The sequence below is a fragment of the Martelella alba genome (assembly GCF_006516955.1).
Taxonomy (GTDB): Bacteria; Pseudomonadota; Alphaproteobacteria; order Rhizobiales; family Rhizobiaceae; genus Martelella; species Martelella alba.
Window position 1 is genome coordinate 1 of sequence record NZ_VHLG01000009.1, and the last position, 114,747, is coordinate 114,747.

General features: G+C 58.1%; 113 protein-coding genes and 1 tRNA gene (1 of these 114 only partly in view). 42 read left to right on the forward strand and 72 right to left on the reverse strand.

The features are described from left to right. The coding region (locus FJU08_RS13590) for a glycosyltransferase family 25 protein (protein ID WP_141149567.1) at positions 1-837 on the forward strand (837 nt) is incomplete at its 5' end. A gap of 249 nt (positions 838-1,086) precedes the next feature. On the opposite strand, the gene thrS is transcribed toward FJU08_RS13590, so the two are convergent. The 4 genes from thrS to FJU08_RS13610 form a co-directional block, all read right to left on the reverse strand. Further along, positions 1,087-3,066: a threonine--tRNA ligase gene (thrS, locus tag FJU08_RS13595; RefSeq protein ID WP_141149568.1), complete on the reverse strand. Its 1,980-nt coding sequence runs from the start codon at positions 3,064-3,066 to the stop codon at positions 1,087-1,089. 245 nt (positions 3,067-3,311) lie between these two features. Next, positions 3,312-3,986 carry an outer membrane protein gene (locus FJU08_RS13600; RefSeq protein WP_181409848.1) on the reverse strand — a complete coding sequence of 225 codons (675 nt, stop codon included), beginning with the start codon at positions 3,984-3,986 and terminating at the stop codon, positions 3,312-3,314. A 184-nt stretch (positions 3,987-4,170) separates the two neighbouring features. After that, on the reverse strand, positions 4,171-4,659 hold the full coding sequence (locus tag FJU08_RS13605; protein ID WP_141149570.1) for an Lrp/AsnC family transcriptional regulator: 489 nt from the start codon (positions 4,657-4,659) through the stop codon (positions 4,171-4,173). A gap of 61 nt (positions 4,660-4,720) precedes the next feature. After that, entirely contained in the window at positions 4,721-5,353 is a 633-nt protein-coding gene (locus FJU08_RS13610; protein WP_141149571.1) for a uracil-DNA glycosylase family protein, read from the reverse strand. A gap of 111 nt (positions 5,354-5,464) precedes the next feature. Here FJU08_RS13610 and FJU08_RS13615 point away from each other — a divergent pair, with 111 nt between their 5' ends. Next, positions 5,465-7,192 carry a sensor histidine kinase gene (locus FJU08_RS13615; protein WP_181409849.1) on the forward strand — a complete coding sequence of 576 codons (1,728 nt, stop codon included), beginning with the start codon at positions 5,465-5,467 and terminating at the stop codon, positions 7,190-7,192. Positions 7,193-7,201: 9 nt separating this feature from the next. On the opposite strand, the gene FJU08_RS13620 is transcribed toward FJU08_RS13615, so the two are convergent. Together FJU08_RS13620 and cobT are read right to left on the reverse strand one after the other, a co-directional pair. After that, positions 7,202-7,570, reverse strand: coding sequence for a diacylglycerol kinase (locus tag FJU08_RS13620; protein WP_235890697.1), 369 nt, complete (start codon positions 7,568-7,570; stop codon positions 7,202-7,204). A gap of 47 nt (positions 7,571-7,617) precedes the next feature. After that, a complete protein-coding gene (gene cobT, locus FJU08_RS13625; protein ID WP_141149574.1) occupies positions 7,618-8,634 on the reverse strand; it encodes a nicotinate-nucleotide--dimethylbenzimidazole phosphoribosyltransferase in 1,017 nt (338 codons plus the stop codon). Between the two features lie 133 nt (positions 8,635-8,767). Here cobT and FJU08_RS13630 point away from each other — a divergent pair, with 133 nt between their 5' ends. The 3 genes from FJU08_RS13630 (at position 8,768) to FJU08_RS22975 (ending at position 11,395) form a co-directional block, all read left to right on the forward strand. Next, entirely contained in the window at positions 8,768-9,547 is a 780-nt protein-coding gene (locus FJU08_RS13630) for an adenosylcobinamide-GDP ribazoletransferase (RefSeq protein WP_141149575.1), read from the forward strand. Between the two features lie 42 nt (positions 9,548-9,589). Then, complete coding sequence (locus FJU08_RS13635; RefSeq protein ID WP_141149576.1) at positions 9,590-10,291, forward strand: TIGR02281 family clan AA aspartic protease; 702 nt, start codon at positions 9,590-9,592, stop codon at positions 10,289-10,291. A gap of 420 nt (positions 10,292-10,711) precedes the next feature. Continuing rightward, complete coding sequence (locus FJU08_RS22975; RefSeq protein ID WP_210245231.1) at positions 10,712-11,395, forward strand: hypothetical protein; 684 nt, start codon at positions 10,712-10,714, stop codon at positions 11,393-11,395. Between the two features lie 70 nt (positions 11,396-11,465). On the opposite strand, the gene FJU08_RS13645 is transcribed toward FJU08_RS22975, so the two are convergent. From FJU08_RS13645 to FJU08_RS13660, 4 genes are all read right to left on the reverse strand, one after another. Continuing rightward, the gene (locus tag FJU08_RS13645) at positions 11,466-12,287 is read right to left on the reverse strand and encodes a sulfite exporter TauE/SafE family protein (RefSeq protein ID WP_141149577.1); all 822 of its coding nucleotides are present in this window, start codon (positions 12,285-12,287) and stop codon (positions 11,466-11,468) included. A gap of 377 nt (positions 12,288-12,664) precedes the next feature. Beyond that, entirely contained in the window at positions 12,665-12,874 is a 210-nt protein-coding gene (locus tag FJU08_RS13650) for a DUF3126 family protein (protein WP_141149578.1), read from the reverse strand. A gap of 204 nt (positions 12,875-13,078) precedes the next feature. Continuing rightward, entirely contained in the window at positions 13,079-13,906 is an 828-nt protein-coding gene (cysE, locus tag FJU08_RS13655) for a serine O-acetyltransferase (RefSeq protein WP_141149715.1), read from the reverse strand. Between the two features lie 106 nt (positions 13,907-14,012). Then, entirely contained in the window at positions 14,013-14,795 is a 783-nt protein-coding gene (locus tag FJU08_RS13660; protein ID WP_141149579.1) for an alpha/beta fold hydrolase, read from the reverse strand. Between the two features lie 143 nt (positions 14,796-14,938). Between FJU08_RS13660 and FJU08_RS13665 the strand changes: the two genes are divergently transcribed. The 4 genes from FJU08_RS13665 to FJU08_RS13680 all read left to right on the forward strand — a co-directional run bounded on the left by FJU08_RS13665 (position 14,939) and on the right by FJU08_RS13680 (position 18,261). Further along, complete coding sequence (locus FJU08_RS13665) at positions 14,939-15,184, forward strand: zinc-finger domain-containing protein (protein WP_141149580.1); 246 nt, start codon at positions 14,939-14,941, stop codon at positions 15,182-15,184. Positions 15,185-15,224: 40 nt separating this feature from the next. After that, positions 15,225-16,406: an FAD-dependent monooxygenase gene (locus FJU08_RS13670; protein WP_141149581.1), complete on the forward strand. Its 1,182-nt coding sequence runs from the start codon at positions 15,225-15,227 to the stop codon at positions 16,404-16,406. Between the two features lie 118 nt (positions 16,407-16,524). Continuing rightward, positions 16,525-17,211, forward strand: coding sequence for an SH3 domain-containing protein (locus FJU08_RS13675; protein WP_141149582.1), 687 nt, complete (start codon positions 16,525-16,527; stop codon positions 17,209-17,211). Positions 17,212-17,415: 204 nt separating this feature from the next. Continuing rightward, entirely contained in the window at positions 17,416-18,261 is an 846-nt protein-coding gene (locus FJU08_RS13680; RefSeq protein WP_141149583.1) for an SH3 domain-containing protein, read from the forward strand. Between the two features lie 63 nt (positions 18,262-18,324). Here FJU08_RS13680 and FJU08_RS13685 read toward each other — a convergent pair whose 3' ends face one another. Genes FJU08_RS13685 through FJU08_RS13700 form a run of 4 tightly spaced genes read right to left on the reverse strand, consistent with a single transcriptional unit; the run spans position 18,325 to position 21,603 of the window. Then, entirely contained in the window at positions 18,325-19,038 is a 714-nt protein-coding gene (locus FJU08_RS13685; RefSeq protein WP_141149584.1) for an ABC transporter ATP-binding protein, read from the reverse strand. After that, positions 19,035-20,189, reverse strand: coding sequence for an ABC transporter permease (locus FJU08_RS13690; RefSeq protein ID WP_141149585.1), 1,155 nt, complete (start codon positions 20,187-20,189; stop codon positions 19,035-19,037). Before FJU08_RS13690 ends, FJU08_RS13685 begins: the two co-directional genes overlap by 4 nt. After that, the gene (locus FJU08_RS13695; protein ID WP_141149586.1) at positions 20,186-21,358 is read right to left on the reverse strand and encodes an efflux RND transporter periplasmic adaptor subunit; all 1,173 of its coding nucleotides are present in this window, start codon (positions 21,356-21,358) and stop codon (positions 20,186-20,188) included. Before FJU08_RS13695 ends, FJU08_RS13690 begins: the two co-directional genes overlap by 4 nt. Next, on the reverse strand, positions 21,355-21,603 hold the full coding sequence (locus FJU08_RS13700; RefSeq protein WP_141149587.1) for a hypothetical protein: 249 nt from the start codon (positions 21,601-21,603) through the stop codon (positions 21,355-21,357). Before FJU08_RS13700 ends, FJU08_RS13695 begins: the two co-directional genes overlap by 4 nt. A 150-nt stretch (positions 21,604-21,753) precedes the next feature. On the opposite strand from FJU08_RS13700, the gene FJU08_RS13705 reads away from it, so the two are divergent. From FJU08_RS13705 to FJU08_RS13715, 3 genes are all read left to right on the forward strand, one after another. Continuing rightward, positions 21,754-22,473 (forward strand): response regulator, encoded by a 720-nt coding sequence (locus tag FJU08_RS13705; protein WP_141149588.1) that lies wholly within the window; start codon positions 21,754-21,756, stop codon positions 22,471-22,473. Between the two features lie 2 nt (positions 22,474-22,475). Continuing rightward, positions 22,476-23,792, forward strand: a complete 1,317-nt coding sequence (locus FJU08_RS13710; protein ID WP_141149589.1) for an ATP-binding protein — start codon at positions 22,476-22,478, stop codon at positions 23,790-23,792. 86 nt (positions 23,793-23,878) lie between these two features. Further along, entirely contained in the window at positions 23,879-24,403 is a 525-nt protein-coding gene (locus FJU08_RS13715; RefSeq protein ID WP_141149590.1) for a Spy/CpxP family protein refolding chaperone, read from the forward strand. Here the strand turns inward: FJU08_RS13715 and FJU08_RS13720 are convergent. After that, positions 24,383-25,600: a cystathionine beta-lyase gene (locus tag FJU08_RS13720; protein ID WP_141149591.1), complete on the reverse strand. Its 1,218-nt coding sequence runs from the start codon at positions 25,598-25,600 to the stop codon at positions 24,383-24,385. The genes FJU08_RS13715 and FJU08_RS13720 overlap by 21 nt on opposite strands. Before the next feature lie 365 nt (positions 25,601-25,965). Here FJU08_RS13720 and FJU08_RS13725 point away from each other — a divergent pair, with 365 nt between their 5' ends. The 5 genes from FJU08_RS13725 to FJU08_RS13745 all read left to right on the forward strand — a co-directional run bounded on the left by FJU08_RS13725 (position 25,966) and on the right by FJU08_RS13745 (position 31,378). After that, positions 25,966-26,991 (forward strand): amino acid ABC transporter substrate-binding protein, encoded by a 1,026-nt coding sequence (locus FJU08_RS13725; RefSeq protein WP_141149592.1) that lies wholly within the window; start codon positions 25,966-25,968, stop codon positions 26,989-26,991. A 100-nt stretch (positions 26,992-27,091) separates the two neighbouring features. Continuing rightward, positions 27,092-28,285: an amino acid ABC transporter permease gene (locus tag FJU08_RS13730; protein ID WP_141149593.1), complete on the forward strand. Its 1,194-nt coding sequence runs from the start codon at positions 27,092-27,094 to the stop codon at positions 28,283-28,285. Between the two features lies 1 nt (position 28,286). Beyond that, positions 28,287-29,441 carry an amino acid ABC transporter permease gene (locus tag FJU08_RS13735; RefSeq protein ID WP_141149594.1) on the forward strand — a complete coding sequence of 385 codons (1,155 nt, stop codon included), beginning with the start codon at positions 28,287-28,289 and terminating at the stop codon, positions 29,439-29,441. A gap of 18 nt (positions 29,442-29,459) precedes the next feature. Then, positions 29,460-30,236 carry an amino acid ABC transporter ATP-binding protein gene (locus FJU08_RS13740; protein WP_141149595.1) on the forward strand — a complete coding sequence of 259 codons (777 nt, stop codon included), beginning with the start codon at positions 29,460-29,462 and terminating at the stop codon, positions 30,234-30,236. A gap of 695 nt (positions 30,237-30,931) precedes the next feature. Continuing rightward, on the forward strand, positions 30,932-31,378 hold the full coding sequence (locus tag FJU08_RS13745; RefSeq protein WP_141149596.1) for a hypothetical protein: 447 nt from the start codon (positions 30,932-30,934) through the stop codon (positions 31,376-31,378). A gap of 65 nt (positions 31,379-31,443) precedes the next feature. Here the strand turns inward: FJU08_RS13745 and FJU08_RS13750 are convergent, their stop codons facing one another. Together FJU08_RS13750 and FJU08_RS13755 are read right to left on the reverse strand one after the other, a co-directional pair. After that, positions 31,444-31,878 carry a DUF1489 family protein gene (locus FJU08_RS13750; RefSeq protein WP_141149597.1) on the reverse strand — a complete coding sequence of 145 codons (435 nt, stop codon included), beginning with the start codon at positions 31,876-31,878 and terminating at the stop codon, positions 31,444-31,446. Between the two features lie 54 nt (positions 31,879-31,932). Next, complete coding sequence (locus FJU08_RS13755) at positions 31,933-33,345, reverse strand: L-serine ammonia-lyase (protein ID WP_141149598.1); 1,413 nt, start codon at positions 33,343-33,345, stop codon at positions 31,933-31,935. A gap of 548 nt (positions 33,346-33,893) precedes the next feature. On the opposite strand from FJU08_RS13755, the gene FJU08_RS13760 reads away from it, so the two are divergent. Together FJU08_RS13760 and FJU08_RS13765 are read left to right on the forward strand one after the other, a co-directional pair. Continuing rightward, positions 33,894-34,607, forward strand: coding sequence for a DUF599 domain-containing protein (locus FJU08_RS13760; RefSeq protein ID WP_141149599.1), 714 nt, complete (start codon positions 33,894-33,896; stop codon positions 34,605-34,607). Then, the gene (locus tag FJU08_RS13765) at positions 34,604-35,557 is read left to right on the forward strand and encodes an acetyltransferase domain-containing protein (protein ID WP_141149600.1); all 954 of its coding nucleotides are present in this window, start codon (positions 34,604-34,606) and stop codon (positions 35,555-35,557) included. The genes FJU08_RS13760 and FJU08_RS13765 overlap by 4 nt, the downstream gene beginning before the upstream one ends. 42 nt (positions 35,558-35,599) lie before the next feature. Here the strand turns inward: FJU08_RS13765 and FJU08_RS13770 are convergent, their stop codons facing one another. Both FJU08_RS13770 and mgtE read right to left on the reverse strand, forming a co-directional pair. After that, on the reverse strand, positions 35,600-35,989 hold the full coding sequence (locus tag FJU08_RS13770; RefSeq protein ID WP_141149601.1) for a MerR family transcriptional regulator: 390 nt from the start codon (positions 35,987-35,989) through the stop codon (positions 35,600-35,602). Between the two features lie 67 nt (positions 35,990-36,056). After that, complete coding sequence (gene mgtE, locus FJU08_RS13775; RefSeq protein ID WP_141149602.1) at positions 36,057-37,472, reverse strand: magnesium transporter; 1,416 nt, start codon at positions 37,470-37,472, stop codon at positions 36,057-36,059. 287 nt (positions 37,473-37,759) lie between these two features. On the opposite strand from mgtE, the gene FJU08_RS13780 reads away from it, so the two are divergent. The 3 genes from FJU08_RS13780 to FJU08_RS13790 all read left to right on the forward strand — a co-directional run bounded on the left by FJU08_RS13780 (position 37,760) and on the right by FJU08_RS13790 (position 43,164). After that, positions 37,760-40,066 (forward strand): FdhF/YdeP family oxidoreductase, encoded by a 2,307-nt coding sequence (locus FJU08_RS13780; protein WP_141149603.1) that lies wholly within the window; start codon positions 37,760-37,762, stop codon positions 40,064-40,066. Beyond that, positions 40,063-40,362, forward strand: a complete 300-nt coding sequence (locus tag FJU08_RS13785; RefSeq protein ID WP_141149604.1) for a hypothetical protein — start codon at positions 40,063-40,065, stop codon at positions 40,360-40,362. Before FJU08_RS13780 ends, FJU08_RS13785 begins: the two co-directional genes overlap by 4 nt. A 219-nt stretch (positions 40,363-40,581) precedes the next feature. Further along, entirely contained in the window at positions 40,582-43,164 is a 2,583-nt protein-coding gene (locus FJU08_RS13790) for a putative bifunctional diguanylate cyclase/phosphodiesterase (protein WP_141149605.1), read from the forward strand. A gap of 186 nt (positions 43,165-43,350) precedes the next feature. On the opposite strand, the gene FJU08_RS13795 is transcribed toward FJU08_RS13790, so the two are convergent. Then, positions 43,351-44,127, reverse strand: a complete 777-nt coding sequence (locus FJU08_RS13795) for an undecaprenyl-diphosphate phosphatase (protein WP_141149606.1) — start codon at positions 44,125-44,127, stop codon at positions 43,351-43,353. Positions 44,128-44,136: 9 nt separating this feature from the next. Beyond that, positions 44,137-44,763: a DedA family protein gene (locus FJU08_RS13800; RefSeq protein WP_181409850.1), complete on the reverse strand. Its 627-nt coding sequence runs from the start codon at positions 44,761-44,763 to the stop codon at positions 44,137-44,139. Positions 44,764-45,087: 324 nt separating this feature from the next. Here FJU08_RS13800 and FJU08_RS13805 point away from each other — a divergent pair, with 324 nt between their 5' ends. Together FJU08_RS13805 and FJU08_RS13810 are read left to right on the forward strand one after the other, a co-directional pair. Next, the gene (locus FJU08_RS13805) at positions 45,088-45,468 is read left to right on the forward strand and encodes a DUF4189 domain-containing protein (protein ID WP_141149607.1); all 381 of its coding nucleotides are present in this window, start codon (positions 45,088-45,090) and stop codon (positions 45,466-45,468) included. 270 nt (positions 45,469-45,738) lie between these two features. Continuing rightward, on the forward strand, positions 45,739-47,994 hold the full coding sequence (locus FJU08_RS13810) for a molybdopterin-dependent oxidoreductase (protein ID WP_141149608.1): 2,256 nt from the start codon (positions 45,739-45,741) through the stop codon (positions 47,992-47,994). A gap of 472 nt (positions 47,995-48,466) precedes the next feature. On the opposite strand, the gene FJU08_RS13815 is transcribed toward FJU08_RS13810, so the two are convergent. Then, positions 48,467-48,551: transfer RNA gene (locus tag FJU08_RS13815), tRNA-Leu, on the reverse strand. 690 nt (positions 48,552-49,241) lie between these two features. On the opposite strand from FJU08_RS13815, the gene FJU08_RS13820 reads away from it, so the two are divergent. The 3 genes from FJU08_RS13820 (at position 49,242) to FJU08_RS13830 (ending at position 51,141) form a co-directional block, all read left to right on the forward strand. Further along, positions 49,242-49,385 (forward strand): DUF1127 domain-containing protein, encoded by a 144-nt coding sequence (locus FJU08_RS13820; RefSeq protein WP_141149609.1) that lies wholly within the window; start codon positions 49,242-49,244, stop codon positions 49,383-49,385. 225 nt (positions 49,386-49,610) lie between these two features. After that, positions 49,611-49,754 (forward strand): DUF1127 domain-containing protein, encoded by a 144-nt coding sequence (locus FJU08_RS13825; RefSeq protein WP_141149610.1) that lies wholly within the window; start codon positions 49,611-49,613, stop codon positions 49,752-49,754. Between the two features lie 274 nt (positions 49,755-50,028). Next, on the forward strand, positions 50,029-51,141 hold the full coding sequence (locus FJU08_RS13830; protein ID WP_141149611.1) for a pyridoxal phosphate-dependent aminotransferase: 1,113 nt from the start codon (positions 50,029-50,031) through the stop codon (positions 51,139-51,141). A gap of 20 nt (positions 51,142-51,161) precedes the next feature. On the opposite strand, the gene FJU08_RS13835 is transcribed toward FJU08_RS13830, so the two are convergent. Both FJU08_RS13835 and FJU08_RS13840 read right to left on the reverse strand, forming a co-directional pair. After that, positions 51,162-51,410, reverse strand: a complete 249-nt coding sequence (locus FJU08_RS13835; protein WP_235890706.1) for a sel1 repeat family protein — start codon at positions 51,408-51,410, stop codon at positions 51,162-51,164. A 270-nt stretch (positions 51,411-51,680) separates the two neighbouring features. After that, entirely contained in the window at positions 51,681-52,379 is a 699-nt protein-coding gene (locus tag FJU08_RS13840) for a glutathione S-transferase N-terminal domain-containing protein (protein WP_141149613.1), read from the reverse strand. A gap of 109 nt (positions 52,380-52,488) precedes the next feature. Here FJU08_RS13840 and FJU08_RS13845 point away from each other — a divergent pair, with 109 nt between their 5' ends. After that, a complete protein-coding gene (locus tag FJU08_RS13845; protein WP_141149717.1) occupies positions 52,489-53,985 on the forward strand; it encodes an AMP nucleosidase in 1,497 nt (498 codons plus the stop codon). Positions 53,986-53,991: 6 nt separating this feature from the next. Here FJU08_RS13845 and FJU08_RS13850 read toward each other — a convergent pair whose 3' ends face one another. After that, a complete protein-coding gene (locus FJU08_RS13850) occupies positions 53,992-54,903 on the reverse strand; it encodes a diacylglycerol/lipid kinase family protein (RefSeq protein WP_141149614.1) in 912 nt (303 codons plus the stop codon). Between the two features lie 359 nt (positions 54,904-55,262). Next, positions 55,263-56,921: an electron transfer flavoprotein-ubiquinone oxidoreductase gene (locus FJU08_RS13855; RefSeq protein ID WP_141149615.1), complete on the reverse strand. Its 1,659-nt coding sequence runs from the start codon at positions 56,919-56,921 to the stop codon at positions 55,263-55,265. A gap of 237 nt (positions 56,922-57,158) precedes the next feature. On the opposite strand from FJU08_RS13855, the gene FJU08_RS13860 reads away from it, so the two are divergent. The 3 genes from FJU08_RS13860 to FJU08_RS22780 all read left to right on the forward strand — a co-directional run bounded on the left by FJU08_RS13860 (position 57,159) and on the right by FJU08_RS22780 (position 59,240). Then, positions 57,159-57,947, forward strand: a complete 789-nt coding sequence (locus tag FJU08_RS13860; RefSeq protein WP_141149616.1) for an SDR family oxidoreductase — start codon at positions 57,159-57,161, stop codon at positions 57,945-57,947. A 53-nt stretch (positions 57,948-58,000) separates the two neighbouring features. Continuing rightward, positions 58,001-58,873, forward strand: coding sequence for a uracil-DNA glycosylase (locus FJU08_RS13865; protein WP_141149617.1), 873 nt, complete (start codon positions 58,001-58,003; stop codon positions 58,871-58,873). 208 nt (positions 58,874-59,081) lie between these two features. Continuing rightward, a complete protein-coding gene (locus FJU08_RS22780) occupies positions 59,082-59,240 on the forward strand; it encodes a hypothetical protein (RefSeq protein ID WP_181409851.1) in 159 nt (52 codons plus the stop codon). A 345-nt stretch (positions 59,241-59,585) separates the two neighbouring features. On the opposite strand, the gene FJU08_RS13870 is transcribed toward FJU08_RS22780, so the two are convergent. Further along, positions 59,586-60,941 carry a PAS domain S-box protein gene (locus FJU08_RS13870; protein WP_181409852.1) on the reverse strand — a complete coding sequence of 452 codons (1,356 nt, stop codon included), beginning with the start codon at positions 60,939-60,941 and terminating at the stop codon, positions 59,586-59,588. A 215-nt stretch (positions 60,942-61,156) separates the two neighbouring features. Beyond that, complete coding sequence (locus FJU08_RS13875) at positions 61,157-61,993, reverse strand: hypothetical protein (RefSeq protein ID WP_141149619.1); 837 nt, start codon at positions 61,991-61,993, stop codon at positions 61,157-61,159. Between the two features lie 248 nt (positions 61,994-62,241). Here FJU08_RS13875 and FJU08_RS13880 point away from each other — a divergent pair, with 248 nt between their 5' ends. After that, positions 62,242-63,534 (forward strand): MFS transporter, encoded by a 1,293-nt coding sequence (locus FJU08_RS13880; protein WP_141149718.1) that lies wholly within the window; start codon positions 62,242-62,244, stop codon positions 63,532-63,534. 27 nt (positions 63,535-63,561) lie between these two features. Here FJU08_RS13880 and FJU08_RS13885 read toward each other — a convergent pair whose 3' ends face one another. Further along, positions 63,562-64,509: a DMT family transporter gene (locus tag FJU08_RS13885; RefSeq protein ID WP_141149620.1), complete on the reverse strand. Its 948-nt coding sequence runs from the start codon at positions 64,507-64,509 to the stop codon at positions 63,562-63,564. Positions 64,510-64,707: 198 nt separating this feature from the next. Between FJU08_RS13885 and pepN the strand changes: the two genes are divergently transcribed. Continuing rightward, positions 64,708-67,356 carry an aminopeptidase N gene (gene pepN / locus FJU08_RS13890; protein WP_141149719.1) on the forward strand — a complete coding sequence of 883 codons (2,649 nt, stop codon included), beginning with the start codon at positions 64,708-64,710 and terminating at the stop codon, positions 67,354-67,356. Between the two features lie 224 nt (positions 67,357-67,580). Further along, positions 67,581-69,473 (forward strand): hypothetical protein, encoded by a 1,893-nt coding sequence (locus FJU08_RS13895; RefSeq protein ID WP_141149621.1) that lies wholly within the window; start codon positions 67,581-67,583, stop codon positions 69,471-69,473. Between the two features lie 44 nt (positions 69,474-69,517). Here the strand turns inward: FJU08_RS13895 and FJU08_RS13900 are convergent, their stop codons facing one another. The 31 genes from FJU08_RS13900 to FJU08_RS14055 all read right to left on the reverse strand — a co-directional run bounded on the left by FJU08_RS13900 (position 69,518) and on the right by FJU08_RS14055 (position 99,213). Further along, complete coding sequence (locus tag FJU08_RS13900) at positions 69,518-72,469, reverse strand: bifunctional [glutamine synthetase] adenylyltransferase/[glutamine synthetase]-adenylyl-L-tyrosine phosphorylase (RefSeq protein ID WP_141149622.1); 2,952 nt, start codon at positions 72,467-72,469, stop codon at positions 69,518-69,520. A gap of 129 nt (positions 72,470-72,598) precedes the next feature. After that, positions 72,599-74,011, reverse strand: coding sequence for a sensor histidine kinase (locus FJU08_RS13905; RefSeq protein WP_141149623.1), 1,413 nt, complete (start codon positions 74,009-74,011; stop codon positions 72,599-72,601). Continuing rightward, positions 74,012-74,686 (reverse strand): response regulator transcription factor, encoded by a 675-nt coding sequence (locus FJU08_RS13910; RefSeq protein ID WP_210245234.1) that lies wholly within the window; start codon positions 74,684-74,686, stop codon positions 74,012-74,014. Positions 74,687-74,865: 179 nt separating this feature from the next. After that, positions 74,866-76,404 carry a Do family serine endopeptidase gene (locus tag FJU08_RS13915; protein WP_141149624.1) on the reverse strand — a complete coding sequence of 513 codons (1,539 nt, stop codon included), beginning with the start codon at positions 76,402-76,404 and terminating at the stop codon, positions 74,866-74,868. A gap of 140 nt (positions 76,405-76,544) precedes the next feature. Continuing rightward, positions 76,545-77,003, reverse strand: coding sequence for a cytochrome c-type biogenesis protein (locus FJU08_RS13920; protein ID WP_141149625.1), 459 nt, complete (start codon positions 77,001-77,003; stop codon positions 76,545-76,547). Continuing rightward, a complete protein-coding gene (locus FJU08_RS13925; protein WP_141149626.1) occupies positions 77,003-79,036 on the reverse strand; it encodes a heme lyase CcmF/NrfE family subunit in 2,034 nt (677 codons plus the stop codon). Before FJU08_RS13925 ends, FJU08_RS13920 begins: the two co-directional genes overlap by 1 nt. Beyond that, a complete protein-coding gene (gene ccmE / locus FJU08_RS13930; RefSeq protein WP_141149627.1) occupies positions 79,033-79,485 on the reverse strand; it encodes a cytochrome c maturation protein CcmE in 453 nt (150 codons plus the stop codon). The genes FJU08_RS13925 and ccmE overlap by 4 nt, the downstream gene beginning before the upstream one ends. Then, positions 79,482-80,348 carry a c-type cytochrome biogenesis protein CcmI gene (ccmI, locus tag FJU08_RS13935; RefSeq protein WP_210245232.1) on the reverse strand — a complete coding sequence of 289 codons (867 nt, stop codon included), beginning with the start codon at positions 80,346-80,348 and terminating at the stop codon, positions 79,482-79,484. The genes ccmE and ccmI overlap by 4 nt, the downstream gene beginning before the upstream one ends. A 72-nt stretch (positions 80,349-80,420) precedes the next feature. Beyond that, complete coding sequence (locus tag FJU08_RS13940) at positions 80,421-80,837, reverse strand: lipoprotein (protein ID WP_141149629.1); 417 nt, start codon at positions 80,835-80,837, stop codon at positions 80,421-80,423. Between the two features lie 137 nt (positions 80,838-80,974). Then, the gene (locus FJU08_RS13945) at positions 80,975-82,351 is read right to left on the reverse strand and encodes an ATP-binding protein (RefSeq protein WP_141149721.1); all 1,377 of its coding nucleotides are present in this window, start codon (positions 82,349-82,351) and stop codon (positions 80,975-80,977) included. Continuing rightward, the gene (locus FJU08_RS13950) at positions 82,351-83,013 is read right to left on the reverse strand and encodes a response regulator transcription factor (protein WP_141149630.1); all 663 of its coding nucleotides are present in this window, start codon (positions 83,011-83,013) and stop codon (positions 82,351-82,353) included. The genes FJU08_RS13945 and FJU08_RS13950 overlap by 1 nt, the downstream gene beginning before the upstream one ends. A 511-nt stretch (positions 83,014-83,524) precedes the next feature. Next, positions 83,525-83,734, reverse strand: a complete 210-nt coding sequence (locus FJU08_RS13960) for a hypothetical protein (RefSeq protein ID WP_141149632.1) — start codon at positions 83,732-83,734, stop codon at positions 83,525-83,527. 17 nt (positions 83,735-83,751) lie between these two features. Beyond that, positions 83,752-87,591 carry a baseplate multidomain protein megatron gene (locus FJU08_RS13965; protein ID WP_141149633.1) on the reverse strand — a complete coding sequence of 1,280 codons (3,840 nt, stop codon included), beginning with the start codon at positions 87,589-87,591 and terminating at the stop codon, positions 83,752-83,754. Positions 87,592-87,607: 16 nt separating this feature from the next. Further along, the gene (locus FJU08_RS13970) at positions 87,608-88,045 is read right to left on the reverse strand and encodes an NlpC/P60 family protein (protein WP_141149634.1); all 438 of its coding nucleotides are present in this window, start codon (positions 88,043-88,045) and stop codon (positions 87,608-87,610) included. Then, the gene (locus tag FJU08_RS13975) at positions 88,042-88,932 is read right to left on the reverse strand and encodes a DUF2163 domain-containing protein (protein WP_141149635.1); all 891 of its coding nucleotides are present in this window, start codon (positions 88,930-88,932) and stop codon (positions 88,042-88,044) included. The genes FJU08_RS13970 and FJU08_RS13975 overlap by 4 nt, the downstream gene beginning before the upstream one ends. After that, complete coding sequence (locus FJU08_RS13980) at positions 88,929-89,564, reverse strand: TIGR02217 family protein (protein WP_141149636.1); 636 nt, start codon at positions 89,562-89,564, stop codon at positions 88,929-88,931. Before FJU08_RS13980 ends, FJU08_RS13975 begins: the two co-directional genes overlap by 4 nt. A 15-nt stretch (positions 89,565-89,579) precedes the next feature. Continuing rightward, on the reverse strand, positions 89,580-90,158 hold the full coding sequence (locus FJU08_RS13985; RefSeq protein WP_141149637.1) for a phage tail tape measure protein: 579 nt from the start codon (positions 90,156-90,158) through the stop codon (positions 89,580-89,582). An 11-nt stretch (positions 90,159-90,169) separates the two neighbouring features. Continuing rightward, positions 90,170-90,388, reverse strand: a complete 219-nt coding sequence (locus FJU08_RS13990) for a rcc01693 family protein (RefSeq protein ID WP_268932140.1) — start codon at positions 90,386-90,388, stop codon at positions 90,170-90,172. Next, positions 90,385-90,756: a gene transfer agent family protein gene (locus FJU08_RS13995; RefSeq protein WP_141149638.1), complete on the reverse strand. Its 372-nt coding sequence runs from the start codon at positions 90,754-90,756 to the stop codon at positions 90,385-90,387. Before FJU08_RS13995 ends, FJU08_RS13990 begins: the two co-directional genes overlap by 4 nt. Then, positions 90,756-91,163, reverse strand: a complete 408-nt coding sequence (locus FJU08_RS14000) for a phage major tail protein, TP901-1 family (RefSeq protein WP_141149639.1) — start codon at positions 91,161-91,163, stop codon at positions 90,756-90,758. The genes FJU08_RS13995 and FJU08_RS14000 overlap by 1 nt, the downstream gene beginning before the upstream one ends. A 68-nt stretch (positions 91,164-91,231) precedes the next feature. Continuing rightward, positions 91,232-91,636 carry a DUF3168 domain-containing protein gene (locus FJU08_RS14005; RefSeq protein WP_141149640.1) on the reverse strand — a complete coding sequence of 135 codons (405 nt, stop codon included), beginning with the start codon at positions 91,634-91,636 and terminating at the stop codon, positions 91,232-91,234. After that, a complete protein-coding gene (locus FJU08_RS14010) occupies positions 91,633-91,965 on the reverse strand; it encodes a phage head closure protein (protein ID WP_235890708.1) in 333 nt (110 codons plus the stop codon). The genes FJU08_RS14005 and FJU08_RS14010 overlap by 4 nt, the downstream gene beginning before the upstream one ends. Positions 91,966-91,967: 2 nt before the next feature. After that, positions 91,968-92,534 (reverse strand): head-tail connector protein, encoded by a 567-nt coding sequence (locus FJU08_RS14015; RefSeq protein ID WP_141149641.1) that lies wholly within the window; start codon positions 92,532-92,534, stop codon positions 91,968-91,970. A gap of 68 nt (positions 92,535-92,602) precedes the next feature. After that, on the reverse strand, positions 92,603-93,847 hold the full coding sequence (locus tag FJU08_RS14020) for a phage major capsid protein (RefSeq protein ID WP_141149642.1): 1,245 nt from the start codon (positions 93,845-93,847) through the stop codon (positions 92,603-92,605). Between the two features lie 27 nt (positions 93,848-93,874). Further along, entirely contained in the window at positions 93,875-94,573 is a 699-nt protein-coding gene (locus tag FJU08_RS14025) for an HK97 family phage prohead protease (RefSeq protein ID WP_141149643.1), read from the reverse strand. A gap of 59 nt (positions 94,574-94,632) precedes the next feature. Next, a complete protein-coding gene (locus FJU08_RS14030; protein WP_141149644.1) occupies positions 94,633-95,790 on the reverse strand; it encodes a phage portal protein in 1,158 nt (385 codons plus the stop codon). Positions 95,791-95,879: 89 nt separating this feature from the next. Further along, positions 95,880-96,197 (reverse strand): Dabb family protein, encoded by a 318-nt coding sequence (locus tag FJU08_RS14035; RefSeq protein WP_141149645.1) that lies wholly within the window; start codon positions 96,195-96,197, stop codon positions 95,880-95,882. Positions 96,198-96,303: 106 nt separating this feature from the next. Further along, positions 96,304-97,638: a DNA-packaging protein gene (locus tag FJU08_RS14040; protein ID WP_141149646.1), complete on the reverse strand. Its 1,335-nt coding sequence runs from the start codon at positions 97,636-97,638 to the stop codon at positions 96,304-96,306. Continuing rightward, entirely contained in the window at positions 97,541-98,047 is a 507-nt protein-coding gene (locus FJU08_RS14045; protein WP_141149647.1) for a hypothetical protein, read from the reverse strand. The genes FJU08_RS14040 and FJU08_RS14045 overlap by 98 nt, the downstream gene beginning before the upstream one ends. A 250-nt stretch (positions 98,048-98,297) precedes the next feature. Continuing rightward, complete coding sequence (locus tag FJU08_RS14050; protein ID WP_141149648.1) at positions 98,298-98,642, reverse strand: carboxymuconolactone decarboxylase family protein; 345 nt, start codon at positions 98,640-98,642, stop codon at positions 98,298-98,300. A gap of 100 nt (positions 98,643-98,742) precedes the next feature. Beyond that, positions 98,743-99,213, reverse strand: coding sequence for a YcgN family cysteine cluster protein (locus tag FJU08_RS14055; RefSeq protein WP_141149649.1), 471 nt, complete (start codon positions 99,211-99,213; stop codon positions 98,743-98,745). A 265-nt stretch (positions 99,214-99,478) separates the two neighbouring features. Here FJU08_RS14055 and FJU08_RS14060 point away from each other — a divergent pair, with 265 nt between their 5' ends. The 6 genes from FJU08_RS14060 to FJU08_RS14085 all read left to right on the forward strand — a co-directional run bounded on the left by FJU08_RS14060 (position 99,479) and on the right by FJU08_RS14085 (position 105,679). Then, on the forward strand, positions 99,479-100,825 hold the full coding sequence (locus tag FJU08_RS14060; RefSeq protein WP_141149650.1) for a substrate-binding protein: 1,347 nt from the start codon (positions 99,479-99,481) through the stop codon (positions 100,823-100,825). Between the two features lie 81 nt (positions 100,826-100,906). After that, entirely contained in the window at positions 100,907-101,923 is a 1,017-nt protein-coding gene (locus FJU08_RS14065) for a branched-chain amino acid ABC transporter permease (RefSeq protein ID WP_141149651.1), read from the forward strand. Positions 101,924-101,926: 3 nt separating this feature from the next. Beyond that, complete coding sequence (locus tag FJU08_RS14070; protein WP_141149652.1) at positions 101,927-103,069, forward strand: branched-chain amino acid ABC transporter permease; 1,143 nt, start codon at positions 101,927-101,929, stop codon at positions 103,067-103,069. A 4-nt stretch (positions 103,070-103,073) separates the two neighbouring features. Continuing rightward, positions 103,074-103,838, forward strand: a complete 765-nt coding sequence (locus FJU08_RS14075; protein WP_141149653.1) for an ABC transporter ATP-binding protein — start codon at positions 103,074-103,076, stop codon at positions 103,836-103,838. Between the two features lie 47 nt (positions 103,839-103,885). Then, complete coding sequence (locus tag FJU08_RS14080; RefSeq protein ID WP_235890712.1) at positions 103,886-104,602, forward strand: ABC transporter ATP-binding protein; 717 nt, start codon at positions 103,886-103,888, stop codon at positions 104,600-104,602. Between the two features lie 159 nt (positions 104,603-104,761). After that, positions 104,762-105,679, forward strand: coding sequence for a DUF2336 domain-containing protein (locus FJU08_RS14085; protein WP_181409853.1), 918 nt, complete (start codon positions 104,762-104,764; stop codon positions 105,677-105,679). 9 nt (positions 105,680-105,688) lie between these two features. Here the strand turns inward: FJU08_RS14085 and FJU08_RS14090 are convergent, their stop codons facing one another. Beyond that, complete coding sequence (locus FJU08_RS14090) at positions 105,689-106,027, reverse strand: DUF1491 family protein (RefSeq protein ID WP_141149656.1); 339 nt, start codon at positions 106,025-106,027, stop codon at positions 105,689-105,691. Between the two features lie 52 nt (positions 106,028-106,079). Continuing rightward, positions 106,080-107,045: a peptidoglycan-binding domain-containing protein gene (locus FJU08_RS14095; RefSeq protein ID WP_210245233.1), complete on the reverse strand. Its 966-nt coding sequence runs from the start codon at positions 107,043-107,045 to the stop codon at positions 106,080-106,082. A gap of 492 nt (positions 107,046-107,537) precedes the next feature. Between FJU08_RS14095 and FJU08_RS14100 the strand changes: the two genes are divergently transcribed. Both FJU08_RS14100 and FJU08_RS14105 read left to right on the forward strand, forming a co-directional pair. Then, positions 107,538-108,104, forward strand: a complete 567-nt coding sequence (locus FJU08_RS14100) for a DUF5330 domain-containing protein (protein ID WP_141149657.1) — start codon at positions 107,538-107,540, stop codon at positions 108,102-108,104. 191 nt (positions 108,105-108,295) lie between these two features. Further along, complete coding sequence (locus FJU08_RS14105) at positions 108,296-108,727, forward strand: SufE family protein (protein ID WP_141149658.1); 432 nt, start codon at positions 108,296-108,298, stop codon at positions 108,725-108,727. Positions 108,728-108,732: 5 nt separating this feature from the next. On the opposite strand, the gene FJU08_RS14110 is transcribed toward FJU08_RS14105, so the two are convergent. The 10 genes from FJU08_RS14110 to FJU08_RS14155 all read right to left on the reverse strand — a co-directional run. After that, a complete protein-coding gene (locus FJU08_RS14110; protein ID WP_141149659.1) occupies positions 108,733-109,272 on the reverse strand; it encodes a DUF6456 domain-containing protein in 540 nt (179 codons plus the stop codon). Continuing rightward, entirely contained in the window at positions 109,265-109,645 is a 381-nt protein-coding gene (locus FJU08_RS14115; RefSeq protein WP_235890714.1) for a helix-turn-helix domain-containing protein, read from the reverse strand. The genes FJU08_RS14110 and FJU08_RS14115 overlap by 8 nt, the downstream gene beginning before the upstream one ends. Before the next feature lie 462 nt (positions 109,646-110,107). After that, the gene (locus FJU08_RS14120) at positions 110,108-110,530 is read right to left on the reverse strand and encodes a Ros/MucR family transcriptional regulator (protein WP_141149660.1); all 423 of its coding nucleotides are present in this window, start codon (positions 110,528-110,530) and stop codon (positions 110,108-110,110) included. Positions 110,531-110,935: 405 nt separating this feature from the next. Beyond that, entirely contained in the window at positions 110,936-111,277 is a 342-nt protein-coding gene (gene mnhG / locus FJU08_RS14125; RefSeq protein WP_141149661.1) for a monovalent cation/H(+) antiporter subunit G, read from the reverse strand. A gap of 5 nt (positions 111,278-111,282) precedes the next feature. Continuing rightward, on the reverse strand, positions 111,283-111,672 hold the full coding sequence (locus FJU08_RS14130) for a cation:proton antiporter (RefSeq protein ID WP_141149662.1): 390 nt from the start codon (positions 111,670-111,672) through the stop codon (positions 111,283-111,285). Next, positions 111,672-112,145, reverse strand: a complete 474-nt coding sequence (locus FJU08_RS14135) for a Na+/H+ antiporter subunit E (RefSeq protein ID WP_141149663.1) — start codon at positions 112,143-112,145, stop codon at positions 111,672-111,674. The genes FJU08_RS14130 and FJU08_RS14135 overlap by 1 nt, the downstream gene beginning before the upstream one ends. Then, complete coding sequence (locus FJU08_RS14140; protein ID WP_141149664.1) at positions 112,146-113,702, reverse strand: Na+/H+ antiporter subunit D; 1,557 nt, start codon at positions 113,700-113,702, stop codon at positions 112,146-112,148. A gap of 20 nt (positions 113,703-113,722) precedes the next feature. Then, positions 113,723-114,100: a Na+/H+ antiporter subunit C gene (locus FJU08_RS14145; RefSeq protein ID WP_141149665.1), complete on the reverse strand. Its 378-nt coding sequence runs from the start codon at positions 114,098-114,100 to the stop codon at positions 113,723-113,725. Continuing rightward, on the reverse strand, positions 114,100-114,519 hold the full coding sequence (locus tag FJU08_RS14150) for a Na(+)/H(+) antiporter subunit B (protein ID WP_141149666.1): 420 nt from the start codon (positions 114,517-114,519) through the stop codon (positions 114,100-114,102). The genes FJU08_RS14145 and FJU08_RS14150 overlap by 1 nt, the downstream gene beginning before the upstream one ends. Then, a protein-coding gene (locus tag FJU08_RS14155) for a putative monovalent cation/H+ antiporter subunit A (protein WP_141149667.1) crosses the window boundary here: on the reverse strand, positions 114,519-114,747 show its 3' end. The gene runs 2,141 nt beyond the window's last position; only the last 229 of its 2,370 coding nucleotides appear in the window; its start codon lies beyond the right edge, outside the window; the stop codon is at positions 114,519-114,521. The genes FJU08_RS14150 and FJU08_RS14155 overlap by 1 nt, the downstream gene beginning before the upstream one ends.

The window sequence follows — 114,747 nt, forward strand, 5'->3', positions numbered from 1 at the left end:
AAAAATTTAAACCGCATAAATCAAAAAATTTATGTGCGGTCTATTTCGATGCTAATGGTTATAAATCTTGATCGGCAACAAGACAGACTTACCAAAATCCAGGAAAATCTGGAATTGCAACGGTTAAAGTTCCAACGCATTCAGGCCTGCGACGGAAAACTGATGCCAAAAACTGCAGCAGATAGCCTATGCCGATATCCGGCGGCAGGCGGCTTCGAGATGTCACCAGAGGAAGTCGCCTGCTATGTCAGCCATGTCGCGGCGTGGAAAAAACTGCTGACGTCGCAGGAACCTCACGCAATTATCCTTGAAGATGACGTGGTGCTCGGAGAGGGAAGCGGCGCGATTCTCAAACACCTCGCCTGGGTTCCTGAAGACGTCGATATCATCAAGCTGGAGACCTGGCGTAAACGGCTGTCCATCGCGCAGCGACCATGCAAAACGGTCGAGGGACGCGGCATCTATCGCTTGCGGAGCCATCACGCTGGCACGGCAGCCTACATCATCAGCCGCCAGGGGGCCGAAAAAGCCCTCCAGCATTCCACACCGATGAAATGCCCAATCGATGTAGCGCTTTTCAACCCGCTTTACGGCAATGCCCGCGCCTTCAGAATATATCAGATGGCACCGGCGCTCTGCATCCAGCGCCGCCTGTTTGATGGCAGCGGTGCCGGACAGGTTGAAAGCGATTTCGGAATATCCGAGCGCGGACACACCCGTTCCTACGGCAAGAACTGGCGGGAGCGCAGCTTTCATTTCTCCGTTCTTTGCCTGCGACGGATCATCATGAGAGTCTCGCATTTTCTGTCCGGGCGAAAACGCGTAGACTTTTGTTGAGGCACAGCTGGCAGCAGCCTGAGCCTACTCCGCTCTGCCGGAATGGGTTGTTCGGCGTTCCCACATATTGTTCCGCGCGCGATCTTGGCGTCTCTCAACCAAGCCGGGTCATCGGCCTGTGGTCCGGCTTTCTGTTTGATTGTATCCGATCGGTGGAAATGCGACTTCAGCTTTCCGCCTGATGCTTCAGCCAAATAAAAACGCCGCCTCGTTGACCGGGGCGGCGTTTCTCATTCAGAACACGCGATTTCAGGAGGCCAGCAATTGTTTCAGCCGCACCTGATCCGGCGGCGTTGCCTCATCGACCAGCGTGGCCAACGCATCGGCAAGCGTCATAGAGGCCTGATCGCGCGAACCGAGCCGGCGGATATTGACCGTCTCTTCCTCTGCCTCGCGCATACCGCAAACCAGGATTACCGGCACCTTGGCGACTGAATGTTCACGGACCTTATAGTTGATCTTCTCGTTGCGGAAATCGGTTGCAACGGAAAGACCGGCAGCGCGCAGACGGTCAGCAACCTTGCGGCCGTAGTCATCAGCCTCCGACGTGATCGTCGCGACCACGACCTGCATTGGTGCGAACCACAGCGGCATATGGCCGGCATGGTTCTCGATCAGAATGCCGAGGAAACGCTCCAGCGAACCGCAGATAGCGCGGTGAACCATGACCGGCTGACGCTTTTCCGAGCTCGAATCGATGTAGAAGGCACCGAAACGTTCCGGTAGGTTGAAATCGACCTGGGTCGTGCCGCACTGCCATTCGCGGCCGATCGCATCCTTCAGCGTATATTCGAATTTCGGCCCGTAAAACGCGCCCTCGCCCGGCAGGATACCGGTCTTGATGCGGCCGCCGGATTGCTCCTCGATCGTCTTCAGAACGCCGGTCATGATTTCTTCGGCGTGATCCCACAGGTCATCGGAACCGACACGTTTTTCCGGACGGGTCGAGAGCTTGACCACGACTTCCTCAAAGCCGAAATCCTTATAGACCGAGAGGATCAGATCATTGATCTTCAGGCATTCCTCGGCCAGCTGCTCTTCGGTGCAGAAGATGTGGGCATCGTCCTGGGTGAAGCCGCGCACGCGCATCAGGCCATGCATGGCACCCGACGGCTCATAACGATGAACGACACCAAATTCCGCATATCGGATAGGCAGTTCGCGATAAGACTTCAGACCATGCTTGAACAGCTGAACGTGGCCGGGGCAGTTCATCGGCTTCAGCGCGAAGACACGCTTGTCTTCCGCTTCCTCATCGGCGCAGGCGACCGCGAACATGTTTTCACGGTACCATTCCCAGTGGCCTGACGTCTTCCACAGGGACGTGTCGAGCACCTGCGGCGCATTGACTTCCTCATAATCGCCAGCCAGCCGGCGGCGCATATAGGCCGTCAGCGACTGGAACATGCGCCAGCCCTTGGAATGCCAGAACACGACTCCCGGACCCTCTTCCTGGAAATGGAACAGGTCCATCTCGCGGCCGAGGCGGCGATGATCGCGCTTCTCGGCCTCCTCGAGGAAGGTCAGATAGGCATCGAGCTGTTTCTGATCGGCCCAGGCCGTGCCGTAAATGCGGGTCAGCATCGGATTATTGCTGTCGCCGCGCCAATAGGCACCGGCCACCTTCATCAGCTTGAAGGCCGTGCCGATCTGCCCCGTCGAGGCCATATGCGGGCCACGGCACAGATCGAACCAATCGCCCTGATGATAGATCTTGACGTCCTGATCTTCGGGAATGGCATCGACAAGCTCGACCTTGTAGGCCTCGCCCTTGTCAGCGAAAACCTGCTTGGCCTTGTCGCGCGACCAGACATCCTTGGTGAAGGGCGCATTGCGGGCAATGATCTCCTTCATCTTCTTTTCGATCCGCGGCAGATCTTCCGGCGTGAAGGGCGTTTCACGGGCGAAATCGTAATAGAAGCCGTTTTCGATGACCGGGCCGATCGTGACCTGGGTACCGGGCCACAATTCCTGTACCGCTTCAGCCATGACATGGGCTGCGTCATGCCGGATCAGCTCCAGCGCGCGGTCATCGGTGCGGGTAACGATCTCAACATGGCCATTGGCGACGGGATCGGCGAGATCGCGCAATTCACCATCAAGGGCAATCGCTACGGCCTTCTTGGCCAGCGACTTGGAAATCGATTCCGCTACATCGCGGCCGGTCGTGCCGACGGCGTAGTCGCGCTTGGAACCATCTGGAAAAACAAGGGAAATCTGCTCAGACATCATCTTCTCCTAAGCCAGTCCCGCCAACGAATGCGGGTGGTGATTGCCGGGCCGCCAGCGTAGCAAACGGCGCGGTTATGGATTATCGCCTGCCAGCAACCAGAAAGGCTGATCAGAAGGCATCGGGCGAATGCGCCGTTTGATAAAGAAAAAGCCAGCAGCGGTAAAGGAAAATCCGGCGCCGAAGCACCGGATCCCGTTCAGATCAACGATATTGCGAAAAGATCTCCGCACATCCGCAAAGGTCAGAAATGCAGGCCGATCGCCGCCGTCACCGTGTTGCTGTGAACATCAAGATCGGCCTTGCCATAGCCAGCAAGAAGGCCACCGCTGATCGAGGCCGTCGGGAAGCCCGTATAGCGATACTCGATGCGGCCAAAGAGCCTGCTGGTAAAGGCGTAGTCTACGCCGGCACCAAATGTATAACCATAGACTGTCGATGTGCTGTCATCGGAACCGATCTGGTCGTGCACGCTCTGGATCGCAAGACCGCCAGTGGAATAAAGCAGCGCATTGCCGAGCGCATAGCCAAGCCGCCCGCGCACAGAGCCACCCCATTCCGCGCCGATCTTCTCGGTCCCGACATAGGGAACGGCATAGGTCTTCTCATTCCATTGCCTGATCACGTCGCCTTCGATACCGACAACCAGCTTGTTGTCGAACTGATAGTCATAACCGGCAAAGACCGACGCCATGCCGCCATTGAAATCATCCGAAACAGAGCCCCCGCCCGGAAGGGTCGAACTGGCGTGGAGCCAGGAATAGCCGCCGCCGGCGCCGAGATAAAAGCCGGTCCAGTCCATCGTGGCGGGCGCGGCCATGGCAGCGCTGTTGTCATAAGGCACCGCTGTAATGTCGGCGGCAAAGGCTGGCAGTGCCAAGCCAGAGCAAAGCAAGGCAAGAACAAGTGACGTCTTCAAGAGTGCATTCCCCATTTACACCGATCCGACAAGACAGCATCCGCACAGCCAGAACCGGATATTAACAATCGTCAAAAAGCCAAATCTGCGCGGCAATCGAGAGCGACAGCACACGCTTTGCCATGATTACGCCTTACCTATTAATACGCAAGTGCGAATAGAACAGCGCCATAGCCACAATCACCTATTCGCCCGAACCCTTGCTGGGTTCCAGCACCATGTAATCAAGCGGCAACTCGGTCGAGAACTTGATCTGTTCCATGGCGAATGAGGAGGATACGTCACGGATCTCGATCTTGGCGATCAGGCGCTTGTAGAAAGCGTCATAGGCAGCGATATCCGGCACTACCACACGCAGGAGATAATCGACATCCCCGCTCATGCGGTAGAATTCCAGCACTTCCGGAAAGCCGGAGATGACCTCGGCGAAGCGCTTCAGCCATTCCACCGAATGGCTGTTGGTGCGGATGGAAACGAAAACAGTGACATTGGCATTGATCCGCTCGGGATCCAGCAGCGCAACGCGGCGCTTGATCACACCCTCTTCTTCCATCTTCTGGATGCGGCGCCAGCATGGCGTCGTCGAAAGGCCCACTTTCTTGCCGATATCGGCAACCGCCAGTGTGGTATCCTCCTGCAGGAGGCGCAAAATTTTCCTATCCAGACGATCCATTTCTGTCCTCCGTGAAATATTTTTCTGCATATAGCAGATTTTCATACAACTGGAAGGAATTTTATTCTGAAACGATATCGTTCACGGCCTGCCGCAGCACCGGCAGAAGCTCGGCCTCGAACCATGGATTCCGTTTCAGCCAACCCGAATTGCGCCAGCTGGGGTGCGGCAGCGGCAAAATGCGCGGCGCAGTATTCACCATGAAAGGCTCACGCCAGGCGACCACCGTATCGGTCATGGTTCTGCGGCATTTTTCGCCCATATGCCATTTCATCGCATAATGCCCGATAGTAAGCACCAGTTCGAGCTGCGGCATGGCCGCCATCACTTCGGTCCGCCACAAGGCTGCGCATTCCCGCCGTGGCGGCAGGTCATGGCCGTTGGCGTCATAGCCCGGGAAACAGAAGCCCATTGGCACAATGGCAAAGCGACCCGGATCGTAGAAGACCTCACGGCCGACACCAAGCCAGTTCCTGAGCCTGTCGCCCGAGGCATCATTGAACGGCAGCCCCGTTTCATGCACGCGCAGTCCAGGCGCCTGCCCGGCGATCAGGATTTTGGCCTTGCGGGACAGGATACAGACCGGCCGCGGCTCATGTGGCAGGGCTTTCCCCATACCGCCGGCCGGCTGGTCCCGGCAGATCCGGCAGGCAGCGATGCGCTGCGAAAGCTGAGCGATCCGTTCCGCCGTCATTTTGTCTCCCGCTGTCTTTTTCCTTAAAAAACAGCACTAACGAATTCTTTACGTGAAGTTTTTCTTAACAAATCGCTCCTATCTTCACCATTGGTAATGATGGGGACGACCATGCTCAAACACGCCAAATCACATGCACAGGCAGCACTGACAACAGGCAATGATGACGGCTCTGACATGTCCGAGGCCGAAATTTCAAGACCTTTTGTCAGAACGCCTGATATTGGCAAGACCAGAGCAGCCGTTGGCCGCATCCTCAGCCAGAGCCCCATTGCCGCCATTCTGATTGCCACACTGACAGCGGCGGTACTTTATCTTGGCCATGACCTTTCCATCACACTCTGGGCGGGGCTTGCGCTGGTTCTCGGCCTTGCAGCCTTTGCCCTGCTGCGCAATGCCAAGGACGCCCTTGCCAGGGGTGAAGAGACGACAGTCTGGCATGCGCGTATCATCGGCGCGCTCTGGCTTGCTGGTGGCATATGGGCTTTGCTTGCCTGGTTTGATTGCCCGACCTGCGGGCCGCTGACCTTTCCCTTTCTCAAAGCTACGGTCCTGCTGATTGCACTCGTCGTGCTGACCATTTCGGCCAAAGGACTGAGGCTGGCGGCATTCCACATCTTCATGCCTGCGGCCAGCGCCTTTGCCTTCGTCGCCCTTTCATCAAGACTGCCGACAGACATTCTGACCGGCGTCGTTATTGCCGTCGTCATGCTGTTCATGGCCTATTTCAGCGGCATTATGGAAAAGGCCGACACCGAGCTCGATCATAGCCGCACCGAGGGCGAAGTTCTGGCGCGCGACCTTGCGGCAAGCCGCACCGCCAATGCCGAGGCGCTGGCCAATGCCGAACAGGCAAACCGCACCAAGGCGGCCTTTCTCGCGGCCATGTCGCATGACCTGAGAACACCGCTCAACGCCATTATCGGCTTCTCCGAGATCATGAAGGATGGGGTGATGGGCCCGGTCGGCAACCCGGTCTATCGCGAATATGTCAGCGATATCCACAAATCCGGCCGCCATCTTCTGTCGATGATCGATGGTGTCCTGGACATGTCGCGCCTTGAGGCCGGCAATTACCGGCTCGACGAACGCAGCATCCGCCTGTCCGGCATCATTGATGTCGCCATGACGATTGCCGCCATTGAAGCCGCGCAGCGCGCTGTTTCCATCCGTGCCGAGATTGAACAGGGCCTCGTACCAGTCAACGCCGATGAACGTGCCCTGCGCCAGATCCTGCTGAACCTTCTTTCCAATGCGATTAAATTCTCGCCGAAAGGCGGGGAAATCGTCATTCGCGCCGGCTGGAGCAAAAGCGGCGGCCAATATCTTTCCGTCAAGGATCAGGGCGACGGCATGAGCGAGGATGAGCTGTCCCGCGTCACCGAGCCCTTCATCCGCGGCAAGGTTGCCGCCAGCACGCAGGGCTTTGGTCTCGGCCTGTCCATCGTCCGCGAGCTAGCCGAAGCCCATCAGGCATCGCTGGTATTGAATTCTGCCCCCGGAGCCGGAACCGAAGCCATCCTCGAACTGCCGATGGCCCGGGTCGCACATCTGAAGCTTTCAGCCTCTGTCAGCACAGAGCAAACCATCGACCTGCCGCTGTCATCCGAACTGCACCTGCCTTTCGATCCGACAAGCATCACACTTGAAGCCTCGGCCACGGCAGAGACAAAAAGCGCAAAGTCACGCCTGGCCGCAGCCCTTGCGCGCCGTGCCAGCCGTCAACCCGCACAAGATGCCGCACCGGCCGACAAGACAGATGACACGAGCCTCGATCTTCTGCTTGAGGAAGGCATTATCGATGCATTGGAAAATCACCGCGAAACCCACGCAGCCTGAAACAGCGTTTCAGAAAAACACCACATAGGCCGCGTAAAGCCCATTGGCCACCAACAGGCAGAAAGTGGCAAAGGATCCCAGATCCTTGGCGTGTTTGCCGGACAGTGAATGTTCCGGCGACACCCGGTCAACCAGTTCCTCGATGGCGGTATTGAGTGCCTCTACGGCAAACAGGACCAGCATCAGCACGGTAAAGACCAGAAACTGCATCAGTTGGGCGCCAACGGCCAGAAACAGAATGAGGCCGGCAATGAAGGCGATCAGCTCGTGCCTGAATGCTTCCTCATCAAAGAGCCGCACAGCGCCCCCGAGCGAATAGCGGGTCGCCGCCACAAGATGGCGAAAACCCTTTTCCTTTTCCACCGGACCTCCGGCCATGCACATCTCCCCGTCAAAAGCTTTGGCTGACAGGGATTGTGCCGGTATCAGTCGCGGTTCGAAACCCCTGCTTCGGCAAATGTTGCCATACCAGTGTGACAGGCAGCCGCTGACTTGACCAAAGAAGCAGCCAGGGCCGCGCCCGTACCCTCACCCAGCCGCATGCCGAGCGCCAGAAGCGGGGTTTTGCCAAGCTTCTGGATCAGGCGCAGATGACCGGGCTCACCGGAAACATGGCCGATAAGGCAGTGATCGAGTGCGTGGGGATTGGCCGCCTTCAGCACAGCCGCAGCAGCCGTAACGACGAAACCATCGAGCAGCACCGGCACTTTCTGCATGCGCGCGGCCAGGATGGCGCCCGCCATGGCTGCAAGTTCGCGGCCGCCGAGACGCCGCAATACTTCAAGCGGATCGCCAAGATGATCCCTGTGAAGCGCCACAGCCTCATCGACAGCGCGGATCTTGCGGGCCAGAACCTCGCCTTCCGCCCCGGTACCCGGACCGACCCAATCCTCAGCCTTGCCGCCGAAAAGTCCCATGGAGATGGCGGCGGCGATGGTGGTATTGGCAATGCCCATCTCGCCCAGGCAGAGCAGGTCAACACCACCGGCAACCGCTTCCATGCCATAGGCCATGGTGGCTGCACAGTCGCGCTCGGAAAGGGCTGCTTCCTTGGTAATGTCGCCGGTCGGATAGTCGAGCGCCAGATCGAAGATTTTCAGGCTCAGATCATTGGTGGCGCAGATCTGATTGACGGCCGCGCCGCCCGCAGCAAAATTATCGACCATCTGCTTGGTCACGCTTGCCGGATAGGGCGAGACGCCCTGTGCCGCCACGCCGTGATTACCGGCGAAGACGGCAACCATCGGCCTGTTGACGGCCGGGGTTCGCCCCGACCAGGCGGCAAGCCACATGGCGATTTCCTCAAGACGGCCGAGCGAGCCCTCAGGCTTGGTCAGCTGCGCGTTGCGCTTGCGAGCCGCCGACAGCGCGGGCGTGTCGGCACCCGGCAGGTTCTGGATGAGATCGCGAAAATCGTCGAAAGGCTGGCCAGTCATGGGCATCTGTCCTTGAATGCTTCAATGGTGCAGCAGTGCCGCCCGTGGCGGCGCACCGGAAATCACTTTATGCCTGCTTCTTAATCGGCAATAACGCCAGCGACAACACCGCGATCAATGAGAATCGGGTTCCCGCAGAATGAAATTACATCGTCTGACCTCCGATTGCGTCGAGGCAATCGCCTTCCTGACCCGCCTGCCACTTCCGGCCTGTCTTTTCCCGAACAGCCCGGCAGGGGCGAAAGCCGCCTGGGCTTTTCCGCTGGCCGGCATCATCGCCACGCTTCCGTCAGCGCTGGTTTTAATTGTCATCCTGCCGCTTGGCGCAAATCCCTACCTTGCGGGTTTCGCCGCGATCGGCCTTTCGGTTCTTTTCACCGGCGCACTGCATGAGGATGGCCTGGCCGACAGTGCCGACGGGCTGATGGTCATGAGAGACCGCGAAAAATCGCTCGCGATCATGAAGGACAGCGCCAATGGCACTTTTGCCACGCTGGCCCTTGTCCTCTCGGTCACGCTGCGGGCCACGGCACTGGCCAGCGTCGCAGCAAGCGTTTCCGCACTTGCCGCAGCACTTTTGCTGCTGGGCATCGCAGCCCTTTCACGTGCAGCCATGGTTTGCCATTGGCACGCCCTCCACGCAGCGCGGCGCGATGGCGCGGCGGCAAGCCTTGGGCGGCCAGGGTTTTCGACAATGCTTGCCGCATTCCTGATCGGCCTTGCGGCCTTTGTCCTGACCAGCACCATTTCCGGCACGATGCCGGGCGCCCTTGGCGGCATCGCCATTGCCCTCGCAGCCGTCTTCATGTTCACACTGCGCTGTCATCGGCAGATTGATGGCCATACCGGCGACACGATCGGCGCCAGCGAGCAGATTGCCGAAATCGCCCTCCTTGCAGGCCTTGCGCTTTTCAGCTGAGGCCCGATATCTAGACTGTGCCGGATATTCAAGGAAAACCGCATGCGCCTGTTCTGGATCCTGATTGCTATCGTTGTCGCCGGCATGATTTTGCTGATGACCATCGGGCGCGGCGGCACAACATTCGGCATCGACAATGAGGCTTTCGCCCAAACCGTTATCTTCGTGTCGCTGCTGACGATGTTCGCATCGGGCTTTCTGCATTCAGGCCGGAAAATCGGCCCGATGATCCGCAACCTTCTGATCTGGGCGGTGATCATCGTCCTTATCGCCGCAGCCTATGTTTTCCGCAATGATTTCAGCAATGCCGGCGACCGGCTGATGAGCGCCTTCCTGCCCGGCCGTGCCATTGTGACCACCAGCGCCAGCGGTCACGAGGAAGTGGTACTGGGAAAGCGGCAGAGCGGCCATTTCGCCACCCGCGCCACCGTAAACGGCCATGCGCTTGATATGCTGGTCGATACCGGTGCAAGCCGTGTGACACTCACCGACAACGACGCCAAGCGCATCGGCCTCGACACAAACACACTGAATTTCTCGATGATGGTGCAGACCGCCAACGGCTCTGCGCTCGCTGCACCGGTTACACTCAACCAGATCGAGATCGGCCCGATCAGCCGCCGTAACGTGCAGGCCATGGTCGTCGCCAAGGGCAAACTTTCACAAAGCCTGCTTGGCATGAGCTTCCTGTCGACCCTCACCTCGGTCGATATGCGCGCCGATCAGCTTTACCTGACTGACTGACAGGCAGGCACGAAGCAATCCGCCTGCCTCACCGAGTGGTACGCGCAAGGCCACCCGCACGTTCGCCACTCTTCATCCTCCCGCCAAACCGACATATGGAAACGTCTATTGCTGGAAAAGGAAATACTTCATCTCGCGGTGGATCAATTTTCATAAAACCGGAAAAATTAATTTATACATAATTCATACTTATGAAAAAGTTATTACATTATATGTAAAAATCCATTTAAACACGAAACATAACAATACATAATAGCGGATTCTTTACACATGAGGACACAGTCGCTTCCCGTTAGGTTAGGCATAGACAACCCGGCTCCAGTATATCCAGTGGATCAGGCCCGACCATCGAGAACACGATCAATTGCATCTCCCGAGCCGTCCCGCGGCAATGCGTGCCACAGCCCGAACCAGTTAACATTGCGTGGGCTGCTCGACCTGCAGATCAAGGCGATCAACAGCGCCAAGACCTGCGTGCCCATGAGCCTGCAGGAAGAAGCCCGCCCCGATCAGATCGCAAGGCTGCGCAAGGACGGCTCTCAATACCGGCTCGATTACAACAAGGACGGCAAAACAAAAACGCTCAGTGCCGAAGGTGCCTATATCTTTGCCATCAAAGCTTCCGCGCCGAACGAAATCCTGATCGGCCGCACGCATATTCCCCATGCACGCCAGGCGTTGGAGGCAGACTTGCAAATTGCAGGACATACCTCCATAACAAAGGGAGAAGACGTTCTTTTTGCGGGTGAAATTCTCTTCTGCAACGGCGTGCTTGACTGGTGGACAAATCGCAGCGGCCACTACCGCCCCATGACAAGCACAGTCACAGATTCGCTCTTGCCACATGTCCAGAGGCTACTGCCGCAGGGCGGCTACAAGGAAGTCATGCTGGAAAATGGAACAGAGCTCATTGACCATATGATCGACACGGCCAACGGCTATCTGCTCGCCTCTGACGAGCCGGATCTGAGACCCGTGGAACCGCCGCCACCGCCGCCGGAACCTGAACCGGGGCCCGAACCGGAACCGCCCCAGCATCCGCTGCAGGGATTGTTTGAATTTCTGGAAGGGGCGGCCCAAAACGGGCCAGCTCCCGCCGGCTGATCGGCGTGTCAGCACAGGTCATCTGAATGGGCCGGGCGCCGAACTGCATCCCGGCACCCGGCCCGATAAATCAGATCAGCGTGATGAAGAAGCGGGCGGAGATGATCAGCAGGAAGATACCAAAGCTGATTTCCAGCTGGCGCTTGGAAAGCCTGTGCGCCAGCTTCGCCCCGATCGGTGCCACATACATGGTGATCGGAATGATCAGGATCACCGCGATCCAGTTGACGAAGCCGGTCGAGAAGATCGGCAGGCCCTCACGGCCCCAGCCACCATAAACATTGCCGAAGAAGCTCGGCACCGCAATCAGCACGCCGACACCGGAAGAAGTCGCAACCGCCTGCAGCATCGGCCGGTTATAAAAGGTCATGAAGGTGTTGTTGAGCGTACCGCCGCCAATGCCGATCAGGCCGGACAGCATGCCGATCGCCCAGCCAAAACCATAAAGCGCCGGCGTTTTGGGCAGATCATCACCAAGCTTGAGCTCGGCCAGGCGGCGAAACAGCATCTTCGCCGCGATCAGAAGCGTTATCACGGCAAAGGCAGACTTGACCACCGCCGGCGGCGCATAGGCAAGCACCAATGTCGACATCAAAGACCCGACGGGAACCGCAATCAACCATCGCCTCAGAAGCACCATATCCACGGAACCACGCTTGTAATGGGCCTGGAATGACCGCAGCGAGGTCGGGACGATGATGGCAAGCGAGGTGCCAACGCAAAGCTGCATGCGCACGCTTTCATCAACGCCAGCCATTGCAAAGGCCTGATAGAAAACCGGCACGAGCACGGCACCGCCACCAATGCCAAAGAGGCCGGCAAGCAGACCAGCAACGCCACCGGCGACAAGCAGCAGCACAACAAGTTCGACAATATCGGAAACAGGCGGCATCGAAAAACCCCGGTAAAATCAAGTACTATAAAGTTGAAACAGCCAATAGATGCAATTTGATGCGAACACGTCATCAAACCGTGATCTTCATACACTATCTGATGGCACGGGCAAGCGATTGACGGCTGCGGCGACCAAGCAGTTTCAGCCGACAATGTTCGGATTGGCCCAAAATGCCCGTTTCAGCAAGGCCATGATTTCGTAATGCGTCGGTTTCGACAAACTTATTCGAATAACCTGGTTTTATTCTATACCTAAATTTGATGTTGCCGGCCCCTTGCGGGGCCGGTTTTTTATCTGGGCCAAAACGAAAAGAGCCGTCCCGGTACTCCGGGACGGCCTCTTGTCAGATCGGTTACCGCCGTCAAAGGCCGGTTTCAGCCCTCGAGATCGACGTCGAGGATCGCCATCGAGAAATTATAAGACCGGTCGCCATCCTCATCATCAAGATAGATGACACCGATAAATTCATCTCCGCGGAAGGCCTCGCAGGAATCATCCTTTCGCGGACGAGCCTTCACCGAAAACTGGGGGCCGAACATACGCTTGAAATAGGCGTCGAGCTGCTTGATTTCGTCTGCCTTCACCACAAAACTCCGTTTTCCTTGGACGCGGCCGCGCTTTTGGCATGGGCCTGCCACATGTGTAAACCCTCGTCGCGGAAAGTTTCGCTCATGCTGACTTTCCGCTGAATGCACACCCTCAATCGCTGGCAACCAATGCGCCAGCCGGGTGTGGACACCCTATCGAGGCGGAGCATTTCCGGTGATCCAGTCTTCGCCGGAAATGCCTTAGTCGTCTGACGCAATCAGCTGATCCATCGAGCGCGCCGGATCGGCGCAGCCAGCCGCGCCAACCACGCGCGCCGGCACGCCCGCCACCGTCGAGCAGCGCGGCACCGGCTTCAGCACAACCGAGCCCGCAGCAATCCGCGAGCAATCGCCAACCTCGATATTGCCAAGCACCTTGGCCCCTGCCCCGATCAGCACGCTATGGCCGATCTTGGGATGCCGATCGCCGGTTTCCTTGCCGGTACCGCCAAGTGTCACGCCCTGCAGGATCGACACGTCATCCCCGATCACCGCCGTCATGCCGACGACAACACCAGTGGCATGATCGAGGAAAATCCCCTTGCCCATCTTCGCGGCGGGATTGATGTCGCATTGGAACACGCTGGAGGAACGGCTCTGCAGATAGAGCGCGAAATCCTTGCGGCCGTTATTCCACAGCCAATGGGCCAGGCGATGGGTCTGGATCGCATGAAATCCCTTGAAGTAAAGCACCGGCTCCATGAAACGCGTGCAGGCCGGATCACGATCATAAACGGCCTGAATATCGACGCGCAGGATCTCGCCCCATTCCGGCCAGTCCGCACGCATTTCATCAAAGGTCTGACGCAGAAGGATGGCCTGAACGTCAGGATGATCGAGGCGTTCGCAGATCCGGTAGATCACGCAATCCTCAAGCGAACGATGGTTCAGAATGGTCGAATAGAGAAAGGCCGCCAGGATCGGGTCTCGCTCCAGCGCCTGTTGCGCTTCGGCCTTCAGGCTCGCCCAGATCGGGTCAAGGCTCTGCAGGCTGCTTTCATCACGGTTCTTTTCAGGGCTTGCGGCCATCATGGCCTCCTTCCTGTCCTCGAAAAAGAATTTCGGGCGAATATAGGCCATGATGGCGCGAATACCAATGACACTGCCGTGACTTTCTCGCCAGGCGGCAGCCGGTTCAGTCCTCGGCAGACCTGAGAAAGTCAAGCACCGCCGCCTTGAACACCTTGTCGCCAACGGCCAGCATGTGGTCACGATTGGGAATATCGAGCGCGATGGCATGCTGCATCTGGGCGGCAAGCGTCTGCGGCGAACCGGCCAGATCATCCTTTGTACCGACAGCAATCAGCGTCGGCTGGGCGATTTCGGCGATCTCGTTGCGCGGCACATTCTGCCGTGATGTCTCGATACAGGCAGCAAGCGCGATCCGGTCACTGCGCGTCTGCTCGGCGAAAGTCCTGAACATCCGGCCGCGCTCGTCGCTCACATCATCAAGTGAGGCTGCGCGCAGGGCATCGGCAATCGGGTCCCAGTCGCCGACACCGTCACAAAGACCGATGCCGAGCCCGCCAAAGACCAGCGAGCGCACGCGATCGGGATGACCAAGCGCCAGAAAGGCAGAGTTGCGCGCACCCATGGAATAGCCCATCACATGGGCGCTTTCGATCCCAAGATGATCAAGGAGAGCAGCCGCGTCACCGGCCATCAGCGGCGGAAAATAGAATTCCGAATCATGCGGCTTGTCGCTCTGCCCGTGACCGCGATTATCAAGCGCGATAACGCGATAACCCGCCTCGCCCAGCGTTTTCAGCCAGCCCGGATGCACCCAGTTGACGGCAGCGGTGGAGGCAAATCCATGAATCAGGAGAATCGGCGTTGCATCGCGATCCCCCTCATCAAAATAAGCCAGCTGCAGGCCGTCATGCTCAAAGAAGGAGAATTCAGGAAGGTTGAGGTTCATATTCCGGTCCGTTCTGTACCGCATTGCCGCAAACCGGTGACCAAATGATCAAAAGCACTGGCATCGGCTGCGCGGGGGTACTACACATTTGTCTCGAAGAGTTATAGTGTCCGGGCCGAAAGCTCAAGGAACGGGAGACGATAATGGCAGGCCACCCGATTGCCCATTTCAAAAATGACGAAGGTCATCGTGTCATCGAGATCGGCGTCAAGGAATTCATGTGCGTCGGTGCGTCAGCACCCTTCGATCATCCGCATATCTTCATCGATATGGGCGATGAGAGCGAAGCTGTCTGTTCCTATTGCTCGACGCTCTACCGGTACTCGCCGGCGCTTCATGGCAAGGAAACCAATCCGCCTGGCTGCGCCTACGAGATAGAGGCCGCCTGATAGAAGGCGTTCCTCCGGGGGCAAGGGAGGATGATCAAAAATGCCAGTTCAACATGCCGCCATCATTGGCGCCGGGATTGCAGGTCTTACGGCGGCGCTTGCGCTTGCGCGCCAGGGAATCTCGTCTGAGATTTTCGAACAGGCAGAAATGCTTGTCGAAGTCGGCGCCGGGCTGCAGATTTCACCCAATGCCGCGCGTTGTCTCGATGCGCTGGATGTGCTGGCGCCGCTTGTCGCGCAGTGGCGCGAACCGAACCGGGTGGCGCTCGCCTCAGGCGCAAGTCTGCGTCAGGTCGCCTATGTCCCGGTCAACAATGCCCGCGAGCGTTGGGGCGCGCCCTATGGCGTTCTGCATCGGGCGACAGTGCAATCGACACTGAAGGCCGCAGTCCAGGCCAACCCTCTCACAATACTGAAGCTTGGCGCGCGGATCGACAAGGCATCCCACGCCGCCATTTCGGCGATTTGCGACAAAACACCTGATGTCGTCATCTGCTGCGATGGCGTCTGGTCGCATTCGCGCCGGCAGGTCGAAAACGCGCCTGAAGCACGCTTTTCCGGCAATATCGCCTGGCGTTTTGTGCTCGCATCGGAAGACGCACCGTCTTTCCTCGACCGTGAGTCGGTCACCGCCTATATGGGAACCCAGGCGCATCTCATCGCCTATCCATTGCGTGATGTCGGCGGCTTCAATCTGGTCGCCATAGCTGCTGGCGCCAGTGCCGGTGAGGCCTGGCATACGGACGTCGACAGTTCCTGGCGAAGCGCACTGGAACGGCATTTTTCCGGCTGGAACCCGCAGCTGAAGAAGCTCTTCTCCCACGCGACGCCAACCTTCTGGCCGCTTTATGAAGTGGGGGAAGGCAGCTGGCACAATGACAAGGACATGATTATCATCGGCGACGCAGCCCATGCGATGATGCCATTTTCGGCACAGGGCGCAGCCATGGCGATCGAAGATGCCTTCGAACTTGCCGCTTTTCTGGCGGAACTGTCCGCACCGCAGGCTTTCGAGGCCTTTGTCGCGCATCGCCGTCCGCGCCTTGCCAAGCTGAAGAAGCGCGGCCAGTTCAACAAATTTGCCTATCATGCCAGCGGCCCGGTCCGTCTTGGCCGGGACCTGGTGCTTGCTTTCCGCTCCCCCGCCTCGCTGGCTGCCGACATGGACTGGATCTATGGCTACCGCGCTTACGGGCTGGAACAGGTGGCCGCTGCGGCCTGACACTGCAATAAAACGATACAAAGTGAAAATGCCGCGTCATCCTGAGACGCGAATCTGATGGCACAATCCTCGCGCTGGCCGACTGACCGGCCTGACGACAGACCAAGGATTGTTGCCAATGTTTCGAAGATTATGCCTGGCGGCAGCAGCTGCGCTTTTCGCCTTTCAGGCTGATGCCGCAACGCTGACGGCCTTTGCGATCAGTAATGTCAATCTCAGGGCCGGGCCGGCCACCAGCTACCCGTCGATCACCGTCGTGCCGGCTGGCGCAGGCCTTGTCAGTCACGGCTGCCTCGCCGACTATAGCTGGTGCGATATCTCCTTTGCCAGCTATCGCGGCTGGGTTTCGGCCCGCTATATCCAGATAAGCTACCAGGGCCAGCCCGCGATTCTCACCCCTGCCATTGCCGTTGCAAGCGGTATCGCCGTGGTCACATTCTCAAGAGCCTATTGGGACCGCTATTATGTCGCCTATCCCTGGTATGGCCGCTGGGCAGCCTACCCGCCACCACGCGCCTACCCACCGCCACCGCTAGCACCGCGCGTCACATCGCATTCGGCCAGCGGTAGCTGTAGCGATGCCGGCTGCTCGGTCACGCGTCAGACGACCGGTATCTATGGCGGTTCGACCAGCCAGACCCGCAATTGCGCCGATGGCAGCTGCTCATCAACCCGCAGCACGACAGGCGCCTATGGCAATACGGCAACGCGCACGCGCAGCTGCACAAGCGCAGGCGATCCGGGCTGCACCGTCACCCGCACCGGCCCCAATGGCGGCAGCAGCACACGCGCCTTCCATCGATAGATGATCCGGCCGGATCAGACAGGTCCGCAAGACGGGAACGGTCACGGCTTTCGCCGAAAACAACCATATCGGCCGAGAGAAATGCTGCCTGTCTTGCGGAGCGTAAACTAAAGTGATCCCGTCTAAATCACCTGTGAACTTGTTTATGCCACCTTTCCTATAGTTATCTGGAAGGGCCAGTTTTGACCAAGCGAACGGATCACGATGAAGTATAGAGATTTTCTGAAACCAACAGGCATTGCGCTGGCCACCAGCCTGCTCGCCTTTCAGGCACATGCTGCAGGCGCCAACGCCTATGCAACCACGAATGTCAATCTCAGGGCGGGGCCATCAACCTCCTACCCGGCCATCACCACGGTTCCCGCTGGCGCAGGCATCTATAATAATGGCTGCCTTGCCGATTACAGCTGGTGTGACATTTCCTTTGCCAATTATCGCGGCTGGATGGCTGCGACATATATTCAGGTGCCCTATCAGGGCTCGAATTCGAGCCTGACGCCGGCGATTGCCTTTACCACGGGCGTTGCCATCACCGCCTTCAGCATGTCCTACTGGGATAACCACTATCGCGGCTATCCCTGGTACAATAGCTGGAACCGCTATCCGCCACCGCCGCCGCCGCGCCCCTATGCGCCGCCGCCCGGATGGCATCAGCCACCTGGATGGCACCAGCCGCCGGGTTGGAATGCACCTCCGGGATATCAGCCAGGCTGGAACCAGCCGCCACGCAACGATCCCCATGGCGGGCCACCGCCGCAAAATGGCAATCACGGCGGACCACCGCCGCAAAACGGAAATCATGGTGGACCACCGCCGCAGCAGGGCGGCGGCAACCCGCCGCCGCGCGATAGCCACAACGGACCGCCGCCGCAAAACAACGCCCAGCGCCAGGAACCGCGTCCGATGCCACAGGGCGGCCAGCGGCCTGAGATGCGTCAGGAAGCCCCACCCCGCGCTGGCGGCGGCGCCTGCGGCCCGGATCCCCGGCGCTGCATGCCCGAGCGTGGCGGTGATCGCATGGAAGATCGCCGTCCCATCGAACGGCGCTGAGCGCAACGCATCTCCAGATACTGAACCGGCGGTCTTCGTGATCGCCGGTTTTCCATACTCCCTTTACGCCGCCCCCTCTTCATGCCGCTTTTCCGAAACGATCCTGCCGTCCTCGAACGTCAGGATCCGGTCAAACATATCGAAAGCACGGGGATCATGGGTGACGACGACGACCGCGGTGTCACGTTTGACGGCGATATCGCGGAAAAGAGCCATGGCCTGACGTCCGCGCACGCCGTCAAGCGCTGCGGTCGGCTCATCAGCGAGGATCAGCGGCGGTTCATTGGCAAGCGCCCTGGCAATCGCCACACGTTGCTGCTCGCCGCCGGAAAGCCGGCTGGGCTTGTTGTCAGCGCGATGGCCAAGATCGAGCGCCTCCAGTAGCTGATGCGCGTATTTCAGCGCGGGTCCCGCCGGAACATCGTCGATTTCCAGCGCAATCGAGACATTCTCGGCGGCTGAGAGAAAGGGAATGAGATTGGCTTTCTGGAACACGAAACCGATATGGCGGCGGCGGAAATCTCGCAGGCGCCCGAGATCTGCATCTTGAGCATTGACCCGCTCGCCCGCAAGCCAGACCGCGCCGTCACTCGGCGTCGCCAGAAGACCGGCAATCATCAGAAATGTGCTCTTGCCCGAGCCGCTTGGCCCGACAATGCCCACCAGTTCGCCGCGACGGACGGAAAGCGACACGCCATCCAGCGCCTTCACCACGCTGTCGCCACTGCGGTAATGCCGGGTGGCATTTTCAACGCTCAACACCGTTTCCCCGCTCATGAAAGCACCTCCTGTGGCGAGACCTTCAACGCCCGCGCAATCCCGATCCAGCTTCCGAAGCCGCAAATGAAGACCAGTGCAACGGCAAGCATACTGAGCGTTACCCCGTCGATGACGATCCGGCGCGGGAACATCGGAAAGATGATCAACGATCCCAGCACCGCCAGCCCATAGCCGACAATGCCGATCAGCACCGCCTCGCCGCCGATCATGCCGGCGATCACCGAATTGCGGGCACCGATCAGCTTCAGCATGGCGATCTCGTGCAGTTTTTCGAGTGTCATCGTGTAGATGATCAGCGAGACGACAAGAAAGGTGATCGCCAGAATGAGAATGGTGAAGGCCAGGATCTGGAAGCGCAGCTTGCCGAGCCGCTTGTTGAGGATCATGTCGCGCTGCTCGCTGTTGGTCACCACTTCCGCATCGCCCCAGGATGATATCCGGTTGATAACCGTCTGCTCATCGGCCGCCGGATCAAGCGTTACCAATACCGCTGCAATCTTGCCGGCATTGGGCGCGATCGCCGTCGCAGATGTGCTGTCGGCTGCTGCGGCACGGGCGAGCAGCACTTCCTCGGATGTGCGCCTCTGGGCCAGTTCCATCACATCGGCCGTCGACATGAACAGCATGCCGTCGCCGCTCATATCGACCATGCTCCTGGCAATGCCGACAATGGTGATGTCCTCCTTGTCGAGCTTCACCTTTTCACCCAGCGCCAGCCCGGTATTCTCATTGGCGATCGCCTCGAAACGGTTGGCGCTCAGGTGCCGGCCAGCAACGAGCGGGATCCACTGCCCGGTATCGCTTGGCGTATCAAGGCTGGTAACGGCAACGCGCAACGGCCTGCCCTCATCCTCAAACTGGTAGCTGAACTGGAGGAAGCGCCGCGTTGCCGCAACGCCCGGCACGCCTTCCACCCGCCGGTCCATATTGGCAGGCACCGAAGAGTTTTCGGCAAATGGCCCCTCACGATCGCCCTGAACCACCCACATGTCGGTGGAAATCGCGTCGATCAGCAAAGTCGCGTCGTCAACAATGCCACGGTAAAGCCCGGTCATTCCGACAACGGCCATCAGCAGGAAGCCAACGCCAAGCGCGGTGAGCAAAAAGCGGGCTGGTGAATGGAGAATATCGCGAATGGCGAGCTTCATTGCCCGCCCTCCTCAGGCTTCACCGGCATATAGGCAAACAGCCTCCGGCCCGGTTTGACCGCAAGCGTGCCTTCAGGGATCGGCGTGACCAGCACTGCGCGGGTCGCCGAGCCGCCGGCAAAGGCGACGGGCGTGAAATGGATCCGGCCATGCTCAACCAGCCACAGCCCGGCCACATCGCGCCGCCGGTCAATCAACGCCTTGTCGACACTGGGCAAGGTCGTCTGTTCCGCCACAGCGATGTGAACGCGCGCGCGCTGATCGATCGCCCAGTTCTTCGGCAGGGAATCGAGCTTCACGTCGACGGAGAATTCACGGGTTTCGGTATCGACGAACCGGTTGATCCTGAGCACTGAACCGGTAATCTCCTCGCCGTTGAAGTCAGCTGAAACCTTCATGCCGGGATCAAGCCTGGCAATCAGGCTTTCATCAAAGCGCGCGGAGAGCACCAGCGAGGCTGGATCGACAAGCTGGACAATGCTGACACCCGCCGTGACCACCGCACCAACGCTTTGATCACGCGAGACCACAATCCCGTCGAACGGTGCACGAATCACCGTTTCCGACAGGTTGGCATTGGCAACGGCAAGCGCTGCCTTATAGGCATCGACATTGCCCTCAGCCTGGGCGATGGCCGCCCTCGCCTTGTCCAGTTCGGCCGTGGCCTGACGGGCGTCAGCCTCGGCATTGTCAAGCGCGGTCTGCGTCGTGGCACCCGTCGTCATCAGCTGCTGCTGACGCTTGTGAAGCCGCGCGGCATTTTCACTGACGGCACTGACACTGGCGAGATCCGCTTTCGCCGCAACGACCGCATTCTGTCCGGCGCGAAGCTGCGCTTCGGCCTGCAGAACCGCCGCCTCGGTATCGCTGTCAACAAGGCGCACCAGAATTTCGCCGGCGCGCACCTGATCCCCCTCATCAACATTGATCGCGGCAATACGCCCCGAAACCCGGCTGGCAACCGAAGTCATGGTCAGTGCATCAAGCGTTGCCGGACCGAGGGTTTCACTCACCAGCGGCACGACCGAAACGGCACCGGCCTCAACGGTTTTCGGATAGAAATATCGGTAGCCGGCAAATCCAACGGCGGCCACGGTGCAGATTGCCGTGACGATCAACATGGGCGAGATGCGCCGCCGGCGCCGTTGCGGCTTTTGCAATGGCGTCATTGGCCGCTCATTTCTGCACGTTCGGCCCGTGCCTTGTCGAGAGCCACCTGGCAATCGGGACTGAAGGCGTGAATATTGTCGGCGATGCAGGCCTGAAGCTTGCCGTCACTGCGCGCGACATGAGCGCAATAGGCCTGCAAATCGGCCCGGCAGACGGCCCGCAGATCAGAAAGCGATGTCGCGGCAAAACTGGTTCCGGCGGAAAGCCCAACAGCAAGGCAGACGGGGACGAGGACACGAAACATGTATCATTCTCCAGGGGCTGGTTTTCGATGCATGACGGTTTGCCGGGTTTTCTTTGCACCGTTTTTGCAAAGCCTGACTGCTTTGTTACAGTTTGTATCCCGCTGCCCGCAGCGCTTGCCAAAGCACGGACACGGCACCATCCTTTTCCCATGACCACCAGGAAACTCATTATTGTCGAAGACGACCCGGAAATCCGCGCGCTGCTGGCCGAATTTCTCGGAGCGGAAGATTATGAGGTACGCGTCGCCGATAATGGCGCCGCCTTTGATCGGCTTGTCGCTGCCGGAATGCCGGATCTGGTCGTACTCGATATCATGCTGCCCGGTGAGGATGGTTTTTCCATCTGCCGGCGCCTGCGCGGCCACTCCAGGGTTCCTGTCCTGATGCTGACGGCCAAACGCGACGATATCGACCGCATTGTCGGCCTTGAGCTCGGCGCCGATGATTACCTCGTCAAACCCTTCAACCCGCGCGAATTGCTGGCACGCATCCGCGCCATCCTGCGGCGCACCGGCGGGGATCGCGATGTGGGCGACAATCCGCGCCGCATTCGCCGTTTCGAAGATATCAACGTCGATCTCGATGCGCGCTGTGTCACAGATGCAGACGGCCGGATCATTGATCTCACCACCGCCGAATTCGACCTGCTGGCCAATCTTCTGGAACGCCCGCAACGGGTTCTGTCCCGCGAACAGCTACTCGACCTGACACGCGGGCGAACCCATATGGATCCCTTTGACCGCACCATCGACGTCACGGTGTCGCGGCTCAGAGCCAAATTGCAGCCTCATCTGGGCGACGGTGTCAATGTGATCACCACCGTGCGCAATGCCGGCTATCTGTTCTCCGCAAGCGTCACCAAGGGCTGAAGATGAAACGGTTCGGCCTCGTCACCCGGCTGATGCTGATCATCGCCGCCGCCTTCCTGGCAATCCAGCTGGTGGCCCTCATCCTGTTTCTCTCACTGCGAGTTACCAGCCCGGTCGAAACGCTCCTGAAGGTGCCGGAACGGATCGCAGCATTGGTCGAACTCCTGGATCGCTCGGATACGCAAACCCGCAGCCTTGTGCTTGCGGCGGGAGCCGGGGGAGACCGGACGATTGCCATCATTGCCCGCCCCGAGCCGGAAAGCGGCGCGCGCTTCGGCTTGCCGCGCATTCGCGACGCCGTCGAAAATGCGCTCATCGCCCGCGGGATCACCAATCGCACCGTCCGGACCCGCGGCGTCAGCGGTACCGTCTTCGGCAATGACGGCAGCTATGAAGTCTATGTCGAACTCCGTGACGGCAGCTATCTGGAAGTCAAACTCCGCGACAATGTAACGATCCGGCTGCTCGGCGTTCCTGTCGGCTTTTTCGCCGGCGTGACCGGCCTTGTCATCGCGCTGGTTGCGCTGATTGCCATCGCCCGGCAGATGCGCCCGCTCGTGGCGCTGTCACGTCAGGTCGAGCGTTTCGGCACATCAGCGCCGCAACAACCGATAGATGAAACAGGTGCTGCCGAAATCCGGCAGCTGATCGCAGCCATCAACCGCATGCAGAAACGTATCGATACTCTGGTTTCCGGCCGAACCATGCTGCTCGGCTCCATTTCACACGATATGGGAACCTATCTGACCCGCCTGCGTCTCAGGATCGAAATGATGCCAGAAAGCACAAGACGCGATGGCGCCATCGCCGACCTTGAAGCGATGCAGGCGCTTCTGGCGGAAACACTCGATTTCGCCGCTGTTTCAACCGCCATGCAAGATGGCAAGGGCGCCCCGCTTGTCGCAGCACTCACAAGCCAGCTCGCCGATATAGACAGGGCCCTTTATACGTTCACCGCCGAGATGGACGAAATCCGCGTGGCGCTGAGTGAGGTTGCGTTGATGCGCATTGTTGCAAATCTGATCGGCAACGCGGCACGCTATGCATCGCATTTCGATATCCAGCTCAGCGCCGACGCTCATCATGCCCGCCTTGTCATCGACGATGATGGTCCCGGCATTGCGCCGGAAGAACGTGACAAGGTTTTCGAGCCGTTCTACCGCGTGGAACATTCCCGCAGCCGTGAAACCGGCGGGACAGGTCTCGGGCTCACCATCGTCAAGCAGATCGTCGATGCCGCCGGCGGAACGATTGTGCTGACGTCGTCGCCTGCCTCCGGCCTTGGCGTCATCATAACCCTGCCGCTCATGCCCGGCTGAAATGAAATGAAACAAAGCGACGAACGGCTGCAAAGACCGTTTGGCACGCTTCGCCCGTTCCCATCGCTTGAAGGAAGGACGAAGTCATGATGATGAACCCGGCGCGACGGGGCCTAGCCGCCGTCGCCATCTTCGCGCTCACCCTGCCCCTGTTGCCGGCCACCGGGGCCTCGGCCCACGGGCCAGTGAATGCGCGCCTCTGCCAGATGCTGGCCGATCCGTCAGCACGTCTCGCCAATCTCGATCCGACCCGCATGCGTCTTGCCGCCGTGGCCTTTCTCGCGGATCAGGAGCGCGCTATCGGCATTACGGCTGCGCAGAAACCAGCCTGGAACAGTTTCGCCGAGGCCGTGATCTCTCTGGTGCCAGACCAGACGCAGATTGATGCGTTGCGGAACATGCTCGCAGAACGGCAATCACAGGAAGGTCTGAAAAGCCTTGATGTTGCAGCCTTTGCAGCACAACAGATGGCGCTTCGTGGCCAGAAGGGTACAGCCCTCGCCAAGGCCACGAAACAGTTGAGAGCCGTGTTGAGCCCGCAACAGATTGAAGCCGCCCGCCTTCCCGACAGGCGCCTCATGCCCGGACTGTCAGCGGCTTGCCACGGCTGACAGGTGGGGCCTGCCCGAAGACAGGGCATCCAACCCGCGCTGCAGGTCGGCAACGATGTCAGCGACATCCTCCAGACCGATCTGCAGGCGGATAACCGGCCCTTCCTCAGGGGCGAGCGCTACCGTGCGCGACGACAGGTTCACCGGTACCGCAAGCGATTCGTAACCGCCCCAGGAATAGCCGATGCCAAAGAGTTCCAGGGCATCGAGGAAAGCATGCTGGCGGGTCTTGAATTCACCCTCATCCGCCTTCAATACGAAGGAGAAAAGGCCGCTTGCGCCCTTGAAATCACGCTTCCACAGCGCATGTGTCGGGAAGCTTTCCAGCCCCGGATGCAGCACGCGGGCAACCTCCGGGCAGCTTTCGAGGAAACGGGCCACTTCCAGCGCGCTCTTTTCCTGATGTGCCAGCCGGACACCCATGGTGCGCAGCCCCCTGAGGATCTGGTAGCTGTCATCAGGTGCGCCGCAGACCCCCATCCAGGTGTAGTTGTCATAAAGGCGTTCGAAGCATTTCTCGTTGGCCGAGGCGGTGCCCATCAGCACATCGGAATGGCCGGAAAAATATTTCGTTGCAGCCGTGAGAGACAGGTCCACACCAAAATCGAGCGGCTTGAAATAAAGCGGCGTTGCCCAGGTATTGTCCATCGAAACGATCGCATCATGGGCATGTGCAACCTCGCTGATGAGGCGGATATCCTGGACTTCAAACGTATTGGAGCCCGGAGCCTCGGTATGGACGAGACGGGTATTGGGCTTGAACAGACGCTCAAAATCAGCCCCCTCCTCAGGATGGTAATATTCGACCTCGACGCCCATGCGGGTCAGAACCTTGTCGGCAAAACGGCGGGCCGGATCATAAACCGAATCAACGATCAGCACATGATCACCCGGCGATACGAAAGCGAGCCAGGGCAGCGTGATCGAAGCAAGGCCAGAGGGATAGATCAGCGTACCGGCAGAATTTTCCAGCGTGTCGACAGCCGCGCACAACGCATCGGTGGTCGGGGTGCCATGGGTGCCATAAGTATATTTCTGCTCGCGCTTTTCCGTGGCGCCGGCATCGGGAAACAGCACTGTAGAGGCATGGACAACCGGCGGGTTTACAAAGCCATGAAAGTCAAGCGGCTCGTAACCGATATGGGCCAGCCTGGTATTATCGCCTGCAAAAGAGGCAGCGTCATGTTTTTTTGACATTGGGCAAGTCTACTCTGATCAATCGGGAAGGTCTTATTCACTCTTTTGAATCGATGATGCCCACTGGTCAAGTCAGTTGGCTAAACAGCGTAAAAGACTGAACAATTAAATCGGCTGACAGCGCTAAATTTGTGACCAAATATGTGCTTAAAATTTCGATTTTTGCCTATTTTTTTCTCATAAATGGACGTTTTTCGCAAAATCAGTCCGTTTTTTTTGAGCAAGTCTTGACCATCTGGAAAATTGCGACTGAGATGTGCTGGCTCGCACCGAGGGGTTCGCCGAGCAGCGGCTGGTGCCTTAAATTATATTTCGCGATCGAGGGGACCGGTTGCTATTTTCAATGATAAACAAAGGTTGGGAAAATGAAAAAGACGCTTCTGTCTGCCGCTCTTGGCGCAGTGGTCTTTGGCCTCGGCGCTCATGGCGCGTCGGCCACGACGCTCGATGACGTCAAGGCAAAGGGCTACGTCACCTGCGGCGTCAGCACCGGTCTTCTTGGCTTCTCTGCAGCCGACGACAAGGGAGAATGGTCGGGGCTGGACGTTGATTATTGCCGCGGCATTGCTGCTGCAATCTTCGCCGATCCGACGGCTGTAAAGTTTGTGCCGACCACCGGCACCGATCGCTTCCCGGCTCTGCAGTCCGGTGAAGTCGATGTTCTGACACGTAACACTACCTGGACGCTGAGCCGCGACACCTCGCTCGGCTTCAACTTCCGCGCCGTCAACTATTACGATGGCCAGGGCTTCATGGTTCCGAAGAGCCTGGGCGTTGATTCCGCCCTGCAGCTTTCCGGCGCCGCTGTCTGCGTCCAGTCCGGCACCACGACGGAACTGAACCTCGCCGACTATTTCAAGGCCAACGGCATGGAATACAACCCGGTTGTATTCGAAGCACTTGAAGACGTGAACAACGCCTTCGATCAGGGCCGTTGCGACGTCTACACCACTGACCAGTCTGGCCTTTATGCTATCCGCCTGACGCTTTCCAACCCGGATGATTACGTCATTCTGCCGGAAATCATCTCCAAGGAACCGCTTGGCCCGGCCGTTCGCCAGGGCGACGACCAGTGGTTCGACATCGTTTCCTGGGTTCAGTATGCGATGGTCAATGCGGAAGAAATGGGTATCACCATGGCCAATGTCGACGACATGGTTTCTTCCGACAACCCGAACATCAAGCGTCTGCTCGGCGGCGAAGCTGACAGCAAGCTCGGCACCGATCTCGGCCTTGATGAAAAGTGGGCTTACAACATCATCAAGTATGTTGGTAACTACGGCGAAGTCTTCGACAAGGATGTCGGCACCGGCAGCCCGCTGAAGATCGAGCGCGGCCTCAACGCCCTGTGGACAAAGGGCGGCCTGCAGTACGGCCCGCCGGTACGCTAAGACCGGTACACTACCCTTTATGGTCATGAATACGGCAAGGCGGGTTCTGCCCGTCTTGCCCTTACAAAAATAAACCAGACAAAGGGCTTTCGGGGAAAATATGGCTGAGCAGACAAACAATTCTCCCATGCGGGAATCCAGCATTGCGGCAATGCTTTACAATCCTGCCGTGCGTGGTTTCTTCTACCAATTCATAACGCTGGTCCTGTTTCTTGCAGCGATCTGGTGGGTGGTTGACAACACGGTGGCGAACTTGAACCGGGCCGGTATTGCCTCCGGTTTCGGCTTTCTGGGAAATCGCGCCGGCTTCGATATTTCGCAGTCGCTGATTCCCTACAATAATGACATGACCTATGGCCGCGCCTTTGTGGTCGGGCTCATCAACACGATTGCGGTCTCGATCACGGCGATCATCACGGCCACGATCGTCGGCTTTATCGTTGGCGTCGGGCGCCTGTCACGCAACTGGCTGGTGGCCAAGCTCTGCCAGGTCTATGTGGAAATCTTCCGCAACATTCCCCCGCTGCTCGTTATCTTCTTCTTTTATACCGGCGTGCTGTCGATCCTGCCATCTCCGCGCGAATCGCTGGAGCTGCCGCTGGATATGTATCTGAACAATCGCGGGCTCACCGTTCCTATGCCGGTCTTTGGCCCCGGATCGATCGCGATCCTGATTGCCTTCGTCATCGGCATCGTCGCAACGATCGGCATTTCGATGTGGGCCAAGAAGCGTCAGATGGCGACTGGTCAGCAATTCCCCGTTTTTTCGACGGGCCTTGCTCTCATCATCGGTCTTCCGGTTCTGGCCTTTTTTGTCACCGGCATGCCCGTCACCTTTGACATGCCCAAGCTCGGACGCTTCAACCTGTCGGGTGGTGCCTCGCTCCGTCCGGAATTCATGTCACTCTATCTGGCGCTCTCGCTCTACACCGCCGCCTTCATGGCTGAAATCATTCGCGGCGGCATCAATGGTGTTGCCAAGGGACAGACCGAGGCCGCCAATGCGCTGGGCCTGCACCCCAATCTCGTCACCCGTCTCGTGGTCGTACCGCAGGCGATGCGCATCATCATTCCGCCGCTGACATCGGAATATCTGAGCCTGACGAAGAACTCTTCGCTCGCCATCGCCATTGGCTATGCCGATATCGTTGCCGTCGGCAAAACGATTCTGAACCAGACCGGTCAGGCCGTTGAAGTCGTGACGATCTGGATGGTGGTCTATCTGTCGCTCAGCGTGCTCACCTCGGTGTTCATGAACTGGTTCAATGCCAAGATGGCGCTGGTGGAGAGGTAAGATGGTGCACGACGTCAAATTCGTCCGATCGGAAATGCTCGGCCAGTCCGCAGCACCCGAAAACACGCATTCAATCGCATCCTGGACCCGCGCCAACCTTCTGGCCACACCCAAGGATGTCATTCTGACAATCATTGCCATCGCTCTTCTGGTCTGGGCCCTGCCGCCACTGATCGACTGGCTGTTCATCAATGCCGCCTGGACCGGCTCCGGCCGCGAAGCCTGCGCCACGGTTGCCCAGGGCGGTATCCGGCCGGAAGGCTGGAGCGGCGCCTGCTGGGCCTTTGTCGGCGCCAAGTTCGATCAGATCCTGTTCGGGCGCTATCCCGATGCCCAGTTCTGGCGGCCGATCCTGGTCTTCGTGCTGTTCACGATCCTGCTGATCCCGATGCTGATGCCCTCGGCACCGAAGAAGGGGCTGAACGCCGTTTTGCTCTTCTTCGTATTGCCGATTGTGTCTTTCATCCTGATCTATGGCGGCTATTTCGGCATGCCGCGTGTCGAAACCGCTGACTGGGGCGGGTTGATGATCACGCTGATCCTGTCCTTCTTCGGCATTGCCGTCTCGCTGCCGCTCGGTATTCTGCTGGCGCTCGGGCGGCGTTCCAAGATGCCGGTGATCAAGATGCTGTCTGTGATCTTCATCGAAGTCGTGCGCGGTGTGCCGCTGATCACGGTCCTGTTCATGGCCAGCGTCATGCTGCCGCTGTTCCTGCCGCAGGGCTGGACTTTCGACAAGTTCCTGCGTGCGGTCATCGGTGTGTCGCTGTTTACCTCCGCTTATATGGCAGAGGTTATTCGCGGCGGCTTGCAGGCCATGCCCAAGGGCCAGTTTGAAGGCGCTGCCTCGCTCGGGCTCTCCTACTGGCAGACCATGCGGCTGATCATCCTGCCGCAGGCCATCAAGCTGGTTATTCCGTCGATCGTGAACATCTTCATCTCGATCTTCAAGGATACGTCGCTGGTTTCGATCATCGGCATGTTCGATCTGCTCGGCATCATCAAGTTCAACTTCTCCGATGCCAGCTGGGCTTCACCCATGACACCGCTCACCGGTCTCGTCTTTGCCGGTTTTGTCTTCTGGCTGTTCTGCTTCGGCATGTCGCGTTATTCCGACTTCATGGAACGCCATCTCGACACCGGGCATAAACGATAGGAATTGAAGGGGAAAATCATGGCTGACCTATCCCATGAATCGCAGATGACCGTTTCGGAAACCGAAGTTGCGGTCGAGCTTATCCATGTCAACAAGTGGTATGGTGACTTTCACGTGCTGCGCGACATCAACCTCAAGGTCATGCGCGGCGAGCGCATCGTCATTGCCGGTCCATCGGGTTCCGGCAAGTCGACGATGATCCGCTGCATCAACCGCCTTGAAGAGCATCAGCAGGGCGACATCATCGTCGACAATGTCGAACTCACCGACGATCTGAAAAAGATCGACGAAGTGCGTCGCGAGGTCGGCATGGTGTTCCAGCACTTCAACCTGTTTCCGCATTTGACCATCCTGGAAAACTGCACGCTGGCGCCGATCTGGGTGCGCAAGATGCCGAAAAAGGAAGCCGAAGAAATCGCAATGCATTACCTGACGCGGGTCAAGATCCCCGATCAGGCCAATAAATATCCCGGTCAGCTTTCCGGCGGTCAGCAGCAGCGCGTGGCGATTGCCCGTTCGCTGTGCATGAGCCCGAAGATCATGCTGTTCGACGAGCCCACCTCGGCGCTCGACCCGGAAATGATCAAGGAAGTGCTGGACACCATGGTTTCACTTGCCGAAGAAGGCATGACCATGCTCTGCGTCACCCACGAAATGGGCTTCGCCCGCCAGGTTGCCAACCGGGTTATCTTCATGGACCAGGGACAGATCGTCGAGCAGAATTCGCCAGCCGAGTTCTTCGATAACCCGCAGCATGAGCGGACCAAGCTGTTCCTCAGCCAGATCCTGCACTGATCCGATCAGACAGAACCTGAAATTGAAACGGGCCGGAAAACGGCCCGTTTTAGTTTGCTGACAAACCTCCCCCTTTTTCTGACGTCATGCCTGTGCTTGGTCCACAGGCATCCAGCTGCTATGCGTCTGCACGGAGAAAAACTCCTATAATCCAATGCTATGAAGAGCCTGGATCCCCGTGACGAGCACGGGGATGACGACGGAGGGTGAGGCTATTCCACCTCCAACAAGCAATCTGAATGGCTTTGTCAGCAGTCTGACGGGCCGAAAATGGCCCGTTTTCTTTTTGACAAGACATTTCCAGACGACAGCATCGTCCTTTGTGCATCCGAATGGATGCACGGCGCTCTGGCCGTTCCCGCAAACGACGAAGGGAACGCTGAAATGGTGCTCCCCTCCCCGTTGCCAAGAATTGCAATAGCAGCTCTATGCGCTGCCGGCCTTTCCTTCCGGCGAAGCAGAATGGAAGCTTCCGCGAACCGGTAATGACATCCACAACCACATTCGCCCTGATCCGGAAAACCGGCCCGATTGAGCTGCACGACATTCGGATTTTCGATTTTTTCATAGGATGGACAGGGATTCTTTTAGGCGGGCAACAGCGGAAATGACCGTTGCAGGCAAATCCTGGCAGCAGCTCACCAGATGCATGTCCAGCCAGAAAATTTTCTTCGAAAAGCAGGAAGAAATCCAAGATGAATAACGAACCATATGCCAACCGAAACCTCAATATCAATGAAATACTCCTGCGCCGGGCGCTGGAAGCCGCGCAGAGACGCCAGAATGATCTGGAACAGCAGCAAGAGCAGGAAAGGCAAAGACAGGAGGCGCAACAACGGCAAGATGATTTCAACAGGAATGCAAGCCTGACGCAACGCAGCGCTCTTGCCGTGTTCGAGGAGGCAAACCGGAATGGCACAGCGGTCAAGGATCTGCCTATACCTCCAAAGATGCAGGCCTTGGTCAGATCCTTCGATGACGGCAAACAAAAATCGCGAGATGCACAGCCTTCGACAAGCGCGAATACGTATCACCCCGCTCCCCAGGACTTTGCCGGCGCGCCCTCGGGCCACAGAAACGATGCGCAGAATATCATGGATGATAATGTCAGCGCCGGGGGCTCTTGGAACCAGTCACGGTAGCGCCCAGCAGGGGCGCCGCGGCAGCGGCGTTCCGCAATGCCTCAAAAGCAAAGAACAGGCGTGTGTCAGAGCAATCCCAGCTCGGCAAGCTCGGCACGAAGTTCATCAGGCAGTTCCTCACCGCCCTCGCCCATATCGAGGTCGCGCGGCGCCTCCTCGCCCTTGAGATAGCGCCAGCCCTGGAACGGACGGCGGGGCACCGGCACGGTTTCGACCACCTGCGGCGCCAAAATGAGGTCGCAGCGCTCGATCCCCTGTCCGTCCGTATGGTTGGCGATATCGAGAAGTGCCTGGCGCGCGCGCACCTGTCCGTTGATAACCCAGTAGAGCGAACCGCCATCCAGCAGCTCGTCACGCCGCTTCGGCGTCATCCGCGTGGTATGGACACTGTGCGGCTCCATTCCGGCGGAAATCGCCGCCATGGCGCGGTCAGCAACCCATTCGCGCAGATCGTCAATGCCGGTCGCACCGACGCAGAGTTTGAGAATGTGAAGGCTCATAATCTTCTTGAACCGCCGATGGTGATCGCGGTCAAGCCCCAATTCATGGTGATTTCAGCAATCCACCACATTGACGGCGAGACCACCGAGTGAGGTTTCCTTGTAACGCTCGTCCATATCACCACCGGTCTGGCGCATGGTTTCGATGCAATTGTCGAGCGGTACGAAATGACTGCCATCGCCCTTCAGCGCCAGCGATGCCGCCGTCACCGCCTTCACCGCCCCCAGAGCATTGCGCTCGATACAAGGCACCTGCACAAGCCCCGCGACAGGATCACATGTCATACCGAGATGATGTTCGAGCGCGATTTCGGCGGCGTTTTCGATCTGCTCCGGTGTGCCGCCCATGGCGGCGGCGAGACCGGCAGCGGCCATGGCAGAGGCCGAGCCGACTTCGCCCTGACAGCCGACTTCGGCGCCAGAGATGGACGCATTGGTCTTTATGATGCCGCCGACCGCTGCGGCAGTCAGCAGGAAATCGCGGATCGTTTCCCGCCCCACACTGTCGTGAAATTCACGGAAATAGCGCAAGGTGGCGGGAATGACGCCGGCCGCACCATTGGTGGGCGCCGTCACAACCCGCCCTCCCGCGGCATTTTCCTCATTCACCGCCATGGCGAAAACGGAAAGCCAGTCATTGGCCATCATCGGATCGAACTGATTGTGCTGCCGATCGTTGAGAAGCCGCTGATAAAGCCTGCCGGCGCGACGCTTCACCCTGAGACCGCCGGGCAGCACGCCTTCGCCTTTCAGCCCGCGATCAATACAGTCGCTCATGGTTGCGTAGAGCCGGTCGAGCCCGCTATCAAGCGCTGTCCGGGACATATGCGCTTCCTCGTTGGCACGTTTCATAGCAGCAATCGTCAGGCCGGATCGTGCGGCCATGCCCAGCATTTCACGCGCACTACGGAAGGGAAAGGGCACATCTTGCACACCAGCAGCCCGCACCTGGTCCGGACCATTGTTCCGCAAGGCCTCAAGCTCGGTATCACTGAGCACAAACCCGCCACCGATCGAATAATAGGTTCGCCTGAGCAGGACGGCGCCATTCTGGTCCAGAGCCGAAAAAATCATGCCATTGGCATGGCCCGGCAGAGGCGTCTTGCGATCAAAAACGAGATCCTGATCGATATCGAAAAGATAGGGCTCATGGCCTGGCGGCGTCAACCTATGGGTTTCACGGACACTGGCAATGATCCCATCCATCCGGTCAGGCTCGACCGTTTCCGGCCGTTCACCGGCAAGACCGAGGATCACGGCCCGGTCTGTTGCATGGCCCACGCCGGTAAAGGCGAGCGAGCCATGCAGGCTGACGGCAAGCCGCACGACACGCGCGCCGGCCGGACGCGGCCAATCAGCCGATGCAATCAGATCAAGGAATCGCGCGCCTGCCGACATCGGCCCCATTGTATGGGAGCTGGACGGTCCGACACCGATCTTGAACACCTCAAAAACCGATAGAAACATGGCCTTGCTCCCTGCTCCGAATGCCGCGTTATTCAAAAAGGGTAGCGATGGATTGCGGCAAGACAAGCGCTTGCGACCGACACCGCTTCTGCCATGGGCGACACCTGTCAACATCAGGCGCGGCGAAGAGACCTCACAGCCAGAACGAAAACAACGGCGGATCCGAAGGAGGATCACGCCGTTGTCTTTCAATCTGCTCAAGTCTGCTGTTCAGACAGCGACAAAGAGATATACAAGTCCAAGGATGGCGCCAATACCGACCACGGCGCGAATGGTGATGCCCCAGCAGGACCTCTGTACGGTGTCTTCCATGATAACTCCGTTTGTCACTTTCCCATCCGGCAGTGGGAAGTTGCCGTGATGATGGTTACCCCTTTATTAAAATCTGTAACATTTCGCAATCATAAAAAGGCGAAATTGTGTGTTAGTGGCGGGGCACGGCTTGCAATAGACTGTTCCGGCAGGCAAATCTCCCTCAAAAGGCCATACTGGTTAATCAGAGATCAAATCTCAGTGATTCGGCCGCGACACAGGGCCCGGAGCCGCAAATGACCAATATCGATGCCCTGGCACTTCTGTTCTTTCTACTGACCTGGGTGCTGTTCGACCGGGTGGTTTCCGGTACATGGCGGCTGACCCGACGCATGAGCCTCAGTGAGGCGATGATGGTACATCGCAAGCGCTGGATGATCACCTCGCTGACACGTGACCTGAAGATGATCGATACACAGATCCTCTCCGGCCTGCAGAACGGCACAGCCTTTTTCGCCTCGACATCAATCTTCGCGATCGGCGGCTGCTTTGCGCTGATGGGCGATGCAGACCGCGCACAGAGCCTGTTTTCCGACTTACCCGGCTGGCTTCAGGGCTCACGCCTCGCCTTCGAAATCAAGGCTGGCGGCCTGGCGGCAATCTTTGGCTATTCCTTTTTCAAATTTGGCTGGTCCTACCGGCTGTTCAATTACAACACCATTCTCTTTGGTGCGCTGCCAATGATGCGCGACACCGATGCCGACCGCAAACAGGCGGAATCCGCTGCGGAAAAGGTCGCCGAGGTGAACATTCTCGCTGCACGCCATTTTAACGCCGGACTTCGCGCCATCTTCCTGTCCATTGGATATCTCGGCTGGTTTCTCAGCCCCTATATCTTTATCGCCACGACGGCCTTTGTCTTTGTGATCCTGACCCGCCGGCAATATTTCTCACCGGCAAGGGCGGTGATCGTCGAGGCCATATCCCCTGCAACCCGGACCAGCGAATGACAATCTTAAACGTCTCCAACGCCGCACTGACGCAAAAGGCGCCGCGCCCGCGCATCCACATTCTGGATGCCGCCCGCGGCATCGCCCTGATCGCCATGGCGATCTATCATTTCACCTGGGACCTTGATCATTTCGGCTATGTCGATCCGGGGCTTTCCACCCGGGGCGGTTTCGCCATCTTCGCCCATGCCATCGCGGCGAGCTTTCTCTTCATCGCCGGTTACAGCCTCTATATGGCCCATGGCCGGCAGTGGCGAATGCGCGCCTTTGCCAAAAGGCTTGCCATTCTGGTTGTCGCAGGCGCCGCCATCACCGTGGTTTCGATCATCACCACGCCCAATGCCATCATCTATTTCGGCATTCTGCAGGCGATTGCCGTCTCCAGCATTATCGGCCTCGCCTTCGTGCGGCTTCCAGCCCCTGTCACACTTGTTGCCGGCATTGCCGCCTTCGCCTTGCCCTTCTTCATCCGTCCGGAATTCTTCGATCCACGTTATCTGGCCTGGATCACCATGCCGGCCCATCCACCGATCTCGAATGACTACGTGCCGCTTCTACCCTGGATCGGACCCTTCCTGATCGGTATCGCCGCAAGCCGACTCACTCTGCCATGGCTGAAGACGGCCTCGCTATGGCCAAAACGTGAGAATGGCTTCACCTTTCTCGGCCGGCACAGCCTGATCTTCTACCTGCTGCACCAGCCCGTGCTCTTCGGGCTTGTCTTCCTTGCAACGCTTTTCGTGCCGCCGGACCTCAGCCCTGCCTATCTCTCCAGCTGCCAGACCTCCTGCGAGGCGAGCGACAGTGCAGCCTTCTGCACATCTTATTGCAGCTGCACACTCGACAGGCTGAAAGAGGCCAAGCTGTTCACACCGCTGATGCATGATGAGACCACCGATGGCGATGCCATCCGCCTCAATCAAATCGCGATGATGTGCAGTGTGAACTGATGCGCCTTCGGGCCGGCTCCAGCCGGCCCCTGTCTGCCCCGGTCAGGTGCCGACGCCAATCTCCGCCAGCCGGGTGAGGAAAGTCTCCTCGGCATTGTCGAGTTCCTGAAGAATGTCATCGATATCGCGACGCTTCTGCCGAAGGTCATTGCGGCGCGTCTCGATCATTTTAAGGCTTGTCTTGAGCTGGTCTATCTCGCTCGGCGGGCGCTTCAAAAGGTCGAGAACCTCGCGGATTTCGGCGATCGTCAGGCCGATCCGCCGGCTTCTCAGAATATCCTTGATCAGACGGCGTTCGTACTCTCCGTAGAGCCTTGTACGGCCGCGCCGTTCCGGCTGCAGCAGGCCCTCATCCTCGTAGAACCGAAGCGTGCGGGTCGAAACGTCAAACTCACGCGTCAGCTCCGTGATCGAGTAATACTTCTTGTTCACCTGAACCCCATCCAAAAGTCACAAAAAATCTAATATAATCAACATAATAAACGACTCGAAAAACAAATCAAATATGAAACCACCAAGTTGCGATACCGAGGAAGGAGAAAAATCCGCAAACATCGGTGATCGTGGTCACGAAAACGGCTGACGATGTCGCCGGATCTGCGCCAAAGCGATCCAGCACCAGCGGCACCAGAATGCCAGCCATAGCGGCAGCAAACATGTTGATGGTCATCGCGGCCGCGACAACACCGCCCAACTGCGGACTGTTGAACCAGAAGCCGGCAATGATCGCAATCAGGATCGCAAAGACGAATCCGTTAAACAGGCCAACCCCCGCCTCACGACGGATGATACGCCCGGCATTGTAAATGTCGAGATCACGTGTCGCCAAGGCCCGCACGGCGACGGTCATGGTCTGGGTTCCGGCATTGCCACCCATTGAGGCAACGATCGGCATCAATACGGCAAGTGCGATCATCTGGGCAATGGAATCGTCGAACAGGCCAATCACGCTTGCGGAAAGAAAGGCGGTCGCGAGGTTGATCAGCAGCCAGCCGAAGCGCGAGCGCACTGCAGCACGAATATTGTCAGACAGTTCTTCGTCACCGACACCAGCCAGACGCTTGATGTCCTCATCGGCCTCTTCATGGATCACGTCAACGACGTCATCAATCGTCAGGACGCCGACAAGACGGCCGTTATCGTCGACGACGGCGGCGGAGAGCAGGTCATATTGTTCAAAGACCTGTGCGGCCTCCTCCTGGTCCATCTCGGCGGGCACCGGATGGTTGGTCTCGCGCATGATCGTCTCGATCTTTACATTGCGCTTGGTGCGCAGGATCCGGTCGAGATCAACGGTACCCAGGAGCCGGAAGGTCGGATCAACAACGAAAATCTGCGAGAAACTGTGTGGCAGATTCTCATCCTCACGCATGTAATCAATGGTCTGACCGACCGTCCAGAAAGGCGGCACGGCGACAAACTCGGTCTGCATACGCCGGCCGGCCGAGCTTTCTGGATAGTCCAGTGACCGGGTCAGCCGTATCCGCTCGGTAAAGGGCAGCCGCGACAGGATCTCGTCGCGATCCTCATCCTCAAGGTCTTCAAGAATGTAGACGGCGTCATCCGAATCCAGCGCGCCGAGCGCGGTGGCGATCTTGTCGTTCGGCAGGGCTTCGATGATTTCGAGACGGATTGCCTCATCAACCTCGGTCAGCGCCGTCATGTCAAAGTCGTCGCCGAGGAGACTGACCAGCCCCGGCCGCAGGTCTGAATCGAGTGATTCCAGCAGGTCACCAAGTTCCGATTCGTGCAGCCGCGCAACATTCAGGCGCAGAAAATCGACATTCTGCGTCTCGATCGCGTGCTCGACCTCTTCGAGGAAATCCGAGCGCACCACCCCGTCGTCGGTATAAATGTCGACCAACGGTTCGCGCTGTTCGGTCTGGCTGAACGGATCATTGCCGAGCTCTGTCATGCCGAAGCCCTCAATCTGAACGAAACGCGGCTCACGCCGGTTCTTTAGGTTGTGATCGTCAATACCCTCGCGCGCGTATCAGGCTCTTCAGAGCAAGCCCGGCGAACTGCGTGACTAGCTAGCGCAATAGATGCTTCAGGTCCAGCGCGTCCATAGGGCAATTCTGCCACCTGCGGCGTTATTCCGTTGACCATCGGCAAAATTGATTTGCGACAGTTTCATATTGAAAAACAGCAATTGAAGGCGCAAACCGTAGCCATAAATGAAATTCAGCCCGGATGAAGACAATGGCAGACAGGACAAAAGCAGATAAGGGGTCCAGGGCGGCCGGTGGCTGGCCCGCTTTATTGGCCTCGGGCAAGCATCTCGTTGCCAGCGGTGCGCCGCTTGCCGGCATGCATGCCCTTTCCAAGGCCAATCAGGCCGATGGCTTTGATTGTCCTGGCTGCGCCTGGGGCGATCCCGAGCATGGATCATCCTTCGAATTCTGTGAAAACGGCGTCAAGGCGGTATCCTGGGAGGCGACAGAGCGGCGTAGCGGCCCCTCCCTTTTCGAACAGCACACGGTTTCCGAACTGGCCGGCTGGAGCGATTATGAGCTTGAAAATCATGGTCGCCTGACAAAACCCATGCGCTACAATGCCGAGCGCGACCGCTATGAACCGGTCAGCTGGGAGGATGCATTTTCCGGCATTGCCGAGCGCCTCAAGGCGCTGGAAAGCCCGCATCAGGCCGAGTTCTACACGTCCGGCCGCGCCAGCAACGAGGCTGCCTTCATCTACCAGCTGTTTGCCCGCATCTTCGGCACCAACAATATGCCGGACTGTTCCAACATGTGCCATGAGGCTAGCGGCGTTGGCCTGAAACAGGCCATCGGCATCGGCAAGGGCACGGTCCGGCTGGAGGATTTCGAGCAGGCGGATGCGATCTTCGTCGTTGGCCAGAACCCCGGCACCAATCATCCGCGTATGCTGGGAGACCTCAGGCGCGCGGCAGACCGTGGCGCCCGGATCGTCGTCTTCAACACGCTGCGCGAGCGCGGCCTTGAGCGCTTCGCCGATCCGCAGCGTAAAATGGAAATGATACGCAACGCATCCGCCCCCATTGCCAGCGATTACTACCAGCCGGCGCTTGGCGGCGACATGGCTGTGTTCCGCGGCATGGCGAAAGTGGTGCTTGAAGCGGACCGCCAGGCGCGCGCAGCCGGCGGACCGCCGGTTCTTGATGATGCCTTCATCGCCGAACACACATCCGGCCTTGAGACCTATATCACCATGGTCGATGCGACTGAGTGGCGTGAGATCGAGGACCAGTCCGGCCTGTCGCGCGCCGAAATTGAACAGGCTGCCGGAATATTCATGGCATCCGAACGGGTCATCTGCACCTGGGCCATGGGCATCACCCAGCACCAGCATTCGGTGATCACCATCCGTGAAATTGCGTCCTTCATGATGCTTCGCGGCCAGATTGGCCGGCCGGGTGCGGGTCTCTGCCCTGTCCGCGGCCATTCCAATGTCCAGGGCGACCGGACGATGGGCATCAATGAAAAGCCGCCCGCGGCTTTTCTCGATGCGCTTGAGGAGGTCTTCGGCTTTTCCCCGCCGCGCGATCATGGCAACAGCACGATCGGCGCGATCGGCGCCATGCTTTCAGGTCAAGCCCGTGCCTTTATTGGGCTTGGCGGCAATTTCGCCCGCGCGGTCCCTGATAGCGGTTTGATCGAGAAAGCGCTGCGCGGCCTCGACCTGACGGTCCATATCGCCACCAAGCTCAATGCCAGCCATACCATGCCGGGGCGCCACGCCTATATCCTGCCCTGCCTTGGCCGTACGGAAATCGACGAGAACGCCGCTGGCCAGTCGCAACTGATCACGGTTGAGGATTCCATGAGCATGGTGCATGGCTCGGCCGGCATCAACAAGCCGGCATCACCTGACCTCCGTTCGGAGATCGCGATCCTTGCCGGTATTGCAGAGGCCACCGTTGGCAGTGATGTCGTCGACTTTTCGGCGCTGGCGCAGGATTATGACCTGATCCGCGATCTGATCGCAAAGACCATTCCCGGCTTTGACGACTTCAACAAAAGGGTACGCAAACCGCGCGGCTTCTACCTCGGCAATTCGGCGGGTGAACGGCGGTGGGACACCACCACCGGCAAAGCCAATTTCAACGACCGGCCGCTGCCCGCCGAAACGGTATTTCAGGCACGCGGGAGTCAGAAAAACCACTTCGTGCTGCAGACCATGCGCAGCCATGATCAATATAACACGACGATCTACGGCATGGATGACCGCTATCGCGGGGTCTATGGTGAACGCCGGATCATCTTCGTCAATCCCGACGACATAGACGACCTCGGGGCTGCATCCGGCGATCTCGTCGAGATTGTCGGGCCCGACGATAACGGCGTGACGCGGATTGCCGAAGGCTTCAAACTGATCGCCTATGATATTCCGCGCGGCTGCATTGCCGGCTATTTTCCCGAGCTGAATGTACTCGTCCCGCTTTCAAGTGTCGGCGAACTCAGCGAAACGCCGACATCAAAATCCATCCCGGTCCGTCTTGTCCCCACCATGGTACAGCCGGCGGCATGAGTGACATCGCAGACCAGAGCGGATGGCAGGCCCTGGCGGCAGGACTGATGGAGCAGGACCGTTTCGATGCCGTAGCCGCCTGCATCCTCGCCTTGGCGCTTGTCGACAAGGCCAGAGACAGCCGGACGGCAGCACGCCTGCTCGAAACCGGCCATGCTCTCGTCCTGCGCAGTCTTGTGACTTTGGCAGAAGAACCGGCTCTCATTGCGATAGACAGACGCGACGAACGGACAATGCGCAGTTTTTACCATGTGACAGAGCAGGCACTGGCCTTGCGCAACCAGTTTTACAAGTGATAATGTCGCAAACTTATGAATTCGCAATAATTTCGGACTTCAGAAGAAAAACGTTAAAGTGGTTTGCAGGTCGCGCAGCCATTAGGCCTTGTCGCGTGAACTGCCTTCTCATTTAGAATTCGCCCGTGCTTCGTTTCCGCTGCCGGGCTGCACATGTTAAACCGGTGAGCAGGACCCGCTTTTAGAGCCTCGACCGACAGACTGCCTTCGGGAGCGTGAATGGCGGAACAAAGCAAAGATTTGCCACGGCACACAGTCAACGTCAAAGCCTTCATCCTTCTGGTGACGCTCTTTTTCGTCGCTTTAGGGACAGGTATTTTTTTCGCCGACAATTTTATCCGCACAACGATCGAACACAGCTATCGCCAGCAGACGCTTGAACGGCTGAAGGGCTTTTCGACGGCGCTGAAGAGCACGATCGAGAATATTGACCGGATGGGCTCGGTCATCAACCAGACGCTGTCGCTCAATCCGCCTGCGGCCAAGGCCGCAGCAAAGACCTATCTTACGAAGGTGGACTGGCTCGAAACAGCAATTTTGCATGACGCTCAAGGCCAGACCAGTGTGGTGAGCAACCCGCAGCTTGATCCCGCCGAACAGCTCACGCCTGCTGTTTCAAACGGAGAAAACCGCAGCATTTCCGGCCCGATCACACTCAATGACGGACGTAAGGTGTTGGTTTTCCACTTCCGCGATGGGCCGGTGGAAACCGATCTCGTTGCCGATCTTCAGGAGTTGCTTGGCGAGGTCGGCCTGATCGAATTTGAGAGCGATTTCAATTTCGCAATTCAAGCTGACCTTCTCTCCGCCGCGAACAAGCACCTGCTGATCAGCCATAGCGGGATCGATGATGGCAGTGCCGTCATCAATGGTGTCGACATTGCCGGAAATCGCTGGACGCTTTCAGCAAGTCCCAAAACCGGTTGGGGCTCAACGAATGACTGGCGCGAAACGATCCGCATTGCCATGATTCTGGTCGCCCTGTCCTACCTTGTCCCGGCAACTCTGGTGTTCCTGCTTTTGCACGCCCGCGCCCGCGCCCGCCGGGACATCAACACAAACAGACGAGAAATCAACGCGTTGTCGCAAAGGCTTGCCGTTGCCCTTGAAGCTTCGAATATCGGAATGTGGGAGCAGGACATGGAGACTGGCGACCAGATCTGGGACGAGCGGCTGCAGCAGATCTATGGCGTCACGGGCAGCGGTGAACGCCACAGCTATGCGGACTGGCTGTCACGGATTCATCCGGAAGACCGCAAGCTCTATGAGGAGGTCGGCTTTCGCGGCAGTTCAAAGCAGAATGGCTATCAGCGGCAATTCCGCATCATCACCCCCGATGGCAAGATCAAGGTCATGCGATCGGCGAGCAACAGTTTCCACGACGCAGACGGCAAGCTGAAGATTGTCGGCATAAACTGGGACGTCACTGCCGATTTCATGCTGCAGCAGGAACTGGCCAGCTCCAAGGCCACCGCCGAGGCCCGCAATAGCGAACTGGAACGGGCACGGCGGGAGATGGAAGATATCGCTCTGCATGATGCGCTGACCGGCATCGCCAATCGCAGCCACTTCGAACGACGGCTCGAGGAGCTGCAAAAGGCCGGCCCGCTGCCGCGCGATGCGACCATCATGCTGATCGACCTCGACGGCTTCAAGACAATCAACGACACGATGGGGCATTTCTTCGGCGATGAAGTGCTGAAATATGCCGCCGATGTGTTTTCACATGCAATTGAGCCAAGTGATTTCCTGGCCCGCACCGGCGGCGACGAATTCGTCATCCTGATGCAGCATGACGGGCACGCCAACGCGCTGGCGCAGCAGATCATCTCCAAATTCAACATGCCGGTCACCATCGGCCGCCGTGCCTGCCGGATCGGCGCGAGTATCGGCATTGCCCGTGCTCGTGACGAAGGCGACACGGCCGGCCAGCTGCTGATCAAGGCTGACCTTGCGCTTTACGAGGCCAAGCGGCGTGGACGCGGCCAGATCGCCCACTATTCCGAAGCACTGATGACGGAAACGGTCGAAACCAAACTGGTGGCCGATGAACTGCTTGAGGCCCTGGAGAACGGCCAGATCGTCCCCTATTACCAGCCACTCTTCGATGCCGAGACCGGAGCGCTTGCCGGCGTTGAGGCCCTTGCACGTTGGGAACATCCAGAACATGGATTGCTGTCACCGGACCGCTTTCTGGAGACTGCCGAGCGAATCGGTACGATCAAGAAGGTCGATCTGTGCATTTTCGAACGCGCCCTGGCCGATGTGGCCGAATGGAACGCCACGGAAATGCAGGTCCCGGCAATCTCGGTGAACATTTCGGCCCAGCGCCTTTCCGACCCCGAATTAATGCACGAACTTTCCGGACGACCGAAGCCAAAGGCAGAGCTTCATTTCGAACTGCTGGAATCCATTCCCTTTGATCAGGAAGATGACGAGCTGACCGAAACACTGAATGCTCTGCGGGCACTCGGGACGGCCATTGATATCGACGATTTCGGCTCTGGCTATGCCTCTCTCGTCGGCTTGCTCAACGTTCGACCCAACCGGCTCAAGATCGCCCGTCAGCTCGTACAGCCAATTCTGGTATCTGAAGAGCGGCGGCGTGTGGTGCAGACCATCATTGGCATCGGCCGCTCGCTTGGCATCGATGTGGTCGCCGAGGGTGTGGAAAGCATGGCGCATGCTGAGATGCTGCGCGATCTCGGCTGCAGCAAGCTGCAGGGCCACGCCTTTGCCCGCGCCATGTCTCGTGAGGATTTCACCATCTATGTGACGAACAAGGCCTGGCAGAAGCCGTAAACGCCCCGCTGACTTCAGCATCGGCCCGACAAGGCATGTTCACCCGGACGGACCTGGATCGACGGAGGCCTCTCGGGCAGCCGCGACAGAGACAGGCCAGGCGGACGCCCCCTCTATCAGCCGGAAATGACAACGGCGCGGAATATCATCCGCGCCGCTTCTGACCAAATAACACCGTCTGACACATCAGATCAGGATCAACAGACCGAGGCCGAAGACGATACGATAAATCGCAAAAGCTGTGAAACGATGGGTGCGGATATAGCCGAGCAGCCATTTGACGGCGATGAAAGCGGTGATCATCGAGACGACAAAAGCAACGCCGAGTGCGCCCCAGTCTTCATGCGTTGAACCGGAGCTCAACGAGCCATAAAGCTCAACGGCGCTGGCCGCATACATGGTTGGAATGCCGACAAGGAAGGAAAATTCCGTCGCCGCGGAGCGGTTGCTGGTGCCGGCCAGCATGGCGGCGAAAATGGTGGCGGCGGAGCGCGACGTGCCGGGGAAAATTCCGGCAACGATCTGTGCGATGCCGACAATGATGGCAACCGTCCATGTGATCTTGGAGCGATTTGGTTTGCCCTCTGCAAGCTTTTCAGCCCCCATCATCCAGAAGCCGCCGATAATCAGCGCCCAGGCGATCGGCTGGATCGCATCAGGAAGCGTAAAGCCGAGCTTCTTGGCAATAAGCCCTAAAACAGCCGTCACGAGGAAGGCTGCAGACAGCTTGATCAGATAGTCACGGTTATCGGGGTCACGCCACCCGAACAGAAGCGACATCAGCCGCTTCCAGTAGATGAAGGTAACGGCAAGAATGGCACCCGCCTGAATGACGATATTGAACGTGTCTGAACGTTCACCAAGCCATTGCTCAGCGATAATCAGATGGCCGGTACTGGAAATCGGCAGAAATTCGGTGATGCCTTCAATGATGCCCAAAATGGCAGCGTTCAGATAATCCATTATAGATTCCTAGATATCGTCCTGGGATTTACGGAATTTGTGAAACAGATAAAGCAAAATACTGAAGGCGATCATAATGGCGATCGCCAGATGGAAGGAATGCATCATCTCACGCAGCCACGGGCTGTTCTGCCAGGCCTTGCCAAGGCGGAAGCCAATGAAGGCGAGCACGAAACACCAAGGCCATGAACCAAGGAAAGAGTAAAGCTGAAACTTCCATTGCGGCATCTTCGAAATGCCAGCCGGCAACGAGATGAAACTTCGAACAATCGGCAAAAGCCGGGCGATGAAGACGGCTGCAGCCCCATAGCGATCAAAAAAGCGGACCACTTTCTCAATCTCGGCATGGTTTATGAGGATATAGCGCCCCCATCGCTCGATGAAGGGGCGACCGCCGTAATATCCGGCGAGATAGGCCAACGTTGAACCGATATTGCAGCCGACAGCGCCAACTGTCGCGGCGATGATCAGATCCATATGACCGATGGAGGCGAGATAGCCGGCAAAAGGCATCACCACTTCGGAAGGAATCGGCAGGCAGGCCGACTCCAGAGCCATAAGAATGCCGACCGCCCAATAGCCTGCGGAATCGATCGTTGACATGATGTAGGTGCTGAGTTCAGCGGTAATCGACATGGTGTCGCATTTTCCCGGAATTACATAGAACAGCCGTTTCGTGCCATTGGGTCTGATCAGTCACGCCCAACTCAACAAAGCCTAAGCTCCCATGTTCGCGGGCGGAAACGCAAGTCCTGATAATTTACAAAAACGTAAGCTCTGCTTGTCCGCTGCTGCTGGCAGGCAGTGCAACATTGTATTCAATAAGACGCGACCACAGGGAATACAATGCCACAATAACTGGCCGCATCAACATCTTCCAGTTGGCAGAATTACGGCTCACACCTAATACTAAGAGCCGTCATGTCAGTGGTTGCATGACTGCGACGAGAGGAGAGAGGAATGAGGAGAGTTCTGTACGTTGCCATTCTGCTTTGCGCTTCGGCCATCGGAGCTCATGCTGCCGATGACTGGAACGCGATGGCACTGGATGACGACACACTGAATGTCGGCATGGCATCCAGTCAGCCGAGCCAGCAACAGGCGGAAGATACGGCCAAGCAGCAATGTATGAGCGCTGGCGGCAAGAGCTGCAGCACGGTCTTTGCGCGCGAGGGCGGATGCCTGGCGATTTCCCGCGATGAATCGGGTTCCAGCGTCGGTATCGGTATGGAGGACACGATCGAGGAAACCGTTGTCGAGGCACTGAAACAGTGCATCAATGGCGGCAAACACCCATCCTGCACCGTGCACACCAATTATTGCAGCGGTACCGGCTCATGAATGAAAGTCGCGCCGGGAAAGCTTCCCCTTGGCCGGCGCGGCTTTCCCAAAATCGCCTCGGATAAGGTCTGCGGCAGTGACTGCACGTAACTTCACAAGAGACCGGAGCAGCTTCATATAGCGGATCGGCACCGCACCGCGCGCACCCGCGCGCAGCACCCACAGCGGTGTACGCCTTGCAGCCTGCGCGCTATGAGGCGTTTTCGAAGCGGCAATTTAAGGCTAACCTGACACGGCAGGAAGACCAGGACAGGAACAGGAGACAGGCGCATGGCCGAGGACCAGACCAGGCGGACAAGGGTGACATCAAGTCATTGGGGCGCCTTTGAGGTGGATATCGAGGGCGATCGGCTCGTCGCCACCCGGCCATTTTCGCGCGATCCCAACCCTTCGGCCATTCCCGCATCAATCCCTGCCGCAGTGCACCACAAAAGCCGCATCGCACGGCCGGCAATCCGGCGCGCCTGGCTGGAGCGGCATGAACGCAGCGGTCGCGGCAGTGATGATTTCGTGGCACTGCCCTGGGACGAAGCGCTCGACATCGCCGCAACAGAGATCGGTCGGATCCTGCGCGAGCACGGCAATGAAGCGATTTATGGCGGCTCCTATGGCTGGAGTTCTGCCGGCCGGTTCCACCATGCCCAAAGCCAGGTCCACCGTTTTCTCAACAGCATTGGCGGCTATGTCGCCTCCTTCGGCAGCTACTCCACCGGCTGCGCCCAGTCGATCATGCCGCATGTTTTCGGCGTCAACTTTCTCAAACTGCTCTATGAGCACCAGGACGGCTGGCAGACGATCCATGATCATACCGAAACGCTGGTAATGTTTGGCGGGATCAACCCGAAAAATTCCCAGGTGAGCATGGGCGGCATTACCGAGCATGAAACGGCCAGCTGGTTCGACCGCTTTCATGCGCGCGGCATGAAGCTCATCAATATCGGTCCGCAGCGCGGCGATGCCCCGCCCGGCAGCGAATGGATTGCGCTTCGCCCCGCCTCCGATACCGCGCTGATGCTGGCACTGGCCTATGTGCTGGAAAGCGAAGGCCTGGCCGACCACGCCTTTCTGGATCGCTATACCTGCGGCTTTGACCGCTTCCGCCCTTATCTGATGGGGGAAAGCGATGGTCAGCCCAAAAGCCCGGAATGGGCCGAACCGCTTTGCGGCGCAGCGCCTGATGCCATCCGGGCGCTTGCGCGCCGCATGGCATCAACCCGCACGCTGATCACCGTTGCCTGGTCACTCCAGCGCGGTGAACACGGCGAGCAACCATACTGGATGTCGGCGGTTCTGGCGGCCATGCTTGGCCAGATCGGCCTGCCCGGCGGCGGTGTCGGCTATGGCTATGGAGCCATTGGCGGTGTCGGAAAATCGCTCGTCGGCATGCGGGGCATGACATTTTCCCAATTCGAAAATCCGGTAAAAAAGGTCATTCCCGTCGCCCGTGTCGGCGACATGCTGCGCCATCCCGGCGAACTTTATGATTTCAACGGCAGGCGCGAGCCCTATCCTGATATCCGCCTGATTTACTGGGCTGGCGGCAACCCCTACCATCATCATCAGGACCTGAACGCCCTGCACGAAGCCTGGCAACGGCCCGAGACCATTATCGTCAACGAACCCTGGTGGACGGCAACCGCCAAACGGGCCGATATCGTTTTCCCGGCCACCACACCTTATGAACGCGAAGATATCGGCCGGTCCAATCTTGACGACTATCTCTTCCACATGCCCAAGCTGATCCCGCCCGTGGCAGAAGCACGCGATGATTACGACATTTTCACCGGGCTTGCAGAGCGCCTTGGTGCCGGCGAGACCTTTACCGGAGGCAGAAGCGCGGATGAGTGGATAACGCTTCTCTATGAGGAGTTCCGCAGCCTCGCCGCAGCGCAGGACATCGTCGTGCCGGATCTTGACGGCCTGCGCGCCAGCAACTGGGTCCGTCTGCCCATCAAGGATGACGGGCCCAACCGCACGCTTTTCGCGCCTTTCCGGGAGGATCCCGACGCGTCCCCGCTTGGCACGCCTTCAGGCCGGATCGAGATCTTCTCGGACCGGATCGATGGCTTCGGTTATGATGACTGCCCCGGCCATCCGGTCTGGCTGCCACCATCGGAATGGCTGGGTACGGCCACAGAGCAGATGCCGCTGCATCTGGTCTCGCCGCAGCCCGGCGACAAGCTGCACAGCCAGCTGGAATGCGCCCTGGCCGACTGCGACGGCGCAAGGCCGGCAACGCTGATCATCCATCCGCAGGATGCAAAGCAGCGCGGCATCAAAAGCCGCGACCTCGTGCGCGTTTTCAACGCCCGCGGCGCCTGCCGGGCCCGTGCGCTGATCTCCGATGATATCCATCCACAGGTGGTCGCCCTGCCGACCGGCGCCTGGTACGGCGACCCCTCTGACAATATTGACCCGGACGGAAACCCCAATGTGCTGACAAAAGATGTCGGCACATCGCGCCTTGGTCAGGGCTGCAGCGCGCATACGGCGCTGGTGGAGGTCGCACCGCTCACCGCCTCATAGCATGGATGAGAGGAACGCGACGATGCTCAGCCTTTCAGCTGCTCTGACGCTTGTTGCCCCCTTTCCTGTGCATGTTTCAGCCGCGCCCTCCCCGCAGTTTGATTGCAGCAAGACGGAGGGCCCGGCTGAAACGCTGACTTGCGCCGCCCCGTTGCTTGGCGCTTTGGATCAGCGCCTGGCAGCACGTTATGCGGCGGAGATGCATGTGGCGTAAAAAAACATCTGCAAAAAGGTCTTCTGAACCACCGGTGTCTCAGACAACCGCTTGGAGTCGGAAACGGCAGTACGCTCGGGCGCAGTCTGAGTGCAGGCCGAAACAGGAGCGCAGCTGCAGGAAAGAAAAGTTCCAGCCCAGGCCACGCAAATCGGATTGGAGGGCAGCAAGGCACCGATAGAAATGGTGTCAGGAGAGGACAAATCTCGAACCGAAACCCGCGCTTTGGGTTGGTAGGCGGCAAAGCGCGGATAAAGATGGTGCGCGTGAAGGGACTCGAACCCCCACACCTTTCGGCGGCAGGACCTAAACCTGCTGCGTCTACCAATTCCGCCACACGCGCAAGGCTGCCCTTCATAGGGCAGTTGCCACGTCGTTGCAAGCGGTGAGACAGGGAAGGAAGGCCAGGTAACACTTCGCTGCAAGTCAGCGCTAGACCTGATCCGTTTCGCGTGACGGCACACTCTATTGCCCGTGTTTTCGCCAGTTTTCAGCTATCTGCGAACCCGTCAAATATTGGCATGCGCAAAATGCATATCTTCCATGTTCAGATGGCACTCCAATTCCGCCACATTCCTGCGTATAACAAAATCAACGAAGCGACGGAGACCTAACAAGCCAAAGCGGTTTGGAATTGAGTTCGTCGCAAACCCGCATCGCGGGATACAAGAGTTTCGAAGTCGCGTACTCCTCCTCCCAACGCGCTTCGATAAGGGTGACGGCACTCCTCCTCCCAGTCGTCAGCCACACCAAATGACGCTCACCGGATCCTCCTCCCCCGGTGAGCGTTATTTTTTTGCCGATATGCATGTTTACCGGCAAAGAGCACCCTGTCGCACCAAACTTTCTGCCTTCTCGCTTTCTGCCGACCGGTCCTGACCGTTTTTCGGGCAGATTTTCGCGCCAGCCGTGCAATCAGCGCATAGGCGACACGATCAACGCGCGCTCCCGGTCACGCCGCGACAGGCGTATATTCACGACATCAAAAAGAGAGGCGCAAGACGCGCCGGAGACCGAAGAAAGAGGTGTCGACATGATGATGGTTCGCTCGTTCAGCAATTGGCTCAAATATCGTCAGGCCGTTTCACAACTCAGCCACTTGAACGCAAGAAAGCTGGCAGATGTCGGTATCGCCCCTGCAGAAATCCGCGCCGTTGCCCGCAAGGCCTGCTTCTGAGCCGCTCGCCACCCTACCCGCTGCCGCAGCAGTCCTTCTGCTGAAAGGACCTGAACAGGCACTGCAATAGCCTTAATTTCAGCCATATATCCTCGATTGCCTACAAAATAGTCGACACTTCGCATAAATGCATGGCAGTTGCACAAGCTTTGCACACCATTTTCGAAAAATACCGACTATATGAACGGGCAAGGCAACAAGCCAACAAAAATCGAGGAAGCACTCATGAACCCCTTTCGACTGACTGGCGCATGGCTCAGCTATCGCCGCACCCGTAGCCAGCTGCGTCGGCTGAGCGATTATGAACTGAAGGATATCGGCCTTACCAGCTCCGATATTGACCGCGTAGCTGCACGGGCTTTCCGTTGATCTGCGCGCAGCACGGCGATTTCGCCGCGCTGAGACTGCATGAAGCTTACCGCTGGCATGTCGGCAAAAGGAGAACCTTCGGGCAAGACCTTGCCGATATGCAGAGAAGCTCACGTGAAATGACCTACGAGTAGACGGCGCCCCTCCCTGCGGCGCCGTTTTCTTTTGTGCTTTCGTGACAACGCATATCATCGCCGGATCAATGCACTTGTCAGAGCGTCATTTCCGCCTATGTTGGGGCACTTTTTCTGAGAAGCATTCTGGAAGTCTGCCCATGTCGACCTTTGGCCGTTTCACCCCGCTGATCAACGCATTGCCTTCAACGGTTCCCTTTGTCGGGCCGGAAGCGCTGGAGCGCATCTATGGCAGGCCGATGCAGGCCCGCATCGGCGCCAATGAAAGCGGTTTCGGCCCTGCACCCTCGGTGATCCGCGCCATGCAGGAACAGGCTGGCTCGGTCTGGATGTATGCGGATCCGGAACATTTTGAGCTGAAACAGGCCATCGCCACACATCACGGCCTGTCGCCGAAGAACATCGTGATAGGCGAAGGGGTGGACAGCCTTCTGGGCCTCACCGTCCGGCTGGTGGTGGAAAAGGGCACCAAAGTCGTTACCTCAAAAGGCGGCTACCCGACTTTCTCATACCATGTCGACGGTTTCGGCGGTGAGCGTATTGGCGTCGCCTATGACGGCGACCGCGAAAATCTGCCCGGCCTTCTTGAGACTGCCATCCGCGAAGACGCGACCATGGTCTATTTCGCCAATCCCGATAATCCGATGGGCAGCTGGTGGGAGGCTGAGGATGTGCTGGAATTCGCCCGTGCCCTGCCGGAAACCTGCCTGCTTGTCCTGGATGAAGCCTATTGCGAATGTGGTCCGCTGACGGCCTTCCCGGCAAGCGACAGCCTGATCGATCTGCCGAATGTGCTTCGTTTCCGCACCTTCTCCAAGGCCTACGGTCTGGCTGGCGCGCGCGTCGGCTATGCCATGGGCGCACCGGAAACAATCGCCATGTTCGACAAGATCCGCAATCATTTCGGCATGCCGCGCCTCAGCATTGTTGCAGCACTCACAGCGCTTGCCGATCAGCCTTACTTGCAGGCCGTCATCGGTCGCATTCGCGAATCGCGTGATGAAATCGGGCGGATTGCCGCGGCAAACGGATTTGAAGCCCTGCCCTCGGCCACCAATTTCGTCGCGGTTGATTGTGGCCGCGATGGCGCCTATGCCCGCGCCATTGTTGACGCGCTCGGCAAGCGCGGCGTCTTCATCCGGATGCCGGGCATTGCCCCGCTTGATCGCTGTATCCGCATTTCGACGGGCCCCTCCGCCGATATGGAGCTGCTGGAAGCAGCATTGCCGGCCGTTCTCGCAGAACTCGGCTGAACCGCCAGCAACCTAATTTCTCAGTGCAGCGTCATCCACTGGCGCGCAGCGCGCAGCGCCCGCGCCAGTTCATCCTTGCTCATATGGAGCGCCAGTTCCGACCGATAGCGTTCGGCTTTCTCGTCACCGGCAATCGCCGCGATATTCAACCACTTATGCGCCTCAACAAAATCGGCAGGTCCGTCATGGCCGGCCGCTGCCCGCAATCCGAGCCTGAGGCAGGCTGCAGTGTTGATGCGGGCAAGCGGCGTGTCTTCGGCCATATACATTGTCATTCTCCTATCACCTGTGCCGTCATTGCGGCCACGGAGCCTTCTGGCCCTTCGTTGAAATCGACAATGCCGCCGAGGCTTTAACAAATCTCCCAACGCATTTGCTTAACAAAATGGTTCAGCTGCGCCCCAGATCAGGGAACGCAATAAAATATATTAAAATCAATATGTTAAATTAATATTCTCGATTCAACATCGGTTTACCATCAAAAAAGCCGTCCAGCTTTTCCACAGCTGAACGGCTTTTGACGGTCATTTCTGGCGCTGTCAGCGCGCCTTCTGGCCGAACAGAACACTCTGTGCCCCCTTGTCGGAGGCGAGGTTCATCTTGGCGCGCTCATCCTGCCCGACGGCAAGGCCACGCTTGACAGCCGGGCGGTCGATCACCGTCTCATACCAGCGCTTCAGATGCGGGAAGTCATCAAGGCTCTGGCCCTGCGCCTCATGCGACTTGACCCAGCCGATCGAGGCCATATCGGCGATGGAGTAATCACCACCGAGATAGTCGACCTCGGCAAGACGCGTGTTCATCACGCCGTAGAGACGGTTGACCTCATTGGTATAGCGGTTGATGCCATATTCGATTTTCTCAGGCGCATAATTGCGGAAATGATGCGCCTGCCCCGCCATGGGGCCAAGACCGCCGATCTGCCAGAACAGCCATTCCTCGACGGCAACCCGCGCGCGCTCGTCTTCGGGATAGAATTTTTTAAACTTGCGGCCGAGATATTGCAGGATCGCCCCGGATTCAAACACCGAGATCGGCGCACCGCCGGGACCGTCGGGATCGACGATTGCGGGCATGCGGTTATTCGGCGAGATCTTGAGGAAATCCGGCTTGAACTGGTCGCCCTTGCCGATATTCACATAATTGACGTTGTAGGGAACGCCTGCTTCTTCCAGGAAAATGGTGATCTTGTAACCGTTTGGAGTCGGCCAATAATAAAGCTCAATCGGTGTGTTCACGACAAATCTCCTTGTCTGTATGCTTCAAGATATAGCGAGGAATCGGCAGGTTAAAAGGGAGGTTGCCATGAGACGCATCCCCCTTGCCAAGCCCTTAAGGATCGGACCGATGCATTTGAATCATTCCCCCTTTACCGAAATCATCCGGCCAGAGCCGGTCGAACCGCGCCATTTTGGCGATGCGCGCGAGGCCGTGGAGGCCATCAAGGCACTCTACAAGCGCAATACCCGCTTCCTGATTGATGCCTTTGTCGGTCTGGCCAACGGCGCCGAAATCAAAGGACGGTATCGCGCCTGCTATCCGCAGGTCGGCATTGAGATCGGCAGCTACAGCCTGACCGATTCGCGCCTCTCCTTCGGCCATGTTGCCTCACCCGGCAGCTATACGACGACGCTGACCCATCCGGATCTCTTCGAGAACTATCTGATCGAACAGTTTGATCTGTTGATCCGCAACCATGGCGTTCCGCTGACGGTGTCCGAATCGGCCACACCCATCCCGCTGCATTTTGCCTTTGGTGAGAATGTTCATGTCGAGGCCAATGTCGCCGCCCTTGCCGATGTACCACTGCGCGATATCTTTGACACGCCTGATCTCAACACCACCGATGACCTGATTGCCAATGGCGAATATGAACCGGAACCCGGCGAGCCGCATCCGCTGGCGCCCTTTACCGCCCAGCGGATCGATTATTCGCTGGCGCGCCTCAGCCATTATTCGGCAACCAGTGCGGCGCATTTCCAGAATTTTGTGCTGTTTACCAACTACCAGTTCTATGTCGACGAATTCTGCGCCCATGCACGTAAGCTGATGGCTGAAGGCGGAGGCGGCTATTCGGCCTTTGTCGAACCGGGCAACAATGTCACGCTTGCAGGCGCCACGGAGCCGGAAGGTGGCTTCACCGGCATACGCCTGCCGCAAATGCCAGCCTATCATCTGAAGCGGCCGGACAATTCCGGCATCACCATGGTCAATATCGGCGTCGGCCCCTCCAACGCCAAGACGATTACCGACCACGTCGCCGTGCTGCGCCCGCATGCCTGGCTGATGCTGGGCCATTGCGCCGGTCTGCGCAATTCGCAACGCCTCGGCGACTATGTGCTGGCCCATGCCTATGTGCGCGAAGATCACGTGCTGGATGATGATCTGCCCGTCTGGGTGCCGATCCCGGCCCTTGCCGAAGTGCAGACGGCGCTGGAGGAGGCCGTTGCCGAGGTGACTGGCCTTGAGGGCTACGAGCTGAAACGCATCATGCGCACCGGCACCGTTGCCACCATCGACAACCGCAACTGGGAACTGCGCGACCAGTCCGGCCCGGTAAAGCGGCTGTCGCAATCCCGCGCCATCGCGCTCGACATGGAATCAGCAACCATTGCCGCCAATGGCTTCCGCTTCCGCGTGCCCTATGGAACGCTGCTCTGCGTCTCCGACCGGCCGCTGCATGGTGAGCTGAAACTGCCCGGTATGGCCACGGCATTCTACAAGACCCAGGTCAGCCAGCATCTTCACATCGGCATCATGGCGATGGAAAAGCTGGCAGCCATGCCGTCTGAGCGGCTCCACTCCCGCAAGCTCAGAAGCTTCTATGAAACGGCATTCCAGTAACAGTACTCAGCCATTCGCCAGCGGCGAACCGCGCGGGACAAACACATTCAGCGCGCGCGGCTGCTGGCGGATGGTCACATTGGCAATGCCGCCGAAAGGATCGCCATCAAGCGCCTGATCCGGCAGATCACTCTCGAAGTGAAGTGTCACCTCTTTCGGATAGAGCTTTATAATCGCATCACTTTCATCGACTCGGCCAGAGACGAAATCAAAAGCGAGGCGCCCAACGATATCGGCTTCCAGCGCCTTGATGAGATATAGCCCCAGCTGCCCGCCCTGTGGCTGGTCGGTATAGGGCAAGGTGTTGCGGTCAATCCGGTTATTGGTGACGCCGACATGGGAGAACAGCCCCTCGCCGCTGCCGGAATCGGTTTCATAGCGGAGACGGAATTGCGGCATATCGCCGAGCACATCCAGCCACGCCCGCAGACTGACCGAAAGCTTGCCCAGCCGTGACTGATAATCCATTGTCTCGCGTGAATGGATCATCTGTGCATGCAGCCCGGCGGAGAACTGGTGGATGAAAGGACGGCCATCGGCGAGCGGAATATCAACAGATGCGGCAACACCATCGGCCAGTTCGCCAAGGGCTGTATCAAGGTCGGTCGCAAAACCGAGTGCACGGGCGAAGAGGTTCATCGTGCCTGCCGGCAGCACGCCGAGGACTTTTTGCGTGCCGGAAAGCCGGGCCGCAGCCAGCGAAATCGTGCCGTCACCACCGCCGACCACAAGCCCGTCGAATTCAGCATTTTTTGCGGCATCATCCATGGCATGAATGACATCGCAGCCCGAAACCGGATCGCAGGTAAATTCATGCCCGGCCGCAGCAAAAGCGGCCTGCGCCTTGTCGCAAAAAGCCTTCAGATTGGTTGTCTTGAAGGTTCCGCCATCGCGATTGAAGATACCGATAAGCCGCATTGCTCAATTGCCTTTCCTGAAAGTCCCGCACTCAAGGACATCGCAGAACGATAACGCAGCAGCGACGGAAACGGCCCCCTATTGATGGCAAAAAAGGCACAGAACGGATCGGCGCCTCCTGATTGCTGATAAAGCCATTCAGATTGCATGCTTGAGGTGGAGTAGCGCCTCCCAACGTCGTCATCCCCGTGCTTGGTCCACGGGGATCCAGTTTCATCAGGCATTCAATAGAAAAGTTCTTGTCGCCGCGCAGACGCGCGTCGGCTGGATGCCTGTGGACCAAGCACAGGCATGACGTCAAAAAAAGGCGAGGTTTGTCAGCTGTCTGAGGCGCCGAGCGGATCGGCGCCTTCTGATTGCTACATGTTCGGGTAAACCGGCCCCTCACCGCCCTGGGGCGGCACCCAGTTGATGTTCTGGTTCGGATCCTTGATGTCACAAGTCTTGCAGTGAACGCAGTTCTGGGCGTTGATGACGAAGCTCATCGTGCCGTCCTTTTCCACCCATTCGTAAACGCCCGCCGGACAATAGCGTGTCGCAGGACCCGCATAGATCTCGTATTCGGATGATTTCTGCAGCGCCGGATCCTTCAGCTGCAGGTGGATCGGCTGGTCTTCCTCGTGATTTGTATTGGAGAGAAAAACGGAGGACAGCCGGTCAAAGGTCAGCACGCCATCAGGTTTGGGGTAGTCGATCGGCTTGTGCTTTGAAGCCGGTTCCAGCGAGGCTGCATCGGTTTTGCCATGGCCGAGGGTACCGAACAGCGAGAAGCCGAACAGCGTGTTGGTCCACATATCAAGCCCGCCAAGCCCGATGCCGATGAAAGTGCCGAACTTCGACCAGAGCGGCTTGACGTTGCGTACCAGCTTCAGATCCTTGCCGATCGGACTGTCGCGCCAGTCACTCTCAATCTCGGCGATCTCGTCATTGGCGCGTCCCGCAGCAAGCGCTTCGGCCACCCGTTCCGCCGCCAGCATGCCTGAAACCACGGCATTATGGCTGCCCTTGATGCGCGGCAGGTTGACGAAACCGGCAGAGCAGCCGATCAGTGCACCGCCGGGAAATGACAGTTTCGGCACGGACTGATAGCCGCCTTCGGAAATGGCACGCGCGCCATAGGAAATGCGCTTGGCGCCCTCAAAGGTCGCTGCGATCGCCGGATGGGTCTTGAAGCGCTGGAATTCTTCAAACGGAAAGAGGTAGGGGTTCTTGTAGTTCAGGTGAACAACAAAGCCGACGGCGACCTGATTGCCTTCCAGATGGTAGAGGAAGGAGCCGCCGCCCGTCTTGCCATCCAGCGGCCAGCCGAAGGAATGCTGCACCAGGCCGGGCTTGTGCTTTTCGGGATCGACTTCCCACAATTCCTTGATGCCAATGCCGAATTTCTGCGGTTCGCGGTCCTTGTCCAGCTCAAAGCGGGCAATCAGTTGCTTGGCCAGCGACCCACGTACGCCCTCGCCGATCAGCACATATTTGCCCAGAAGGGCCATGCCACGGGTGTAGTTGGGGCCGTGCGAGCCGTCACGCTCAATCCCCATGTCGCCCGTTGCAACGCCGATGACCTCGCCACCATCGCCATAGAGCACTTCAGCAGCGGCAAAGCCCGGATAGATATCCACACCCAGCGCCTCGGCCTTTTCGGCCAGCCAGCGACAGACATTGCCGAGCGAGACGATATAGCTGCCGTGATTGTTCATCAAAGGCGGCATCAGGATATTGGGCAGCGTGATGGAACCCGCTGGTCCCAGCAGCATGAAACGATCCTTGGTGACAGGCGTTTTGAAGGGGTGCCCCTCCTCATCGCGCCAGCCCGGCAGAAGCCGGTCAATGCCGACCGGATCGACAACCGCACCGGACAGGATATGCGCTCCGACTTCCGCACCCTTTTCCAGCACCACCACCGAAAGGCTCTCATCAAGCTGCTTCAAGCGAATGGCAGCGGCAAGGCCGGCAGGTCCCGCACCGACAATCACCACGTCGAATTCCATGCTCTCGCGCTCAGGCAATTCCTCTGCCATATCATCCCCTTGAACTGACCTAATGGTTAAGTTTTTCCACTATACAGCAAAATCACTTTTGCAGATATTGGTATCGCTGAAAGCTCCTTAGCTCAACTTTTCACAGACAAGTTTGATCAGGCACACATGGTTGCGCCCAATTCTGATTGATGTGCGCCCTCCGGGGCGGTTAATGTAGCGACCAAACGACCGACAGCCAGCCGATGGCTGGCCCCTAGAACAATAAGGAGACATCCCATGGACCTCGGAATCGCCGACAAGAAAGCGATCGTGCTCGCCTCTTCGCGCGGTCTTGGCGCCGGCATTGCCGAGGCGCTTGCCAAGGAAGGGGCTCATGTTCTGCTGTGCGGGCGCACGGGCGACAGGCTGGCCGCCAATTGCCGGAGCATCAATGAGACCACCAAGGGCAAGGCCGACTATGTCGTTGCTGATCTTTATGATGGCGGCTTCGTTGAAACCCTTCTGGCGGCGGCAAAAGAAAAACTCGGCCAGATCGATATTCTCGTCAACAATACCGGCGGACCGACGCCAGGCGGCGTTGCCGATATGACCCCGGAAAAGCTGACGAGCTTCTTCCAGGCCATGGTTCTGCGCCTTATCACACTCACCAATGCCGTCGTCCCGGAGATGAGGCAGCGCGGCTGGGGCAGGATCCTGACGGTTGCCTCTTCAGGCGTGATCGAGCCTATACCCAACCTTGCTTTGTCAAACACGCTGCGCTCGGCGCTGGTCGGCTGGAACAAAACGCTCTCGAGCGAAATCGCCGCCAGCGGTGTGACAGCCAATATCATCCTGCCAGGCCGGATTCACACCGACCGCATCGACGAACTCGACCACGCCAATGCCGAGAAAGCCGGTAGCAGCATTGAAGACGTTCGCAAGGCTTCGCTCGCCTCCATTCCTGCGGCAAGGCTCGGACGTGTGGACGAATTTTCTTCCGTCGCAGCCTTTCTTTGCTCCAAGCCGGCAAGCTATGTTACCGGAAGCCTTGTGCGCGTCGATGGTGGCGCCGCGCGCGGAATTTAAGCAATGCCAATTCGAGCCATGCAGCGACTGCATGAGGACCTGCCGACCGATCGATGATGACAGCGGAGCAACTCGCAGCTGAAGAACTCGCAGCCCTGATGCATTTCTATGCTGATTCGGGGGTCGATATTCTGTGCGAGGACCTGCCCGTCGATCTGACCGCGCTGAAGCCGGAGCAGCCAGCCCCCGCTGCCCCGCGCCATCGGCAAGTGCCGCCGGCGCGGCAGCCTGAGGCCACAGAAGCCCAGCGCCCGCCTGCCCCGCAACGCGCAGCACCGCAGGGTTCAGCGGCGAGCGCCATACCGAGTGATCCGGCAACGATTCCCGACGACCGGGCAATTGCCGATGCGCGTTTCGCTGCTGAGAGCGCACGCTCGCTTGGGGAGCTCAAACAGGCGCTTTCCAGCTTTGCCAGCTGCAATCTGCGCCACAACGCCCGCTCCACCATCTGCCTTGATGCCGCCGCGCCATCCGGCATCATGATGATCTGCGGTTTTCCGAACGGCGATGATGACCGCGCCGGCGCGGCGCTGTCCGGGCGCGCTGGTCAGCTTTTCGATGCCATGCTAGCCGCCATCGGCCTGTCGCGCGAAAACATCGCGCTGACGACGGCGATTCCGTGGCGCACGCCAGGTGACCGAAGCCCGACCATGTCCGAGGCGGAAATCTGCCGTCCCTTCATCGAACGGCAGATCGCCCTGGCGGAGCCAAAACACCTTTTGCTGCTTGGCAACTTTGCCAGCAGATTGCTGATCGACCGCGACAAGACCGTGTTTGACCTGCGCGGTGAGCTGCGTGACATCACAATCGGGAGCATGAAATTTCGCGCGCTTGCCACACTCGCCCCTTCCGAATTGCTGGCAGCCCCAACGAACAAGAAGCTGGCTTGGCGGGACCTTCAGCGCTTCCAGAGCGAAATCGCTTGAAAGTAAGGCAATTTCGCCTTGCAAATGCGCTTTTTTTGATCAAAACGACTGTTTCACGACATGGTCATGCAAATGGCGCATGGCTGCGTTTCGCCAGGTCACATTGCTGATGCAGGCGAAGAGGTTCATATAGGAAATGTGTCTTGGGAGGATGTGATGAACAGGAACCAAGGCAATGGGACCTTTAGAAGATATGGATGTATCTCGCATGCAGAATAACAGGCTTGCTCTTGAACTCGGCCGCTCGACCAATGGCTATCATGGCCAGCGCGGTATCGACCGGGCAATCGCAAAAGGTTTCTGCCGCGCAGACCGCCACCACGATGCCGGCATTTCGCGGCCGAGCCAGCGCGCCATCGGCGCCTGACAAGTTTTCGCTGCCCGTTCAATTCGGGCTGCGTCATGCAAAGTTTACATAGCTGCCATACTTTGCAGATGTTGTTGTTTGACGGCAGTCGCAGTATTTAGCTGTCATACGGATGCAATAGGGCTGCACGAAATACGGCACGGAAATCGACCATCTTCCCTGGTTGGGTGATTTGTCAGAGCCGCAGGATCGACAGAGACTGCATCTTGTGTGTCGATGCCCTGATCGGGCGAGAAGACCAACAGCACTTCTTGGCCCGCGTAATGACTCCAAATTAAGAGCGGATGCTTTCGGCATTCGCTCTTTTTGTTTTTGCGCGTGCAAGCACCCGCCTCGGCGAACCGGTCAAGCGTCAAGTGTCACGGTGATCGTCGTACCTTTTTCAATCGCGGTGTCGATTGCAAGCCGTCCGCCAAGCAGGTCCACGGCCACGCGCGCCCGTGCAATCGCGGTATGGGAAAAGCCGGTCGAAAGGTCCGGCTGCTCGCCAACCAGAGCCAGCTCGTCCTCGCTCAGTCCGCGACCGATATCCTTGAAACGCGCGACAAAACCATAATCGCCGACCGGATCCATCGTGATTTCAGCGTCACAATAGAGCGGGCTTACAGCGATAAGCCTCTCAATCAGCAAATCGAACAGCGGCCGCAATGCCAGTTCGTCAACGACCATATCGCCAATGCCGTCATCAATACGCGCGACGAGATGAACGCATTCGCCGGCAGCAGCAAGCCGGTGCGCCTCGAATGAACTCCGCAAAGCCTTGGCAGGCTTGACCTTGGGCAATTCGCTAACCTTGCGCTTCTGCTCGCGCACGGATTCGAATTCAGCATAGAGATCACGCTGTTCAGCAGGCCCGCGGCGCGATAGTTGCGGCGGCGGAGCGGTTGTACGCTGGGCAACCTCGGCCTTGGCCCAGGCTTCCTTTAACGCGGCAGCACGGTTGGCAGCGGCTTCCTGGGCGACCTTGCGCGGCACCGGTTCGCTTACCCCCAGAGCCGCAGAAGACCATGCGGGCTGTCGCGGCGGCTCTGCCTGCCGGGATGCCGGAGTTTCCGAAGTGCTGGCCGCAAAAAGAGCATCGTCGCGGCCGATATCCGGCATCGGCGCTCGCGCCACTGGCGCCTCAACCGCCCGGTCCAGTGACGGCAACGGTGATTTTGCGGCTATGTTAGCGCTATCTTTGTCCGGAACAATTGAGCTGTTGATGCCTGTCGCATCAGATACCGGTGCGGGTTTCGCACTGACCTGCTGCACAGCGTCATTCTGCCTGGCATCGCGATTATAAACCCACACAGATGAAGGCTTTTCCGGTTCGCTCTCGGTGACAGCCGACAGGCCCTGAGGCATAGGCGCCGCCTGAACGATAACGCATAGCCCCTCGCGATGCTTCATCCGCGCCAGAGAAACCTTGACGGCCCGGATCGGTGGGCGCGCCGTGCGAACCTCAAATTCCTCGAGTTGGTAGCCGGATGCCGGCCGCCCCGCCCGCTCCAGACACTGCTGAATCTGATCGCGATATTCCATGGCGAAAAGATCGGCAATCATCATGCCCCGCAAACGCTCCTCAGTCTGACCAAACAAAAGGATCGCGGCTTCGTTGGCGATCTCGATGCGCCCGTCAAGTGCAGTGATGACCACCGTTTCAGGGGCAGCATCGATTGTATCGCGCATACCGCCGGGGGTTCCGTCTGTGCTGGTCATGTCTGATCTCATCATCTGTCAACCTCTGGCCGGATGCCGTTGCTGTCTCCGCTCAGCCGATACTGGCGAAAGCTTTCCGACCCGCTTTTGCTACCCGCTTAAAACAATGATGCGGCAAACCGGTTCAGAATGTCTTTCGCGACATAATTAACATTCTTCTAACCCAGCATAGAAAAATGTGAAAGACGGCAATTTCAGGGTCACCTGAACAAGCGTCACCCCAATGCCTGCTCGAAGGCCATGTCGACATAGTGGAATTTGACGGCCTGCCAGCCGCAATAATCCTTCACATAGGCCGCATCGACCCACATATCGCTATCGAACGACTTTCCCAGCCAGCCAATACATCCCGCCTCAACGACCTTCTTGACCGTGCGCTGGAGATGGGTTCGCGAAATAATCATTTTCGTTGCCATATCTCGTGTATCGAGCGCCGGAATATGATAGCGGCCATCAACGCACTGTTTGTCCCCCAGAAGGATCATGATCTGGTCCATCACCAGACCGCCCGAAGTTGAGCGCAGGAGAAGCCCCACATTTTCAGGTGGCTCACGCCAGCGTGCATCCTCAATGCAATATTCGGCGAGAAGCGGCTGAGCCACAGGCAAAAGCTCGGGCCGCGCCAGGAAGCGCGGCGCCCGGGCTCCCCCGTCCAACACGTCCAGAACCTGTAGATTTGCAGCAAACCAGGCGGTCATGGCCGCAAGAACAGCATCGGAAGGCGCCCAGTAACGCGGTCGCTGGCCTGGCCGGGTCTCATCCGGCCTGATGAACTGGTAGGCTGCCAGCTCATCCAAAAGATCACGCACCGTATTCGGACTGGCAATCTTGAAAGCGCCGACCCTGGCGATCAGCGCGCCGGCCGTCAGATTGTTTCCCGGCTGCCAATAGAGGCTAAGCGCCGCCATCGAAATCAGCCAGCGCCGATGGAAGGCAAAATTCGCAGCCAGACGCTGGTTTTCGTCATAGACATTTTTCAGCCGATTCCCATAGGCTGCGATGGCCGGCAAAAACAATGGATGACCGGCTATGGAAGAAATCGGAATAGGCATGTTCAATTTGCACGCGTAAGGTCATAAATCTAAACAAATACAACTGCATAGAGATTATGACGATAAAGAATGTCAGACATGTAACGCTTATTCCATAGAAACGATAAAAGGCAAATCCCCCATTGCTGCGGTCGCAACGCTTGAAGAGCGCTGCCGAACTGTTTATAGCGCCCGAAAACCAAGCAGTCCGACGCGATAGCGCCCTGGATCGATGGATGCGCCGCGGGACGGCGCCAATGAGGCTTCCCATGTTCGCCAGTCTGATTTCGATCACGAGTCTGATGTTTTCGACCTTTTTGATGATGGTCGGCTATGGATTGATGAATTACCTCATTCCGGTCCGCTCGGTGGCGGAAGGGTGGTCACCCTTCCTCATTTCCATGACAGCGACCGGTTACACGCTGTTTTTCACGCTTTCCTGTGTCCTGACACCCATGCTGGTGGCACGTGTCGGCCATGTGCGGGTTTTTGGCGCACTGATCACGCTGCTGACAGTATCGATTCTTGCGAGCTCGCTTTATGTCCACTGGCAGGCCTGGCTGCTGCTGCGCGGTATGGCCGGTTTTGCCATTGCCGGCTGCTATCTGATCATAGAAAGCTGGCTCAATGAACGTGTCACCAATGAAACGCGCGGCACGATCTTCGCCGTCTATATGATCGTGGCGCTCGTCGGCCCTATCCTCGGACAATATCTGGTGCCACTTGGCGATCCCAATACGACCGTGCTTTTCATCGTCTGCGGCATCATCTTCTCCATCGCGATTCTGCCCACTGCGCTGTCGACCGCACAGTCGCCCGCTCCCATCGCCCATGTGGAATTCGGCCTGAAGAAGCTCTATCGCCGCTCTCCTGCCGCCTTTGTCGGCGCCATCCTTGCCGGCATATTGTCGGGCACCTGGAGCGGCCTTGGTGGCGTCTACACCACCAATAGCGGCCTTTCGACCGGACAGGGTGCAACGCTTCTGGCCTTCGTGCTTGCCGGCGGTGCCCTGGCGCAGATTCCGATCGGGCGGATATCCGACCGCCTCGACCGGCGCTATCTGATGATTGCTTGCGGCGTGGTCGGTACGGTGGTGAGCGTATTGATGATCATTCTTGGCGGTCTGTCGCTGCCAGTCCTCTACGGGCTCGCCTTTCTCGTCGGCTCAATGCTCTACCCGATCTATTCGCTCAACGTCGCCCACGCCAATGACCGTGCCGATCCGACCGAATATCTGACAATTTCCTCGTCGATGATGATCCTTTATGGCTTCGGCACCGTCGCCGGACCGCCGGTTGCCGGTGGCGCAATGCAGCTGGTCGGCCCGAGCGGCCTGTTGTGGTATCTGGCCATTGGCTTTGCCGCCTATGCCGGATACACCGCATGGCGCGTGTGGAAGGGCAATCCGGGCGTTGCACCGGAAGAACGATCAGACTTCTACCCGATCTCTCTGCCGCTGCGCGGCACCGATCCGGCCGGCAGTATCGCTGTTGATTATAGCGAGGAAATTCCGGAACCGCCGGTTGCCACGGATATCACCGATAACGGCACCAACGGCTGAGACAGGATGCGCTGAGATCGAACCTTCTCAGTGCGGATTTTGCGAAGGCACGATGCTGCGCTGCCGGCGTCGTTCAAGCCCCAGGCTGTGCTCGCGATAGATGATGAATATGCCCGCCCCGATGACGAAGACCGAGCCCACAAGGGTCGGCATGGTCGGGAATTCGCCAAAAATGACGTAGGAAATGGCAATTCCGAGGATCATCGACGAATAATCGAAAGGGGCAATCGTCGAAACATCAGCATAGCGATAGGATTCAGTCAGCAGGATCTGGCCAACACCGCCGAAAAGGCCTGAAAAGATCAACAGCACGGTCGGCCTGACGGGCAGCACTTCCCAACCAAAAGGCAGTGTCAGAAGCGAGATCAACGCGGCAAAAGACGAGAAGTAGATGACAATCGTCGGCCCCTTCTCCGTCGCCAACAGCTTGCGCACCTGAATCATGGCCAGCGCACCGAGAGCAGCGCCGGCCAATATCATAACAACGGCAAGCGCCTCCTCCGACCCCATCCCACCTTCCCTGAAAAGCGTCAGCTTTGGCCAGGAGATGATCATCACCCCGAAAAGCCCGATCGCGACGGCCGACCAGCGATAGATGCGGACGACCTCCCCCAGGAGCAGAGCGGCGAAAACGACAGAGAGGAGCGGCGAAGCATAGCCAAGCGCGATGGTCTCGGGCAGCGGCAGCACCATAAGTCCGTAAAAACCCATCCCCATGGAGATGATACCAAGCAGTGAGCGCTTGAAATGGCCAAAGGGATACTTCGTACTGTAGGCGCCCCTCAGCTCCCGGCGCCAGGCCAGATAGATGATGATCGGCGCTATACCGAAAAAGGAGCGAAAGAAGGTCACTTCACCGGGCATGATGCCACTTCCGGCGAGCTTGATGCAGGTCTGCATACCAAGAAAGGCAAGCACGGAAAGGAGCTTCAGTACAATCCCGCGAACGGAACTGTCATTTTGATCTTCGATCATGGGAAAAGCATTCGTTTGGAAGAGGCAGTCTCGCCGGCGGCATGTCAGCGCAGTGGAAGGCTCCTCAATATCTCAGTTTGGCACCGATTGGCAGTGTTGCCGCCCGGCAAAAAAGGAAATATTTGCCTTAAGGCGCGATCAGGTCTTTGTTACCGCTCAACCGCATATGCGCGCATGATGACTGAAAGAGGTAAGATGATGAAAACGGATACGCCACAACCGGTCTATCTGAAGGACTACCGACCAACCGACTTCGTTCTTGAGACAGTTTCGTTGGCTTTCGAACTGGGAGCGACGGCGACCACCGTCAAGAGCCAGCTCCGTTTTCATCGCCGTCCAGGCGCCGCAGCCGACGCGCCGCTTCCCCTTGATGGCGATGCATTGACGCTTGTCGACCTTGCCGTCGACGGCGAGCCAGTTTCAACCGAAGACTACCAGCAGAGCGCTTCCGGGCTCGTGATTTCCGGCCTGCCGGCAGAAGCGGCCTTCACACTGAGTGTCACGACGCGCATCAACCCGACGGCGAATACCCAGCTTCTCGGCCTCTACCGCACCAATGGCACCTATTCGACCCAGTGCGAGGCGGAAGGCTTCCGCCGCATCACCTTTTTCCCGGATCGGCCCGACGTTCTTGCCGTCTACACGGTAACGATTATCGGCGACAAGAAGACGGAGCCGCTGCTTCTGTCAAACGGCAATCTGATCGAGAAGAAAGACCTCGGCGACGGTCGCCACATGGCGGTGTGGAACGATCCGCACCCCAAGCCCTCCTATCTCTTTGCGCTAGTGGCAGGCGATATGGCCAGGATCGAGGACCGCTTCGTCACCGCGTCCGGCCACGACGTGAAGCTTGAGATTTATGTCGAGCATGGCAAGGAAGGCCGCGCTGGCTATGCGATGGACTCGCTGAAGCGCTCCATGCGCTGGGACGAGGAGCGTTTCGGCCGCGAATATGACCTCGATATCTTCATGATCGTCGCCGTTTCGGACTTCAACATGGGCGCCATGGAGAACAAGGGACTGAACGTCTTCAACGACCGGCTGATTCTCGCCGATCCGCAGACGGCGACTGACGATGACTATGAGCGCATCGAAGCCGTTGTGGCGCATGAATACTTCCACAACTGGACCGGCAACCGCATCACCTGCCGTGACTGGTTCCAGCTCAGTCTCAAGGAAGGTCTGACGGTCTATCGCGAGCATGAGTTTTCCGCAGATCAGCGCTCGCGACCGGTCATCCGCATCAATGAAGTACGCTTCCTGCGCGCCAACCAGTTTCCCGAAGACGGCGGCCCGCTCGCCCATCCGGTGCGCCCGACGCAATATCTCGAGATCGACAATTTCTACACAACGACGGTCTATGAAAAGGGCTGCGAAGTCTCCCGCATGATCGCCACGCTGATTGGCCGCGACGGTTTTCGCAAGGGCATGGACCTCTATTTCGAGCGCCATGACGGCGGTGCGGTGACGATCGAGGACTATCTGAAATGTTTCGAGGATGCGACCGGACGCGATCTCACCCAGTTCTCGCTCTGGTATCATCAGGCCGGAACACCCGTGATCACCGCGACAAGCCAGTATGATCCGTCGGCAAAGACATTGTCGCTCACCCTTGGCCAGTCGATCCCGCCAACGCCCGGTCAAACAGACAAGAAGCCGATGCATATCCCGATCCGCACCGGTCTGATTGGCGCGAATGGTGAGGAAATCGAGCCCGTTTCCGTTTCGGGCGGCGAACGCACGGACGATGTGCTGCACCTGACCAAGACCAGCCAGACCTTTGTGTTTGAAGGCATCGCCAGCAAGCCTGCGATTTCGCTAAACCGTGATTTCTCCGCACCGGTGCGCGTCGAATACGATCAACCGGTTTCGGAGCGCGCCCTGATCGCCCGCTCCGAAACCGACCCGGTGGCGCGCTGGGATGCGGCCAATGGCCTTGCGCTTCAGGCGCTTTGCCAGATGAGCCGTGCCGTTCAGGATGAACAAGCCGCAAAGGCCGACGAAACCGTCGCCCGGGTTCTGCTGGCCTTTGCCACGGACGAAACGCTGGAGCCGGACTACCGGGCGCTGGCACTCACCCTGCCCTCGGAAACCGACGTCGCTCGTGAGCTCGGCGAAAATGTCGATCCCGAGGCCGTGCGTGAGGCGCGGCAGATCCTGGCAACGGCTATTGCCAAAGCCGGCGGCGACCTGTTTGCCCGCCTTGCCGAGGACATGCGCGACACCGGGGCCTTCAGCCCTGACGCAGCAAGCGCCGGACGGCGCGCCCTGCACAATATCGCGCTTTCCTATCAGGCACGCTTGAACAGCGATCCCGCCCCCATCCTTGCCGCCTACAAGCAGGCCAATTCAATGACGGCCCTGATCGGGGCGCTGCGTATTCTGGTGACCGGCTTTGCCGATACACCGGCAGCCAAGGAAGCGCTTGTCGATTTCCGCACCCGCTTTGCCGGCGAACCGCTGGTTCTCGACAAGTGGTTCTCGGCCCAGGCAGGCATTGCCGGTGAAGAGGCGCTGGAAAGGGTGAAGGGCCTGATGAAGGACGCAGCCTTCAATATCGGCAACCCGAACCGCGTGCGCGCGCTGATCGGCGCTTTTGCGGCCTCCAACCCGACCGGCTTCAATCGCGCTGACGGGCTTGCCTACGACTTTTTCGCCGATTTCCTGCTCGACATGGACAAGCGCAATCCCAACCTGACGGCGCGGCTGATGACCTCGATGCGCTCCTTCGAGACGCTGGAGCCAATCCGCAGGGCACGGGCACGCTCGGCCATCGAACGTATAGCGGAAGCAAAGGACCTCTCCCGCAACCTGCGCGATATTGTCAACCGCATGTTGAAAAACTGATTCCGGACTTGCCAATTTCGTGCATTTGAGTCCACCCATTCAGCCTGGCCGCCGCAAATTCGGCCAGGCTGATTTCAGCTTCGTTTTTGCTGATTACAAATTTTCCTTTTTATATATATGGTTAACAAAAGCTTGATGATCATGACTGGACAAGCCGAATCGGTTTTGATTCATTAGGGCAGGTTCGCAGAGCGGCTTCGCGAATCACACGAGGGATCAGCGTCATGAAAAAAGCGGATGTGCGGCTTCGCGCCACACTCAACGAGGGATTGCGCCCGCAATTCGGAGATAACCGTGCAGCGGACAGCTTTGCAGACAGCTATTCGGGTCCGTTCGCGAACGTCCTGACGCTTGACCCGCCCATGATCGAAAAAGCACTTCGACGTGCCATTCCGATCCTGATCATCGCCTTTCTGATTGCTGTCGCGACAACACGCGGGCTGACGCTGCTGCAAAGCCATGGCCAGCTGCAGACGACAATCCAGAACCAGACCGAACTTGTCGCCACCATGGCCTATGCCGCATTCTCCGAACATGCCGATATGTTCCGGCCGGGAGACACCGATGCGGCCAAGGCTCACCTTCAGGCCCTCATGAGCATTGCCGATATCAACCCCGACACAGCCCTGCTGCTGATCGATACAGACGGGACGGTCTTCGCCGCCAGCAATAGCGGCACCTCCTATATCGGCGACAACCTCGCCACGCTGCTTCCGGCCGTTGCTGCCGCCAGACATATAAAGGTCGGCAATAGCGGCGCGCTCGAAACCGTGATCGACGGCACGCAGCATATCGTCTCTCTTCACCTGATCGGCAATGACGGCGCCATGGTGATGGCCATCCATGCCAAGGGCGCTGCGGCTGGCGCATGGCGCACCGAAATGAACATGAATGTCACGCTGTTTGCAGCCACGGCCCTGCTGCTGATCGTGTTGACCTATGCCTATTATGCCCAGCTCGACCGTGCAGGACGCAATGGGCAGGCGCTCTCGCGCTATCGCAATGACAGTGAAACAATGCTTGCAGGCGGTGAAGCAGGCCTGTGGACCTTTGATGCAGAAGCCAAGACCATCGCGCTCGCAAGTTCGGCACTGGAGGCACTCGGCCTTCAGGGCAGCGCCGGTCCGCGCAGCCTGCGCAGCCTTCTCGCGCATATTCACCCCGACGACCGGCGCGCGATCAAGACGCTTCTGGGGCCGTCAGATACCGGACGGATTGACGCCACCATCCGCTTTCGCCAGCGTGATGACCGATATGTCCGTTTCGCGATCCGCGCTCAGTTGAGCACGCTTAACGAACGGATGAGCATTTCAGGGATCATTTTCCGCGTCACGGCCGGCCGTGCGGCCGATACGGCTGCATGCAGCGGGCAGATGCTCTCCGCTGCCATTGAGGCTGTTCCGCAATCTGTGGCCATATGGGGCCGCAATGGCCGACTGCTTGCCGCCAACGCCCACTTCCGCACCGCCTATGGCGCCGGACGCGACCTTTCCGGGCTCACGCGAGAAGAGCTTTCCGAAACGGCCACGTCAGCGGTTGTTGTTCGGCAGAACCGCATGACCGGGATTGGGGCCGGCAATTGCTTCGCTGAAACCCAGACGACGCAGGGGCGCTGGATCCAGCTTGATGAGCGTCGTCTGCCCTCCGGCGAAACAATCTCCATCGGCACCGACATCACGCGCTTCAAGGACAACCAGAACAGGCTGCAATCAGTTCAGGACCGACTGCGCAAAACGGTCAACGAACTCGCCTGCGCCAAGCGTCGCCTTGAGCAGGAAGCCGCAAGTCTCAAGGCAGCCCTCACACTGAGCCGCTCGCCTGTCACTGCCGAGCGAACCGAAGAACAGCGTCTGACACATGCCATGCGCACTGAACTGACAACCGTGGTTGGCTATTGCGAGATCATGATGGCAGCTACGAAGCAGGATAATGTGCAGGTGCAGGATTACGCTCGCAACATTCACGCAGGCGGCATGGCGCTTCAGGCGATCATCGAGGAAATGGCACAAAAGGAAGCAGGCGCCAACCGCGTGGCTGTCGCCACCACAGCGGCTGTTGCCATGAAGCCCGGCGTTTTGATGCGCCGCACCATCAACACCGCCACCAACGCCCACTGATCACCGGTTCGCGCAACCTCTACCGTCACACCGGCGTCCCCGGCTCACACTGAAAGTGTTTTCAGGAAAATGCTGCGAACAGCCTCGCCCGTATCCTTCAGCAAGGCTTCGACCATACCGATATCAGGCTGGTCAGCGATGCGGCAGACCCGCTCGACCAAAGCTGATGGCGCCGCCTCCGGGTCAAACCCCGATGGCAGGCAGGCGCGTGTCAGCTGCGACAGATCGGTATAGAGCCGCAGCGCATTGCGGCAGACCGAAACGTCCTCAAAGGACATGATCAATTCCCCATACTGCTCCAGCATACCGTCAGTTGACAAAATATCGCGATCGCCCGTCTTACCGCCATCCTGGTCACAGGCACTGAGCCGGCTATATTGCGCCAGAAATTCGATATCAATCAGCCCGCCATCCACCAGTTTCAGATCCCACAGGCTCTTTGCAGGCTTCTCCCGACCGATCCGGGCGCGCATATCGGCGACATCGAAAGCAAGGCTCTTCGGGTCACGCTGTTTGGAAAGCACGTCATCAATCACTGCACCGGCGTCTCGCAGCAATGAAGCGTCGCCGCAAAGCGGGTGCGAACGTGAAAGAGCCATATGCTCCCAGGTCCAGGCTTCATTCTTCTGGTACTTTTCAAAGGCAGCCAGGCGCGTTGCCAGCGGCCCGGCATTGCCCGATGGCCGCAGCCGCATATCCACCTCGTAGAGAACACCTTCGGCAGTTGGCGCGGACAGGGCGGCAACCAGTCTTTGGGTCAGGCGTGCAAAGTAACGTGTCACATCAAGCGGCTTTTCACCGTCGGACATCGAAAGCGGATCATCGCAATCGTAAAGTACGATCACATCGACATCGGAGCCCGCCGTGAGTTCTGCACTTCCGAGTTTTCCCATCGCCAGCACCGCCACGCGCTGACCGGCGACACGCCCGTGTGCTGCTTCCATCTCTGCCTCTGCGGCCTCAAGAGCATCACCAATGGCCAACGTCGCCAGTGTGGTGAAGGCATAACCGGCGGCAAAACCGTTGATTGCCCCCGTCATCAGGCGAATACCGATCAGGAAACGCTGTTCAGCCGCAAAAATGCGCAACCGGTCCAGGCGCTCCTCGTAAAGCGTGGCACCGCTCATAAAGGCTTCAAGACGGCTGGAAAGGTAATCTCTCGTCGGCAGTTCGGTTAGGAGAGCCGGATCCAGCATACCATCGAGGATATGCGGCCTTGCGGCTAGGATTTCAGCCATCCGCGGCGCTGCGGACATGATCTCCACGACCAGCCGCAGCAGATTGGTATTGTTGGTCAGCAGGGAGAAAAGCTGAACGCCAGCCGGCAAACCGGACAAAAACCGGTCAAACCGAAGCAGCGCCTCATCCGCCCTGCGGCTTTCGCCAAAGGCTTTCAGCAGTGCCGGCATCAACGCCGTCAGCCGTTGCCGCGCCTTGGTCGACTGGGTTGCGCGATACCGCCCGTAATGCCAGCTGCGAATGATCCGGGAAATATCCGAAGGGCGTTCGAAACCAAGATGTGAGAGCGTTTCCAGCGTCGAGGGATCGTCTTCCTCGCCGGTAAAGACCAGATTTCCTGTCTCCGACGACAGGGTCTCCTCCCGCTCGAAAAGGCGGGCATAGCGTTTTTCAACGGTCTTAAGCGTTTTCAGAAGCGCTTCGGCAAAGGCGTTGACACCTTCAAAACCCAGCATGAAGGCGATACGCAGAAGCTCGTCATCGCCTTCCGGCAGCACATGGGTCTGCTCGTCACGTACCATCTGGATACGGTGTTCGACATTGCGTAAAAACCAGTAGGCTTTTGACAGCTCGTCGCAGGTCGCCCCGTCGATCCAGCGCGCTTCACGCAGTGCTTCGAGCGCGTCAATCGTGCGCCGCTGGCGAAGCTGCGGCATGCGGCCACCGGCGATCAGCTGCTGGGTCTGAACAAAAAACTCAATCTCGCGAATACCGCCACGCCCAAGCTTGACATTGTGTCCGTTCACCGCGACGAGCCCGAAGCCCTTATGCGCGTGGATCTGCCGCTTGATCGCATGAATATCGGCAATCGCGGCATAATCGAGATATTTTCTGAAGATGAAAGGCGTCATCTCGCGGATGAAAGTCTCTCCGGCAGCAAGGTCACCAGCAATCGGTTTCGCCTTGATATAGGCGGCACGTTCCCAGTTCTGACCGCGGCTTTCATAATACACAAGCGCAGCCTCGACGGGCACAGCCAAGGCCGTGGACCCTGGATCAGGGCGCAGACGAAGATCAGTGCGGAAGACATAGCCATCGCCCGTGCGCTCCTGCAGGATCCGTACAAAACGCCGCATCATCCGCGGGAAAAAAGCAAGGGACCGGTCAGCATCGGGCACCGCCGGGCAATCGGGACTAAAGAAGACGACGACATCGATATCGGAGGAATAGTTGAGTTCACCAGCACCGAGCTTGCCCATGCCCAGTACGACAACGCCTGAGCCAAGCGAAGGACGGTCAGGATGCGCGAGCATCATCTCTCCCGCATCGTTTGCGGCGCGCAGGAGATGATCCATAGCTGACGCTACGGCAGCCTCGGCGAACCGGCTCAGAAGAGATGTGGTCCTCTCGGCTGGCCAGAGCCCATCCAGATCAGCCAGGGCAGCCAGAAAGGCAAAATGGCGCTTCGCCCGGCGCAGGCGGCTCATCAGCTGCGCCTCGCTGGCATTGCCATCACCCTCGCGCCATGCCTCACGCGCCTCTAGGATCAAGGCGTCGAGTTGCGCAGCAACTGGCATGTCTATTGAAGTCAGAACAGACGGATCGCTGCGACATGTATCGAGAAGATAGGGAGAGAGTGAAAGAGCCGCGCCGAGAAAAGCAAAAAGAGGGGTAGCCGGATCGGCCAAGCCGGGCTTATCGAGCCTTGCTGCGGCTTCGTTGAGGACCGTTGAGGCCTTCTCAAGCGCGTCATCACCAAACGGACGGATCAATGGCTCCGCGCGTCTGCCCAGACACGCTTCTCCTGGCAACATCATGCAAGCCTCCTCCCTCAGCACAAACCGCACCGTCCTCGTCGAGCAAAAGATGCGAAAGCACGGAACAGTCCATGCCGCTTTAGAGCGGTTTGTCAGCACAAAGGCAAGCCCGGACGAAAGGCCGCGGCATCAGGCTTTCTTGAGCGGGAACTTGATGATGGCCGCCAATCCTTGCATTTCGGGGAAGAATTGGGAGGCTGGCGCCAATGACAGTTCGCCCTTGTGCATTTCCGCAACAGCCTCCACCAGCGACAGGCCAAGCCCCGTTCCCGGCTTTGACCGGCTGCTGTCCAGCCGGACGAAACGCTTCTTGACCTCATCCATCTGTGCGGAGGGTATCCCGGCACCATCATCAGCAACAATCAGCGCGGCCATGTCTTCATCGTGGCGAAGGACCAACCTCAATACGCCTGTTTTCGAGCAATCGGACGAGTATTTGATCGCATTGTCCAAAAGGTTGAAAATTGCCTGACCGATCAGTTCGCGATTGCCAGAAATCTGCAATTCGTTCTCAATCTCACAGACCAGCTGCAATCCGGCCTCTTCAGCCACGGGATCGTAAAGTTCGCCACTGTCCGTAGCGATGGCGGAAAGGTCAATCTCAGACATTTCCGCCGCCGAGGATCCTGCCTCGACACGCGAGATCATCAAAAGTGCGTTGAAGGTGCGAATGAGCTGATCTGATTCGGAAATGATCCCTTCCAGCGCTTGTCTGCGTAGCTGCTCATCTTCTTCGGCAATGGCATCTGCCGCCTTGTTGCGCAGCCGTGTCAGCGGCGTCTTGAGGTCATGGGCAATATTGTCGGAGACCTGCCGCAATCCCTCGTTCAACTTGACGATACGTTCGAGCATGACATTCAACGAATCCGACAGGCGGTCGAACTCATCACCGGACCCCGAAACCGGCAGCCGCTGCGAAAGATCGCCGGCCATGATCTTGCGACTCGCACTCGACATGCCATCGATGCGCTGAAGCGCGGTCCTGCCGATCGCAAGCCAGATGATCAGCGCTCCGACGCCCATGATGAGAAGCGCAAGCAGCAAGGCCTGCTTAAGGATCAGCCGCAATTCTTCCGGATCTCCGAGATCGCGCCCGATCAACAGACGCATGCCGTTTTGCAACTCAAAGACGTAGCCCGTGGCAACATTTGCCCGGCTGGGCCGATCAGGCTCCGAAAAACGCTCATAACTGAAAGGAGGATCGATCCAGCCCGTTTCATTGATCGTGCCAGGCTGGATGGAAGCGACATTTCCGGCAAGCACTTCGCCCTGCGGGCTGGCAAGAACATAGATATTCGCACCGGGCTGATGCGCCCGCCTGTCAATCACACTGAAGAGCAGGCGCATGCCACCACGCTGATAAGTATCGCGCATCTGCGTGATCTCTTCTTCCAGCGAATCGCGCATATGGTGAACCACGAGGCGTTCGGACACGGCTGTGACATAGATGACCATCACGGCAGCACACAGTCCAAACAGCACAACGTAAATGATCGACAGCTTTACAGCCGTCGACCGCAACAGGAGGCGTAATCTGCCCATTCAGTCTGCCTTGATCATATAGCCCGAGCCTCGAATCGTCTTCAGCAGGGGTCTATCAAAGTCTTTTTCGATCTTGGAACGCAAACGCGAAACGTGAACATCGATAACATTGGTCTGGGGATCAAAATGGTAGTCCCAGACATTTTCCAGAAGCATGGTGCGCGTTACCACCTGACCGGCGTTCTTCATCAGATATTCGAGAAGCCGGTATTCACGTGGCTGCAGCGAAATCTCGCGACCAGCACGGCGAACTTCATGCGACAGGCGATCAAGTTCAAGATCACCAACCCGATACATCACATCCTGATCCGGCGCGCCCTTGCGCCGCCCCAGCACCTCAACCCTGGCCAGCAATTCGCTGAAGGCATAGGGCTTCGGCAGATAGTCGTCGCCACCTGCGCGAAGGCCGGTAACCCTGTCATCAACCTGACCAAGCGCGGAAAGAATCAGAACCGGTGTATGGCTCCCCGTTTCCCGCAAGGCCGCAATCAGTGAAAGGCCATCGCGGCGCGGCAACATCCGGTCGACAATCAAAACGTCATAGTCGTTTTCACTGGCCATAAAGAGGCCGCTCTCGCCGTCACCGGCATGCTCACAGGCGATGCCAGCCTCGCGAAAGGCTTTCGTCAGATAGGCCGCAGCCTCAAGATCATCTTCAACAACAAGAACACGCATGTCGGCGACAATAGCGCCCTGCGAAGCCTGGTTACAAGATGCAGCACCACTTTCAGTCGCGTTCATGGAGTTTTCCCCTGTTGCTCTTTGCCGTGACCGTTGTGCAGTCGACCGACATGTCATGACAAACCGGGCTGGCAGGCGAAATCAACACCTGCCAGCCTCACGATTAGGCCTGATCAACCCTTGTCTTCGTCATCAGTTGGCAATGCCAGAAAGCTTGTTCCATTCTGTGTCTCGACCTGGAACAGAGCCTGAGAGCGCCCCTTGTCGGCAGAAGCCTGAAGCTGTTTCATAACATCATCACTCGAACCAACATCGGCGTTGTTCACACTCAGAATCTTCTGACCTTCCGCAATCCCCTTGTCAGCGGCAACAGAATTCGGATCGACCGAGGTCACCGTGACACCCTGACCGTCATCGGAAGGCTGAACAGTAATTCCGAGACGCTTCATCAGCATGTCGGAACCAGTGGCAGAGCCATTGTCCGTGCTGCCGTCAGTCGATGCCAGCTGGCTATCGGCGGGGAACGTGCCCAGTTTGAGCGTGATCGTTTTCGCCTTGCCGTCATGCCAGACGGAAAGTTCAACTTCATCACCCGGCTGCATGCTGCCGATCTTGCGGGAAAGATCACTGGCATCCTTGACAACATCGCCATTGACAGCCGTGACAACATCACCCTTGACGAGGCCGGCCTTGGCGCCTGGACTGTCTTCTGTCGGCTCCGCGATCATAGCGCCCTCGGGCTTTGCCAGACCAATCGATTCAGCAATGTCCTTGGTGACGGGCTGGATACGAACACCGAGCCAGCCGCGGCTGACAGAACCATCGGTAATGAGTTCCTGAACCACATTTTTGGCAATATGGGCCGGAATGGCGAATGCAATGCCAACATTGCCGCCCGAAGGCGAAAAGATAGCCGTGTTGATACCGACGACCTCGCCGTTGAGATCAAAAGTCGGACCGCCGGAATTACCGTGGTTCACAGCAGCATCAACCTGAATGTAGTCGTCATAGGTGCCGGAGGAAATATCGCGCCCAAGCGCTGAAACGATACCTGCGGTAACCGTGCCACCAAGGCCGAAGGGATTGCCGACAGCAACAACCCAGTCGCCAACACGCAACTTGCTGTCATCGGCGAACTGAACATAGGTGAACTTTTTGTCGGCATCGACCTTCAAAACGGCAAGATCTGTGCGCGGATCAGTTCCAACGAGCTTGGCATCATATTCCGTGCCGTCACTCATCACCACAGAGAACGAATCGCCTTCTTTGACAACATGGTTGTTGGTGACGATGTAGCCGTCATCCGAAACAAAGAAGCCAGAGCCTTGAGCAACCGGACGCGGATGCCCCTTGCGCTGGGAGGGGACCGGCGGCGCATTCGGCGAACCAAGCTCGGGGAACAGCTTTCTCAGCGGGCTGTCCGGCGGCAGATCATCAAAACCGCGACCACCAAAGCCAAAGGAGAAGCCGTCATTCTGAGAAACCTGCTTGACGCTGCTTTCTACAACAACAGATACAACGGCTGGCGACACTGCAGACACGACGTCGGCAAAACCGGGAACATCAGGGGCATCGACGTGAATTGGATCCGCGAGCGCCTGATTGACTCCGACGGGAACACCAGCAGAGAAAAGCACGGCGGCAACGCCAGCCGCGGCCGAAGCCTTCAGGAGCGGCTTGAACTTCAGGCGTTCATTTTTCTGGTGAATCATGTTGGACTACCTTTTCCTCTCAGTAACGTTTCTTCAACGAAGCGTCTTATTGGATAAGGTAAATATACAAAAAACGAGATTACAAAAGACTGTCCACTGAATGACGGTTTGGTAATGAAACGTATTTTTATATTTTACCATCAATTTTGTTCAAGAATACGTGATAACTCCGCCTCTTCAGCAACACTAAGAGGGTTCATTTCATCGACTAGTCTGCGACGTCTGAAAACGATGAAGCCGATACCAGCGACCAGCAACAAAAGGGGGGCGCCCCAAAGGAGTACCGTCTCGCTCGTCAGACGCGGCTTCAGCAAGACGAAATCACCGTAGCGCGACACGATATAGTCCACCACCTGCTTGTCAGAATCACCGTCGACAAGCCGCTGACGCACCAACACCCGCAAATCACGGGCAAGATCAGCATTGGAATCGTCAATGGTCTGATTCTGACAGACCATACAGCGCAGCCCTTCGGATATCGCACGAGCACGACGTTCGAGTGCGGGATCACTCAGCATCTCGTCTGGATTGACCGCGACTGCAGCAAGCGGCCAGCCTATGCCGAGCACCAGAAACAGCAGGACAAGAACAAAACGCATTACGCGACATCTCCCTTACTGTTCGGCTGCGCCTCCATACCGTCACCACGACCAAGTATCTTTGGCGAACACCCAGCCTTGGACCGTTGCGGTACGCCGAGCCGAAGGCGCCGGTCAGCAAGCGAAAGCCCCCCACCAACCGTCATAATGATGGCTCCCAGCCAGATCAGCAGGATACCCGGCTTCCACCAGATGCGGACAACAGTCTTTCCATCTTTGCTCTGATCTCCGAGCGAGATATAGATCTGGCTAACCCCACGGGTCAGCATGCCAGCCTCTGTCGTCGGCATATTGCCCGCAAGATAAACACGCTTTGCCGCATAAATCTGACCTAGAGCGGCACCAGCACGCTTGCTGATATCGAAATAGCTGCGCGTTTCGACAAAATTTGGACCCCGTGCAGGCTCCTTGCGTAGATAGGTGATTTGATAGCTGCCAATATCAACTTTATCGCCGGGCTGCATCTCCAGCACATTCTCCGAGGCGAACAGACTGACAATAACGATGCCGAGAACACTTACGCCGAGCCCCATATGTGCAAATGCGGCACCAAAAGCCGACCGCGGCAAACCGGCGAGGCGGGATAAAGAAACAGCAGGGGAAAATCGACCGAAACCAGCGCGATACCAAAGATCGCTGACAGCACCCAGAATGAGAAAAGCAGCCAACGCCACGGCCGGCACCGCCAGAAGCGGCCCTCCAGAATTGAGATAAACGACAACAGCGCCACCAATAAGCGCCAGAACCGCCGCAGCAAAAAGCCTCTGGCCAGCAGCAGCAAGATCTCCGCGCTTCCAGGCCAGCATCGGCCCGAAAGGCACTGCAAGCAGAAGCGGGATCATCAACGTACCAAAAGTCAGGTTGAAAAAAGGGGCTCCGACGGAGATCTTGTTGTCCGTCAGACTCTCCAAAACCAACGGATACAGGGTTCCGGTCAACACCGTGCCGGCGCCAACCGTCAGCACCAGATTGTTGAAGACCAGAGCCCCTTCACGCGAGATCGGTACAAACAGGCCACCCTGCTTGAGCCCAGGCGCCCGCCATGCATAGAGCGCCAGGGATCCGCCGATGAACACTGTCAGAATGGCTAGAATGAAAACGCCACGGGACGGATCGGTAGCAAAAGCATGGACAGATGTTAGTACGCCCGAACGCACAAGAAACGTCCCAAGCAGTGACAACGAAAATGTCAGGATAGCCAGAAGCACTGTCCAGACCTTCAGCGCCTCACGCTTTTCCATGACAATGGCAGAATGCAGCAGCGCCGTACCGACAAGCCAGGGCATGAAAGAGGCGTTCTCAACCGGATCCCAAAACCACCATCCGCCCCAGCCCAGTTCATAATAGGCCCAAAGCGACCCCATTGCGATGCCGAGCGTCAAGAACATCCAGGCCAGAAGCGCCCACGGCCTAACCCAACGCGCCCATGCCGAATCAAGTCGACCGCCGATAAGCGCGGCTACAGCAAATGAAAAGCAAACAGAAAACCCGACATAGCCCAGATAAAGAAGTGGTGGATGGATCGCCAGCCCGGGATCTTGCAGCACAGGATTGAGGTCTCGACCTTCTGCCGGGGCAGGAAACTGTCGGATGAAAGGATTGGATGTGAAGACGATGAAGAGAAGGAAGGCCAAGGCAATAGCTGATTGCACAGAGAGGACGCGTGCCTTCAGATCAGGAGCAAGCCCATGACCAAAAGCGGCAACCAGGGCGCTGAAGAAGCACAGGATGAGCAGCCATAGCATCATCGACCCCTCATGATTGCCCCAAACACCTGTAAATTTGTAAATCAGAGGCATCAGCGAATGTGAGTTTTCCCAGACATTCCTGACAGAAAAATCGGACGTAACATATGCGTGGAGAAGGGAGCAGAACGAAGTTGCAACCAGCGCAAACATAACAAGCGAGCCACTGCTGCCAATAGCCATCCAATTGCGATTGCCGAAAGCAGCGCCGACCATCGGCATCACCATAGTGATAACCGCCACGGCCAGCGCGAGGAACAATGACAAATGTCCCAGCTCGGTGATCACAACCCCTCCTTTTTGTCGCCTTCCCACACACCGTCGCGCTTCAGGCGATCGGCCACGTCCTTCGGCATGTAGTTCTCATCATGTTTGGCCAGAACAGTGTCGGCAATGAAGATATCGTCGTTGCTATCGAAATACCCTTCCGTCACCACCCCCTGCCCTTCGCGAAACAGATCCGGCAGAATACCGGTATAGCGCACCTCGATCGTATCGCTTCCATCAGTAATTTCGAAGTGCACTACCCGCCCTTCGTCGCGGATAACCGAGCCTGCCCCGACCAGTCCGCCAAGCCGTATCCTCGTGTCAGAAGAAACCGGATTTGAGCGCAGATCGGCTGGCATATAAAAATACGAAATCGAACGGCTGAGCGCGAAAAGAACAAGCAGGATCGCAACCGCGATAAAAGAGAGGCCGGCACCGATGACCATCAGGCGCTTCTGCTTTCGCTTCATGGCGCATTCCCCAGCATATCCTGCGTTCCGGGGGAAACAACCGCCGCCTCATTCAATGCAATATGCTGATCAACCAGCGCGCTCCAGCGCTCAGACGGCTGTGGAAGCGACCTCATGGCCATAAACAGAGAAAGCGCCTTCTCATGCGCACCACTTTGTTCAACCGCCAGAGCCTGATAGAAAGACGCCCGGAAGTGATCGCCGGGAAATGCCAATGCCTGATTGAAAAATTCAAGCGCCCGATCCGTAACGACACCCGATGCCGCGGCAACAAGTGCCTCGCCAGCGCCGGTCAACCTATCTGCATCCGGCCCCAGAATAGCGATCGCCCTAGAATAGGCTATTTCGGCCTTGTCGAAATCGCCTTCTCGAAAATAAATTGGTGCGATGAGTTCCCACCCGCGCCCGTCCTGCGGCATGTCGGCCAGATGACGTTCGACCTTCGCGATCAGAATGGGCAGATCGGGATTCTCGGCGGCAAGTCGCGCATTGAGCGGCATGTCCCGCATCTGCGGTGCTCCAAAGAGCAGATAGCCAAAACCGGCCAGCAAGATCACAGGCACGACAATCGAAAGTGCAGCAGCAAAATGGCTTTTGCCTTCAGCGGGCGCTACCTTGGAGCCGTCCTCGCGTGAGATAGCGATCAATCGCCGACCGACCTCAGCCCGCGTCGTTGCATATTCGGCCACATCAATGGCACCACGTGCCAGATCGTCCTCAAGCTGCTGAAGTTGATCGGCAAACAATCGCTGACGATGATGGACGGGCATCACCCCAAGGTGCCCTGTTGAACGAAAAAACGGCAGCATGACCGCCGAAGCGGTGAAACAAACCAACAGTAGAGCCGCGATGAAAAACAACATGCCCTTTGCTACGTCAGGAAACGTTTTTTTCCAACACACGAAAAAGTCACTGCAGCCACTAAATCACAGTCTTTAGTCCAGCGCGACCCACGAACCAGCGTCACTACGACATGCCGCTCCACGCGCGACAAATTGCGTACCATTGGCGTTGATCTTATGGGTGTATTGGCGGCACTCCTCATCCCCGACACGGTAAGGCGAGGCGGCGGACACACTCCCCGATGCCTGGTTGCCCTGCCAGGGCACATCCTCTCCGGCTGGCGCAGAATCCAATGCGTAATACTCCGCTTCAATTGCCTTCTTTGAATCAGCACCGCTTAAAGAAACGCCTGACCGACGCAGCAAGGCATCATCAAGCGTAACGGATCCTGAACCCGCTTTCTGTGAAGAACCTACCGTAATGTGTGGGATCGAAACATTGGGAGCCGGCACCGTTGAACAGCCGGCAAGTCCAAGCAAAAGGAAGAAAGCACAGATGGATTGCTTCACGTCATGATCGCTTCAGCCGGCGCAACCAATGATCTGGAGCACAAACGCACGCCGATTGCGTTTGCTCATATCGGGTCGTGAAAAGCGAAGCCCTTCAACAATGGTGGTAGATATCCGATATGGCGCCAATAAGGCTATCAGATGCGCTTGCCCGGCAGAACCACACGAGCCCTAAGCCCGCTTCCGGCCAAACCTGAAAGTTCAAACGAACCACCATAAGCATTCACAATGTCATCAACGATCGACAAACCAAGTCCCGCACCGGGACCATTTTCATCAAGGCGCTGACCACGCTTCATAGCACGTTTGATCTGGTCCGGCGTCAAGCCGGGCCCGTCATCTTCCACGCGAATCTCTATCCAACTTTTGTCGTGCCCACCCTGCCGTTCTTCGAGGTAGCCTGCCACAATCGAAACCTTCTCTGTAGCGAAACGGCCCGCATTTTCGAGAAGATTGCCAATGACTTCCTCCAGATCCTGCTGTTCCGTCATCGCAACAAGCTTTTCATCGCAGGAAAGCTCGAATTCCAGATCGGGATTGAGGCGACGCATCACACGCCTGAGACGTTCAAGCGTTGGCAAGACATCGCAACGTGTCAGCACCGATTCTGACTGAGCAGCAATCCTGGCGCGATTGAGATAGGCCGTCACCTGTGCCTGCATCACTCCAACCTGAGACGTAATCAACTTACCCTGCTTTTCATCCATTTCCTGCGCTTCATTGACAAGCACAGCAATGGGCGTCTTCAGCGAATGGGCAAGATTGCCGACTTGCATCCGCGCCCGCTCGACGATTGCACGATTGTTGGCAAGGAGCGCATTGATCTCATCGACAAGCGGCTGGATCTCCGCTGGAAACGCTCCGGCCAGATTTCCTTCGCCGGTTTCCGAAATCTCGCTCAAGGCGCGCTGGGTTTCATCAAGCGGTTTCAACGCCCACAAAATAGCCAGAGCATTCACAAGAATGCTCGCAACACCGAAAAGAGCAAGCGCAAGATAGAGCCTTCTTGAAAACCAGCGAACATCCTCTTCGACTGCCTTGCGGTTTCCGGTAACCCGAAACCGAGCTGTTCGCCCATCATCATCAAGGACGACGGTTGTCTCAAGAACCGTGAGGTTATTCCCCTTGCCGTCGTGAACGACATAGCTGCGTCGAAAGTTACCATCATAGGGGACTGCGTCAGCAGCCGTCGGTAGGCTTCCACTGCCCAGAGATGGGGATGTCAGCGAGCGAGCGCCTTCAGCATAAAGCGGATCCACGACCCAGTACCATCCCGTCGACGGCTGCTGATAGCGCAAATCACCCAGTTGAGGTGAACCCGCAAGCTCCCCTTTATGATTGATCGAGACCGAATTGATAACATTATACATTTCCGCCTGGAGCAATTGGCGAAAGCCCCGCTCCGCAGCCTGCTTGTACAATGCTGAGATCACAAATGCGATCACGACGAGGGCCACGACGCACCAGAAAGTGGTCAAAGCCAGAGATCGTGATGTGAGTGATCTGATACGCATCATTGTGGCGGCTGCATCCTGTAGCCCAGCCCGCGAACCGTCTCGATCCACTCCGCTCCGACCTTCTTTCGCAACCGGCCAACAAAAACTTCTATCGTATTGGAATCACGATCAAAGTCCTGATCATACATATGCTCGGTGAGTTCGGTGCGCGAAACCACCTCTCCTTGATGATGCATCAAATAGGAGAGCAGGCGATATTCGTGAGAGGTCAGGCGCAGAAGATTGCCATTCATCGTCGCCTTGGACGCCTTGACGTCAATCTCGATCGGTCCGCAGGTGAGCCGGGTTGAAGCGTGACCGGCAGCACGCCGGATAAGCGCCCTGATCCGCGCCATCACTTCTTCGGTGTAAAATGGCTTGGTAACATAGTCATCCGCACCGGCATCAATGCCAGCAACTTTATCGCTCCATCGATCCCGTGCTGTCAGGATCAGCACAGGCATGTTCCGTCCGGCGGATCGCCATCTTTCCAAAACGGTCACGCCATCCATGTTGGGAAGACCAATATCCAGAATGACCGCATCATATGGCTCTGTCTCGCCCAGAAAATGCCCTTCCTCTCCATCAAACGCAGCATCAACGACATAACCGGCTTCCTTCAGGACGCTGGCCAGTTGACGATTGAGATTCGTATCATCTTCTACAACGAGAATTCGCATGTAACGACCGCTTCCTCCTCCAGCAAATAATGTGGGCCGTCAGATCAACCCGCCCCATTCGCCGGAACTGTTCGTGAAATCTTGCGCGGCGGACTGCCATCATTCGAATTGACGATCACCGTAACCACGCATTTGGTACCATCCCCCGTCGGTACAGCCGACAGAAGCTGTCCGCCAGTGCTCGACACCACCGCCGATGCCGCCTTGCCGCAATCAGCAGCCAGGCATGCTTGCCCCGGGACAAGGGCACCCACCAAGATAACGGGCAGGATCAACTTTTTCATCGCACGGCTGTCTCTAAGCAAAAAATCTAAACCCGGCACAGGAACGTCTCTATTCATCATCTGGTCTATCAAAAACAGGCTGAATGGTGAATGAATAGCTTACATTGCAACTGGTATCTACAACGGGCTGGTTGTTATGGGTTGGGGCGGCGCATTTGAGACCGGTCTGATCCTCAAGGTCACTTGCCAAGAATGACGGTTCCTTTGTCTTACGCCACCCCCGGAAACTAGGCCTTGAGAGACTTGGTCGCGGAAATCCGCCCGAACAGCGCCAGAAGACCGCCTCCTGCAGTGACAAGAGCCATGACCGAGTTCAAGATTTCAGTCTGTATACCCGCATCGACGTCAACACCGCCAATCTTCGCCAGTGACGCTAAAATTGTAATCATGGCGCCCCACACAGTCTTTGAGAGATACCACTTCTTCACATCTTCCATCATTTTCTCCTTCGCTTTTAGAACTGAATGCTTTGTTCCAGCGCCACACCAAGCGGCACCTTTCTCCCGATCTGGCGCAGTCTGACCGAAATGGATTCCGGCACGGATCCGAAATCAGCGATTTGCATCTCTTCAGTGTAGAGGAACGCCGTCGTATCAATCTCGACCAGCCTGACAGCCGCGCCGGAATCGAGAACCTCCAACCTGTAAGCTTCGCTGTCTTCGTCGAGGGGCACGTCAACAGCAGCCCAGTCATCCGCATCTATTCGCGATCTGCGGATCCAGCTGAATGCAACATCATTATTGCCCTTACGCTGTCCCCGAAGATGAACAGGCGACAGAGGCGTTTCGGCCCGATTGCCACCGATGAAGGCATATGGCCCCGATGGATCGATCTGCCCCAGTGACGTTTCGACAAGATAGTTTCGCGCAAGGCCGCGCTCTTCTGCAGTCAAGCCAATCGGCACCACCGCCTGATCAAGAAGAACTGCATCCGCACCGATGGTGCTGCCGGCGGCCATGGCATCTTCGGTCCCGGCAAGCCCACGCAACAGCCCAGAAAGGGTCCAGACTCCCGGTTCTGTTTCCACCGCATTCAGATAGCCGATTATCTCGAATTCACCATTGGCAGCCCGAACAGCCAGCCTGTTCGCGCCGTTCAGAACAGCCAGTCGTGTCCCGGAGGCAAAGGCACCGAAATCCAGAGCGATGACAAGCGACTGCGAATAGTCGAAACGGCCGGAAACGCCTGTGCCGAGTGCTGCGGCAACCGTTCCCGTTGAGGCAGGTCGGTCAACCGTCATACGCATCGAATAGCCTTCGCTCTGCGATGATGAAGACAGGATCAACCGCTGCCAGGGCTTGGAAAAGGCTGCGATCATGGCAAAACTCTCTGCGTTATCACCGCTATACCGGGCCAGGTCCATCAGAATGATCCGTGGTGCAAAACCCGATGGCGATAGCCTTGGCTGTCGCGGCAATGATGGCTCATCAAAAGATGCGGCAGAGACTGCTGGAGAAAATGCCCGTGCGGTTACCTCTATTGCCTCATGTTGCTCAAGCCCGGTCACCATGAAGCGGCCTGCCGGTCCACTTTCCAGCGCGATCACATCGCCCAGCTCAATGTCTAGACATTGAGGAGACAGGGAGAAAGTGAGTTCGCGCTTGGCGATGCGTCCGTCGCGGAGCAGATTATCTGCCATAAGCCGTGCGCCACTTTCGCTAAACACGGCTGGCAGGCTGTGCATGGCAACCCGATCATTATTGACCAGCATGCGACTGGAGCGAACCGTTGCCTGCTCATAATCACTGGAAGCATCGCTGAAGACAGCAGCAACCTCACCCGCGATATCAGCTTCGTGCAGCAGTTTTTCGCTCCACTGCGGCTCGCCAGGTTGATCAACCAATATCGGCAGCTCCACCGGCGCAAGGCTTGCTCGTAGTCGAGAGCGAAATGTCAGGACCCCGCAGTCCTCGCGGACATCGACAAGTCCGAAATCCAGAAGCGGCTCCAGCAGGTCCCTGGCCGATGCCAGTTCAGCCTGTTGATAGCCGATAAGATCATCACTGACCTGCCCTGCATCGAAATCGCCAAAGCCGTGATCCTGCAGGATAGCCTCAATCGTATCGCCCAGCGTTGAAGCACCCAGTCGCCCGTTGAGCCAGTGGCCCCGCGACCAATTGCCCCCGTCACTCCAGACCGCAATATCGCTCGGGAATGTTGGAAAGGGCCGCGCGTCCCAGCACCACAGAAAGATCTTGTCTGGATCAACCATGCCTGCCGGCGCGGCTGCGCTGCTCCAATAGCTGAGATGAGCTTCAGCGAAACGGCGTTGCGTCACATCCGAGCGTATTCCGGCAGAGAAATAGGGGAAGGCGCTTTCAGTGGATTTCGGATCGAAAAACACGTTCGGCTGGTTCGCGCCTGCATCGATTGCCGGACATCCCAGTTCGGTAAACCAAACCGGCTTCATTCCCGGTTGCCAGGCAGTTGGCGAGGTATGTTCTGCGCCCCCACTGCGCTCATAATGATAGTTGGACCACCAGCCTTCAATATCCTTGTAGCGAAAGACCCAGGGCTTGCCCGCAAGGCCGTCGGTGATTGCAGTGCGCAGCCGTGCATCCCGATCGTCCCCGCTGGCATAGTACCAGTCAAATCCCTCGCCGGACGTTATGTTCGACTTCAACGCCGAAACATCATTGGCCAGTCTGAAACCATCGGGGCTGGCGGAAGCCAGATCCTCATCGCGCCAGTCGGAAAGAGGCATATAATTATCGATGCCGACAGCATCGATTGCATCGCATGCCCAGAGCGTATCCAGATTGAAGAACACATCGCCATCAGCAGAGTGATAGCCGAAATACTCGCTCCAGTCGGCCGCATAGGTCAGCGCTGTTGTGTCGCCAACGATTGAGCGAACCGCCCCGGCAAGTGACACGAGCCCGTCAACGAAGGGAAAATTGCCGTTCTCATCCCTGATCGCGGTGAGAGCCCGCATTTCAGAACCGATGATAAATCCGTCAATGCCGCCTGCTGTTTCGGCCAGATGGGCGTAATGCAGGATAAAACGGCGATAGCCCCAACCGGTGCCGGAATAGGTAATGCTCCCCTGCTCGGCTGTAAATTGTTCAGCAACAGCGCTTCCCATGAATGTCGTGATCTGGCTCGCCGCTATTGCCGTCTGGTCGGCTGTGCCAGCCATGCCGATGGCTGGATCACAGGTGATGCGGCCGCGCCAGGGATAGGCGGGCTGCGCCGAACCGCCATAAGGATCCGGCAAAGCATTGTCGCCCGGAATGTCCATCATCACAAAGGGATAGAGAAAAACCTTCAGACCACGTGCTTTCAGGTCGGCAATCGCCGCGACGAGCCCGGCATCATTGGGAGTTCCGCCATAGGCAGCCCCGCCAGCATTGCTGGAAATCACCCTTGCCGCGGCCCGCGTGATACCACTGACGCGCCACGGGGTGCTCTCGCCGTTGCGTTGTGCGGTTTCCACGCCCGGCATCAGCACGCAGTCCCCGGCTCTCAGATCATCGCCGAACCAGGCGACAACCAGAGCAACGCTTTCAAGATTGGGGCACAGCGCCATGAGTTCATCGATGGAAGCATCCCAATCGGTGGCGCGCATCAGATTGTTGCGGTTCAGTATGTTCTGGCGGCCGGGACCACCGTTTTCCGTGACGGGAAATGGGCAAAGCCCGTGCTCCGTCGCACCTGGAATAATGGTAATGGCCCGAATATCGCTTTCAAGCGTACCGGTGGGGCGCAGCACCTCGAATTGGACGACAGGAATGCGGTTGCCGTAGTCATCAAGAGGCAGACGTTCGAAAACAACATAGGCAAGTCCACGATAGGCCGGTGCATTTCCGGCCCCCTGCTTCGCTTCGATCAGAGGGTCAGGCATCTGATCGTTGCCTCCGGTATAAACACGCATTTCCACAGTGGTAAGATCGAGCTCGCCTCCATCCACCCAGACACGACGGATGGCCGCGATAGGCCCCTCGCAGATACCAAAGGCGAAATTGCCGAGGTAGGAGAACGTTTCGGTCTTCGCTCCCGAGGCTTTGCCGCCACTTCGTTCGATGGTGGAGACCTCTTCAAACCGCGTTGCCCATATCAGGGTTCCGCCGAGACGCACCGAACCATAAGCTCGTGGCAGCGGCGATCCCTCATCCACGCCCCCCAGGCGCGCAGTTCCCAGATGCTGCCCGGAAGAGGTCTTGCCTCCGCCGAAAAGCCGAGAATCGATTGCGCTGCCGGCCAGGGCGCCAAGGGCACGTCCGGCCAGAGCACCAAAAGGGCCGAAAGCACTGCCTGCGACAGTGCCTGCGACCTGGAGCAAAATCGTCGCCATGAAAGGTCTCTCCGGTTTATGTAATTTCGGGAAGGCGGAACACAGCGGCGATCCGGCGACGCCAGGAGGGTACCAGCGCCGAACGGATCACGCCGGCTTGTTCATAGGCATGAATGAAGCTTTGATGATCGGACAGAATGCCCAGATGCTTGGCAGAAAAACGCGCCTGCCAGCGGAATACCAGAAGGTCGCCGGCTTCCATTGCCTGCGGCGAGACAGGAGCACCGCAATATTTTCTTGCGGCCGTGAGGATGCGTTCCTCACCGCCATGTTCAGCCCAGTCGACGGAATAGGGCTCTCCGTCCCAGGGATCGAAACCGTAAAGTGAGCACCAAACCCCGCGGACAAGCCCGAGGCAGTCACAGCCAACACCTTTCGTCCCGGCCTGATGGCGATAGGGTGTCCCGATCCACGCTTCAGCCAGCGTAACAGCGCATTGCCCGGCAGGTTTCATGAGTAAAGCGGGCTTCCGTCATGCAGGCTTTCGCCATCGACGTAGGAATAGGCAAAATCCGCCCCCGGGACATGCGGAAAGCCTCTGAAGTTAATCTGGTTGGCGAATTTTGCCTTGCAGGTCGAAAAGGCCTTGTTGCACCCTGCCGTCACTGTCACGCCGGTGCCGATATCAGGCAAGACCGAAAGCGGCAGCCAGAGATCAAATTTCACGCCACTGCCAAACACCCGGTTGGCCTCAACATCGACACTCAGGCCTGAAAGGGCGCCCGAGGTGAACATCATGGTGCCAAAGGCGAAAAAGCCGTCCTCAAAACTCTGTTCCAATGTCAGCAACAACCGGTTGTCGGCCAGAACCTGTGTGATCGTTCCGCTCGCAGAATAGTCCGTGCTGCTTGCATCGACACCGCATCGCTGATCGCCCAGCTTGGCATCGCAGCGCCTTGCGAAACTTCGGCCTTTTGGCTGTGATAGCTTGTGTGTAAGCGAGCGCAGCTCGGCACGAAAGGCACCCGCCTCGCGGCGGACATCGCCGATCTCCTGGACGGAGAGCAGCTGGAAAGCCGACGGGGCCTGCCAGTTGACAACAAAATACTCTACCCTCGCGCCTTCGTAACGACCGGCGGCCAGATCCTCTTCCGAGATGGCCTCACTGGAAAATCCGCCGGCCACTTCGCTCGTATCAGCCCCCAGTCCGCCTTCGCTCTGCATCGCAGATGCGGAAAAACCGCTCGCCGCCAGAAATGTCGTCCCGTCAAAGGTCAGATCGCGATCATGCTCTGTGAAACCCAGAACACTGCCATCGCCGAGCTTCAGCCGCCAGCAGAAACAGATTGTCGTGGAAGCATTGACCAGATGATTTGCAAGATCCGCGTTGATTGTCTTCATGGTTTGATCTCCGCAAGTGGAACGCTGGGAACCATGCCGGCACTGAATGTCTTGAGGTTCACTTCGATGCGGTCAATGTCGAAACGCACCGGTACATCAAACTCGAAACCGGCGAAGATCGCCGCACCGGCAGCCGGTATCGCTTCGGCCGAAAAGGTCATCACCCCGGTCGCTGCATCAAGGGCCACGCCGGAAACAACCGCACCGTCGACAGAGACCTTGAGCGTTCCGGCCACAGGCTTCTCGATCGATCGGACAAAACTGGATTCGACGTCACCATAGGTCTTGATCAATTGAAAACTGGCCGTCGTTCCGTCTCCGGTCGCAATAAACTGATCCGTGGCCGAGATCGTCTGCAGCGGACTGCAGGATTTGAAATCAACAGGATCGCGAAACCGGAAGCCAAAAAGCTGACCCCGTCTGGCTTCAAAAAACGCCATCAGTTCGTAAAGGTCTTCCAGTGATTTCAGCCCCGACCCTGCATCATAGCTGCGTCTGGAATCAAACCACCTCTGGTTCCGGTTTTCCCGCCCATTGGACAGGTTGACGATATCGGTTCGCCGCACCGGCCCCCCGCTCGTGGCAAGGGAAAGGCGCAGCGGAAACCGCACGTCGTGAAAGCCGCTCGACATGAGTCACTCCATTGGTCAGATATTGCGTTGACCGGCCCGCACAGCGCGCGCCAGCATGGAAGAGATCTGTGCCTCGCTGCGCCGGAAACTGTCGGCATCATTGGCTGAAACATTGAAGACAATCGAAGTGCCGCCGCCATTGCCAGCAGCAACACCAAGTGAACCATCAGGCCCACGTTTAAGCGGCAGGATGGCTTCCGTACCGGCTTCCCCCATCAGGCCGAGGCCACCACTCATGGGGAAATAGGTCGGACTGGAAACCACACCGCCCTTGGCAAAGGGCATTGCGCGCCCCGGCACGCCCCCCTTGGCATGTTGAACCGCATTTGCCAGATCGCCTGCGAGCCCGGAAATCCCGTTCGAAAGCGCCGTTTCCAAGGGCTTCAGCGCGGATTTGAGAGCAACATCGCTCAAACGACGCGACAGGCCGGACAGAACCGTATCCAGGCTCTTCCCGCCGGTAACGGCGTCTCGCATCGCCTGCGTTATCGAGCCAGCGAATGCGTCAGACTGGTTCTGCAGCTCGGTGAAAGCGTCGCTCAGTGCCGAAACACTGTCACGCGCCTGGTCGATGCTTTGACTGTCAGTTTCCATGAGCCTCTCTTTCAATCGGGGTAAAGCGCCATCAGCGCAGCGAGCTCACTGCGCTTCAGAACATCTTGACTGTGTCCAAACTGGCCGGTCATGGCGGCAAATTCCGCCGGTGTCAGCGACCAGAACGCTGCCGGTTCAAGCCGCAGCAGACAGAGCCCGGCATGCATCGCCTCCCGCCAGGGAAACGGGGCGACGCCGGGAGGTTCGGGCTCTGCTGCTGCGGCTTTCAAGGGTCCGCGCCGGTCTCCGGCTGTTCGGTGGCTGCGGACCCGGAAAAGGTAAGGCTCAGCAATTCACTGACCAGACGGGCGGATCCGGCAATGCCGCCCTCAATGCTCATCCCGGCGACATCCTCATCGGCAAAGGCATTACCTCCCCCCCTGAGCCCGGCGCCGATAATCCGAACGAGATCAATCGTCTTGAGCTTGCCGGAGGCAAAACGCTGGCCGAGATCGGCAAGATTGTCGGCGGCAAAAGCCGTCTCAAGCTCACACAGTGCCCCCAGCGTCAGGCAGAGAATGCGCCGCTCGCCATCAATAACCGCCTCCACTTCACCGCGGTGCCGGTTGGCCCGCCGCATGGTGACAGGGGCCGTCATCAAAGTGCCCCGAAGCTGATGGCGCCAGCAGATTCCAGCGCAATTTCGAACTTCATCTCACCATCATAGGCCCCGGAATAGTCGAGAGAGGTGATCTGGAACGGCCCTGAAATCGTCCCGAACCCGGGGATAACAATCTGGCTCTCGATCAGACTTGCGGCAAAGAATGCCGCCCGTACCGTCTCGTCGGAAACCTGATCCTTGAACAGGCCGCTCGCCGTCATGGATGCGCGCTGCACCCCGGCACCGCCCAGAAGCTCGCGCCAGCGGCCCGAACTTTCAGAATCGGTGATATCGACGGTCTCGGCGTTGAATGTCAGGGTCTTCGACCGCAATCCGGCGACGGTCTCATAGCTGCTGCCATTATAGACCTTCAGCAGCATGTCCTTGCCTTTCTGGGCAACCATGCGTCATCTCCCTTGCAAAAATAAAAAGGGCGCCGCAGCACCCGGGTAACAATGATGAAATGTCGGCCTCACGCCGTTTCGGTCACCGCGCGAAAGCGCACTTCCGCATAAAAATAGCCACTGCGCGCCTGTCTGCGCACGGTGACACCACTGCGCTGCAGGTTGATCAGCACATAGCCATCAAGGCTAAGAGACACGTCACCAAGCAGCAGCGACAGCCTGTCGACGATCTGCTCGATCTCGCGACGCCCCGGCGCATCCGACCAGATCTCGAAGGTCAGCTTGTGCTCCTCGGTCCGCTCGATATCTGCGGTCAGGTTCCGCGCATCCACCGCACCATAGACAATGACCGGCAGACGCTGCGTGGGGAGCCTGCGATCAACAATCCCGTCTTCCGCAATCAGCGCCGTCAGAGTTGCATCGGCGCTCAATACCGCATGAATGGCGGTCTGAAGGACATTGCGCGCACTCATGAGCTGATCTCCTCACAACGACAGACGAGATAACGGCCTGTCTCGTCCGGATCATAAGATGTCACCAGGCGAAACTGCCGGCCGCCCTTGGCAAACCGCATCTCCGCGACCAGATCGTCGCGATGGCGCAGCCAAATCCTGTGCGTGATCCGCCTCACCCCGCCATTGGCTTCCTCATCATAGGCAACGGATTGCGGCTCAACCCTCGCCCAGGCTTTTCCGAAACTCTCGAAATCACGTGTCACTCCCCCCTGCCCGTCGGCGGTATCGACCGGGCGCAGAAGATTGAGACGCTCCGAGAAGGCCCCTGAATCCATCGGCAGGATCATCGTCACAGCCTCCAGCTTTTCAGCGGTGCGATAAGGGCTTCATAGCCCTGCGGTTCGGCCGCAGGCTGATCGCTGGCCGCGACGACACCCCGCAGCGCATACATGTGAGCGACATGGCGGGTAATTGCATCCCTGGCGGGTTCGGGCACATCGGCCGCGTCGCCGTAACCGGCGGTGAATTCCACCTCAATGCCATTCATCGGGGCGCAGGTCGCGGCGATATCCGGCAGGTAAAAACGGGCCGGCCGGCCGGCGCCATCCAGCCGCGCCCGGTCAAGCGTGATCGTATTTGCATTACCATCGGCGTCGTAGACCGTCACGACAGACACGCTCGTCACCGGCCCATGCGCAAGCGAAATCATCCCGCTTCTCGGCCAGCTGTCACGGTAAAGCCGCCAGCCCTGTGTGATCAGCGACAGCCCCGTCAGCGCCTCCAGATGCTTGCGCGCCGTCACGATAAGCCCGGCGATCAGATCGTCGTCGTCCTCGTGATCGACACGGAGGAAAACCTTGGCCTCGGCCAGGCTCACCGGCTCGCTTGCAGGCGGCGTTGTCAGTGCATAGGTCATTGAAACTTTCCCCTGAAAAACAAAACCCCCGGCCAGGCCGGGGGCGATGATCTGATTGGCCGTACCGATCAGGCGGCAGAAAACTTGATCAGCTTGATCGCGTCGAAATTCTGCACCCCGCCGCCGACACGCTTGGTGGTGTAGAACAGCACATAGGGCTTGGCCGAATAGGGATCACGCAGAACCCGCACACCCGTGCGGTCGACAACCAGATAGCCGGCAGCGAAATCACCAAAGGCGATCGAGAGGGCATCGGTGGCAATATCAGGCATATCCTCGGCTTCCGTCACCGGAAAACCGAGCAACGAGGCAGCGCCGCCCGCAGTGGCTGGCGGTTGCCACAGATAATTGCCGTCGGCATCCTTGAGCTTGCGAACCGCGCCTTGCGTTTTGCGGTTCATGACGAAATTTGCATTCTGGCGATGGCCCGCCTTCAGCGAATAGATCGCCTCGATCAGCACATCGGAAGCCCCCGAAGCGGCGAAATCACCGTCAACACCGGTTGCATGATAGCCGAGAGAGCCCCAGGCATAGGCGCTGTCCGCCACGGTCGTGTAACTCAAGAACCCCTTCGGCTTGTCGGTGCCATTGCCGGAGACGAAGGCCGCGCCTTCCTGCTCGGCAAAAGCCATATCCACCTCACCGGCAATCCAGCTTTCAATATCAAAGGCGGCATCATCCAGCAGCGATGCACTGGCGGCCGGCATTGCATAGAGCTCCATCGTCGGGAAGGAGAGTTCGGAAATCTCCGGCGTTGCCGTCTGCGGACGTGCCGCCGTCTCCGACACCCAGCCGGCGGTGAAGCCGCTGGCGACAAAGGGGCGTTTCAGAACAGCGCCGGAAACCTGACGCACCGTCGCCAACGATCGGATCGGCGAAACGGTCGTCAGGCGACGGCCGATCTCGCTGTCGGTCTCTTCCGGCACCAGATAGCCGCCGTCACCATCCGTGGTGGACGAAAGCGCCTTGGCTTCCAGCCCACGCAGGCCGGCATCATCGCCACGGCGGATATATTTCTCAAAGGCTGCCTTGTGCTCGCCGGTAAAGGCTCCGGCCCGGCCCAGTGAAGGCCGCGCCTTCTTCAGCGCCATTTCGTCGATCATCTTGCTCTGGCGATCCATGGCGCTGTTGATACGATCCAGCTTTTCGCGGGTAATCACATCTTCGGAATGCTTGCTTTCCAGTTCGCCAAGACGACGGTCATTGGTTTCGCGGAAAGCCTCGAAGCTGGTCATGAAGTCTTCGAAAGCCCGTTCGATGGTCTCCGGCACACCCTTGATTTCAGGGGCCGAGGTCAGATCATGTTTTGTCATGAAATTCATCCTTGATTGGTGTGAAGGTCAGGGCTTGGGGTGCATCATCCGCCGTGCTTCATGGAGAAGCGCGACAAGATCACGCTCACCCGCCCCGGTTTCGCCGTCGGCAGCATCCCGCCTGCCAATCAGCGCGTCATAGCCACCGGCCAGAAACCGGCGGGCGGCTTTACGGCTCAGGCCGGCATCCCGCGTCAGCCATCGCTCGAAATTCCTGATTGTCGGAAACACCTCTTCTGCGTGTTTCACACTGTCCACCCGCGCAGAGGGCAGCATGGGAAAGGTCACGATCGAGATTTCCCAGAGATCCGCCTCCAGAATGCGGCGGATACCCGATTTTGCATCGGTCTTTGCGCGCACGGTCTGAAACCCGATCGAAAGCCCATCGAGCCCACCCGACTTCATCAGTGCATGGATTTCCCTGGCACGCGCCACATCCGATGAGAGCTGCCCTTCGACATAGAGGCCGCGACCATCCTCGCGCAGCTTGGTCCAGCTGCCGACCGGCTCTGATGGATCATGCTGGAACAGCATGCGCACACCTTCGGCACCGCGCTTTTCGAGAGATCTGCGAAAGGCACCGCGTTCAATGGCGTCCTTGCCGAGGTCGACCTCCCCGAAAATGCTGGCATATCCGGAAAACCGGCCGTCACCGGCAAGATCAGTCAGCGACAGATCGGCATATTTCAATGTTGCGGCGGAAAGCACCGCGTCACCACTTTTCATGATCTCTCCTGTCAATGAAATCGGACTTTAGGGAAATCCGGCTTTGGGTAAAAGCCGGTTCAGTATCCAACAGCGGCGCGCTTTTCTTCCTCGCTCAGGAAGTCGGCGGCACCGATACGGGCCCACAGCGCATCACGTTCGCCGGAAAGGCCGCTGACCTGATCGAGATCGGCCTCCAGCCTGAGATCCGAACCATAAAGCGGGCCCAGCCATGACATCAGATGCGCAACGGTTCTGGCGATCAGCGGAATGACCGTCAGCCGGTAAAAGGCGCGGTTCGCCTCCTGATAATTCGAATAGGTATTGTCACCGGGAATGCCGAGCATCATCGGCGGAACGCCGACGGCCAGTGCGATATCGCGGGCTGCGCCGTTTCTGGCGCCGGTGAAATCCATGTCTCGCGGGCTCAATCCCATCGCCTTCCAGTCAAGTCCGCCTTCAAGCAACAGCGGCCGCCCTGCCCGCGCCGGGCCGGAATAGCCCTCTTCCAGCTCCTGCTTCAGCCGCTCATATTGCTCTTCAGTCAGATTGCCGCCCTCCTTCGGCTGATAGAGAAGCGCACCGGAGGGGCGTGCCGAATTGTCGAGCAGCGCCTTGTTCCACACCGCCGAGGCATTGTGCAGATCAAGCGCCATCTGCGCGGCGGCAAGCGGCGAGAAACCGAGATGATCGTCAAGCGGATGGAAAAGCCGCATATGCAGAAGTGTCACTCCATCGCTTTCGGCCGGATAGCGTGACATGCGCCCTCCGACCCGGTATTCATAGGCCTCCGGCCATCCATCGGCGCCCTCAATCACCCGCATCCGGTCGGGCCGCAACAGATGCAGTTCCCGCACCTCGTCCCCCAGAACCACCGGTTCAATGAACGCATTACCGGACAGCAGAAGATGGCCATAAAGCGCCTCGAAGAAATCAGTGCCGGCAGCACGCCCGTTGGGCCTGTGCAACAGCGCCAGCAAAGGGTGTTCGCTCAGTTCGTCCCCGCCCTGATAGAGCAGCAGCGGAACGCTTGCCGCCGTCTCCGAGATCAACCGGATCGCGCGGTGGGCAACCGGGTTTTTCATGAACCCCTCCCGTGCGAGAGCCCCGTAAGAGCGCCCGGACCAGCGCGCCTCCCCCTGGATCGTCAGCGCGGAAAAGGCCGTCGCCGCCTTCTTTTCGGCAGCACCAAGTGCGGCCGCCGGGCGACGCCACGGCAGCTGGAAGGACATTTTCATGCCTCACCTCGTCTTATGTGTTGTGAGAATCAAAAAAGCCCCGGAAACCGGGGCTCAACATTCATTTCCATCGCCTGCAAAACGGCAACTCAGTCCTTGTAAAGCGATGACTTAACAGCTGTTGCGCAATCGAAATCAGCGGCGATCCGCAATTCACGCATCGGCTTCACGATCGAGGTCGACTTGTCATAGAGCGGGTGGGCCCGATAGGCTGCAAGCGCGGCCTCATCGTCGAATTCAGCATAAACGACAAAATCGACCTCATTGCCATAAAGGTCGCTGCGCTGATTGCGGCCAATTTCCACCAGCCGTGCATGCGGGTTCTCCGTCAGGATGGAAAGCCCTGCCTCAACCTTGTCAGCATTGCTGCCCGCAGGAACCGAGAAAAATACGATATGTCGAATCATGCCTGACCTCTTGGCTGCCTGACCTCTTGGCTGCAATGCGAGCCTTTCGTTCCGGCTATCACGGCTTGTTAGCCCCCGCAACCGCTCTGGGCCATCACCTGATAGTCTAGACCCGCCGGATGCGGGGCATCCCGTCGCCTTCCAGCAGCAATGCAGTCAATGCCCAGACCAGCGCATCAAGCCGGTCCGGCGAGCGTCCGGCCGAAAGCCCGCCCGGTCCGAAATCACACATCTGGTCAATCAGCGCCGAGAAATGTCCACCATGGCGCACCTTTCCCTGCTCATAGAGCGCCGCCACCGGTTCAGCGCGCAGGAATTTTCCGCGCATGGCCCTGACCGTCGTCACCGGCAGCCGCTCATCGACGCTCTTCAGCATCGCCGTTACCATGTCGCCGCCCTGGTTGACTTCCGCGACCACCCGGTCGGCCTCAAATTCCCGGAATGTCCGGACCACCATATTGGCCCAGACAGACGGCGCGCCGCCCTCGACCGAGCGATCCGCAAGCACCAGCGCGCCACCATTTTCCATCAAGCCGGCCACCACAATACCGCAGACGGACTTCTTGCCCGAACCCGAGGGCGGGTCGACAGCCACCACGATCCGACCTTCGGCGCGCGCGTTGCGGTCAACCAGCTTTTCAAGATCCGCACGGCACCATAGGCCGTCCTCGCGATCCTCGATAAGCTCGCCTTCCAGTTCCTGCCGTCCCAGCCGCGTGCCGCCATAGCGCGACGACAGAGCGCGGATAAAACCAGGCGCCAGATTGGCATGGTTATCGCGCGTCGAAATCCGCGTGAATGTCGTTGTCTCGTCAGCCATCAGCTGCTTGACCAGCGGTACCGCACGCGGCGTCGTCGTCACCATCTGGCGCGGATTGTCACCCAGCCTCAAGCCAAATTGCAGCATGTCCCAGCATTCACGGGCATAGCGCCATTTCGCCAGCTCGTCACACCAGGCGAAATGAAATTGTGGGCCACGCAGCGCCTCGGGATCTTCCGATGAAAAAAGATAGGCAACCGAACCATTGGGCCAGACCAGCCGCCGGCGGCTGATTTCAAATTCCGGCCGCAGCCGCCGGGCAATCCGGCAGATGCCGGACACACCGTCAATCATAACCTCTCGCGCATCACCCAGCGTTTCGGCGACGAGCGCGATCCTGAGATCGGAACGCTGCCCTGCGGCAAGCGCCGTTGCATGGATCCACTCGGCCCCGGCCCGCGTCTTGCCGGAACCGCGCCCGCCCATCAAAAGCCAGGTCCGCCAGTCCCCTGCCGGCGGCAATTGTTCCGCACGGCCGAGAAAAGCCCAGTCGCGGGCCAGTTCAGCCGCAAAAGCAAAACCATCAGCCGGCCCGCTGTTCTCGCTGCCATTCGGCGATGCGCCGCCCTGCCAGTTCCTCGGCCCGCTGTTCGATAAGCTCGAGGAACTTTGCTTTGGCATGTTCGTAATCCTGCTTGTCGTTGATCCGCTCTTTCTCAGCCTGGCGCTCGCTCGCCAGTCGACGTTGCATCTCATCGGCCTTTTCCAGCGTGCGGATAATCAGCGCGATGGCATCGGTTGCCGATTTGACATCGCCACGCGCCTCGCGCACTGCCTCGCTGCCAGCGCCCGTGTCCTTCTGGGCTGCCCGGCGCAGCGAGCGGAAAAAACCGAACTGTGCCCGCATTTCAGACGTCAAATCATTGAGCAGAAGCCGCAATTCTTCCTGCGGATCCCGTCGCCGCGCCTTCGGTTCGATCATGTAAAAACCGGGCGCATCGGCAAGAGTGACCGTCTTGCCACCGTCATAACGTGGTGCGCGCGGCCATAAGCCGAAAAGCTGCGGCTCAAATGACAGGTCATCGGACATGTCCACCTCCGTTGGCGATTCGCTCGCCGATGGAATTTCGGCAACAAAAAACCGGCCACGCCGGGGCCGGTTTTCTCAATCATCTCAGTGGTCGGCTATTGCCGCTTCGAACATCGCCGCAAGGCTAAAACATCAACAGAACCAAGTCCGGTCCCGTCCGCCTCAGCCGCAAATCTCCGACCGTAGGAAAACAGTAGCAAAGCAGCGTTACGCCGTCAAGGACTATTTTCCTATTTTGGGCTTTTTTTTCTTACCCGGCCGAAAACTGATCAAACGCATCCATTGCCTTGGCGGCATACATCAGCGACGGTCCGCCGCCCATATAGACAGCCGTTCCAAGCACTTCCTCGAATTCGGCCTTGGTGCAGCCCATCTTCACCAGGGAGCGGGTATGAAACGCGATGCAGGGGTCGCAGCGCATGGCGATGGCAATGCCAAGCGCTACATATTCCTTGGTCTTCGAATCAAGCGCACCGGGCTTGTCCGCAGCCTGCGCCATTGCATAGAAGCTGTTGATCGTGTCGGGAATGTCCTTCTTCAGAACAGCGGTCTGCTTTGAGATGTCTGCGGCGATCTGCTTATAGTCGGTAGCCATGGTAAACCTCGAATATTCATACCTACGATAATTCTAACATAATTCCGAACGCGGCGCCTATCCTTGCGCTAAATCAAGTGAACGGTACAGGGCAACAAAATCAGCGCCTGTCCTCGCCCACATGCATCGGCCAGTCGACAACATAGTTCTCGAATTCCTCAGCCGGCACATCCATCTCGCTCACGGTTCGCCCGCGCGCAGAAACGCCCGCCTGATGCACAGTCTCACGGTCTCCCGAAACAAGATAGTGCCACCAGTAGAGATCGTGACCTTCATCAACAAGCCGGTAAGCACAAGTCGGCGGTAACCAGCTGATTTCCTTCAATGCATCCATATCGAGCTGAATACATTCCGGAACCGTCGCCTGGCGGTTTTCATAGTCGGAGCAGCGACAGCTTTCACCATCCAGAAGCATGCAACGCACCGAGGTATAGGCAACCTCACCCGTATCCCAGTCCTCAAGCTTGTTGAGACAGCACAGCCCGCAGCCATCGCACAGTGATTCCCACTCTGCATTGCTCATCTCTTCAAGCCGTTTTTCCTGCCAGAAGGGCAGATCCTTATTTGTCATCTTCGTCACCCGACCACATTCAAGCAGCGGCCTTATCGCGCCGGTTGCGGTTCCGATCAAGGCCGGGGCTGAATAACGCAGAGAAACAGCCATTGGGCACATGCCGATAATGTGCGCCTTAGCTAAACTATTTTGACTTTGGTCTTATCACTATCGCTCAATTGCGACAATTTGGCCAATTGCTAGCATTGTCCGACGCTTTTGAGGAGAAGCGTCGAGCGCCTTTGGAGGAAGGCGCGTCTTTTGACGACTTGGGAGGAGTCTGATGTCAAAACTGATTATGAATCGGCGTGGCCTGCTGAGGGCCGGCGCAGCGGCAGGTGTTGCCCTGACGGCACCCATGCACTTCATTCGCGGTGCCTATGCCGATGATATGTCCTGCAACATGCCGACGGGCGACACCGTCACCCTCGGCTTCAACGTGCCGCAAACCGGCCCCTATGCCGATGAGGGGCTGGACGAATTGAAGGCGCTTCAGCTCGCCGTCAAGCATCTGAACGGCGAAGGTGATGGCGGCATGCTCAACACCTTCACCTCGAAAGTGCTCAAAGGAAACGGCATTCTCGGCAAGAAGGTCGCTTTCGTCACGGGCGATACCCAGACGAAGTCAGACGCTGCCCGCGATGGCGCCAAGCGTATGATCGAAAAGGATGGTGCTGTAATGATCACCGGCGGTTCTTCGTCCGGTGTGGCCGTTGCCGTGCAGAGCCTCTGCCAGGATATGGGCGTCATCTTCATGGCCGGCCTGACCCATTCCAATGACACCACGGGCAAGGATAAACGTCGCTACGGCTTCCGTCATTTCTTCAACGCCTATCAGTCAGGCATCGCCCTTGCGCCGGTTCTGGCCGAAGCCTACGGCACGGATCGCCGCGCCTATCACCTGACCGCCGACTACACCTGGGGCTGGACCCAGGAGGAATCGATCAAGAACGCCACCGAAGCGCTTGGCTGGGAGACCGTCGAGACCGTCCGCACACCCGTCGGTGCCGGAGACTTCTCGCAATATATCGCTCCGGTTCTCAATTCCGGTGCCGATGTGCTGATCCTGAACCACTACGGCGGCGATATGGTCAATTCGCTGACCCAGGCCGTGCAGTTCGGCCTGAAGGACAAGCAGGTCAACGGCAAGCAGTTCGAGATCGTCGTGCCGCTCTTCTCCGACCTGATGGCGAAAGGCGCGGGCAAGGCGGCCATTGGCATTCTCGGCTCGGCCAACTGGCTCTGGTCGCTGGACAATGAGGGCTCCAAGGCCTTCGTCCAGTCCTTTGGCACCGAATATGGCTTCCCGCCGTCTCAGGCCGCACAGACCTGCTACGTCCAGACCCTGCTTTACGCTGATGCCGTTGAGCGGGCCGGTACCTTCTACGCACCGGCCGTCATCAAGGCGCTTGAGGGCTTTGAATTTGACGGCATGGGCAATGGCAAGACGCTTTACCGCGCCGCTGACCATCAGTGCATGAAGGATGTGCTCGTCGTTCAGGGCAATGATGCGCCTGCCAATGAGTATGACCTGCTCAAGGTGGTCAAGGTCGTGCCGCGCGCCGAGGTTGAATATGACCCGGCGATCTTTGGCGGCGAGCTCGGCCCGGATACGCCGAAACCCTGCTGATCGCAGCGACACCTGGCATGGGCCGGTCGCCATTCCGGCGCCCGGCCCTTTTTCATTCAAGGCGAAGCGGATGGCAGGTCCATGGACGCAATCATCATTCAAATTCTGAACGGTCTCGACAAGGGAGCAGCCTATTCGCTGATCGCCCTTGGCCTGACCCTGGTTTTCGGCACGCTGGGCGTGGTCAATTTCGCCCATGGTGCGCTGTTCATGCTCGGCGCCTTCTGCGCCGTTTCCTTCAACGCCCTTCTGACTTGGCCGATCCAGCCGCCCAAACCCGACGGCGCGCTCTTCGCGCCAAGGCCCATTCCCTACATGGAATATGCCTTTGGCGACATTGGCACCGCCATCGTCAACTGGTCGGTACCGCTGTCGATCATTCTCGCCATACCGGTCATGCTGATCCTCGGCCTCATCATGGAGCGCGGGCTGATCCGCTTTTTCTACAAGCGCCCGCATTCGGACCAGATATTGGTGACCTTCGGTCTGGCCATCGTGCTGCAGGAAATCATCAAGGAAATCTATGGCGCCAACCCCATCCCGCAATCGGCGCCGGGCATGTTTGCCGGCACCGCCGATATCGCCGCCTGGCTCGGCATGTCGGATGCCTTCATCGTCTATCCCTGGTGGCGGCTGATCTATTTCCTGTTTTCCATTGCCATCATCGGCGCCGTCTTCGCCTTCCTGCAATTCACAACTTACGGAATGGTCGTGCGTGCCGGCATGCGTGACCGCGAAACGGTCGGCCTTCTCGGCATCGATATCGAAAAGCGCTTCACCGTCGTCTTCGGCATTGCCGCCGTCGTCGCCGGTCTTGCCGGTGTCATGTACACGCCGATCCTGCCGCCCAATTATCATATGGGCATGGATTTCCTCGTGCTCAGCTTCGTCGTCGTCGTGGTCGGCGGCATGGGCTCGCTGCCCGGCGCCATCCTTGCAGGCTTTGCGCTTGGCATTCTGCAATCCTTCGCCTCGATGAACGAGATCAAATCGATCATTCCGGGGATAGACCAGGTCATCATCTACCTCGTCGCCGTCATCATTCTCTTGACCATGCCGCGCGGACTGATGGGCCGCAAAGGCGTCATGGAGGACTGAACCATGTTTGGAAACCTTTCCCGCAACGACTGGATGCTGTTCATCATCTTCGCCGCCATCGTGCTTCTGGCGCCGGTCCTGTTCATGCCGCTTGGCGCTGCCTATCCGGCACTGCTGCAGAAATTCGCGATCTTCGCGATCTTCGCCATCGGCTTCAACATCCTGTTCGGCCTCACCGGCTATCTGTCCTTCGGCCACGCCGCTTTTCTCGGGGTCGGCTCCTATGCCGCCGTCTGGTCATTCAAGCTGTTGAGCATGAACGCCCTTCCGGCAATCGCCTTCGCCGTCCTCTGCTCCGGCCTTTTCGCAGCGCTGATCGGCTATGTCACCCTGCGGCGCTCAGGCATTTATTTCTCGATCCTGACGCTGGCTTTCGCCCAGATGAGCTACAATCTCGCCTATTCGGTGCTGACACCGATCACCAACGGCGAAACCGGGCTGCAACTGTCGCAGAACGACCCGCGCATTCTCGACCGCGCCTTTGCCGCACCAACGCAAGGCCTGCCCTCGCCGGATCTGTTCGGCCTCACACTGCAGGGCTATGCCGGTTTCTATTTCTGCGCCGCCGCCCTGATCATCTGTTTCTTCGTGACGCTGAAACTGTTCCGTTCGCCCTTCGGCATGATGCTGAAGGCGATCAAATCCAACCAGAACCGTATGCGCTATACCGGCTTCAACACGCGGCCCTACCTGCGCTCGGCCTTCATCATTTCCGGCATGTTTGCCGGTCTCGCCGGGGCGCTGATGGCGGTCACCGATCCGCTGGCGGGTGCTGAACGCATGCAGTGGACCGCCTCCGGCGAAGTCGTGCTGATGACCATTCTCGGCGGGGTCGGCACGCTGATCGGCCCGATCCTCGGCGCCGTGGTGATCAAATATTTCGAAAACATCTTCTCCTCTTTCAACGATGGCGCGCTGCATTCCGCCTTTTCCGCTCTGCCGGATGCGATCGAGACACCGCTGGTCAAGCTGCTGTCGCTGTTCGTCGGCGATGGCTGGCACCTGACGCTCGGCCTGATCTTCATGGCGATCGTCATCTTCCTGCCCGGCGGCATCATGGAGGGGATCAGACGGCTGACCACGCGTTTCACAAATGGCGGCGGCGGCAAACGCGCCCCCCAGTCAAAACTGCAACCGGCGGAGTGAGATCATGACCACAGAAAACACCGTCCTTCACGTCTCTGATGTTCATAAAAGTTTCGGCGGATTGCGGGCGCTCAAGGATGTCGAGCTTGAGGTGGAAAAAGGCACCGTTCACGCCATTATCGGCCCGAATGGTGCTGGCAAGTCGACCCTGCTCAATGTCTGCATCGGCCGGATCAAGCCGGATCATGGCCATGTCATATTCGATGGCCAGACACTCGATCATCATCAGCCGCATGAGATCAACCAGCTCGGCGTCTCGCGCGTGTTCCAGACACCGGAAATCTTCCCCGATCTGACATTGCTGGAAAATGTGATGATCCCGGCCTTTGCCAAGCGCGACGGCGCCTTCCGGCTGAATGCGGTCAAGGCACTGTCCTCGGAAGCGGAAATCCGTGACGAGGCCGAATATATCCTGGAGGATATCGGCCTCTTTGCCCGCCGTTTTCATGAAGCAGGCTCGCTATCACGTGGCGATAAACGGCGGCTCGAGCTTGCCATGTGCCTAATCCAGAAGCCGAAGCTCCTGCTTCTGGATGAACCGACTGCCGGCATGGCGCGCCATGACACCAATATGACGATCGAGCTTCTGCAGCGCATCAAGGCGCGCGGCATGACCAAGGTCATCATCGAACACGACATGCATGTCGTCTTCTCGCTGGCCGACAAGATCTCGGTGCTTGCCCAGGGCCAGATCATCGCCGATGGAACGCCTGATCAGGTCCGGGGCAATCCGAAGGTCCGCGAAGCCTATCTCGGGGAGGCCCATTGATGAATGCACCCGTCGATAACAACCATTTCCATAAGGAGGCGAACACCATGAGCGAAGCCGAAGCCTTCTTCAGCGTCCGCGACATTCATGCCTGGTATGGCGAAAGCTATATCGTGCAGGGCGTGTCCTTCGATATCCGCAAGGGCGAAGTTCTCTCGCTTCTGGGGCGCAATGGCGCGGGCAAGACCTCGACGCTTCGAACCCTTGCCCGCCTTGACAGCCCGGCACTCCGAAAGGGAGAAATCTGGCTGGATGGCAAACCGTTGCACCAGATGAAGGCCTTTCAGGCGGCCAAGGCCGGCCTTCAGCTGGTGCCGGAAGACAGGCGCATCATCGGCGGCCTGTCGGTGGAGGAAAACCTGATCCTGGCCCAGGTCTCGGGCGAAAAGGGCTGGCCGATCGAAAAGATCTACGACCACTTTCCCCGCCTTGCCGAACGCCGCAATCAGGAGGCCGTCACCATGTCCGGCGGCGAACAGCAGATGCTGGCCGTTGCCCGCGCGCTCGCCCGTGACATCAAGCTGCTGTTTCTCGATGAGCCCTATGAAGGGCTCGCCCCGGTGATCGTGCAGGAAATCGAGAAAATCGTCTCGCAGATCCGCGATCTCGGCATCACCACCATCATCGTCGAACAGAATGCCGTCGCCGCCCTGCGGCTTTCCGACCGCGCGGTAATCATGGATACCGGCCAGGTCGTCTTTGCCGGGACAGCCCGCGATGTGCTGGATAACAAGGAACTGCGGGACGAATATCTGGCGATCTGACAGCATTGTACCGTCCAGAATCACCCGCCTTCGCCATGCCTTTCCACCGGAAGGCATGGCCGTTTCTGTCAAGCATGGGCTTGGTGCATGGTTAACGGCTTTATAACGAATTCAGCATAGGCTCCTGACAAAGCAAAGTTTTTGTCGAGGAGTATGTCCGTGGTTGATCGCTACCGGGAACTTGAAGGTCTGAAGAGCGCGCGCAATCTGGATCTGGTGCTCATGGCGACTGTTTCCTCCTTTGCCAGCCTGCGCAATCCCGGCACGGCTGAGCTGCGCCGCTTTGCCGAGCTTCTCCCTCCCGTCTACGACGCATCAAGCCCCGAGGCCCGCCGCCAGGCTGTCGCCGCCCTTTCGGCCTGCCCGAGCGTGCCGCGCAGCATCTGCCGCTTCCTCGGTCGCCAGGATATCGCCATCGCCGCGCCTTTTCTGGCGCTGTCTCCGGCCATTGACGAAGAGACATTGATCGAAATCATCGAGACTTCAGGCGAGGCGCACAAGCGGGCAATCATCAACCGCGCCGACCTGACGCAAAAGGTCATTGCCGCGCTGATCGCCACCCATGCCGACAGCAGCGAAACACGCGATGAAGACAGTGCCGCCGCCGCGGATACCGAGGCCATGGAAGACAAGAGCGAGGCCCTGCGGCGCACGCTGAAAGCCATGGTCGAAAAATCCGGCGACAGCGACCGCCTCGGCCTTTCAACTCTTTCAGCGCTCCAGACATCGCTGCTGGTCCGTTTCGCCCGCCGCCGCGAAGCCGGCTTTTTCGCGGAGACCTTCGCCCGCGCGCTAGGCGGCGATCAGGCCCTTGCAAAAGCGATCCTTGCCGAGGCAAGCGGCGAACGTCTGGCGACTGCCCTTGTCGGGCTCGGCATGGCCAATGACGATGTCAGCTTCATTCTGCAGCGCACGGTCCCGGCCATTGCCGGCGATCACGATACCGATGCCATGGTCGCGAGCCTGTCGCCATCCCGCTCGATCGAACAGCTTCTCGCCTGGCAGGCAGAAAGCGCCGAGCGCAACCAACAGCCGGCGGCAAAACAGCCCGGCAATGGCAAGCGCCGCAGCGCCTGAGCCAAAATTTCATTCCACAACGGTAAAGAGCCCGCTGACATCATCGATCTCAAGCGCGACGACCCAGAGATCGCTGTCGAAACGGCGCTCCTTCTCCAGCTTGTCTGCGATACTGAGGACATCGACGTCTTCCAGCCGCTTTTCAAAAACGCGGTCACCATCATCATCGGCAAGCACCTGAGGTGCCGGCATGAACAGCGTCTCCAACCCGTCCCGCTTGGTCTGCCGGATCGCGATGGCGCCAGCCGCCTCCGCCCCCTTGCATTCGACCGCTGCAAAACCGCCTTTGGCAAAAACCTGACGGCAGAGAGCGGATACGAAAATATCGCTTCTAAGGCGTGCGGACACTCGGCATTTTCCTTCCCTCGCCGTGCCCTTGTCAGGCTGCGGCTTCGACACATCACAGCGCGCCGATTTCCTTCAACTTGGCCAGAACCGCTTCGCTCGGCTCACCGGTTTCCGGCAGCCGGTAATGTTTCTGGAAATTCAGGATCGCCGCCTGTGTGCTTGCCCCGGCGACGCCATCAACAACAATCCCGTCATAGGCGATATTCTGCAGACCGCGCTGGATCTCCATCACCGTGGCCGATGAGACTGGCGCCGGGCTGGAGGCAAGTGTCAGCTGTGCGGCACTATCGACGTCTGAAGAACTGGCAGAGGCGCGGATCACCGCAGCAACATCACCGTTATTGGTGTCAGGCCGATGGGTCGGCAGCGGCGTCGCTGACGACGCGGTGATCGCGGCCAGAAGTCCGGCATCCGCCGCGCCCGTCACGATCAGATCATTGTCCTTTTGAAAGGCGGCAATGGCTTCGGCCGTCTTCGGTCCGCTCACCCCATCGACCGTGCCCTTGTAATAACCGCGGGCGGCAAGAGCCTGCTGGACTTCGCTAAGCAAATCCGCCGGATCGGCAGGAGCAGACGGCGCCTTGGCGGACGTATCTGCCGCCGCCTCAGAGCTTGCCGCCGGCGCACCACGCTGCATCACAGCAAGCAGTTCCTCAATCTCCGCATCACCGCTTTGCTCGACGGGCCGTTCATCTGCCGTAGCCCGAACCGCATCATCGCCGTCCCGTTCGATACGGAAGCTGTGATAAGGCACTGCTTCATCTGCCATGCTGCGTCCGGGAATGGCATCCGGGTCGACGGCATCACGGGTTCTGAAGATCGGATCGGGATGCGGCCCGGCCTGATACCAGAGCGCATTGGCCGAGACGAAGCTGAACACAACGGCGAAGATCGTCACACCGCCAAAAACAGAGGGATGGCGAGAGATCGCAGCGCCGCCCGCCAACAGCATCCGCATCATCAGCCCTGGCTTATTGCCCTTCTTGCTCTTGCCTCGTTTTTTGGTCGTCTTCCCCATCGGCCCTGCTTCCGAATATCACCATGCCCGGCACCTGCCGTCGCGTTTTCCTGTCACGTCATTATTCCCGCGAGAGCCCATGCCCCGCGTTCAGGGGGCCCGCCGGTCTGTCTTTTCCGGCAAAGCCCCGGCTCCTGCTTTGTCTACAATAACGCCTGAGCGCTACGGAAGGTGAAATGCGACAGTATTTTTCTTGCTATGGTTAATATAAAACGCGTCCGCTCCGATGCACGAAAATGCCGAAAAAACGCGAAATAATGCTGATTTCGTTGTATTTTTCCACCAGACTTCAAACAGGTGCCGGCAATCCGGAAATTGTCACAGCAAACAGGCATCGCGCCCTGTTACCGGCTCATTTACCCGCTTGTATTAGAGACTGGGGTGATATCGCGATGGATCAGATCACTGGTCCGGCAGCGTGCGCATGTTCTGCCCGAAGCAAGAATGGGCAGCTGTATTGAACAACAGGGAAACCGGCCCGGGAAGGAAGTGATGATAAGGTTCTTGCTGAAAACGGCATTTTTGTTTTTCTGTCTGTTGCTGATTCTGCCGTTTTTTTCGACCTATCTGACAGGTGAGCCTGCAAGCCAGGACAATGCGGAGGCGCCGAATGCCGCCGAAATCGGTGGCGCCGTCACGGCCGCACGCGGGACGATCGAATATATGAGCGGGCTTTGCGGTGAAAAACCCGAAGTCTGCGTCAACGGGGTCAAAATCATCGATTTCCTCCGCCATCGCGCCGGTGAAGGCGCAAATGTCGCCTATCGCTATCTCGGCCAGCATTTCGACGATGGCGATGTTCAGAACACCAATGTGGCCACCATCTCACCCGATACCCGGCAGGTCAGGCTTGCAGCCGAACCTCCAGAAGCAGTTCCCGCGAAGACGGCCACCCCCTCCCCCGACACGGTCATCACCGGCGCGATTGAAGAGGCTGCCCTTTCGCAGCCACAGGCGCCTGTGGCACCTGCACCGCCAGAAACACTGACGGCAGCCGCCAGGCCTGACCTTGCCGGCATTCGCCTTGACGTACCGCTGCCCACCCCGCGCCCCTACTGACACCGGGCAAAATCTGCATCGCTGCGGCGATGCAGCATGGAATGGTTCCAAATGCGGCCAACACTCGCTATACCGAAAAATGCCGCGCATCACCGGTCTCCCATCAGATGCGAGGCAATTTTGCCGGACAAAGCCGCCAGATCAGACGGCGCCCCTCGGTAGATGACCAGTTTTACGGACGGATACAGGCCATGAGCGCAGAGCTTGACAGCATTATTGATGATTTCTCCTTTCTCGATGACTGGGAGGACCGCTATCGCTATGTGATCGAGCTTGGCAAGGCACTGCCCGACCTGCCGGAGACGGAAAAGACCGAAGCCAACAAGGTTCATGGCTGCGCAAGCCAGGTCTGGCTGGTGATGCAAAGCGAGGATGGCGACGATCCGGTCATGCATCTACGCGGCGATTCTGACGCCTTTATCGTGCGTGGTCTCGTCGCCATCGTCCTGGCTGTCTACTCAGGTCACAAGGCTTCGGAGAATGCAAAGACCGATGCGATCGATATTCTTCGCCGCATCGGCCTGGTCGAGAACCTGTCGGCCCAGCGTGCCAATGGCCTCAATGCCATGGTGACGCGAATACGCGAAATGGCCGCGCGTCTGCTCGCCGGCCATTCCGCTTGAGGCCATCAGGATTGCCCGTCTGAAGGGATGCCGAAGGCACGCGCCAGTGGCCGGAAATCCTGATCCCCCCATTGGCGCAGCTGCGCCTTTTGCGGAACCGAAGGCGCGTAATGACGCGCCAGCGCAAGAAGGGCCGTGCGAACCATAAGTTTGGCTGAACGCACAGGCCACTGCCGCTCGCGCTCTATCAGCTCCAGCCCCTTCATGAAGCAACAGAAATCAAGAGCGACATCAGCAAGCTCCGGACCGACCGCCCGCAAGGCCTGGCGAACGCGCTGACGCGCGTCCAACGCACAATCAGAAGCGCTATCCGCCTGATGACCTTTCACGCGTGTTTCAAGCCGCGGCGTCAGCGACGCGGTAACACGTGGCTGCATCTGCCCGCGCATGAAATCGGCAAATAGTCTTTCGCCAGCCGAGACCGCCTCCACCGGCAGAAAGGGCGAACCGTCCACCAGTTTCTGTTTTGCCAGCAGTTCAAGTGGTGAACACGACCCCTTGCGCCTGACGGCCCCGGGCCTTTTGCTCTGCTTTATCTCAACCATGATCGCCAAGCCCCAGAGTTACGACGATCTCGATCGCCAGACGTTCGATACGGGCGACAAAGGCATCATAGTCAGCATCATCGCGCCGGTCCTCAACCACGCGACAGGCATAGGCAACAGTAGTGCGATCCCGGCCAAATCCCTGGCCGATCTCATTCAGCGAAAGTCCGAGCGCCACATGACAAACATACATCGCCATTTGCCGCAGATGGGCGCCCCCGCGGCGCTGAAGACGCTCTTCACCGACCGGCAGCGCTCCCATCTGTCCCATTTCGAAAGTCAGCAGTCGGACAACACGGCAGAGTGACAATGCATCGCCGTCCAGTTTCAGTGATCTTGCAACCGCCCCTGAGCGGTCTGAAATATTAGCCAAGGTCCCCATGACTTCCCAATCCCAAATTGTACAGTTGATTTTTTTCTCATATTTAGGATTTTATTCTTACACACTACAAGAAAACGGGGATTGAAATTGCGACAACTTCGCTACTATTCGTTGTTATGGTTAAATTTTTTAAATTAAAAATAGGATTTATATCCTACTTCATCCTACAGGCAGCAACATGCGTGAGCAAATAAGTTATCAACAATCGCGCAGGTCAGCAGTGTGTCCCTCAAAATACAGTCAAAACCGACCTCAAAAGACATGAACCGATTGCCCAAAGATAAAATCCGAGACAATCTCAATTTCAAACACGCATATTCTCTAGAACATTAAAACACATAGGCAGCGGCGGCGACATTTCCCATGCTATATTGATTCGCTTGAAGTCAAAGCAAAGCCGACACTGTCTTCTCAGAACAGTGTCGGCTAGAATACTTTACCAATGAATGGCAATCAGCGCTTGCGGCGCTGTCCAAGGCCCATTTCCTTGGCAAGCCTGGACCGTGCCTCGGCATAGGACGGCGCGACCATCGGATAGTCAGCCGGCAAATCCCACTTTTCACGATAGGCGTCGGGTGACAGATCGTGATGGGTCATCAAATGGCGCTTCAGCGACTTGAAGCTGCCGCCGCATTCCAGACAAACCAGATGGTCGCCGCTGATCGACTTGCGAACGGAAACAGCCGGCTTGGGCTTTTCGGCAACGGCAACCGGGCTTGCCGGCTTTGATGTGTTGCTGAGGGCGCTGTGAACCTCGGAAATCAGTCCGGGCAGATCTGCCGTGGGCACCACGTGATTGCTGACATAGGCGGCAACAATATCGGCCGTCAGTTCTACCAAATTCTGGGTCTCAGTTTCGACCGCAGTCTCAGTCATGCTTCGCTCCTGTTCTTTTGCTCTGCCCACATAATCCAAGCATCTTTAGAGCTTCGAAGTGACAGATCACAAGCCGGCCTCCACGCTTGACCCCGCGCATCGGCGAAACTTACCCCCTAGTTTCTTGAGTTCCGATTTTCAGAAACTCGACAAGATGGCTTAATAGCTGCCTCTTCGTCCGTGATCTCAACTCAAATGCTGGCGGACAGGTTTATATTAAAGTTCCAAGCAAGAGTGTCATAAACTACTCATAACGAGTGAGATATCACCAAAGCCGAAAAAGTCCAGCTATAATTAGCGAAATAAAAGATTTATTCAGCAGAAAATGCCATTACACCTTTATATCACGTATTTTAGATATCATTAATACTCAAGCTTGCAAATAGCGGAATACAACTTTTCAGTTTAATCGTTATTGTCACGTCCCTTGAGGTCATCCTGCAGGCTTTCATCATACATGGGATAGCCGATCTGATGCGCCGCACGGGCCAAAAGATGCGCAGAGACAGGGGCTGTGAGAATAAAGAACAGGATGCCGGCTATTGCGCGCACGAAAATCGAAATGTCTTCAGAATGGAAGCCAATGGCCAGAAAGATCAACCCGGAACCGACAGTTCCGGCTTTCGAGGCGGCATGCATGCGGGTGTAAAGATCAGGCAAACGGTTGATACCGATTGCCGCAGTCAATGTAAAAGCCGCACCCGCAAGCAAAAGCAAGGAAACAAAGATCGCTCCGATATATTCCATTGATTCTATCCTTTGATCTCGCCATTGACATCAACAACCGGCACATCATGCGGATCTTGCGAATGATCATGCGCCATGGGGTGGGGCTTGACCGTAAAGCCGGCCTGGGTTTCTTCCCGCATACCGCTGGAGCGGATGAAACGTGCGAAAGCAACCGTTGCCAGAAAGCCAACGAGCCCCAGCGCAATGGCGATATCAATGTAAAGCGTGAAACCGGTACGGATCGCGATCGCCACGATAAACCCCATGGCAATCGAGACCAGCATATCAAGGGAGAGGACCCGATCGGGCAAGGTCGGTCCCTTGATCACCCGTAACACAGTCAGCAGCAGCGACAGCGACAGGATTGCGATGGTGATATTGGCGGCGACATGAACAATTGTTTGCGGGTCCATCAGGCGAATGCCTCCCTGATCTTCTTCTCAAAGCCATTGGCGATATCTGCCCGATTGGCGTCTGGATCGGCGCAGTCGATGGCATGGATGAAAAGCGTCTTCTTGTCGTCTGAAACGTCCACGGAGAGCGTTCCCGGCGTCAGCGTGATCATGTTGGCCAGAAGCGCGATCTCAAAGTCACGCTGCAGCGACAGCTCGAAGCTGAATATACCCGGATGGATATCCAGTTTCGGCCGGCAGACCAGAACAGCAACCTTCCAGGCAGAGGCCATCAGTTCCCACAAAAACAACACGAACAGTGCTGTGATCTTGGTAAAACGGCCGAAATAGCTTTCACGCCCAAGCTGTTCGCGCACCAGCGCAACACACAGCGCGCCAACGATAAAGCCGAAGATGAGATTGTGAAGCGAGGCACTGCCGGTAACGGCAACCCAGGCAATGGCGAGAATAAGGTTCAACACGTAAAGACTCACCTAAAGTCCTCCCTTGGGAAAGACCGAATGAATGTATCCTTCTGGTGACAGGATGCCTGAAACCGCAGCGGAGACAAACTGGATCAGATGTTCGGGGAACAGGCCGAAGATCACCGCAAGCGCCAGAAGAGCCACGACAGGCAGCCATTCGGCCAGACTGATATGCACCGGCTCTGTTGGCGGTTCGCCTCCAGCCGTGCGCCAATAGGCCAGCAGGAATACCCGGCCGAGCGCAATGGTGGAGAAGAAGCCGGCAACCAGGATCGACGCCGCCAGCCAGCCATAGCCCGACGCCAGCGATGCCTTGACCAGCATGGCCTTGGGCCAGAAGCCAGAGAAGGGCGGCAGGCCGGCAGCAGCGAAAAACAGAGCGAGGCTGACACCGGCAAAGGCAGGGGCCGTGCGGTAGAGACCACCGATCTGACGCAGCGAGAACCCGCCGGCAAGCTTGCCGGCAAGACCGGTCACGAAATAGAGTGCCGTCATGGTGATGATGGAATGAAGCGCGTAGAAAACCGCACCTTCAAGCCCCATAGGCGTTCCGATCGCCACACCGGCCAGCATATTGCCGATACCGATGATCACCACATAGCCGACCATACGGCGAATATCATCCTGGGCAATCGCCCCCATCGCGGCCAGTACCATGGTAAAGGCGGCGCTGATCGCAACTATCATGCTCGTATCGGCGAGATCAGCCGGCAGAATCATCACCATGACCCGGATCAGCGCATAAACGCCGACCTTGGTCAAAAGACCGCCAAACAGGCCTGAAACAACCGTGCGCGGCGTATGGTAGGAAGCCGGCAGCCAGAAGTTGACGGGAAAGGCTGCTGCCTTCATACCGAAAGCCAGAATAAAGAGAACAGCCAGTGTCTTGGTCGGAAGATCCGGCTTTTCCCGTGCCATCATCGCAATATCGGCCATGTTGAGCGTACCGAAAATTGCATAGAGATAGGCAACTGCAATCAAGAACAGCGTGGTGCCGATCAGATTCAGCACCGCATATTTCATCGCCCCGTCAAGCTGCTCATGCTTCGATCCCAGGATCAAAAGACCGAAAGAGGAGATCAGCAGCACTTCAAACCAGACATAGAGGTTGAAGATATCGCCGGTCAGGAACGCGCCGGAGACACCGGCAAGCAACAGCATCAAGAAGGGATAGAACCCGTATCGTCGCTCGCTGTTATTGACATCGCCAAGCGCGAATATGGCGCCGGCAAGGGCAACGATAGCCGCCGCCAGAGCAAACAGGGCGCCAAGCACATCCGCGGTAAAGGCAATGCCGAAGGGCGGCAGCCAGCGCCCGGCAACCATGGTCATCGGGCCGTTTACCAGCACCTGGCGCAACAGTAGCAGGTCGAGGAGAACAAGCAGCGCCAGCGCCGGAATGGCGATATAGGGATGCAGATCGACCCGTTTGCGGAACAGCATCAGCACCGCGCCGGCAATGATGCAAAGCACGATCGGCAGGATGCCGAGCCATTGGGTCAGGCTTGTCGGCTCCATGGTCCAGGCAAGCGAGAAATCGACGGAATGTGCGGGCGAAGCGGCCATAATCTTTTCTTCTTATCCTTTTAGTAGCCGAGCGGCGGCAAGGGCTGATCCTTGGGTTCGGCAGCCCGCATGTCATCCGTATCGTCAGTATTGAGGTCCTGATAGGACCGGTAGGTCAGCACCAGCAGGAAGGCGAAGAAGGAAAACGAGATCACGATCGCCGTCAGGATCAGCGCCTGGGGCAGCGGATTGGCGGTCCCGCCCGGCAGCGTTTCCATCGTATCGGGAATGATCGGCGGCACGATGCCGGTGACCCGGCCGGTGGTGAAGATCAGCAGGTTGACGGCATTGCCGAGGATCGAGATGCCCAGCATGATGCGAACACTGTGCCGCGACAGCATCAGATAGATCGCTGCCGTGAAGAACAGGCCGACAAGAACGGAGAGAACGAATTCCATCAGTCGTGATCCTTTTCCTCAAGAGCCAGGAAGATCGATGAGATCGACCCGACAACGACGAGATAAACGCCCGTATCGAAGCTTGTCACCGTGGACAGAGGCACCTCGACGCCGAAGATTGTCGGATAGATCCAGTGAGCGGTCATGAACGGCACATGGCTGAAGATCGACACCATGCCCGACAGCGCCGAAAGCAAGAGCCCCGCCCCCGCAATCGACATCGGGTGAAAATACATCGCCCGGCGAACCGCGCTGACGCCCCAGGCGATACCGAAGATGGCAAATGCCGAGGCTGCAATCAATCCACCGATAAATCCGCCCCCCGGTGCATTATGTCCGCGCAGCAGGACAAAGATCGAAAACAGCAGCATCAATGCTGTCAGGAACGGCGCAGCCACGCGAAAGATCAGCGTGTTCATCATTTGCCTCCGTTTTGCATGTCAGGATTGTTGTCAGCAGGACCGCGGCCGCTGCCTGAGCGGATGCGGATCAGCGCCAGGATGGCAAGACCGGTGATCATCACCACCGAAATCTCGCCGAGCGTATCCGTTCCGCGGAAGTCAACGATGATCACGTTGACGACATTGTGCCCGTGCGCAATGACCTTGGAATACTGATTGAAGAAATCGGTCAGCGATGTGTTGAAC

Coding starts and splice junctions, on each gene's coding strand:
- thrS (WP_141149568.1), bottom strand. CDS start 3,066: ATGTCTGAGCAGATTTCCCTTGTTTTTCCAGATGGTTCCAAGCGCGAC.
- FJU08_RS13605 (WP_141149570.1), bottom strand. CDS start 4,659: ATGGATCGTCTGGATAGGAAAATTTTGCGCCTCCTGCAGGAGGATACC.
- FJU08_RS13610 (WP_141149571.1), bottom strand. CDS start 5,353: ATGACGGCGGAACGGATCGCTCAGCTTTCGCAGCGCATCGCTGCCTGC.
- FJU08_RS13615 (WP_181409849.1), top strand. CDS start 5,465: ATGCTCAAACACGCCAAATCACATGCACAGGCAGCACTGACAACAGGC.
- FJU08_RS13620 (WP_235890697.1), bottom strand. CDS start 7,570: ATGGCCGGAGGTCCGGTGGAAAAGGAAAAGGGTTTTCGCCATCTTGTG.
- cobT (WP_141149574.1), bottom strand. CDS start 8,634: ATGCCCATGACTGGCCAGCCTTTCGACGATTTTCGCGATCTCATCCAG.
- FJU08_RS13630 (WP_141149575.1), top strand. CDS start 8,768: ATGAAATTACATCGTCTGACCTCCGATTGCGTCGAGGCAATCGCCTTC.
- FJU08_RS13635 (WP_141149576.1), top strand. CDS start 9,590: ATGCGCCTGTTCTGGATCCTGATTGCTATCGTTGTCGCCGGCATGATT.
- FJU08_RS13645 (WP_141149577.1), bottom strand. CDS start 12,287: ATGCCGCCTGTTTCCGATATTGTCGAACTTGTTGTGCTGCTGCTTGTC.
- cysE (WP_141149715.1), bottom strand. CDS start 13,906: ATGGCCGCAAGCCCTGAAAAGAACCGTGATGAAAGCAGCCTGCAGAGC.
- FJU08_RS13660 (WP_141149579.1), bottom strand. CDS start 14,795: ATGAACCTCAACCTTCCTGAATTCTCCTTCTTTGAGCATGACGGCCTG.
- FJU08_RS13665 (WP_141149580.1), top strand. CDS start 14,939: ATGGCAGGCCACCCGATTGCCCATTTCAAAAATGACGAAGGTCATCGT.
- FJU08_RS13670 (WP_141149581.1), top strand. CDS start 15,225: ATGCCAGTTCAACATGCCGCCATCATTGGCGCCGGGATTGCAGGTCTT.
- FJU08_RS13675 (WP_141149582.1), top strand. CDS start 16,525: ATGTTTCGAAGATTATGCCTGGCGGCAGCAGCTGCGCTTTTCGCCTTT.
- FJU08_RS13680 (WP_141149583.1), top strand. CDS start 17,416: ATGAAGTATAGAGATTTTCTGAAACCAACAGGCATTGCGCTGGCCACC.
- FJU08_RS13685 (WP_141149584.1), bottom strand. CDS start 19,038: ATGAGCGGGGAAACGGTGTTGAGCGTTGAAAATGCCACCCGGCATTAC.
- FJU08_RS13690 (WP_141149585.1), bottom strand. CDS start 20,189: ATGAAGCTCGCCATTCGCGATATTCTCCATTCACCAGCCCGCTTTTTG.
- FJU08_RS13695 (WP_141149586.1), bottom strand. CDS start 21,358: ATGACGCCATTGCAAAAGCCGCAACGGCGCCGGCGGCGCATCTCGCCC.
- FJU08_RS13700 (WP_141149587.1), bottom strand. CDS start 21,603: ATGTTTCGTGTCCTCGTCCCCGTCTGCCTTGCTGTTGGGCTTTCCGCC.
- FJU08_RS13705 (WP_141149588.1), top strand. CDS start 21,754: ATGACCACCAGGAAACTCATTATTGTCGAAGACGACCCGGAAATCCGC.
- FJU08_RS13710 (WP_141149589.1), top strand. CDS start 22,476: ATGAAACGGTTCGGCCTCGTCACCCGGCTGATGCTGATCATCGCCGCC.
- FJU08_RS13715 (WP_141149590.1), top strand. CDS start 23,879: ATGATGATGAACCCGGCGCGACGGGGCCTAGCCGCCGTCGCCATCTTC.
- FJU08_RS13720 (WP_141149591.1), bottom strand. CDS start 25,600: ATGTCAAAAAAACATGACGCTGCCTCTTTTGCAGGCGATAATACCAGG.
- FJU08_RS13725 (WP_141149592.1), top strand. CDS start 25,966: ATGAAAAAGACGCTTCTGTCTGCCGCTCTTGGCGCAGTGGTCTTTGGC.
- FJU08_RS13730 (WP_141149593.1), top strand. CDS start 27,092: ATGGCTGAGCAGACAAACAATTCTCCCATGCGGGAATCCAGCATTGCG.
- FJU08_RS13735 (WP_141149594.1), top strand. CDS start 28,287: ATGGTGCACGACGTCAAATTCGTCCGATCGGAAATGCTCGGCCAGTCC.
- FJU08_RS13740 (WP_141149595.1), top strand. CDS start 29,460: ATGGCTGACCTATCCCATGAATCGCAGATGACCGTTTCGGAAACCGAA.
- FJU08_RS13745 (WP_141149596.1), top strand. CDS start 30,932: ATGAATAACGAACCATATGCCAACCGAAACCTCAATATCAATGAAATA.
- FJU08_RS13750 (WP_141149597.1), bottom strand. CDS start 31,878: ATGAGCCTTCACATTCTCAAACTCTGCGTCGGTGCGACCGGCATTGAC.
- FJU08_RS13755 (WP_141149598.1), bottom strand. CDS start 33,345: ATGTTTCTATCGGTTTTTGAGGTGTTCAAGATCGGTGTCGGACCGTCC.
- FJU08_RS13760 (WP_141149599.1), top strand. CDS start 33,894: ATGACCAATATCGATGCCCTGGCACTTCTGTTCTTTCTACTGACCTGG.
- FJU08_RS13765 (WP_141149600.1), top strand. CDS start 34,604: ATGACAATCTTAAACGTCTCCAACGCCGCACTGACGCAAAAGGCGCCG.
- mgtE (WP_141149602.1), bottom strand. CDS start 37,472: ATGACAGAGCTCGGCAATGATCCGTTCAGCCAGACCGAACAGCGCGAA.
- FJU08_RS13780 (WP_141149603.1), top strand. CDS start 37,760: ATGGCAGACAGGACAAAAGCAGATAAGGGGTCCAGGGCGGCCGGTGGC.
- FJU08_RS13785 (WP_141149604.1), top strand. CDS start 40,063: ATGAGTGACATCGCAGACCAGAGCGGATGGCAGGCCCTGGCGGCAGGA.
- FJU08_RS13790 (WP_141149605.1), top strand. CDS start 40,582: ATGGCGGAACAAAGCAAAGATTTGCCACGGCACACAGTCAACGTCAAA.
- FJU08_RS13795 (WP_141149606.1), bottom strand. CDS start 44,127: ATGGATTATCTGAACGCTGCCATTTTGGGCATCATTGAAGGCATCACC.
- FJU08_RS13800 (WP_181409850.1), bottom strand. CDS start 44,763: ATGTCGATTACCGCTGAACTCAGCACCTACATCATGTCAACGATCGAT.
- FJU08_RS13805 (WP_141149607.1), top strand. CDS start 45,088: ATGAGGAGAGTTCTGTACGTTGCCATTCTGCTTTGCGCTTCGGCCATC.
- FJU08_RS13810 (WP_141149608.1), top strand. CDS start 45,739: ATGGCCGAGGACCAGACCAGGCGGACAAGGGTGACATCAAGTCATTGG.
- FJU08_RS13820 (WP_141149609.1), top strand. CDS start 49,242: ATGATGATGGTTCGCTCGTTCAGCAATTGGCTCAAATATCGTCAGGCC.
- FJU08_RS13825 (WP_141149610.1), top strand. CDS start 49,611: ATGAACCCCTTTCGACTGACTGGCGCATGGCTCAGCTATCGCCGCACC.
- FJU08_RS13830 (WP_141149611.1), top strand. CDS start 50,029: ATGTCGACCTTTGGCCGTTTCACCCCGCTGATCAACGCATTGCCTTCA.
- FJU08_RS13835 (WP_235890706.1), bottom strand. CDS start 51,410: ATGTATATGGCCGAAGACACGCCGCTTGCCCGCATCAACACTGCAGCC.
- FJU08_RS13845 (WP_141149717.1), top strand. CDS start 52,489: ATGCATTTGAATCATTCCCCCTTTACCGAAATCATCCGGCCAGAGCCG.
- FJU08_RS13850 (WP_141149614.1), bottom strand. CDS start 54,903: ATGCGGCTTATCGGTATCTTCAATCGCGATGGCGGAACCTTCAAGACA.
- FJU08_RS13855 (WP_141149615.1), bottom strand. CDS start 56,921: ATGGCAGAGGAATTGCCTGAGCGCGAGAGCATGGAATTCGACGTGGTG.
- FJU08_RS13860 (WP_141149616.1), top strand. CDS start 57,159: ATGGACCTCGGAATCGCCGACAAGAAAGCGATCGTGCTCGCCTCTTCG.
- FJU08_RS13865 (WP_141149617.1), top strand. CDS start 58,001: ATGATGACAGCGGAGCAACTCGCAGCTGAAGAACTCGCAGCCCTGATG.
- FJU08_RS22780 (WP_181409851.1), top strand. CDS start 59,082: ATGCAGAATAACAGGCTTGCTCTTGAACTCGGCCGCTCGACCAATGGC.
- FJU08_RS13870 (WP_181409852.1), bottom strand. CDS start 60,941: ATGACCAGCACAGACGGAACCCCCGGCGGTATGCGCGATACAATCGAT.
- FJU08_RS13875 (WP_141149619.1), bottom strand. CDS start 61,993: ATGCCTATTCCGATTTCTTCCATAGCCGGTCATCCATTGTTTTTGCCG.
- FJU08_RS13880 (WP_141149718.1), top strand. CDS start 62,242: ATGTTCGCCAGTCTGATTTCGATCACGAGTCTGATGTTTTCGACCTTT.
- FJU08_RS13885 (WP_141149620.1), bottom strand. CDS start 64,509: ATGATCGAAGATCAAAATGACAGTTCCGTTCGCGGGATTGTACTGAAG.
- pepN (WP_141149719.1), top strand. CDS start 64,708: ATGAAAACGGATACGCCACAACCGGTCTATCTGAAGGACTACCGACCA.
- FJU08_RS13895 (WP_141149621.1), top strand. CDS start 67,581: ATGAAAAAAGCGGATGTGCGGCTTCGCGCCACACTCAACGAGGGATTG.
- FJU08_RS13900 (WP_141149622.1), bottom strand. CDS start 72,469: ATGATGTTGCCAGGAGAAGCGTGTCTGGGCAGACGCGCGGAGCCATTG.
- FJU08_RS13905 (WP_141149623.1), bottom strand. CDS start 74,011: ATGGGCAGATTACGCCTCCTGTTGCGGTCGACGGCTGTAAAGCTGTCG.
- FJU08_RS13910 (WP_210245234.1), bottom strand. CDS start 74,686: ATGCGTGTTCTTGTTGTTGAAGATGATCTTGAGGCTGCGGCCTATCTG.
- FJU08_RS13915 (WP_141149624.1), bottom strand. CDS start 76,404: ATGATTCACCAGAAAAATGAACGCCTGAAGTTCAAGCCGCTCCTGAAG.
- FJU08_RS13920 (WP_141149625.1), bottom strand. CDS start 77,003: ATGCGTTTTGTTCTTGTCCTGCTGTTTCTGGTGCTCGGCATAGGCTGG.
- ccmE (WP_141149627.1), bottom strand. CDS start 79,485: ATGAAGCGAAAGCAGAAGCGCCTGATGGTCATCGGTGCCGGCCTCTCT.
- ccmI (WP_210245232.1), bottom strand. CDS start 80,348: ATGTTGTTTTTCATCGCGGCTCTACTGTTGGTTTGTTTCACCGCTTCG.
- FJU08_RS13945 (WP_141149721.1), bottom strand. CDS start 82,351: ATGCGTATCAGATCACTCACATCACGATCTCTGGCTTTGACCACTTTC.
- FJU08_RS13950 (WP_141149630.1), bottom strand. CDS start 83,013: ATGCGAATTCTCGTTGTAGAAGATGATACGAATCTCAATCGTCAACTG.
- FJU08_RS13960 (WP_141149632.1), bottom strand. CDS start 83,734: ATGGAAGATGTGAAGAAGTGGTATCTCTCAAAGACTGTGTGGGGCGCC.
- FJU08_RS13965 (WP_141149633.1), bottom strand. CDS start 87,591: ATGGCGACGATTTTGCTCCAGGTCGCAGGCACTGTCGCAGGCAGTGCT.
- FJU08_RS13970 (WP_141149634.1), bottom strand. CDS start 88,045: ATGAAACCTGCCGGGCAATGCGCTGTTACGCTGGCTGAAGCGTGGATC.
- FJU08_RS13975 (WP_141149635.1), bottom strand. CDS start 88,932: ATGAAGACAATCAACGCGGATCTTGCAAATCATCTGGTCAATGCTTCC.
- FJU08_RS13980 (WP_141149636.1), bottom strand. CDS start 89,564: ATGTCGAGCGGCTTTCACGACGTGCGGTTTCCGCTGCGCCTTTCCCTT.
- FJU08_RS13985 (WP_141149637.1), bottom strand. CDS start 90,158: ATGGAAACTGACAGTCAAAGCATCGACCAGGCGCGTGACAGTGTTTCG.
- FJU08_RS13995 (WP_141149638.1), bottom strand. CDS start 90,756: ATGACGGCCCCTGTCACCATGCGGCGGGCCAACCGGCACCGCGGTGAA.
- FJU08_RS14000 (WP_141149639.1), bottom strand. CDS start 91,163: ATGGTTGCCCAGAAAGGCAAGGACATGCTGCTGAAGGTCTATAATGGC.
- FJU08_RS14005 (WP_141149640.1), bottom strand. CDS start 91,636: ATGAGTGCGCGCAATGTCCTTCAGACCGCCATTCATGCGGTATTGAGC.
- FJU08_RS14010 (WP_235890708.1), bottom strand. CDS start 91,965: ATGATCCTGCCGATGGATTCAGGGGCCTTCTCGGAGCGTCTCAATCTT.
- FJU08_RS14015 (WP_141149641.1), bottom strand. CDS start 92,534: ATGACCTATGCACTGACAACGCCGCCTGCAAGCGAGCCGGTGAGCCTG.
- FJU08_RS14020 (WP_141149642.1), bottom strand. CDS start 93,847: ATGACAAAACATGATCTGACCTCGGCCCCTGAAATCAAGGGTGTGCCG.
- FJU08_RS14025 (WP_141149643.1), bottom strand. CDS start 94,573: ATGAAAAGTGGTGACGCGGTGCTTTCCGCCGCAACATTGAAATATGCC.
- FJU08_RS14030 (WP_141149644.1), bottom strand. CDS start 95,790: ATGAAAATGTCCTTCCAGCTGCCGTGGCGTCGCCCGGCGGCCGCACTT.
- FJU08_RS14035 (WP_141149645.1), bottom strand. CDS start 96,197: ATGATTCGACATATCGTATTTTTCTCGGTTCCTGCGGGCAGCAATGCT.
- FJU08_RS14040 (WP_141149646.1), bottom strand. CDS start 97,638: ATGCCAAAGCAAAGTTCCTCGAGCTTATCGAACAGCGGGCCGAGGAAC.
- FJU08_RS14045 (WP_141149647.1), bottom strand. CDS start 98,047: ATGTCCGATGACCTGTCATTTGAGCCGCAGCTTTTCGGCTTATGGCCG.
- FJU08_RS14050 (WP_141149648.1), bottom strand. CDS start 98,642: ATGGCTACCGACTATAAGCAGATCGCCGCAGACATCTCAAAGCAGACC.
- FJU08_RS14055 (WP_141149649.1), bottom strand. CDS start 99,213: ATGACAAATAAGGATCTGCCCTTCTGGCAGGAAAAACGGCTTGAAGAG.
- FJU08_RS14060 (WP_141149650.1), top strand. CDS start 99,479: ATGTCAAAACTGATTATGAATCGGCGTGGCCTGCTGAGGGCCGGCGCA.
- FJU08_RS14065 (WP_141149651.1), top strand. CDS start 100,907: ATGGACGCAATCATCATTCAAATTCTGAACGGTCTCGACAAGGGAGCA.
- FJU08_RS14070 (WP_141149652.1), top strand. CDS start 101,927: ATGTTTGGAAACCTTTCCCGCAACGACTGGATGCTGTTCATCATCTTC.
- FJU08_RS14075 (WP_141149653.1), top strand. CDS start 103,074: ATGACCACAGAAAACACCGTCCTTCACGTCTCTGATGTTCATAAAAGT.
- FJU08_RS14080 (WP_235890712.1), top strand. CDS start 103,886: ATGAGCGAAGCCGAAGCCTTCTTCAGCGTCCGCGACATTCATGCCTGG.
- FJU08_RS14095 (WP_210245233.1), bottom strand. CDS start 107,045: ATGGGGAAGACGACCAAAAAACGAGGCAAGAGCAAGAAGGGCAATAAG.
- FJU08_RS14100 (WP_141149657.1), top strand. CDS start 107,538: ATGATAAGGTTCTTGCTGAAAACGGCATTTTTGTTTTTCTGTCTGTTG.
- FJU08_RS14105 (WP_141149658.1), top strand. CDS start 108,296: ATGAGCGCAGAGCTTGACAGCATTATTGATGATTTCTCCTTTCTCGAT.
- FJU08_RS14110 (WP_141149659.1), bottom strand. CDS start 109,272: ATGGTTGAGATAAAGCAGAGCAAAAGGCCCGGGGCCGTCAGGCGCAAG.
- FJU08_RS14120 (WP_141149660.1), bottom strand. CDS start 110,530: ATGACTGAGACTGCGGTCGAAACTGAGACCCAGAATTTGGTAGAACTG.
- mnhG (WP_141149661.1), bottom strand. CDS start 111,277: ATGGAATATATCGGAGCGATCTTTGTTTCCTTGCTTTTGCTTGCGGGT.
- FJU08_RS14130 (WP_141149662.1), bottom strand. CDS start 111,672: ATGGACCCGCAAACAATTGTTCATGTCGCCGCCAATATCACCATCGCA.
- FJU08_RS14140 (WP_141149664.1), bottom strand. CDS start 113,702: ATGGCCGCTTCGCCCGCACATTCCGTCGATTTCTCGCTTGCCTGGACC.
- FJU08_RS14145 (WP_141149665.1), bottom strand. CDS start 114,100: ATGGAATTCGTTCTCTCCGTTCTTGTCGGCCTGTTCTTCACGGCAGCG.
- FJU08_RS14150 (WP_141149666.1), bottom strand. CDS start 114,519: ATGAACACGCTGATCTTTCGCGTGGCTGCGCCGTTCCTGACAGCATTG.